Origin of the sequence: Pseudomonas sp. MSSRFD41, assembly GCF_014230245.1 — a bacterium.
GTDB lineage: Bacteria > Pseudomonadota > Gammaproteobacteria > Pseudomonadales > Pseudomonadaceae > Aquipseudomonas > Aquipseudomonas piscis.
The window spans coordinates 1-100,000 of sequence record NZ_JACKZK010000021.1; the positions used below are offsets into that span (position 1 = coordinate 1).

At 65.0% G+C, this 100,000-nt stretch carries 83 protein-coding genes (1 of these 83 cut by a window edge); 28 read left to right on the forward strand and 55 right to left on the reverse strand.

The features are described from left to right. Positions 1-63: 63 nt before the first annotated feature. From H7A76_RS24910 to H7A76_RS24945, 8 genes are all read right to left on the reverse strand, one after another. The gene (locus H7A76_RS24910; protein WP_185700966.1) at positions 64-1,725 is read right to left on the reverse strand and encodes a response regulator; all 1,662 of its coding nucleotides are present in this window, start codon (positions 1,723-1,725) and stop codon (positions 64-66) included. 43 nt (positions 1,726-1,768) lie between these two features. Further along, entirely contained in the window at positions 1,769-2,395 is a 627-nt protein-coding gene (locus H7A76_RS24915) for a response regulator transcription factor (RefSeq protein WP_185700967.1), read from the reverse strand. Positions 2,396-2,598: 203 nt separating this feature from the next. Continuing rightward, positions 2,599-7,548 (reverse strand): hemagglutinin repeat-containing protein, encoded by a 4,950-nt coding sequence (locus H7A76_RS24920; protein ID WP_185700968.1) that lies wholly within the window; start codon positions 7,546-7,548, stop codon positions 2,599-2,601. A 98-nt stretch (positions 7,549-7,646) separates the two neighbouring features. After that, entirely contained in the window at positions 7,647-9,290 is a 1,644-nt protein-coding gene (locus tag H7A76_RS24925; RefSeq protein ID WP_185701041.1) for a ShlB/FhaC/HecB family hemolysin secretion/activation protein, read from the reverse strand. An 820-nt stretch (positions 9,291-10,110) separates the two neighbouring features. Continuing rightward, positions 10,111-11,442, reverse strand: a complete 1,332-nt coding sequence (locus H7A76_RS24930; RefSeq protein ID WP_185700969.1) for a deoxyguanosinetriphosphate triphosphohydrolase — start codon at positions 11,440-11,442, stop codon at positions 10,111-10,113. A gap of 184 nt (positions 11,443-11,626) precedes the next feature. Further along, positions 11,627-11,968, reverse strand: coding sequence for a hypothetical protein (locus tag H7A76_RS24935; protein WP_185700970.1), 342 nt, complete (start codon positions 11,966-11,968; stop codon positions 11,627-11,629). After that, complete coding sequence (locus H7A76_RS24940; protein WP_185700971.1) at positions 11,965-12,354, reverse strand: phage holin family protein; 390 nt, start codon at positions 12,352-12,354, stop codon at positions 11,965-11,967. The genes H7A76_RS24935 and H7A76_RS24940 overlap by 4 nt, the downstream gene beginning before the upstream one ends. Before the next feature lies 1 nt (position 12,355). Beyond that, complete coding sequence (locus tag H7A76_RS24945) at positions 12,356-12,670, reverse strand: YqjD family protein (RefSeq protein WP_085596724.1); 315 nt, start codon at positions 12,668-12,670, stop codon at positions 12,356-12,358. A 332-nt stretch (positions 12,671-13,002) separates the two neighbouring features. On the opposite strand from H7A76_RS24945, the gene H7A76_RS24950 reads away from it, so the two are divergent. Further along, complete coding sequence (locus H7A76_RS24950) at positions 13,003-14,211, forward strand: ammonium transporter (RefSeq protein WP_185700972.1); 1,209 nt, start codon at positions 13,003-13,005, stop codon at positions 14,209-14,211. Between the two features lie 59 nt (positions 14,212-14,270). Here the strand turns inward: H7A76_RS24950 and H7A76_RS24955 are convergent, their stop codons facing one another. Then, the gene (locus tag H7A76_RS24955) at positions 14,271-16,226 is read right to left on the reverse strand and encodes a monovalent cation:proton antiporter family protein (protein ID WP_185700973.1); all 1,956 of its coding nucleotides are present in this window, start codon (positions 16,224-16,226) and stop codon (positions 14,271-14,273) included. 254 nt (positions 16,227-16,480) lie between these two features. On the opposite strand from H7A76_RS24955, the gene H7A76_RS24960 reads away from it, so the two are divergent. From H7A76_RS24960 to H7A76_RS24985, 6 genes are all read left to right on the forward strand, one after another. Beyond that, positions 16,481-17,575 carry an acyltransferase family protein gene (locus H7A76_RS24960; RefSeq protein WP_185700974.1) on the forward strand — a complete coding sequence of 365 codons (1,095 nt, stop codon included), beginning with the start codon at positions 16,481-16,483 and terminating at the stop codon, positions 17,573-17,575. Positions 17,576-17,611: 36 nt separating this feature from the next. Continuing rightward, positions 17,612-18,583 (forward strand): acyltransferase family protein, encoded by a 972-nt coding sequence (locus H7A76_RS24965; protein ID WP_185700975.1) that lies wholly within the window; start codon positions 17,612-17,614, stop codon positions 18,581-18,583. A 73-nt stretch (positions 18,584-18,656) separates the two neighbouring features. Next, entirely contained in the window at positions 18,657-18,893 is a 237-nt protein-coding gene (locus H7A76_RS24970) for a glutaredoxin family protein (protein ID WP_185700976.1), read from the forward strand. Between the two features lie 111 nt (positions 18,894-19,004). After that, a complete protein-coding gene (locus H7A76_RS24975; RefSeq protein ID WP_185700977.1) occupies positions 19,005-19,442 on the forward strand; it encodes a S24 family peptidase in 438 nt (145 codons plus the stop codon). A 40-nt stretch (positions 19,443-19,482) separates the two neighbouring features. Next, complete coding sequence (locus tag H7A76_RS24980; protein ID WP_185700978.1) at positions 19,483-19,803, forward strand: transcriptional regulator; 321 nt, start codon at positions 19,483-19,485, stop codon at positions 19,801-19,803. Positions 19,804-19,881: 78 nt separating this feature from the next. Beyond that, on the forward strand, positions 19,882-20,772 hold the full coding sequence (locus H7A76_RS24985) for a pseudouridine synthase (protein ID WP_185700979.1): 891 nt from the start codon (positions 19,882-19,884) through the stop codon (positions 20,770-20,772). A 72-nt stretch (positions 20,773-20,844) separates the two neighbouring features. On the opposite strand, the gene H7A76_RS24990 is transcribed toward H7A76_RS24985, so the two are convergent. After that, on the reverse strand, positions 20,845-21,066 hold the full coding sequence (locus H7A76_RS24990; RefSeq protein ID WP_022640016.1) for a YgdI/YgdR family lipoprotein: 222 nt from the start codon (positions 21,064-21,066) through the stop codon (positions 20,845-20,847). A 246-nt stretch (positions 21,067-21,312) separates the two neighbouring features. Here H7A76_RS24990 and moaB point away from each other — a divergent pair, with 246 nt between their 5' ends. Next, a complete protein-coding gene (gene moaB, locus H7A76_RS24995; protein WP_053133087.1) occupies positions 21,313-21,852 on the forward strand; it encodes a molybdenum cofactor biosynthesis protein B in 540 nt (179 codons plus the stop codon). A 22-nt stretch (positions 21,853-21,874) separates the two neighbouring features. Further along, the gene (glp, locus tag H7A76_RS25000; RefSeq protein WP_185701042.1) at positions 21,875-23,062 is read left to right on the forward strand and encodes a gephyrin-like molybdotransferase Glp; all 1,188 of its coding nucleotides are present in this window, start codon (positions 21,875-21,877) and stop codon (positions 23,060-23,062) included. Positions 23,063-23,103: 41 nt separating this feature from the next. Here the strand turns inward: glp and H7A76_RS25005 are convergent, their stop codons facing one another. The 13 genes from H7A76_RS25005 to H7A76_RS25065 form a co-directional block, all read right to left on the reverse strand. Beyond that, positions 23,104-23,343 (reverse strand): hypothetical protein, encoded by a 240-nt coding sequence (locus tag H7A76_RS25005; protein ID WP_185700980.1) that lies wholly within the window; start codon positions 23,341-23,343, stop codon positions 23,104-23,106. 103 nt (positions 23,344-23,446) lie between these two features. Then, positions 23,447-24,397 carry a glycosyltransferase family 2 protein gene (locus H7A76_RS25010; protein WP_185700981.1) on the reverse strand — a complete coding sequence of 317 codons (951 nt, stop codon included), beginning with the start codon at positions 24,395-24,397 and terminating at the stop codon, positions 23,447-23,449. 13 nt (positions 24,398-24,410) lie between these two features. Next, on the reverse strand, positions 24,411-25,826 hold the full coding sequence (locus H7A76_RS25015; protein ID WP_185700982.1) for a lipid II flippase MurJ: 1,416 nt from the start codon (positions 25,824-25,826) through the stop codon (positions 24,411-24,413). A 10-nt stretch (positions 25,827-25,836) separates the two neighbouring features. After that, positions 25,837-26,658 (reverse strand): acyltransferase, encoded by an 822-nt coding sequence (locus H7A76_RS25020; RefSeq protein WP_185700983.1) that lies wholly within the window; start codon positions 26,656-26,658, stop codon positions 25,837-25,839. Continuing rightward, positions 26,655-28,073: an O-antigen ligase family protein gene (locus H7A76_RS25025; RefSeq protein ID WP_185700984.1), complete on the reverse strand. Its 1,419-nt coding sequence runs from the start codon at positions 28,071-28,073 to the stop codon at positions 26,655-26,657. Before H7A76_RS25025 ends, H7A76_RS25020 begins: the two co-directional genes overlap by 4 nt. Next, positions 28,073-29,173, reverse strand: a complete 1,101-nt coding sequence (locus H7A76_RS25030) for a glycosyltransferase family 4 protein (RefSeq protein WP_185700985.1) — start codon at positions 29,171-29,173, stop codon at positions 28,073-28,075. The genes H7A76_RS25025 and H7A76_RS25030 overlap by 1 nt, the downstream gene beginning before the upstream one ends. Continuing rightward, on the reverse strand, positions 29,164-30,381 hold the full coding sequence (locus H7A76_RS25035) for a glycosyltransferase family 4 protein (protein ID WP_185700986.1): 1,218 nt from the start codon (positions 30,379-30,381) through the stop codon (positions 29,164-29,166). The genes H7A76_RS25030 and H7A76_RS25035 overlap by 10 nt, the downstream gene beginning before the upstream one ends. Positions 30,382-30,383: 2 nt before the next feature. Then, positions 30,384-31,685, reverse strand: a complete 1,302-nt coding sequence (locus H7A76_RS25040) for a cellulase family glycosylhydrolase (RefSeq protein ID WP_409519207.1) — start codon at positions 31,683-31,685, stop codon at positions 30,384-30,386. Beyond that, positions 31,669-32,865: a glycosyltransferase gene (locus H7A76_RS25045; protein WP_185700988.1), complete on the reverse strand. Its 1,197-nt coding sequence runs from the start codon at positions 32,863-32,865 to the stop codon at positions 31,669-31,671. Before H7A76_RS25045 ends, H7A76_RS25040 begins: the two co-directional genes overlap by 17 nt. Next, positions 32,865-34,859 carry a GumC family protein gene (locus tag H7A76_RS25050; RefSeq protein ID WP_185700989.1) on the reverse strand — a complete coding sequence of 665 codons (1,995 nt, stop codon included), beginning with the start codon at positions 34,857-34,859 and terminating at the stop codon, positions 32,865-32,867. The genes H7A76_RS25045 and H7A76_RS25050 overlap by 1 nt, the downstream gene beginning before the upstream one ends. An 18-nt stretch (positions 34,860-34,877) precedes the next feature. Further along, positions 34,878-35,651 (reverse strand): polysaccharide biosynthesis/export family protein, encoded by a 774-nt coding sequence (locus H7A76_RS25055; protein WP_185700990.1) that lies wholly within the window; start codon positions 35,649-35,651, stop codon positions 34,878-34,880. A gap of 71 nt (positions 35,652-35,722) precedes the next feature. Beyond that, the gene (locus tag H7A76_RS25060) at positions 35,723-37,180 is read right to left on the reverse strand and encodes a mannose-1-phosphate guanylyltransferase/mannose-6-phosphate isomerase (protein WP_185700991.1); all 1,458 of its coding nucleotides are present in this window, start codon (positions 37,178-37,180) and stop codon (positions 35,723-35,725) included. After that, positions 37,181-38,614, reverse strand: coding sequence for an undecaprenyl-phosphate glucose phosphotransferase (locus H7A76_RS25065; RefSeq protein ID WP_185700992.1), 1,434 nt, complete (start codon positions 38,612-38,614; stop codon positions 37,181-37,183). It lies immediately after the preceding gene. A 425-nt stretch (positions 38,615-39,039) separates the two neighbouring features. Between H7A76_RS25065 and yegS the strand changes: the two genes are divergently transcribed. Beyond that, positions 39,040-39,939, forward strand: a complete 900-nt coding sequence (yegS, locus tag H7A76_RS25070) for a lipid kinase YegS (protein ID WP_185700993.1) — start codon at positions 39,040-39,042, stop codon at positions 39,937-39,939. Between the two features lies 1 nt (position 39,940). Here the strand turns inward: yegS and H7A76_RS25075 are convergent, their stop codons facing one another. The 3 genes from H7A76_RS25075 to H7A76_RS25085 all read right to left on the reverse strand — a co-directional run bounded on the left by H7A76_RS25075 (position 39,941) and on the right by H7A76_RS25085 (position 42,462). Next, positions 39,941-40,600, reverse strand: a complete 660-nt coding sequence (locus H7A76_RS25075) for a response regulator transcription factor (RefSeq protein WP_185700994.1) — start codon at positions 40,598-40,600, stop codon at positions 39,941-39,943. Then, complete coding sequence (locus tag H7A76_RS25080) at positions 40,597-41,490, reverse strand: sensor histidine kinase (RefSeq protein WP_185701043.1); 894 nt, start codon at positions 41,488-41,490, stop codon at positions 40,597-40,599. Before H7A76_RS25080 ends, H7A76_RS25075 begins: the two co-directional genes overlap by 4 nt. A gap of 534 nt (positions 41,491-42,024) precedes the next feature. Next, a complete protein-coding gene (locus H7A76_RS25085) occupies positions 42,025-42,462 on the reverse strand; it encodes a hypothetical protein (protein WP_185700995.1) in 438 nt (145 codons plus the stop codon). Positions 42,463-43,024: 562 nt separating this feature from the next. On the opposite strand from H7A76_RS25085, the gene H7A76_RS25090 reads away from it, so the two are divergent. Further along, positions 43,025-43,960, forward strand: a complete 936-nt coding sequence (locus H7A76_RS25090) for a chemotaxis protein CheV (protein WP_185700996.1) — start codon at positions 43,025-43,027, stop codon at positions 43,958-43,960. Between the two features lie 82 nt (positions 43,961-44,042). After that, on the forward strand, positions 44,043-44,846 hold the full coding sequence (locus tag H7A76_RS25095) for an MOSC domain-containing protein (protein ID WP_185700997.1): 804 nt from the start codon (positions 44,043-44,045) through the stop codon (positions 44,844-44,846). Between the two features lie 79 nt (positions 44,847-44,925). Here the strand turns inward: H7A76_RS25095 and H7A76_RS25100 are convergent, their stop codons facing one another. The 8 genes from H7A76_RS25100 to H7A76_RS25135 form a co-directional block, all read right to left on the reverse strand. After that, positions 44,926-45,210: a pyrimidine/purine nucleoside phosphorylase gene (locus tag H7A76_RS25100; RefSeq protein ID WP_185700998.1), complete on the reverse strand. Its 285-nt coding sequence runs from the start codon at positions 45,208-45,210 to the stop codon at positions 44,926-44,928. 74 nt (positions 45,211-45,284) lie between these two features. Then, positions 45,285-45,824: an exonuclease domain-containing protein gene (locus tag H7A76_RS25105; protein WP_185700999.1), complete on the reverse strand. Its 540-nt coding sequence runs from the start codon at positions 45,822-45,824 to the stop codon at positions 45,285-45,287. A 119-nt stretch (positions 45,825-45,943) separates the two neighbouring features. Continuing rightward, a complete protein-coding gene (locus H7A76_RS25110; RefSeq protein WP_185701000.1) occupies positions 45,944-47,899 on the reverse strand; it encodes an acetyl/propionyl/methylcrotonyl-CoA carboxylase subunit alpha in 1,956 nt (651 codons plus the stop codon). Between the two features lie 28 nt (positions 47,900-47,927). Continuing rightward, complete coding sequence (locus H7A76_RS25115) at positions 47,928-48,725, reverse strand: enoyl-CoA hydratase/isomerase family protein (protein WP_185701001.1); 798 nt, start codon at positions 48,723-48,725, stop codon at positions 47,928-47,930. Further along, positions 48,722-49,879 carry a citronellyl-CoA dehydrogenase gene (gene atuD, locus H7A76_RS25120; RefSeq protein WP_185701002.1) on the reverse strand — a complete coding sequence of 386 codons (1,158 nt, stop codon included), beginning with the start codon at positions 49,877-49,879 and terminating at the stop codon, positions 48,722-48,724. Before atuD ends, H7A76_RS25115 begins: the two co-directional genes overlap by 4 nt. 77 nt (positions 49,880-49,956) lie before the next feature. Next, entirely contained in the window at positions 49,957-51,573 is a 1,617-nt protein-coding gene (gene atuC, locus H7A76_RS25125) for a geranyl-CoA carboxylase subunit beta (RefSeq protein ID WP_185701003.1), read from the reverse strand. Positions 51,574-51,576: 3 nt separating this feature from the next. Next, positions 51,577-52,446 carry an SDR family oxidoreductase gene (locus H7A76_RS25130; protein ID WP_185701004.1) on the reverse strand — a complete coding sequence of 290 codons (870 nt, stop codon included), beginning with the start codon at positions 52,444-52,446 and terminating at the stop codon, positions 51,577-51,579. Positions 52,447-52,455: 9 nt separating this feature from the next. Further along, positions 52,456-54,246, reverse strand: coding sequence for an acyclic terpene utilization AtuA family protein (locus tag H7A76_RS25135; protein WP_185701005.1), 1,791 nt, complete (start codon positions 54,244-54,246; stop codon positions 52,456-52,458). A 188-nt stretch (positions 54,247-54,434) separates the two neighbouring features. Between H7A76_RS25135 and H7A76_RS25140 the strand changes: the two genes are divergently transcribed. The 3 genes from H7A76_RS25140 (at position 54,435) to H7A76_RS25150 (ending at position 56,398) form a co-directional block, all read left to right on the forward strand. Further along, positions 54,435-55,058: a TetR family transcriptional regulator gene (locus H7A76_RS25140; protein WP_185701006.1), complete on the forward strand. Its 624-nt coding sequence runs from the start codon at positions 54,435-54,437 to the stop codon at positions 55,056-55,058. Positions 55,059-55,154: 96 nt separating this feature from the next. Then, positions 55,155-55,949, forward strand: a complete 795-nt coding sequence (locus H7A76_RS25145; protein ID WP_185701007.1) for a substrate-binding periplasmic protein — start codon at positions 55,155-55,157, stop codon at positions 55,947-55,949. A gap of 89 nt (positions 55,950-56,038) precedes the next feature. Then, the gene (locus tag H7A76_RS25150; protein ID WP_185701008.1) at positions 56,039-56,398 is read left to right on the forward strand and encodes a hypothetical protein; all 360 of its coding nucleotides are present in this window, start codon (positions 56,039-56,041) and stop codon (positions 56,396-56,398) included. Between the two features lie 49 nt (positions 56,399-56,447). On the opposite strand, the gene H7A76_RS25155 is transcribed toward H7A76_RS25150, so the two are convergent. Next, positions 56,448-56,996: an RNA polymerase factor sigma-70 gene (locus H7A76_RS25155; protein WP_185701009.1), complete on the reverse strand. Its 549-nt coding sequence runs from the start codon at positions 56,994-56,996 to the stop codon at positions 56,448-56,450. Positions 56,997-57,368: 372 nt separating this feature from the next. Here H7A76_RS25155 and H7A76_RS25160 point away from each other — a divergent pair, with 372 nt between their 5' ends. The 3 genes from H7A76_RS25160 to H7A76_RS25170 all read left to right on the forward strand — a co-directional run bounded on the left by H7A76_RS25160 (position 57,369) and on the right by H7A76_RS25170 (position 72,664). Continuing rightward, entirely contained in the window at positions 57,369-70,388 is a 13,020-nt protein-coding gene (locus H7A76_RS25160; protein ID WP_185701010.1) for a non-ribosomal peptide synthetase, read from the forward strand. A 134-nt stretch (positions 70,389-70,522) separates the two neighbouring features. Then, entirely contained in the window at positions 70,523-71,560 is a 1,038-nt protein-coding gene (locus H7A76_RS25165; RefSeq protein ID WP_185701011.1) for a hypothetical protein, read from the forward strand. Between the two features lie 54 nt (positions 71,561-71,614). Continuing rightward, positions 71,615-72,664, forward strand: a complete 1,050-nt coding sequence (locus H7A76_RS25170) for a hypothetical protein (RefSeq protein ID WP_185701012.1) — start codon at positions 71,615-71,617, stop codon at positions 72,662-72,664. Between the two features lie 48 nt (positions 72,665-72,712). Here H7A76_RS25170 and dsbG read toward each other — a convergent pair whose 3' ends face one another. From dsbG to dsbD, 3 genes are read right to left on the reverse strand one after another with little or no spacing between them, the layout of a single operon-like run. Beyond that, positions 72,713-73,480 carry a thiol:disulfide interchange protein DsbG gene (dsbG, locus tag H7A76_RS25175; protein WP_185701013.1) on the reverse strand — a complete coding sequence of 256 codons (768 nt, stop codon included), beginning with the start codon at positions 73,478-73,480 and terminating at the stop codon, positions 72,713-72,715. Further along, entirely contained in the window at positions 73,456-74,319 is an 864-nt protein-coding gene (locus H7A76_RS25180; RefSeq protein ID WP_185701014.1) for a TlpA disulfide reductase family protein, read from the reverse strand. Before H7A76_RS25180 ends, dsbG begins: the two co-directional genes overlap by 25 nt. Further along, positions 74,319-76,070: a protein-disulfide reductase DsbD gene (gene dsbD, locus H7A76_RS25185; protein WP_185701015.1), complete on the reverse strand. Its 1,752-nt coding sequence runs from the start codon at positions 76,068-76,070 to the stop codon at positions 74,319-74,321. The genes H7A76_RS25180 and dsbD overlap by 1 nt, the downstream gene beginning before the upstream one ends. 150 nt (positions 76,071-76,220) lie before the next feature. On the opposite strand from dsbD, the gene H7A76_RS25190 reads away from it, so the two are divergent. The 4 genes from H7A76_RS25190 to H7A76_RS25205 all read left to right on the forward strand — a co-directional run bounded on the left by H7A76_RS25190 (position 76,221) and on the right by H7A76_RS25205 (position 80,114). After that, positions 76,221-76,898, forward strand: a complete 678-nt coding sequence (locus tag H7A76_RS25190; RefSeq protein ID WP_185701016.1) for a response regulator — start codon at positions 76,221-76,223, stop codon at positions 76,896-76,898. Beyond that, positions 76,899-78,224, forward strand: coding sequence for an ATP-binding protein (locus tag H7A76_RS25195; protein WP_185701017.1), 1,326 nt, complete (start codon positions 76,899-76,901; stop codon positions 78,222-78,224). It abuts the gene before it with no gap. A gap of 170 nt (positions 78,225-78,394) precedes the next feature. Continuing rightward, a complete protein-coding gene (locus H7A76_RS25200; protein ID WP_185701018.1) occupies positions 78,395-79,807 on the forward strand; it encodes an aspartate aminotransferase family protein in 1,413 nt (470 codons plus the stop codon). Between the two features lie 82 nt (positions 79,808-79,889). Further along, complete coding sequence (locus H7A76_RS25205; RefSeq protein ID WP_022639965.1) at positions 79,890-80,114, forward strand: MbtH family protein; 225 nt, start codon at positions 79,890-79,892, stop codon at positions 80,112-80,114. A 64-nt stretch (positions 80,115-80,178) separates the two neighbouring features. Here H7A76_RS25205 and H7A76_RS25210 read toward each other — a convergent pair whose 3' ends face one another. From H7A76_RS25210 to soxR, 11 genes are all read right to left on the reverse strand, one after another. Further along, complete coding sequence (locus tag H7A76_RS25210; RefSeq protein ID WP_185701019.1) at positions 80,179-81,003, reverse strand: bifunctional 2-polyprenyl-6-hydroxyphenol methylase/3-demethylubiquinol 3-O-methyltransferase UbiG; 825 nt, start codon at positions 81,001-81,003, stop codon at positions 80,179-80,181. A 243-nt stretch (positions 81,004-81,246) separates the two neighbouring features. Next, entirely contained in the window at positions 81,247-82,203 is a 957-nt protein-coding gene (locus H7A76_RS25215; RefSeq protein ID WP_185701020.1) for a metal ABC transporter solute-binding protein, Zn/Mn family, read from the reverse strand. Then, entirely contained in the window at positions 82,204-83,103 is a 900-nt protein-coding gene (locus tag H7A76_RS25220) for a metal ABC transporter permease (protein ID WP_185701021.1), read from the reverse strand. Then, a complete protein-coding gene (locus H7A76_RS25225) occupies positions 83,103-83,846 on the reverse strand; it encodes a metal ABC transporter ATP-binding protein (protein ID WP_185701022.1) in 744 nt (247 codons plus the stop codon). The genes H7A76_RS25220 and H7A76_RS25225 overlap by 1 nt, the downstream gene beginning before the upstream one ends. Continuing rightward, complete coding sequence (locus H7A76_RS25230; protein WP_185701023.1) at positions 83,843-84,772, reverse strand: metal ABC transporter substrate-binding protein; 930 nt, start codon at positions 84,770-84,772, stop codon at positions 83,843-83,845. Before H7A76_RS25230 ends, H7A76_RS25225 begins: the two co-directional genes overlap by 4 nt. 36 nt (positions 84,773-84,808) lie before the next feature. Then, a complete protein-coding gene (locus H7A76_RS25235; protein WP_185701024.1) occupies positions 84,809-85,381 on the reverse strand; it encodes a DUF6162 family protein in 573 nt (190 codons plus the stop codon). Next, positions 85,378-85,713: a hypothetical protein gene (locus H7A76_RS25240; protein WP_185701025.1), complete on the reverse strand. Its 336-nt coding sequence runs from the start codon at positions 85,711-85,713 to the stop codon at positions 85,378-85,380. Before H7A76_RS25240 ends, H7A76_RS25235 begins: the two co-directional genes overlap by 4 nt. Continuing rightward, a complete protein-coding gene (locus H7A76_RS25245) occupies positions 85,710-86,252 on the reverse strand; it encodes a thiamine pyrophosphate-binding protein (RefSeq protein WP_185701026.1) in 543 nt (180 codons plus the stop codon). The genes H7A76_RS25240 and H7A76_RS25245 overlap by 4 nt, the downstream gene beginning before the upstream one ends. Next, entirely contained in the window at positions 86,249-87,460 is a 1,212-nt protein-coding gene (locus tag H7A76_RS25250; protein WP_185701027.1) for a PepSY-associated TM helix domain-containing protein, read from the reverse strand. Before H7A76_RS25250 ends, H7A76_RS25245 begins: the two co-directional genes overlap by 4 nt. A gap of 300 nt (positions 87,461-87,760) precedes the next feature. After that, positions 87,761-88,228, reverse strand: coding sequence for a VOC family protein (locus H7A76_RS25255; protein WP_185701028.1), 468 nt, complete (start codon positions 88,226-88,228; stop codon positions 87,761-87,763). Positions 88,229-88,426: 198 nt separating this feature from the next. Next, complete coding sequence (gene soxR, locus H7A76_RS25260; RefSeq protein ID WP_185701029.1) at positions 88,427-88,906, reverse strand: redox-sensitive transcriptional activator SoxR; 480 nt, start codon at positions 88,904-88,906, stop codon at positions 88,427-88,429. A gap of 105 nt (positions 88,907-89,011) precedes the next feature. On the opposite strand from soxR, the gene H7A76_RS25265 reads away from it, so the two are divergent. Then, the gene (locus tag H7A76_RS25265; protein WP_185701030.1) at positions 89,012-89,377 is read left to right on the forward strand and encodes an antibiotic biosynthesis monooxygenase; all 366 of its coding nucleotides are present in this window, start codon (positions 89,012-89,014) and stop codon (positions 89,375-89,377) included. On the opposite strand, the gene H7A76_RS25270 is transcribed toward H7A76_RS25265, so the two are convergent. The 4 genes from H7A76_RS25270 to msuE form a co-directional block, all read right to left on the reverse strand. Next, the gene (locus H7A76_RS25270; protein WP_022639952.1) at positions 89,374-90,474 is read right to left on the reverse strand and encodes a sigma-54 interaction domain-containing protein; all 1,101 of its coding nucleotides are present in this window, start codon (positions 90,472-90,474) and stop codon (positions 89,374-89,376) included. The two genes, H7A76_RS25265 and H7A76_RS25270, sit on opposite strands and share 4 nt — an antisense overlap. Positions 90,475-90,497: 23 nt before the next feature. After that, positions 90,498-91,685 carry an acyl-CoA dehydrogenase family protein gene (locus H7A76_RS25275; protein ID WP_185701031.1) on the reverse strand — a complete coding sequence of 396 codons (1,188 nt, stop codon included), beginning with the start codon at positions 91,683-91,685 and terminating at the stop codon, positions 90,498-90,500. Between the two features lie 100 nt (positions 91,686-91,785). Further along, positions 91,786-92,922 (reverse strand): FMNH2-dependent alkanesulfonate monooxygenase, encoded by a 1,137-nt coding sequence (gene ssuD, locus H7A76_RS25280; protein WP_022639950.1) that lies wholly within the window; start codon positions 92,920-92,922, stop codon positions 91,786-91,788. Between the two features lie 9 nt (positions 92,923-92,931). Then, positions 92,932-93,495, reverse strand: coding sequence for an FMN reductase (gene msuE / locus H7A76_RS25285; protein ID WP_085596676.1), 564 nt, complete (start codon positions 93,493-93,495; stop codon positions 92,932-92,934). 401 nt (positions 93,496-93,896) lie between these two features. On the opposite strand from msuE, the gene H7A76_RS25290 reads away from it, so the two are divergent. The 4 genes from H7A76_RS25290 (at position 93,897) to H7A76_RS25305 (ending at position 98,106) form a co-directional block, all read left to right on the forward strand. Continuing rightward, positions 93,897-94,157, forward strand: a complete 261-nt coding sequence (locus H7A76_RS25290) for a hypothetical protein (RefSeq protein ID WP_185701032.1) — start codon at positions 93,897-93,899, stop codon at positions 94,155-94,157. Between the two features lie 104 nt (positions 94,158-94,261). Continuing rightward, positions 94,262-94,876 (forward strand): LysE family translocator, encoded by a 615-nt coding sequence (locus tag H7A76_RS25295; RefSeq protein ID WP_185701033.1) that lies wholly within the window; start codon positions 94,262-94,264, stop codon positions 94,874-94,876. A gap of 209 nt (positions 94,877-95,085) precedes the next feature. Further along, positions 95,086-96,243: an aminotransferase class V-fold PLP-dependent enzyme gene (locus H7A76_RS25300; RefSeq protein WP_185701034.1), complete on the forward strand. Its 1,158-nt coding sequence runs from the start codon at positions 95,086-95,088 to the stop codon at positions 96,241-96,243. 54 nt (positions 96,244-96,297) lie between these two features. Continuing rightward, a complete protein-coding gene (locus H7A76_RS25305) occupies positions 96,298-98,106 on the forward strand; it encodes an aminopeptidase P family protein (RefSeq protein ID WP_185701035.1) in 1,809 nt (602 codons plus the stop codon). Between the two features lie 76 nt (positions 98,107-98,182). Here H7A76_RS25305 and H7A76_RS25310 read toward each other — a convergent pair whose 3' ends face one another. Both H7A76_RS25310 and H7A76_RS25315 read right to left on the reverse strand, forming a co-directional pair. Then, the gene (locus H7A76_RS25310; RefSeq protein ID WP_185701036.1) at positions 98,183-98,779 is read right to left on the reverse strand and encodes a 2-hydroxychromene-2-carboxylate isomerase; all 597 of its coding nucleotides are present in this window, start codon (positions 98,777-98,779) and stop codon (positions 98,183-98,185) included. 35 nt (positions 98,780-98,814) lie between these two features. Further along, positions 98,815-99,549, reverse strand: coding sequence for an SDR family oxidoreductase (locus tag H7A76_RS25315; RefSeq protein ID WP_185701037.1), 735 nt, complete (start codon positions 99,547-99,549; stop codon positions 98,815-98,817). A 93-nt stretch (positions 99,550-99,642) separates the two neighbouring features. Between H7A76_RS25315 and H7A76_RS25320 the strand changes: the two genes are divergently transcribed. Beyond that, positions 99,643-100,000 carry the 5' portion of a TetR/AcrR family transcriptional regulator gene (locus H7A76_RS25320; protein WP_185701038.1) on the forward strand. Its footprint extends 212 nt past the window's final position, so the window shows 358 of its 570 coding nt (coding positions 1-358); its start codon is at positions 99,643-99,645; its stop codon lies beyond the right edge, outside the window.

The window sequence follows — 100,000 nt, forward strand, 5'->3', positions numbered from 1 at the left end:
GTGAAGTGAAGTGAAGTGAAGTGAAGTGAAGTGAAGTGAAGTGAAGTGCAGGGCTGGCGGCTGTCAGGCGGCAGGCTGGCGCAGGGATTCGATGTGCTGGTGCAGCGTCTGGCTGAATCGCACCAGGGCCAAGTCGAGGTCGCGCACCCGGGTGTCGAGCGTGTCGATCCCGCTGTCATCCTGGCAGGCCTGCTCCAGGGCCTCGCAGCAGCGGTACAGGGCATTAGCCCCGGCCATCAACGCCGAGCCCTTGACCTTGTGGGCCAGGGCCCGCAGTTCGTCCTGGTTACCGACGGCGATCTGTCCCAGCATCCGCCGATCGTCGTGGCAGCATTGCAGCAGTTCCCTGAGCATGCGTAAGGCGAACGAGATCTCGCCACGGGTGAGGGCTTGCAGGGCGGTCATATTGAAGCAAGCGGCCCTGGGCAATGGGGCGATCATTGCCAGTTTTCGGCCCAGCAGGTTGATACCCAGGGGTTTGAACAGGCAATCGTCCATGCCGGCTTCCAGGCATTGCCGGACCGTCTCCTGCTCGTGGCTGGCGCTGTAGCCGATCACGTTGATGGCCGGGCGTTGCGTCCGCGCCTCGTCGCGGCGTATGGCGGTGGTCAGCTGGTAGCCGTTCATCCCAGGCATGTTGCAGTCGACGATCAGCAGGTCGAAGTCCCCGGCCTGCCATAGCCTGTAGGCCTGTGCGCCATCCTCGGCGCAGGTGACCCGGTGTCCCAGGTACTCCAGTTGCCCCTGCAGCAGTACCAGGCTGGCCGGATGATCGTCCGCCAGCAGGATATCCAGCGGTGGGCTGGCGGTCTGGCGTGCCGGTTCCTCTATCGTTGGGGCGGGCGTCTCGCGGCCGGCCAGGGTCAAGCCAACCCGCGCCTCGGTGCCGGGGCCACTGCGCCCGTGCAGGGTCAGGCTGCCGCCCATCTGTTGGCACAGGTGGTGGCTGATGGGCAAGCCCAGCCCGGTGCTATCGCGAGCCGACTGGCCGGCCGTGGTGGATTGGGCGAAGGGTTGCAGCAGCACGCGCTGACGTTGTTCCTCGGCGATGCCGAGCCCGGTATCCAGCACTCGCAGGCATAGCCGGAACTGATCCGGCCGGGTGTCGGCTTGCAAGTGCAGCCTGACCCGGACTTCACCCTGGTGGGTAAACTTGATCGCATTGCTCAGCAGGTTGCTCAGCACCTGCCTGAAACGCAGGGCATCGATCAATACCTGGGGTTCGGGTTCCGGGGCGTTGAACTCTAGGTACAGGCCCAGGTGCTTGCGCCGCGCCAGGACCTGGAACATCTCCATCACCGGGTCGACGCAGTCCCGCAGGTGGACCCAGTCCGGGTTGAGTGACATCTGCCCGGATTCGATCCGGGTGGCGTCCAACAGATCTGCCAGCAGCTCCCGTAGATCCCTGGCGGCGCCCAGCGCCAGCTCCAGGGAGGAGCGATTTGGGTCCAGTGGCTGGCTCCGGCGCAGTACCAGTTCCAGAAGGCCGACCAAGGCATTGAGCGGCGTCCGGATCTCATGACCGATATTGCCCAGGAACCGGCTTTTTTCGCGGCTGGCGGTTTCGGCCTGCTGCTTGCCGGCTTCCAGGTCCGCAGCGGCCTGGAGTGCCGCCTGCAGCGAACGTTGGCTGCGGCGCAACTGCCGATATAGCCAGACCAGGCTCAGTCCCGCCACCAGGAGCAGGCCCCAGGGGATGGGTCGTTGCAGCACGAGTTCGATCATCGCCATGTTCTGCGAGGTCGCCAGGGTGGCATGGACAGGCTGTTCATATCAGTGCGTGGCGCTTGGCCAGGTCCACCAGGGTGTTCATGGACGTGGTCGCCAGTTTCTGCATGATGCGCTTCTTGTAGGTGCTGACGGTCTTGTTGCTGAGGAACATGCCCACGGCGATCTGCTGGTTGGTCTGGCCCATGGCGAACAGTTGCATGACCATCAGCTCCCGGTCGTTCAACGAATTGAACTGGGCCAGTTCCAGGGTCTGGCCCAGCGCCACCTGGTTGGCCAATAGCGCCTGGCTGGGGAAGTAGTTGTAGCCGTTGCAGATGGCCCTCATGGCACTGAGCAGTTCGCTCAGATCCTGCTGCTTGCAGACGAAACCACTGGCGCCGGCGCGCATGCAGCGATTGGCGAACAGCGTTGCCGACTGGGCGGTCAGGACCAGGGTCCGGAGGGGCTTGGGCATGCTGCTGAAACGTTCCAGGAGTTCCAGGCCATCGAGCTTGGGAATGCAGATGTCGAGGATGATCAGGTCCGGCTCGGACTCGCGGACCATCTGCAGGGCATCGACGCCATTGTCGGTCTCACCGATGACCACATACCCCTCGTGCTCCAGGAGAAAACGGATAGCCAGGCGTATGACGGGATGATCGTCGATGATGAGTACCGAGCGCATACAGGCCTCCTGTCGATGAATGGAAAACCCGAACAGTAGCCCAGCTGTCTTGGAGGCGGCGTGGTGAAAAAGACCGTGGAGCCAATTCGAGAACGGTCCTACAGTGAATAAGGGGAGGTATTACAGGCAGGTGGTAATCAGAGGAAGAGCTTGTCGGGGAAGGGAGCGGCAAAGGCCGCCCCCCTGAGGGGGCGGCCGATGCTTCAAGGGGCTTTCTGGTCGATGCCGGCCTGCAGCAGTTGGCGGTCACTGTGGCCGCCGACACGCAGTGGGCCCAGGTTGAACACCTGGTCCTTCTGGGTGGCGTCATCCTGCTTGCGGGTCAGTTCGTTGCCACTGCCCAGGGCCAGGTTGACCGGCGACTTGGACAGGTTGACCCCGGCGTCGACCCGGTAGTCCGAGCCGGCCAGGGCGGTGCTGGTGACTCGCGAACCGCCGAGGTCGACACGTCCATCGCTGGCGCCAATGCGGGCCCCGGTCAGCCTGGTTTCACCGCTCACCGACAGATTGACACCCTGCCGGCCACTGATGCTCGAGGCCTGCTGCACGCTGTCCTTGGCCTGGTGACTGAGGTTCAGGTTCAAGGTCGGGGTGTAGGAGGTGTTGCCGCTCTTGTCGCCGAACAGCACGTTTTCCGTGGTGTTGGCCACGCTGGCACCCGTGCTGGTCTTCTCGTTGACCGAGTAGCTGTCGCTGGTCCTGGGCCAGAAGCGCTCCTTCAGGCTGGAGAAGCGATTGCCCAGTGCGTCGGCCTTGTCGGCGAGATAGCCCTTGGCCTTGTCCACGCCGTTGCCGATGGCGCCGCGAGGCTCGGGGTTGACGTCGTAGCTGGCGCTGCGGCTGAGCTTTTCGCCCAGGCGTTCCTTGGCATTGCCGGCCTGGCTGACCAGGCTGTCCTTGGCCGAGCCGAGCTTGTCCACGCCCTTGTCGACGGCGTTCTCGAGTTTTTCCCGGTGCTTGCCGAAGCTCTTCTCGGCCTTGGCTTGCAGGTCGTCCTTGAGCGGACCGGCGGGCTTGGCCAGCTTGCTCACCAGGCCAGGCTGGTTCTTCTCCGCGTCGAGCTTGGCGTCGAGGTTGACCTGGGTGGAGCGCACCTGGTCGTGGCGGCTTTCGATGCTCAGGTCACCACCGATCGCCCCGTCGACCCGCTGGGCGTCGATGTGGGCGCCGGCCAGGTGCACGTTGCCGGCACTGGCGAGCACAACCTGGTCGGCCTTGATCAGGCTGTCATGCTGGGTGCTGTTCTGCCGCCGGTCGACGTCGATCTTGGCCCGGGCGTTGATCCCGTGGGCGTTCTTCGCCGGGCCCTGCTCGGCGTCGGTCGGGGTGGTCTGGCTCAGGTTGGCCCCGGCGCCCAGGGTCAGGCCCCAGTTATTGTGGACCTGGGTGGCTTGTGCCGACTCCTGGTAGATACCGCCCTGGGCGGCATCGAGTACCACCTTGCCGGCGTCGATCCGGGTGCCTTGCAGGTGGATCGCAGAATCGCCGCTAGCACCGCTGGCGAGCGTTACCTGGCCCTGGCTGTAGACCTGGCCGCCACGCTGGTCCTGGTCCTGCTCGGAGACCCGGCCGATGTTGAAGTTGGCGCTCAGGTTGGCGTTCTTGCCGCTGCTCTGTTCGCTGCTGGACTTGCCACCACCGGCGGTGAAGCCACCGCCCAGGTTGCTGCCCTGGCTGGCGTGGGTGTCGGTGGCGGCTTGCAGGTCGAGCTTGCCGCCGGCATTGAGGCTGACATCCCCGGTGGGGCGCGCGGCGTTGCCGATCTTGGTGCCCTGCAGGGTCAGGTTGCCGCCACTTTCCAGCTGCAACTTGCCCTGGCCCTGGATGCTGGCGACTTGTGCCTGGCTGTCCTGTTGGTCCAGGCGCTTGTGGTCCAGCTGGACCCCGGCGCCGACGTTGAGGTTGGTGCCGCTGCTGCCGGGCAGGGTGCCCAGGCTCAGCGAGGCATCGCCACGCAGGCTGGAGTGGCTGCTGTCCTGCTTGTCATTGGCCTGGTTCAACGCCAGCTCGCCGCCGGCCTTGATCTTCACGTCGCCCTGGCCGCCATTGAACTGGCTGCCTTCGAAACGGCCGTCGCCGGCGACTTTGATCTCCACGCCCTGGCTGCCGGCATAGCTGCCCACCTGGGCCTTCTCGGTGCTGCGGGTGACGGTGCTGCTGCCGCCGGCACCACTGCCACGGATGTTCAGGTCTTCACCGGTGTTGGTGTAGACCCGTACGCCGACCTTGGCGTCCACCGCCTGCTCGCTGCTGCTGTGGGTGTCCTTGGCGGCGCTGGCCACCAGGCTGCCGGCATCGATTTTCAGCGCGCCGTCGGTGGCGCGGTACTGGGTGCCCTGGTCCTGCAATTGGCCGTCGGCCTTGACCTGGACCTGGCCACCGCTCAACTGGCTGGCCACCGCAGTGCTGGCGCTGGTGTCGAGTTGGCGGTTCTGGTGGCTGACATCCACGTCCAGCCCGATGTTGGGCTGTTCCAGGGCGTCGAGCACCCCGGGTTGGTGGAACTTGCGCTGGGCCACGCCCTGGACGGCTTTCTCGATGGGCCGGGCCACGCCCTTGTATTCGACGTTGGCGCCGACATCCACCGCCCAGTTGTTTTCCTGGTGATGGCTGCTTTCGCTGTTGCGCGCGGCACGGTTGTCGATCTGCCCGGCACTGACCTGCAGCTTGTCACCGGCCTTGACCTGGGCGCCCTCGGTGCTCAGGCGGTTGCCGGCGCTGATGGTCAGGTTGCCGCTGGCGGCGATGTTGCTGGTTTGCGCGGTGCTCTTGCTGCTGCTGTCCTGGCTGCTGTCATGGGCCACCTCCACGCCGTTGCCGGCCCGGTCCAGGCCGCCGGTGTAGTAGAAGCCGCCGCCGGTGGTGGTGCTGTCGCTGTGCTTGTCTTGCTTGTCGTGCACCGCCAGCAGCTCGACGTTCTTGCCGCTCAGGCTGGCATCGCCGGCGGTGGCCGCCACTTTGCTGCCCTGGATGCTCACGTCCTCGCCCGCGCTGACCGCCAGGCTGGCGCCGCCGAGGCTGGACGCCTGTTGCCGGGTGCTGTCGCTGCTGTCGTTGCGTTGCTGGTCCTGGTAGCGCACGCCGGCCCGGTACTGGCCGCTGCCGGGGGCGGTCTGCTTGGCGTAGGCATCGAAGCCGCGCTGTTGCGAGCTGCTGCTGGTGTGCTGGGTGTCCTCGGCCGCTGTCACCTTGACCGAGCCCTTGGCGCTGGCGTCCAGCTGGCCCTTGGCGCTGACCTGGGAACCACTGACGACCAGGTCCTTGGCGCTTTGCAGCTTGAGGTTGCTGTCCGAGCGCACTTGGCTGCCGACGGTGGTGCTGGCCTTGTCCTGCTGGCGGCTCTCGTCCTTGGCCACGCCGAAGAACTTGCTGTCCTTGCTATGGCTGTTGGCGTGGGAGGTGTCCTGCACGCCGTCGATGGTCAGCGAACCGTTGTCGCTGATGACGCTGGCCTGGGTACCGCCCCGGGCCTGGCTGCCGCTGATGCGCACGTTGTCGGCTTGCACGATCAGCTTGCCGTCGGCATTGACCTTGCTGCCCTGGTTCTGGGTCTTGCCCTGGTCGCCGTCGGCGTTCTTGCCGAAGAAGCCACCGCCCACCAGGTCGCCGGAGTAGCGTTGTTCGCTACTGCTGCTGTGGCGGCTGGCGCTGTTGATATCCACGTCCTTGGCGGCCAGGCGGATGTCACCCTGGCTGTGCAGCTCGGCACCCTCCAGGCGCAGCTTCTGCTTGCTCTGGAGTTGCAGCTGGTTGCCGCTCTTGAGCTGGCTGGTGATGCTGCGTTGCTCGCTGCTGGCGGTATCCCAGGTTTCCTTCCACAGGTGCTTGCGGTGCTGGCCCTGGTCGCGCTGGGTATTGGTCTCGGTGGCAGCCGTGAGCAGCAGGTCGCCATCGCTGTTGGCGGACAGGCGATGGCCGGCCTCGATGCTGCTGGCCTGGATGCGGGTATTGGCGCCGGACTTCAACTCGGCATCCTGTTGCGCCACCACCTTGTTGCCGTGCTGGCGGCTGTCGCTGCCGGTCTCGGTGCGGTCGTAGGTTTCCCAGGTGATGCCGATGGTGCTGTTGTCCCACTGCTGGCGTTTTTCCTGGAGCTTGCGGCTTTCGATGCTGCTCAGGGTCAGGTTGCGCCCGGCGTCGAGCTTGACGTTGCGTCCGCTGACGTCGGTGGCGGCCAGGTCCAGGTCGCGGCCGCCATGCAGGTCGATATCGCCCTGGCTGCGCAGGTCGGCACGGGTGGCGTCCAGGCTGTTGGCCACGGCCTGGCCACGAATGTCCAGGTCGCCGGCGGAGCTCAGCTTGATGCCATCGCGGCCGTCGATCCGTACCGCGCCAACGCGTACCCCGGCGCCTTCGGCGGTGCTGACGATATTGATCCGCCCGGCGCGCATGGCCCCGAACAGGCTGGCGTCGATGCGTTGTTCCTGGGTATGGCCGGCGGGATCGACCCGGGTTACTTGCCCCTTGGCATCGAGCTGGTTGCGGCCCACGGTCAGGTTCAACTGTTTCTGGGCCGCAAGTTCGCCCTGGCTGTCGATGCGTGGAGCGATAAGATCGATCGAGCCGTTTTCATTACGCAGCCCGCCACTGTGGATATCCAGCTGGCCACGGGCGTCCTGGGTAGTGAAGCCTTGCAGCTTGCCGCCCTCGAGTTCCGGGCGCCCCACCACCAGGCTGGCGTTGGGGGTGTTGAGGAAGCTGCCCCCGTTGACCGAGATGCCGTTGGGGTTGGCCAGCACGAAATCGGCGGCGCTGCCGGCGATTTCCTGGATACCGTTGAGTTGCGAGGCATTGCGGCTGACCACTTCGTTGAGGATCACGCTGGCCGCCTGGCCCTGGAACTGCGGGTTGGCCGCCACCTGGCCAACCAACTGCGAGGATGCCTGGGACAAAGCGTTGTTGAGCACGACGCCCTGCTGGCCGACGTTGTAGTCCAGGAACTGGTTATGGGACAGGCCGCCGGAGTTGGGCGCGACGATGTTGACGATGGGCACGCCGCCCTGGTCTTGCAGGATCGGCACGCCCCCCGGGCCCTCGACCACGGTGATGCCGCTGGCCAGGGCCAGGGGCAGGTGGGAGACCAGCAGCAGGCTGGTAATGGTCCAGCGCAAGGTGCCCTGGGGGGAAAGGTGGAACCTAGTGTTGTCAGGCATGAGAACCTCGTTCTAAGTGGTTGAGCCCGGCGCTTTCTTCGGTGCAACGGCGCGTGGTGCCCAGGTTCATCGATTGGTTCAGGCTAATCGGCGGTTGGTCAGATCTGCAGGCTGATGCGGGCCAGCCAGACCTCCGGCTCCGTGCGCAGCCCCTGCGGGGTACTGAGGTTGCGCTGGTAGTCGAGGTCGAGCTGGAGTTTTTTCCAGGCCAGGTTCAGGCCCACGCTGGCACCGGCCAGGTGCCGGCTCTGGGCGCCGTGGTCGGCCTTGATCCAGCCGTTGTCCAGGCCCAGGCGTGGGGTGAGCTTCACCGGCAGATCGTTGTCCAGGGGCAGGCGCAGGGTGTTGCGCCATACCGCGCCGATGGCGCCGGAAACACTGTTGAGGCGATAACCACGCACCGCCGAGTCGTCGGTGCCCAAGAGCTGCTCGATGGCTGGCAGCGGGTCCGGGCTGTACTGCGCCGCCAACTGGCTCTGCCACTGCCAGCGCTGGCCGCCCAGCTGGCCGTTGCGCCACTGGCTGAGGCCGGCGCGGTACTTGCGGAACTGCGCCTTGGGCAGGTTGCGTTGCACTTGCTGTGAGTCATCGTCGGCGCCGAACCAGGTCAGGCCCTGGGCGTAGCTGGCATCCAGGTTCCATACCGCGCTGTTGAGCCAGAACAGGTTGAGGCCGGCCTCGGCTACGGTCAGGGTCGGGCTCTGGATCTTCAGGTGGGCCTTTTGCAGATAGCTGTCCACATCCTTGTAGGCCAGTTGCAGGTTGGCGCTGAGCTGGTGGCTCTGGCCGCGCCACAGCACCCGGTCGGCGCGCGCGCTGAACATGTCGGTACGGCCACTGTTGTACAGGGTGGTGCGGGCCAGCTTGAGCGGCGCACGGTATTCGGCATGGCTGGCGAACAGGCTGTAGGTCCAGTAGCCGTAGGGCACCGAATAGAACAGGCTGGAACTGCGGCTGTAGCGCGGTCCGTGGTTGAGGGTGTCGCTGTAGTTCAGGTTCAGGGCATCGTTGAGCTGCAACGGGCTGTCGAGGTTGAAGTTGATCGACTGCCGGTCGCGACCGGTGCTGGCACTGCCCAGGTTGTCCAGGCCCAGGCCCAGGCCCCAGCGCGCGGCACTGGTGCGCGAACGCAGGATGATCCGCGAGGCGCCGGGCTGGCTGCCGGGGGCGATATCGGCGGTCAGGTCCAGTGACCGCAGGCGGTTGAGCTGGTCCAGGCCCTGTTCCAGGTCGCGCAGGTTCAGGGGCTTGCCGAGCACTCCTGGGAAGGCTCCGCGCAACGACACCGGCAGGCTCTGGTCGGCCAGTTCGATGGCCTCGACGTAGCCTTCCTCCACCAGGATGTCCAGGCTGTGCCCGGCGGCCGGGGCGCTGGTCAGGTACGGGCGGCTGGCGATGTAGCCGGCCTCGACGTACAGGCGGGTGAGGGCGGCCAGCAGCTGGTTGATCTGGTTGACCCCCATGCACGGCGCCACGTACGGCTTGATGGAGTCGTTGAGGCGGGTCTTGCTGAACAGGCTGACGCCGCCGATGCGGGTGCCGCTCAAGGGCCAGCAGCGGCTATCGCTGGCCGGCTGCTGGGGTATTTCCGGTGTCGTCGGGCTGGCGCTGAAGCTGCCGCGCTGCATCTGCCGCTGGCGCTGCTCCAGTTGCAGTTGCTGCAGGTCACGTTGTTGCTGTTGTTGCAGGCGCAGGGCTTCCTGGCCCGGCTCGTCGGCCAGGGCCGGGCCCAGCTGCGCCATGCCGAACAGCAGTCCCAGGCACCACACGCCGGTGCGGGGGAGGAGGGAGCGGACAGTGTGCGATGAATGGGGCACTTGGCATCCTTACTGTAAAAAGACCAAGTGACGAACAACAGAGAAGCCGGTCAGCGGGCTCAACTAGTGACGTCGCTTTTAGTTCTGCCCTATGAACATGTTGCGCCGTCGATCTCTATATCGGGGGCAAATGTCCAAGTGCTCGAGAGTGACAGTTCCTGAGTGAGTACCGGATGAATCAGTGCAGTTTCAGGTATGACAAAAGGGTTGAGTGAGTTGACCTGGAAACGTTACAGCGCAGAGCAGAATTATTTTTATTCGGGGGCGTTCAGCGGGGAAATTTCCTGTTGAAATCGAGACTATCCGAAACCAAAAAAACTATTTGTATCTAAATTGTAAGTGCATAGAAGGCTAACTAAATTTGCGTCATGTCCTTGATAGGCAAGGCTTGTGGCTGAGATGGCAAAATGCCAAAGGTCGGATATTTGGTTGAGTTGGTGAACAAATGTTTAATTCTGTGAGGGTGGCCGGATATCCACTAGCGGACTAATGAGTGCTTCTCGCTAGTTGGGGATTTGACCTGAGTAGTTGCTCTATTTTTTGTCTGGGTTGGTTAAATTAGTTTCACTAAGGGTTTTCCCTAGCTATCTAGTCCTACTGTTCTTGCCCGGTTCATGGGCATGCTTGGCAAGTATCCGGCTGCTGCCGGTGGATAGTGGTCTAGGGGAATCCCCTAGTTGCTGGCGGGGTTGTCGCGAGGCTATCGCGGCCTGTCTTGAAGACCAGGCCGCGGCAGTGCAGGGGGTCATTGCGGGCTGGAGCGTCCGGTCATTTCCCGGGCCATTTCGCTGGCATAGCTGTCGGTCATGCCGGCGATGAAGTCGATGACCCGCAGGAAGGCCTTGTGCAGGGGCCAGCCTGGGTCCGGGGCGTTGTTACCCAGCAGGTCGAGAATGCGCCGGTTCTTGAACGACGGGGTCTTGCCGCCATGTTGTTCCAGCGCGGCGCCGCAGAAGGAATTGAGGAGGATCTCCAGGGTGGTGTAGGCGCCGATCTCGTGCAGGGTCTTGCGCTTGTCCTGGAAGATCTTGCGTCGAGCCACGTCCTTGGCGTTGAGCACGCAGCGCTTGGCGGGGCCGTGCATATGCTCCACCAGGTCGCCGTGCAGGGTGCCGGCCAGCAGGGCGTCCTGCTGCTCGACGAAGGCCCGGGCGGCGGCGTTGGTCAGGTGCTCGATGGCCTTGCCCCGCAGGATCGCCAGGCGCCGTCGGCGCGAGTCTCCCGGGCCCAGCTGGCGGTAGGTTTCCGGCAGGTCGTCGCCCACCAGGCCCAGGAGCAGGGACTCGACCTCGGCGTACTCCAGCAGGTCCATTTCCAGGCCGTCCTCGAGGTCGATCAGCGCGTAGCAGATGTCGTCCGCGGCTTCCATCAGGTATACCAGGGGGTGTCGGGCCCAGCGCTGCTCTTCCAGTTGCGGCAGGCCCAGCTTGTGGGCGATCTGCTCCAGCAATGGCAGCTCGCTCTGGTAGCAGCCGAACTTGTGTTTCTTGTAGCCCAGGGAGTCGGCATGGCGCGCGGTCCAGGGGTACTTCAGGTAAGTGCCGAGGGTGGCATAGGTCAAGCGGGTACCACCGTCGAACTGGTGGTACTCCAACTGCGTCAGGACCCGGAAACCCTGGGCATTGCCCTCGAAATTGAGGAAGTCCTGGCGTTCGGCCTCGCTCATCGCGTCCAGCCAGCCACGTCCGGCCGCCTGCTGGAACCAATGGCGGATGGCGTCCTCGCCGGAGTGGCCGAAGGGCGGGTTGCCGATGTCGTGGGCCAGGCAGGCCGATTGCACCACCATGCCCAGGTCGCTGGGGTCGCACCATTCGGGCAGGGCGCCGCGCAGGATCTCGCCCACCCGCATGCCCAGGGAACGGCCCACGCAGCTGACTTCCAGGGAATGGGTCAGGCGGGTGTGGATATGGTCGTTGCTGGATACCGGGTGGACCTGGGTCTTGCGGCCCAGGCGGCGGAAGGCGCCGGAGAAGATGATGCGGTCGTGGTCTTTGTGGAAAGGGCTACGGCCCAGTTCTTCCGGGCTGTGTACTGGCTTTCCGAGGCGTTCGCGGTTGAGCAGGGTCTGCCAATCCAAGGCGGGGTCTCTCCGAAGAAAACGTGAAGCGCCCAGCTTCCGGGTTCCCGGCCATGGCTGCAAGGGGGCGCGACGGTAAATGTCCTCGGGGCATTCATCGACGATCTGCTGCTGGCCGGGAGCGACCCCCGGAGTCCGGGAGCCGCTTCGATGGCCGGGCGAGGAGGACGCTGGGGCTGGCGCTTCAGGATTTGCGCGAGGAGCCCTGCAGCACCAGCTTGATCAACGGCAGCAGGCTGGAGCCCAGGCGTACCAGGCGGGGCAGGCTGCTGGTCGCGCCATTGCGGACTCCCTTGCCGGTGAGAAAGCCCAGCAGGGTCACCACCGCCACGCCCCACAGTGGCGCGTGCTTGATCCCAAGGCCTTGCTGCCAGTTCTGCCCCATGCTGCGCATGCGTTGCAGGGGTTGCAGCAGTTGCCGGGTTTCCTGGCGGATCTCCTGGCGGTGCATTTCCATGCGCAGGCGGATCAGGGCCTTGCGCATGTCTCGGCGCGAGGCGTTCTGCGGGATGTCAGGCAACTTCATGGCAACAGGCGCTCCCGGTCATTGGCCAGCTCTTCGAGGGTGGCATGGAAGGGCGAGGACTCATCGAACACCGCCGATTTCAGGCGCAGGCCGCAGAACAGCGCGGCCAGGGCGTAGAACACGCACAGGCCGACGATGCCGGCCAGGCGATAGGTGTCCCAGACCAGGATCAGCACCAGTGCCGACAGCCCCACCAGCAACAGCAGGGCGAATACCAGGGCCAGCCCGGCGAACAGCAGCAGGCTCACGGTGCGGGCCTTCTGCTCCTGCAGTTCGATGCCAAATAGCTCTACGTGGCTGTGCAACAAGCCCAGGACTGCCGCCCCCAGGCGCCGTGAGGAAGCGCTCGGGCCGCTGCCCGATGCGCTGGATTCGTCGAGCGCCATATCAGCGCCGCGTCGCCAGGAGGCCAATGAGGAAGCCCACCCCAGCGGCGATTCCCACCGATTGCCAAGGGTTGGCCTGGACGTAGTCTTGCGCGGCGGTGACGGCCGCCTGGCCCCGCTGGCGCAGGGATTCCTCGGTCAGTTGCAGGGTTTCCCGGGCCTTGAGCAGGCTCTCGTGGATCTGCTCGCGCAACTCATCGGCCTGGTCGCCGGCCAGGGTCGCGGTGTGCTCCAGCAGACGCTCGGTGTCGCTGACCAGTGCCTGAAAATCCGCCATCAATACTTCTTGAGCTGTCTTTGCCGTTTTGCTGGCCATGCTGCTGCCTCCTTGGGTGGCTTGTGTGAGCTATGAGTGTGAGCCCCGGATGAAGGTTCACTGAAATTGCCTGGTACAGCTTTTGCTTTGTCCTGGTGCGCAGGCCCCGGGGCCTGCGCCGAAAATGCGCGGGGCTGGCGTGCAAGCCGCGTCAGCCCTGGACGAATCAACCACAACTCCCGGTCATTGTCTTGCCTGCGGTTTCGCGTGCGGCGTGCGGCGCGCCAAAACGGTTCATTGGATGCGCTTGCCGGCGCGCCCGGGAGCCAATTTGGTGCAGGGCGCGTCGACCGCAGGGCAAGCCGACCGCCATTAGCGGATCTGCCCACTCCATGGAAAACCTGCAAAGCGCTGTGGACACCCTGGTCCACGGTTCCAACACGCTGTTCATCCTGATCGGGGCGGTCATGGTCCTGGCCATGCACGCCGGTTTCGCCTTCCTCGAAGTGGGGACGGTCAGGCAGAAGAACCAGGTCAACGCCTTGTCGAAGATCCTCAGCGACTTCGCCGTCTCGACCCTGGCCTATTTCTTTATAGGCTACTGGATCTCCTACGGCGTGAGCTTCCTGCAACCGGCGGCGGTACTCAGTGCCGACCATGGCTATGGCCTGGTGAAGTTCTTCTTCCTCTTGACCTTCGCCGCGGCGATCCCGGCGATTATCTCCGGCGGCATCGCCGAGCGTGCGCGTTTTGTCCCGCAGCTGTGCGCCACGGTGGTGATCGTGGCGTTCGTCTACCCGTTCTTCGAAGGGGTGGTGTGGAACGGCAACCATGGCCTGCAAGCCTGGCTGCAACAACGCTTCGGCGCCGGGTTCCACGATTTTGCCGGTTCGGTGGTGGTGCATGCCATGGGGGGCTGGCTGGCCCTGGCGGCGGTGTTGTTGCTGGGGCCGCGCAATGGGCGCTATCGCGACGGCAAGCTGGTGGCCTTCGCGCCATCGAGCATTCCCTTCCTGGCGCTGGGCTCGTGGATCTTGATCGTCGGCTGGTTCGGCTTCAACGTGATGAGCGCCCAGACCCTGCAGGGCCTGAGCGGGCTGGTGGCGGTGAACTCGCTGATGGCCATGGTCGGCGGCACCGTGGCGGCGCTGATCGTCGGGCGCAACGACCCGGGCTTCCTGCACAACGGGCCGCTGGCGGGGCTGGTGGCGGTCTGTGCCGGTTCTGACCTGATGCATCCGGTGGGGGCGCTGTGCACCGGGGTCATTGCCGGGGCGCTGTTCGTCTGGTGTTTCATCGCCGCCCAGGGCAAATGGAAGATCGACGATGTGCTCGGGGTGTGGCCGCTGCATGGCTTGTGCGGGGTCTGGGGCGCAATTGCCTGCGGGATCTTCGGCCAGGCGGCGCTGGGCGGGTTGGGCGGCGTGAGCCTGGCCAGCCAGTTGCTCGGCACCGGGCTCGGGGTGCTGGTGGCGCTGCTGGGAGGCTTCGCCGTGTATGGCGCGATCAAGGCCACCTGCGGCCTGCGCCTGAGCCAGGAGCAGGAGTACTACGGTGCCGACCTGTCGTTGCACAAGATCGGTGCGGTCAACCAGGAGTGAGCGAGCCGCCATCGCTCCCCGGTTGACCATGGGCCAACCGGGGGCACGGCGCGCCAAGCTCAGCCGCCCAGCAGGCGCGCCTCGCAAGCTTCGATGGCGCTCTGCGGACCGGACAGCAGCACCCGGTCGCCCGCTTGCAGGCGCAGGCCCGGACCCAGCGGCAGGTCGTGGCCCTGGCGTTGCACGGCGCGGATGTCCACTCCCAGGCGATCCAGGGCCAGGGCTTGCAGCGGCTGGTCGCAGGCATGGGCGTCGGCATCCAGGTTCACCGCGTGCATCTGTACGGCAGGTGGTTCGTGGTTGTCCTGGGTATCGCTTTGCCCGCCATGGTAGAAGCCGTGGAGCAGCCGGTAGCGGCTTTGGCGCACTTCATCCACCGTGCGCTGCACCCGCTGCTCGGGCAGGCCCAGCATGATCAGCGCATGGGAGGCGAGCATCAGGCTCGACTCCAGCAGCTCGGGCACCACTTCGTTGGCACCGGCGGCCTTGAGTTCCGCCAGCTGGCTGTCGTCCCGGGTGCGCACCAGGATCGGCACGTTGCCGTCCAGGCGCCGGGCGGCCTTGAGCACGGTCAGGGCGATATCGGTCTTGTCCACGGCGATCACCAGCAGCCGCGCGCGCTCCAGGCCGACCGCCGCCAGCAGGTCGCCGCGCCGACAGTCGCCGTAATGCACGCAGCTTTCCGCCGCCGAAGCCTCCTGGACCCGTACGGGATCGTCGTCCAGGGCGATGTAGCGTAGCTGCTCGTGGCGCAGGAAACGGCCGATGGACTGGCCGACCCGACCGTAGCCGCAGATCAGCACGTGGCCCTGCAACTGCGCGTTCTGGGCGCTGATTTCTTCCAGTTGCGCGGCCTGGTTGGGCTTGCGGTGCAAGCGCGCCGTGAGCACCGGGGCCGCGCGCAGCAGCAACGGCGTCAGCAGCATCGAGCAGAAGGTGGCGGCCAGTAGCAGGCTGCTGATCTCGGGCGGGATCATCTGGCTCAACTGCATCTGGGCCATCAGGGCGAAGCAGAATTCGCCGCCCTGGGCCAGGGCCAGGCCGCTGCGCCAGGCGGTTTCGCCGTCGCTGCCGCGCAGCTTGAGCAGGGCCGCGACCACCGTGCCCTTGATCAGCAGCAGGGCCAGGGTCAGGCCGATGATCAGCAGGCTGTGGTCGATGAACAGCTGCAGGTCGATGAGCATGCCGATGCTGACGAAGAACAACCCCAGCAGGATGTCGCGAAACGGCCGGATATCGGCTTCGATCTGGTGCCGGTAGTGGCTTTCCCCCAGCAGCATGCCGGCCAGGAACGCCCCCAGGGCCGGCGACAGCCCCAAAAGGTGAGTGAGCCAGGCGGTCAGCAGGACGATCACCAGGGCCAGCAGCACGAAAAGTTCGGCGGAGTGGGACGCGGCGACCTCGTGGAACAGGCGTGGCAGCAGCCAGCGACTGGCCAGCAGCAGGCCGACGAACAGCACCACGGTCTTGCCCAGGGTCGTGGGCAGGGCCCAGTACCAGGCCTGGTCGGCGCTGCCGGCGAACACCGGGACCAGGGTCAGCAACAGTACGGCCACCACGTCCTGGAACAGCAGCACACCGATGGCATTCTGGCCGTGGCTGCTGAAGATCTCGCCCAGGCTGGTCAGCTCTTTGCTGACGATGGCGGTGGACGACAGGGCCAGCCCGGTACCGAGCATCAGTGCCGAGCTCAGGGGCATGCCGAACAGGGCCAGGAGCCCGCCCAGCACCAGGCCGGTGCACAGCACTTGCAGGCTACCGAGGCCGAAGACCACGCGGCGCAGGGCGAGCATTTTCGACAGGGAAAACTCCAGCCCCAGGGAGAACAGCAGGAACACCACCCCCAGCTCGGCCAGGTCCGGCAGGTCTTCGCTGTCGTTCACCCAGTCCAGGGCGGTGGGGCCGACCATCAGTCCGACCGACAAGTAACCCAGCACCGGCGGCAGGCTCAGGCGCCGGAACAGCGCAATGACCACCAGCGAGGAGGCGAGAATGATCAGCAGGTTGGCGAACAACGGTTATCTCCGGACAAGGGGGGGCAGGCAAAGCCTAGGGGCAAAAAGATCGGAAGGATCTCCCGACCGGCAGGAAACCGTGCTGACCCAGGTCATTCTTTCGCCAGAGATGTCCCATCTTCACGAGCCTTCGCTATGCTCAGAAACGTTCGCTGCGAGTGGCTCCCGGCGGCAAGTGGCCGGGTGGCGACGCAGGGCGACGTTCAGGCAGCCTGGTCCATAGGGGCCGTACCAGTGAGGAGCCGGAGAGGTTTATGGAGCGTCTGTATTCACTGCAAGGGTTGCGTGGGGCCGCCGTGCTGGGGGTGGTGCTGTTCCACATGATGTCGGTGGAGATCAAGTATTCCGGGGGGGACATCCTGTTGCCGGTGTACGTGGATTTCTTCCAGCTGGGGGTCGACCTGTTTTTTGTCATCAGTGGTTTCGTGATGGTGATCGTCAGCCGCGGGCGCTTCCAGAAAAGCGTCGAGACCCAGCGCTTCCTGTTCAACCGCTTGTCGCGGATCTATCCCACCTACTGGCTGTATTTCTTCATCACCCTGGCGGTGTACTTGTGGCAGCCGGCGCTGGTGAACAGCTCCCACGGCGGCTCGAACCTGTGGATGTCGTTCCTGCTGCTGCCCAACGACCGGGTGCTGCTGGTGATGGTGGCCTGGTCGCTGCTGTTCGAATTGTGGTTCTACCTCATGTTCACCCTGCTCCTGTTCTTCAAGGAGCGTTGGCTGCCATGGATCCTGCTGCTATGGGCGCTGGCGCTGGTGGCCTTCAACCTGTTGCAGGACTGGCAGGACTATTCCCCGGCCCTGAAGATCATGCTGCATCCCTATGCCCTGGAATTCATCGTCGGCAGTGCCCTGGCCCTGTTCTTCTACGGACCGCACAGCGCCAGGGTGCCCAGTTGGCTGGCCTGGGGCGCGCTGGTGGCGGTGCTGCTGGTAGGGTTCCCGTTGATCTACAGCTACCGGCTGTTCACCACCGAAGGCTTGCCGAGGATGCTGGCGGTGGGCCTGGCGTTCGGCGCCCTGGTGCTCTCCCTGGCGCTGTTGGAGCGGCGGCAGTTGATCCGGATGCCGGCCTTTCTTACGGCCACCGGCGATATGTCCTACACCATCTACTTGTCGCACCTGTTGGTGCTGGGGGTGATCGGCAGGGCCTGGCAGGTGATCGGAGCCTGGCCCGACAGCCCTGTGGACAACCTGCTGTTCCTGCTGCTGATGATGACGGCGGTGGTCTGTTATGGCTGGGTGGGCTATCAGTTCTACGAGAAGCCGATCCTCGATCGGGCCACGGCCTACTGCAAGCGTCGCTTCAGTTCGGCCGGCAAGCGCAAACACTACGATCCGGTGTAGACCGGGAATCCTCCTGCCTGTTCGGGTAGCCATTCGATGCCGAAAGTTCTCAACGGAAATCTCGACACCCTCAAGGTCCTGCTCGCGGTGATGGTGGTGATGCTGCACTGCAAGCTGCTGGGGGGCAATTACACCTGGGTCGGCTACCTGTTGTGCAACGGCCTGTTCCGGGTGGCGGTGCCGACCTTTTTCATCATCAATGGCTACTACCTGTACCAGGCCCTGGAAGGGGGACATTCCTTCGCCCAGTGGTTCAAGCGTGGGGTGCTGATCTACCTGTTCTGGATGCTGGTCTACAGCCCGCAGTACGTCGATCCGGCGACCATCGCCAGCCTCGGCGGGGTCCTGGGGGTGGTGAAGAAGCTGCTGATCGGCTACTTCCACCTCTGGTACCTGTTGGGAATGCTGGGCGGCGGGCTGATCCTCTGGGTGTTGCGCCGCTGGCGTTCGCCGGCGCTGATCGGCCTGGCCCTGGCGGCGTTCCTGATTGGCCTGTGCCTGCAATACGCGCGGGTCTATTTCGAGCTGCCCAACGCCTTTCTCCAGCACTTCAACCAGAACGACTACACGGCACGCAATTTCCTGTTCATGGGCTTCCCGTTCATGGCCATCGGTTTGCTCTGTGCCCGCCATGAAGTGGCGCAGCGTATCGGCCGGCCGCTGCTGTGGGGCTGGCTGGGGCTGGGCTTGGTGCTGATCCTGGGCGAGGCCGCGGTGAATTTCGCGCTGCGGGCGGACGTCGAGCAGAACTTCGATTTCCTCGCCTCGCTGCTGGTGATCACCCCGGCGTTGTTCCTGCTGCCCCAGGCCTACTTCCGGGCCGGCCACAGCAATTTCCCGGCCAAGCTGTCCTCGGCGGTGTATTACGTGCACCCGTGGTTCGTCTATGGCGCGCTTGCGGCGGGCATGGCCTATGGCAACCTGATGACGATGCTGGTGTTGGTGCTGGCCTTTGCCGTGGCACCGCTGCTGATCCTGGCCAGCCGCCGGGTGCGCTTCATTCTCTAGAGCGGGCGGGTCGACGCTATTTTCATCCAGGGCCTACAATGAGCGCCCGTTCCTCATTTCAATGGTCGCCCCCATGCCTCCTGAATGCCAATTGTTCGGCACCCTTGGTTGCCATTTGTGCGAGTTGGCCGAGGCCGAGCTGATGCCGCTGGTGGAGCACGGCCTGATGGTCGAGCTGGTGGACATCGCCGACAGCCAGGAGCTGTTCGAGGCCTATGGCCTGCGTATCCCGGTGTTGCGCCGGGTGGACAACGGCGCCGAGCTGGGCTGGCCGTTCGACGCCGAACAGGTGGTAGCGTTCCTGCGCTGAAACCTGCCGGGGCGTCGTGCAGCTTCCGCCTGTCGCCCTTGCCTGGAATTGATTGGCGATATCCATCGATTCGTTTACTGTATGCATATACAGTCAACGAGGAATCTCGCCATGTCGCTCACTTTCCTGACCGGTATCGAACGTTCGCAACCGTTGCCAACCCGTCTGATGGAGTTGGGCGGCAGCGAGCCTGCCCCTGGCCCCATCGGTAGCGGTTTCTCCCTGGACCGGACCCTGGGCCTGGGGGCCCCTCAGATCCACGGCCTGCTGGTGGACGATGACAATCTCCTGGGGTTCGGCATGTACCCCGGGGATCGCCTGATCGTCGATCGTGCCGCCACCCCCGGGGTGGACCAATACCTGGTGGTGCGTCCCCGCGGCTGTAGCGAGTACTCGCTGCGCCTGCTGGCTCCCGATCCCCGTGGCGGCCTGCTGCTCAAGGCAGCGCGTCCGTCGATCCCTTCCATTGCCCTGGACGACCTGGGCTCGATCGAGATCTGGGGCGTGGTGCTTTGGGTCGTCAGCTACGTTGGGCACAAGCAGCCCTGATGGATGTGGCGCAGGCTTCGAACCTTCAAAGGAATAAATGATGGTCAATGTCGAACAACTGAAAAACAGCGTGAACAGCATGTCTCCCGACGTGCTGCGCGAGGCGGTGCATGAGCTGCGCCTGGATGGTCTGGTCACCGAGGGCAAGACCCCCTTCAACAAGCTGCACTTCAATACCTGTTTCGCCGAGATAGAGGCCCTGTTCCAGCGTGCGGGTTATCACCGCCAGTTGGACGTCGTGGGGTACCAGGGGCTGTTGTATGCCCTTTACGATCCGGCTCGCTGGGAAGCGGTGGACGTCCTGCGCTGGCTCAAGGAGTTCACCGAGGTGGCGGCCCAGGCCAGGCAGTCTTGTGCCTGAAGGCGGGCAAACTCTTCCTAGGCTGTAGGGGATCGCTGTTGGATAATGCCGGCTTGGAACGATCCCTCGAGTTTTTGTATGTCTTGCGTGAGTTTTTCTGCGGCACAGCATCAGGCCAGCACTTTGTACCTGCCGCCAGGTCCTTGGGCGACCGTACTGGATTGCCTGTGCGATCACTTCACGGCCATCAGTCGTGAGCAGTGGCTGGACCGGTTTACCCGGGGGCGGGTGCTGGATGGACAAGGCCAGCCCATCGGTGCGGAGGCGGCTTATCGTGAAGGTTTGCTGATTCACTATTTTCGCGAGGTGCCGAACGAAAAGGTGATCCCGGTGCAGGAGACGGTGTTGTATGCCGATGAGCACCTGGTGGTGGCGGACAAACCGCATTTCCTGCCGGTGACCCCGGCGGGCGAATACGTCGAGCAGACCCTGCTGCGGCGGTTGATCCGTCGTTTTGACAACCCGCATCTGGTGCCCCTGCATCGTATCGATCGGCACACCGCTGGGTTGGTGCTGTTTTCCGCCAACCCGGGTAGTCGCTCGGCCTACCAGGCGCTGTTTCCCAGCCGGCAGATCGAGAAGCGTTATGAAGCCATTGCCGGGGCCTTGCCCGATCTGGTCTTTCCGCTTTTGCACAAGAGCCGGCTGGTGGACGGCGAACCCTTCTTCCGCATGCAAGAGGCCCCAGGGGTGAGCAACACCGAGACCCTGGTGGATGTCCGGGAAAAGCATGGCGACCTGTGGCGTTACGGGCTGTATCCGGTGACGGGCAAGAAGCACCAGTTACGAGTGCACATGAGCGCCCTGGGCGCGCCGATCTGCAATGATCCGTTCTATCCCCAGGTGCTCAAGGACGCTGAGGACGACCCGGCCAAGCCATTGAAGCTGCTGGCCCAGGGGCTGCGCTTCGTCGATCCGCTGACGGGCCAGGAGCGCGAGTTCGAGAGTGGTATTCGCCTCGATTGGTGATATTGGGGCCGCAAAAACGCTAAAACCCGCACCAGGCGGGTTTTAGCGTTTTCAGGTCGGCAGTCGCCAGGCTTACAGCTCCTTGACGGTACGTACCTGATCCTTGTTGATGCGAGTCCGCTTGCCGTCCAGTTGTTCGAACTCGTAGAAGCCGGAATCACTGTCGAACTTGGGGGTATCCACGGCCTGGATTTCGCGACCATCATTCAGGGTGATCACTGTCGGCGATGCGCAACCGGCGAGAGTGGCCAGGCCCAATGCGAGCATGAAAGTGGCGAGGGTCCGTTGAGTCATTGTATGTCTCCGAAATGAGTACTTATGAGTGCTGGTCTTCAGACGTATACAACGTCTGCAAGTTCCTTGGCCAGGGACATTCTGCCACGTTGGCGGGACGATCGCAGGCGTTCGCTGATGTGCGCCGCTCATTGTGCCTGATTGTTCCCGAATGAACCGACCCTCGAGGCATTGCCGGATGCACGGCGGCGGAGCGGAGGCCTGTGATATAACACCGGCCTGTTTCCCCATCACTGGATCGAGCCTATGAAAGCCAAGGCTGATGTACCTTTTGCCCCGCTGAATATCGCGGTGTTGACCGTCAGCGATACCCGCACCCTGGACACCGATACCTCCGGCCAGCTCTTCGTCGAGCGCCTGGGTACTGCCGGTCACCACCTGGCGGCGCGGGTCCTGCTCAAGGACGACCTGTACAAGATCCGTGCCCAGGTCGCCACCTGGATCGCCGATGACCAGGTACAGGTAGTGCTGATCACCGGTGGTACCGGTTTCACGGGGCGCGATAGCACTCCAGAAGCGGTGGCGTGCTTGCTGGACAAGCAGGTCGATGGTTTTGGCGAGCTGTTCCGGCAGATCTCCGTGGCGGACATCGGCACCTCCACCGTGCAGTCGCGAGCGCTGGCCGGCCTGGCCAATGGCACATTGGTCTGCTGCCTGCCTGGTTCCACCAACGCCGTGCGCACCGGTTGGGATGGCATCCTTGCCGAACAGCTGGACTCGCGGCACCGTCCCTGCAATTTCGTTCCTCACCTGAAACAGGCGGCACCCTGTGAATCCCGTGGCTAAGCCGGGCAAGCTCGGTGCCCTGATGCCTGTGGAGGAGGCGCTGGAGCGCCTGCTGGCGATGGCCGAGGCGACGCCGATCCGCGAGCGCGAGCGTTTGCCATTGGCGGCGACCCAGGGGCGGGTGCTGGCCGAGCCCCTGGTATCCAGCCTGGACCTGCCGCCCTGGCCCAACAGCGCCATGGATGGTTATGCCCTGCGCCTGGAGGATTGGAAGGGCGAGCCCCTGCCGGTCAGCCAGAAGGTCTTCGCCGGCCAGGCCCCGGAGCCGCTGCAACCGGGCACATGCGCGCGGATCTTCACCGGGGCCCCGGTGCCGGCCGGCGCGGATTGTGTCGAGATGCAGGAAAACACCGAGGTCCAGGACGATCAACGAGTGCGTTTCACCGAGCCGCTGAAAGTCGGGCGGAACATCCGTCCCCAGGGCCAGGAAACCACCATCGGTGAGCAGATCCTCGCCGCGGGCACTCGCCTGGGACCTATCGAGCAGGGGCTGGCCGCTTCCCTGGGATGCGCCGAGCTGGACGTGATTCGCCGTGTGCGCGTGGCGGTGCTATCCACCGGCGACGAACTGCTGGAACCGGGCCAACCCCTGGGACCCGGGCAGATCTACAACAGCAACCGGGTCCTGTTGTGCAGCTGGTTGCAGCGCCTGGGCTGCGAAGTGCTGGACGCCGGGATCCTGCCTGACGACCTGGCCGCGACCCGCGAACGCTTGGCAGGGCTCAAGGACGTCGACCTGATCCTGTCCACCGGCGGTGTCTCGGTAGGGGAGGCGGACTTCCTCGGCCTGGCCCTGCGCGAGGCGGGAGAGCTGGCCTTGTGGAAGCTGGCGATCAAGCCGGGCAAGCCCCTGACCTTCGGGCATTTTCGGGGTGTGCCGGTACTTGGCCTGCCTGGCAACCCGGCATCGACCTTGGTGACCTTCGCCCTGCTGGCTCGTCCCTACCTGTTGCGGCGCCAGGGTGTGCAAAGCGTCCAGCCGCTGCGTTTCCAGGTGGCGGCCGGTTTTGCCTGGCCCCAAGCGGGCAATCGGCGTGAGTACTTGCGGGGGCGGCTCGAGGATGGCCGAGCGATCATCTATCGCAACCAGAGTTCAGGGGTCCTGCGTAGCGCGGCGTGGGCCGAAGGCCTGGTGGAGGTGCTCGAAGGGCGGACCCTGGTCGAAGGTGACCAGGTCGCTTTCATTCCCCTGAGCGAGCTGCTGGATTGATCCTCCGGAGCCGGCCCGGTGTTGGGCCGGCTACGGAACGTTCAACGCAGCAGTAACAGCAGCAACAGGCCGAAACGGCTGTGAAGACCCCAGGTCACCAGACCCGCCAGCAGGGCTGCGGCCAGTGCCAGTCGACCCAGGCGCTTGAGCAATGACGATAGGCGGGACTGAGGCGGGCGCGGTTCGCGGAATTCCTGGCTTGATGGAGTGGCCAGCCAGGCGTTGTCTTCGATGCGGTTGAGCGTCGAATGCGCTCGTGGATACAACCCCTTGTCATTCATGACCTTGTACTTCCCTGTTTGAGGCATCAGCGCCTGGCGACCACAGTCACTGATCGGTGCTGGAGGGTCAATTCGGGGAATTCTCTTTCTAAAGTCAGAAAAGTTACTGCAGCGGCCCTGGCTGTGGGCGAGCGTTGGGGCCGTCCCAGTAACGGCGGTACATGCCCAGGCGCTTCTTCAAGCCCAGGGGCAGGTAGCGTTCCTGCTGGCTGAGCTTATAGGCGAACAGCTTCAGTGCATTGCGCAGCAACGAGCCTGGCCATTGCAGCAGTCGTCCGAAGCCGAGGAATGCCAGTTCGGATTTGACGTAGCGCAATCCCTCGCCGCCGGCGCCGCCGAAGGCCTGGCGGATCCAGGGCTCCCGCGCATGGAACACGCCGATGTCGAAATAGCGGCGGAACTCTTCCTTGAGGCTGTAGTTGTGGGAGTGTCGGCAACAGGCTGTGCCTTCATAGACGACCTTCCAGCCGGCCAGGAGCATCTTGGCGCCGACGTACATGTCCTCGGACAGGATTACGTGGCTGGGAAAACCGCCCACCTGCATCAGCGCCTCGCGACGATAGGCCGAGAACGAGTTGGACATGAAGGCGGTCTTGATGCCCAGCGCCGGCACGTCGGCCAGGCTCTTCACCTGGGACGTGGGTGGGTAGTTGAACAGGCGCGCATGGGTGGCCAGGGGGCTGGCATCCAGGTGCGGCAGCTGGCGCCCGCACACGGCTCCCACTTGCCCATCGGCGAAGGGCGCGACGATGTTGGCGATGCCCTCGGCATCGGCGAGGTAGGCGTCCTGGGTCATGAACACATAGACGTCGTATTCGGCATTGCGCTCCGCCATCAGTTGCCGGGTACCCCCGTGATTGAAGTCGCGGCTGTCGATGCGCAGTACGTTGGGGCAGCGCGACACGGCCATTTCATAAGTGCCGTCGCTGGAGCTGGAGTCGACGATCAGGGTATCGAAGACGGCGCTCTGGATGGCCAGGGAATCCAGCAACCGGGCCAGGTCCCGGCAGCCGTTGTAGGTGGGGATTACACAGGCCACGCGCAGTACCGACATAGATGCCTCCGGTTCAGGTCAGGTTCTGGCGCCAGGGGCGCAACCAGGCGGCGAGCCCCAGCAGCAAAAGCAACCCGCAGGCACTGCTCAGGGCCAGTTGCCAGATGATCGAGGTCAGCGGATGCAGGAACAGCGCCGCCAGCAGCATGCCGCCGATGCCGATCGACCAGTGGCTGCGCCAGGGCAGCAGGCCCAGCAACCGCTGGCGGCGCATCAGCAGCAGGGCGGTGAGCACCACCCCACAGATGGCCGCCAGGGCGATGCCCACCAGCCCCAGGAAGTAGGGAAGCGCGGCCAGCAGCAAGGCATTGAGCAGACTGCCGGCCAGTTCGCAGTTGAGCGGCATGCGGGTATCTCCCGCGGCGTAGGCATAACGCGCCAGCAGGGCGTTCCAGGCACCGAACATCAGTGGCACCGAGAACCAGGCCAGCAGGTTCGGCAAGGGGCTGTCCGCCGCCTGGGAAGGCAACAGCAGATGCACCAGCGCTGCCGCGGCGCCGATCAGCCCCACCACCGCCGGAATGGTCAGCAGGCTGGCGCTGCTCAGGCCCTTGCGCAACAGATCCAGCCGTTGTTCGCCGGAGCTGCCGCTCATCAGGCCCAGCAGCACTTGGTTGAGGCTCATCAGGGCGATCAGCGGCAGGTTGATCAGCTTGCGCGCCAGGTTGATCCAGGTGACCGCACCCTCGCCCAGCAACGAGGCGGCCATGCGTTCCAGCAACGCCAGGCCCTGGCTGGCCAGGTTGCTGCTCAGCAACGGACCGATGCGCTGCAGCAATTCGCGGCCGGCCCCGGGCGCGCCCTGGATGCGCCACGGGCGCCAGCCCTCGCGCAGCAGGCTGGGCAGCAGCACGCTGGGCATCAATACACTGCCCAGGACGCAAGCGGCCGCCAGACCGCTGGGGCTGGCGGCATGTTGCAAGCTGGCCAGGTAGAGCACTGGCGGCAGGTTGAACAGCAGTGAGCCCAGACCGGCCAGGACGAACCGCGAACGAGCCTGCAAGGGTACGCAGAACAGGCTGTGGAGAATGAATCCAGGCGCACACCAGGCCAGCCAGTGCAGGCCGCCGCTGGCCAGGGCGTAGCCGTCAGCGGAAAGGCCTGGGCCCACCAGGCGTACCCACAGGGGCGCGCCGAGGCTCAGCACGCCGCCCAGCAATAGGCCGCAGAGCAACAGGCGCGGGGCCAGGGCGGCGAGCCAGGCCTGTTGCTGCGTGGTCGAGCGTTGTTGGTACAAAGGCAGGGCCGCGGCGCTGAGCAGACCGGCGGCCAGGGCCATGCGCAGGGCCTCGGGCAGGAACATCGCCACCAGGAAACCGTCGCTCCGGCCGCCCGCCCCCCAGGCGGCCACCAGCAACCACTCCCGGGCGAAGCCGGCAGCCAGGCCGGTCAGGGTGGCCAGGGTCAGCCACAGCGTTGCGCCGAACATGTCGGGCGTTTCAGTGGAACAAAGTGAACAGGCCTTTGCCGCCCACTTTGTAGTTGAGGTTGCGGCAGCGTTCGCCCTTGATCGCCGCATCCGGGCCGCTGACGATGGCATAGGGCGGTATCGGCTTGGACACCACCGATTGGCCACCGACTACCGCGCCCTCGCCGATGTCGGCGCCATAGGACAGCAGCGCGCGGCTGGCGATCCAGGCGTAGTCATGGATATAGATCGGCCCGCCCACTGCCCAGAACTCCGGCTCCTTGAGGTCATGGCCGCCGGCGATGATCAATACATGGGAGGCGATGGTCACGTGATCGCCGATGATCAAGCCACCCCGGGCATCGAGCTGGCAGTGCCAGGCCACGGTGCTGTCCTGGCCGATGCGCAGGCTGTCGATACCCAGTACCTCGGTGTTGCGCCAGACCGTGGAGCCCTTGCCGATCTTCGCCCCACCCATGCGCAACCAGAGCAGGCGCAGGGTGTGGCTGGGGATCTTGCAGATCAGGATGTTGTACATCTGTTCCCAGGTGCGCAGCATGCGATCGCGCAGGGTCGGCCAGTTGATGCCGTACATGGGGATCAGCGCGCCTTTGACTTCGCGACCCAGCAGGGCATAGAAGCGCCGGGGCAGGGCCGGTTCGATCTTCGATTCGATGTTCAGGTAGCTGATATAGGTGAGGATGTTGCCCTTGAGGGGCTGCTCGAAAATCACCTCGTTTTCCAGCATCCACTGATAGGCCGCTTCCAGTTCCTCGAGGCTTACGCCCATTTTCTGCGCATATTCGGGCAGTGCCTGTTTCAGGTTCTGCGAGTGAAAGAGGCGATGTTTCATGAATGGTTTCCTGAGCTAGGGGATTCTGGAGCATTGCCTGGCGTAGCAGCCTGGGCCTTGAGCCGCAGGCGCCTGGCTTCATGCAGGTTGAGGCCCAGTAGCAGCCAGAACAGGGCGGCCAAGACCTGGGTGAAGCTGAAATAGTGGTCGAACAGGCCGCTGATCAGCGCCGCGCTCAGGCCCGCGCCGCTGCCCAGCCACAGCGCATTGTCCCGGGTCAGGCGGGTTTGCAGGCCAGGGGCGCGGGTTTCCCGCCACCAGCTCCAGATCACCGCGACGAACAGCAGCATGCCCGGCACGCCGATCTTATAGATGTAGTTCAACCACAGGTTGGAAATCCCCCACAGGCCAGTGCCCGGCACCGGCGGATCGACCTTGAAGCCGATGCCGAAGGGGAACATCGCCATGGCCTCGGGGAAGTGCGTGTACTCGTCGACCCGCACGCTGGTACTGGCGTCGCTGGAAGTGAACAGGGTCAGCAGGCGATCCTGCAGGGGCGGATAGGACATCATCAGCAGGGCGCCCAGGACGAAACCGCCCATGAGCATGCGTCCGGTGTAGGGCACCCGCTGGCGCGCCATCCAGATCAGTACCACCAACAGGCTCAGCAGGGCGCCACGCGAGCCTGAGAGCAACAGGCCGACCGCGCCCAGCAAGGCCACGCCCAGTCCCAGGCGGCGTTCCCAGCCGCTACGGGTCAGGCCGAAGCAGAAGGCCAGCGGCAGGACCAGCGCCATGGCGCCGCCGGTGACGTTGGGGTGCATCCAGGGCGAGCCCATGCGGTTGGCCAGGGCGCTGAGGCTGTCGCCCAGCACGGCGATGCCGCCGTAGCCGAGCCGTTCCAGGATCGGGGTCATGGCGGTGGCGGTGCCGCTCTTGAGGAATACGCTGATCGACAGCAGCAGGAGCATCGATGTCCCCAGCAACAGCCCGCAGACCAGTTGCTCCCGGGCCCGTTGCTCCTGCAAGAGGCGCGGCACCAGGAACAGTGCCGACAGGTTGAGCAGCCAGCGCACCCAGTTCACCGGCCCGTTGCCCACGGCGTCGACCGTCAACTGGCCGATGAGGAAGGGCAGGGCGCTGAAGGCCATCAGCGCCAGCAACAGCTTCTCGGTACGCAGCAGCCGGGGCGGGCGCGGCAGGTTGGAGAACAGGTTCTGGGTCAGGACGCTGACCCAGACCAACAGCAGCAGCGCCTCGGAGACCGTGGTACGCAGGCCGATCTGCACCGTCGAATAGGGCAGGAAGGTGGCCAGCACGGCGAACAGCAGCAGCCCGCGCAAAGGCTGGCGGACCACGGTCACGGCCGCGGCGATGGCGACGATCAGCACCAGCACCTTCAAGGGCGGCAGCAGCCAGATCAGCACGCCGAAAACCAGGCTGAAGATCAGCGCCAGCGGCAGGGCGATGGGCATTACTTGAGCTCCTCGAGCAGTTCATCCAGGCGCTGGCGATAAGCGCCTTCGGCATAGCCGGCGGCCCAGGCCTGGAGCGCCGCTGGATCTTCCTTGGGAGAATCGGCCAACTGCACCATCAACTGGCCCAGCGCGGCGCCGTCGGTTGGCGAGAAGCGCGGGCTGCCGGCCGGGGTGATTTCATCCAGGGCCGAGCCCGAGGCCACTGCCACCGGGGTGCCGACGCTCAGCGCCTCGATCACCGGCAAGCCGAACCCCTCGGCATAGGAGGGCTGCCACAGGCGCAGGGCCTGGCGGTAGACGGCGTGCAGTTGGCTGTCGCTGAGGTCGCTGAGGAAATGCAGGCCGTGCAGGGCCCGCAGTTCGCTGGGCAGATGCTCGGGGGCGCCGATCAGCAGCAGCTCCGGGACGCTGGCCGACTGCTGGCGTGCGGCCTGCCAGGCGGAGACGAACCAGGGGATGTTCTTGCGTGGTTCGCGAGTGCCCACTACCAGCCAGTAGCGCTCGGGCAGTTGCAGGTCGCTGATGTCGGCCGGCTCGCCGCTGAAGCCGGCCACCAGGTTGGGCAGGACCCGGACCTTGTCCCGGGCGGCGGGGAACAGCTTGACCAACTCATCGGCGGTGTACTGCGAGGGCGTCCAGATGCGGTCGGCCTGCTTCACCGAATAGCCGATGGAGAGCTTGTCGCTCTGGCGGTAGAAGCGCTCCTTGAGGCGCGAGCCATGGCTGTTGCTCAGGGTCAGCTGGAACAGGTCGTGCAGTTGCAGCACATAGCGCAATCCCTGGGGTTTCTTGCCCAGCGGCAGGCCCATGTTGAAGTTGCAGATGTAGACCTCGACCCCCGCCTCGCGCAGGGCGCCCGGTAGAAAGCCGCCTTCGAAGCGCAGCCGCCCGGGCAGCCGGTGGATGCCTTGCAGCGCCGCTCCCCAGCGCGGGCAGTGCACCCGGCGACGTAGCGGATGATCTTCCGGGGCCACGCCGAACAACTGCAGGCTGACCTGCGGGTTGGCGCGCAGGGCTTGCTCCAGCGCCAGGTTCTGCCGGCCGATCCCGGTATTGCTGTAACCCGCGGCGGGGCGGTAATCCAGGCCTATGCGCATACGGATACTTGTTCCTTGACAGAGGGGAGTTGGTGATAGACCGCTTCGAGCTGGGCGGCAGCGGCGCTCCAGTCATGCCTGGCCAGGACGTAGGCCCGTCCGGCAGTGCCGATGCGGCGCAAGCGCTCGGGATCGGCCAATGCCTGGGCGAGGATCTGCGCCAGGAACGCGGAATCTTCGCTGCCCAGGTAGTGCTCGCCGTTTTCCACCTGCAGGCCCGAGCAGCCCTGGGCCGTGGTGACCACCGGCAAGCCGGCGGCCATGGCCTCGAGGACCTTGAGCTTGGAGCCGCCACCCTGGCGCAGCGGGGCGAAGAACAGCGCCGAGCGTCGTTGCAGGTCGCGCAGGTCCGGAACGAAGCCCTGCCACTCGATGCGCGGGTCGGTCCAGCGCTGGCGGAAGCTGTCCGGCAGCGCATAACCGCAGATGGCGAAGCGGACGTCCGGGTTGACGGCCCACAGCCGCGGCAGGATATCGTCCAGGGCCCATTGCACGGCATCCAGGTTGGGGCTGTATTCGTAGTTGCCGATGAACAACAGGCGCTGGCTGGAAAAGTCCGGCTGCACCGAGGCGTAGTGTCCGCAGTCCACGCCGTTGACCACCACTGGCGCCGGCTTGCCGCTGAGGCGGGCCAGGGTCAGCGCATCCTGCTCGGTCACGGCGACGACCCTGGCTGCCTGTCGGAACACCCGGGTTTCCCAGCGCCGGTAGCGCCACTGGTCATACAGAGTGAAGGGCTTGGACCAGGCTGGCAGGCGGTCGTAGCTGGCGGCTCCGAGCGCCGACTCGACATTGTGTTCGGTGAGGATGAAAGCTTGTTCGCGCTCGCGCAGTGGCTGCTCGAAGGGTTGGAAACTGTAGCTGTGCTCGATCTGCACCACGTCCCAGGGCTCATCCAGCAATTGCCGGAAACGCTGTTGCAGGGGCTCGGCCAGACCGTTGATCGTGGCCAGCATCGGGTACGGCGCGAACAGCACCGCCAGCAGGGTCTCGAGGCTGCGCAGGGGCCGGCGCGGCAGCACGATCAGGCGATCCAGCCAGGGTTCCAGGGCGGCGCGCGAGGCTTCATCCAAAGGCGTCTTGGATTGCACCAGCAATGTAATGCGGTGCCCACGGGCGGCCAGGGCCCGCAGCAGATGGTATTGCCGGGTCTTGCCGCCGCTGGTGGCGGGCCAGGGCAGGTAGGGCAGGGTCCAGAGAATCTTCATGTTCACCACACCAGGAGTTGCAGGCTGGTTTTCAGCGGTACGTTGATGCCCTGGGCCCCGCTCAAGTCGCTGCGGGTACCGGCCAGAGGATCATGCAACGTGGCGTTGGTCAGCCCAGGAACCTGCAGGCTGGAGCCGCTGGCGCTCCAGAACATCCACACATGGGAGCCATCGGGGCGGGTCCAGGCGATGCTGTAGAGATCGCCCGGGGCATTGGCCAGGGGCGGCGGATCGGCCGGGACCAGGCTGGGCCCGGTGGTCTCGAGGAAATACTTGAGGGCGGTGTAGACCGGCTTGGGGTCGCCGGCCAGGTCCACCAGGCCATAGGCCTGGTCGCGGTTGGTGGCCCGGGAGTCCAGGTCGCTCAGGTTGAACAGGAAGATCCGCTGGTAGTCCATGGCCGCCATCAGGGCCAGGCGCCGCAGGGTGTAGTCGGCCTGGCCGCTGGGGCCGATCATCGCCTGCATCTCGGGGATGCCGGTGGTATAGCTCGACCAGCCCCATTCGGTGGCCCAGACCTGTTGCACGCCCTTGCCGTGCAGGGCGCTGTTGAGGAAGTTGCCCCGGGCCAGGAAATCCTTGGCCGCCGGGTCATCGCCCTCGGGGTATTCGGAGTAGGGATGGTAGGCGGCGATCAGGTTGTCATTGCCCAGGCCCTGGACCAGCAGGTCCTCGAGCATCAGCCCGGGAGTGCTGCGCATCTGGCTGTAGTAGGCCATGCCGGCGGTGGCCACCGGTTTGTCCGGCAGGGCTGTACGGATGGCATTGCTGGTGGTGCCGAGCAACTGGTCGTAGGCGCTGGGATCTTCCTTGGGCAGCCAGACGATGTTCGGCTCGTTCCAGACCTGCCAGGTGTTCACCTGGGGATAGCGCTGGGCGAGCATCTTCATGCGCTGGGCGAAGACGTTGAAATCCTTGGGCGGGTACTGGTCGGAGGGCGGGGCTCCGGCTGGGACGTTGGCGGCGAAGGGCGCCGAACCGACCATGTAGGCGAGGATCTTGTAGTGGCGATCCTTCATGGCGTTCATCGCGCCATCCAGGGTGTCGAGCTGCAGCTGATTTTCCACGGGTTCGATCATCGCCCAGTGGATGGACAGGCGGACCCAGTTCAGGCCCAGGGCGTCGAGCCGGTCCATCTGCTTCTGGTACAGGCTGGGGGCAAAATACTGGAATTGCGCGTTGACCCCGAGGAAGTCCTTCCAGGTCACCGGTCGTGGTCCGCGCAGGGTGTTGTCGGCCAGGGCCGTGCAGGCCAGGGTGGCCAGCAGCACGAGCAGCAGGCCTGATCTACGTGGCATGGACATGGGCAGCTCCTGCGCAGGCATCGGCGAACACTCGGGCGAAGCGTTCGGCAGTTTGGCTCCAGGCCCGGCGCGCGCCGATCATCGCCGCGTGCTCGGCCCAGCGTTCCACCAGCTCCGGGCTGGCGCACAGGTGGCTGATCTCGGCGGCCAGGGCCGCGACATTGCCCTGGGGAAAGATCACGCCATTGCCCTGGGCGACTTCTTCGGCGAACGAACGAGCATCGGAGGTGATGGCCCCGCGACCGCAGGCCACGGCCCAGGACAGCGCTCCGCTGGTGCCGCGCAACTGCCCCAGGACCCTGAGCTTGCTCGATTCGCGGTACGGCAGGACCATCACATGGTGGTCCTGGATGACTCGGGGGATATCACCGGCCGGCAGGTCCAGCTGCCAGTCGATGCTGTCCTGCAGGTTCAGGCGCTGGATATGCTGGCGTAGCTGGTCCAGGTAGCTGCCGGCAGTGCCGAAGGCCATTTCCGGTTCGCTGCCTCCGGCCAGGGTCAAGCGCAGGCGCTGGCGCAGCTCCGGTTGCTGGGCGAAGACCATGGCCAGGGCATCCAGCAGGTCTTCGATGCCCTTGCCGCGATAGATGAAACCGAAGTACAGCAACCTAAGTGGCATCAGCGGCGGCAGCGGCCGGGCGGGGATCGCCAGGTTGCCATGGGGGATCACCACCATCTGCTCGGCCCGCAGGCCCATGCGCTGGCGCAGGCACTCGCCGCCGGCACGGGTCAGGGTGATCAGCCGGTTCAGGCGGCGGGCCAGCTGTTTTTCCTCGTACAGGCAGATCGGGTCGGCCAGCACCGTAGCCAGCTGTGGCAGCGGCGAGGGCAATCGAGCGGCCAGCGACAACGGCCAGGGCAGGGCGGCCCGGCGCCAGACCAGGCGCTCGGGGTCATGCACGGTGGCGCTCAGGGGCAGGCTGGGGAAGCGTTGGCGCAAGGCCCTCAAGGCATGGAACTCGGCCAATCGGCCGCCGCCGAGCTCGGCGTGCACCAGGTCGATATCCTGCCAGTCGGCCTGGGCCACGCGCTCGATGGCACGCTGCGGGTCGTTGCCCAGGCCTTGTAGCGGGGTGCTGATCCGTATCCCTCGCTCGTGCAGGGCCGTGCGCAAATGCGCGGCGTAGTCGGCGATGCCGTTCTGCTCGGGAGGCATGGGGGCCAGCACGGCGATGTGCATCAGTGTGGGCTCCTGATCCGCGCCATGAAACTGAGCACGCTTTCCGGAATACCGAAGCGCCGGCGGTTGAGGATGATGCCATCGACCCGCTTGAAGGCGGTGTTGAGGATCGCCAGGGCGTTTTGCAGGATTGGCACGGTGGTGGTCTCGGCCTCGATGATCAAGGCGATCAGGTCGGCTTCGCGCAGGCTGACGAAGGCCTCCTGGTTGGAGAAGAAGCCCGAGGCCTCCAGCAGTACGATTTCACCGGGTTGCGCAGTGGAGGCGCCATTGACTCGCACGCTATGCCCACGCTCTTGCAACAGGTCGCGCAGGTGGCCGGTCACGAAGCTCACCCCTTCGCCATGGCGGGCCGAAGTCAGGCCGATCACCAGCCCTCGCTCGGCCACCTGTTTCAACGGCAGCACGCCATACAACCGGTACAGGCTGGCGGTGAAGGCGCTGTTGCGCTGCGGCAGGTGGCTATCCAGGTCCTGCAGGCTGCTCCAGACCTTGACGCCGAAACGTTCCTCCAACTGGTCGGCGTCGTGGATGCGCTGGTCCAGCAGGTAGAAGAAGTACAGGGCCAGCAGGCCCACCGCCAGGCTCAGGGGGATGGCGGCCAGCAGCATGGTCAGGCTCTTGGGGAAGATCCGGCTGGGCTGGAAGGTGGCGTCCTCGATGACCGCGATGTTGCTGATCTGGCTCTGGTCCAGCTCGCGGTCGATCCGCGCCTTCTCGGTGCTGTCGCTGTACAGGGCGAAGCTTTTCTCGGCGGCGCTGAGCTCGCGCTGCAAACGGGCCAGCTCAGGTTCCAGGTCCAGGGCATGGCGCCGGTCCTGTTCCAGCTTGAGCAGCTGGCTTTCCTGTTGGGCGGCCTGGGTTTTCAGGCGGCTGAGGCTGGCTTGCTGGTCGGCGAAGCTGTTCTGCAGGCGGGTGTAGACCGGGTTCGGCGCCAGGTTCTCGCTGCGCTGGACCGTGGCGTTTTCCGCCCGTAGCAGGGCCTGCAGGTTGGCGATCGCCGCATCCATGGCCCGGACCGGCGGGGCGCCTTCCTTGAAAGTACGGAGCATCTCCTGGCGCTCGATCTGCTTGGCGTTGATCCGCTGTTGCAGGTCTTGGCGGTCGGGGTTGAGGCTCATCTGGCGCCCGATGCTGATTTCTTTCTTCATGCTGTTGAGCTGCTGCTGGATGGTGTCCAGGCCGCTCTTGGTGGAGGCCACCGCACGGGTGGTATTGAGATGCTCGCCGCGCAAGTTGTTGAGGTTGCGCGAGATGTCGTTCAGGCGCTCTTCGATGCTCACCGCGCCCAGCTGGTTGAGGTAGTCGGCGATCTGTTTCTTGTAGCCGAGGATGCGCTGGTTGGTGCTGGTGCTCTCGGTTTCATAGAAGGCGTACAGGCTCTTGCGCCCCAGGGTCTGCGCGCGTTCCTGCTGGTACTGCTCGATCCAGCTCTTGACCACGGTCTGCGCCACTTGCGGATCGTTCCAGATGAAGCTCACTTCCATCACCGAAGAGCCGGCGGCGTGGGTCACGCTGAAGTTCTTCAGCATGCGCTCGGTCAGGCGTTCGACCGGGGTTTGCTTCTCCACCAGGCCCACCAGTTGCAGCAGCCCGCGAAACAGGTCGGCGATACCTTCGACGGCGCCCTTGAGGGCGTTCTTGATGGTGCCCAGTACGCCGCCGGGCTGGGGCTGGCGCGACAGGTCGTCGAGGTACTGCTGCGCCACCTTGCGGGCGATGGGCGCGCCGGTGAGGATGCGTTCCTCGTCGAGGATCGGATCACGCTGGGCGCTGGGGATCACCACCGCCTGGCGGTCGGAAATCTCGATGGGCAGGGTGCTGGTATCGCGGCCTGGCTTGACCAGCAGCAGGGCGGTGGACTCGAAGCGGTTGGGCAGCAGGAAGGCGCCCAGCACGATGATGATGAACGTCACCAGGACGGTGATCTTGACCTCGCGCTTGAAGATGAAGAACAGCCGCAGCAAATCGCGAAAGGAACGGATATTGATCATGTGTGCAGTCCTTGGCGATCAATTGGATTGGCGGTTGATTTCGTAGCTGGCCGAGACACCGATCGACTTGGTGAACGGGATCAGCTGGTTGAGGTACACATCCACCCATTCGATGCCGTTGCCGACGCTGGACTTGGGCACGAACACCACGTCGCCGCGCTGCAGCAGTACCGGTGCCGCCCCGGCGTTCCCGGCGATCATGAACTTGCGGTAGTCGAAGAAGTAAGTCTTGTAGCGCCCGTCCTCGCCTTCGCGCAGCAGGGCGATGTTGCGGCTGTCGCCCACCGACAGCAGCCCCCCGGCACCGACGATGGCCTGTTCCAGGGTGGTGGTGACGGTCACTGGCAGGGACGCCGGGTTGCGCACCGACCCGCCGACGAACACCGTGTTGCCCGGCGCCTGGTTGATGTTCACGGTCAGCGCCGAGTCCTGGTAGATGTTCTTCAGCTTGCTTTCCAGGACCTGGGTCAACTGCTCGGGGGTCAGCCCCGCCGCCTTGACCTGGCCGGCATAGGGATAGGAGAAGGTGCCGTCGTTGAGCACGGTGAACAACGTCAGCTCGTAGATCGAGTTGGCGGTGAAGGCCGAGATCGACGGCGCCTCGCCGGTATTGCGGACGATGCGCAGGGTATCTCCCGGACGGATGCGCTGCGGCGGCAGCGGCTTGCCAGCCAGGGCCTCGCCGGCCCGGTGGCCTTGCTCGAGGTCCTGTCCGGGAGGCAGTTCAACTTTCGCCGGTATGGAACAGGCGCACAGCATGAGAACACTGGAAATCAGCAGCAGTCTTTTCATCGGGCGGTCTTCCTGGCGTCGTGCATAGTCACAATTCCCTGTCGGGCCAGATTCGGCGGTAGAACGCGGTTTCAGGTCTTGGCAGGCTCGGCGGGAACCCGTCCATAAATATCGTTGAAGCGCACGATGTCGTCTTCGCCGAGGTATTCCCCGCTCTGCACCTCGATCATCACCAGGTCGATCACCCCGGGATTGACCAGACGGTGGGTACGACCGGGCTTGATGAAGGTCGATTCGTTGGTGTTGAGCAGGAATTCGTCCTCGCCATTGGTCACCCGGGCCATGCCGCTGACGACGATCCAGTGCTCGCTGCGATGGTGGTGCATCTGCAGCGACAACGAGGCGTCAGGCTTGACCATGATGCGCTTGATCTTGAAGCGTGGCCCTTCCTCGAGCACGGTATAGGTGCCCCAGGGCCGGGTCACGGTACGGTGCAGCTTGTAGGCGTCGTGGCCCAGGCGCTTGAGTTCCTGGGCGATCAGCTTGACGTCCTGGCTGCGCTTGCCGTCGGCCACCAGCAGGGCGTCGGGCGTGTCGATGATGATCAGGTTGTCCAGGCCGACCCCGCCCACCAGGCGCTTGCGCGAGTCGATGTAGCAGTTGCTCACGTCATGCAGCACGGTCTGGCCGCTGCACTGGTTGCCGTGTTCGTCGGCGGGGGTCAGTTCCCGCACCGCCTGCCACGAGCCGATATCGCTCCAGCCGAGCTGGCAGGGCACCACGGCGACTTTCTTCGAGCGCTCCATGACGGCGTAGTCGATGGAGATATCCGCGGCCTGGGCGAAGCTGTCGCCGTCCAGTTCCACTTGCAGTTCGTGCTTGCCCTCCTTGCGGTGGCTCAGCTCCAGGCAGCGTTCCACGGCGCTGACCACGTCGGGTACGAACTCCCGCAGCTCCTGGAGGATCGCATCGGCGCGCATGCAGAACATGCCGCCGTTCCACAGGTGCAGGCCGCCGTCGACATAACGCTGGGCCGTGGCGGCGTCGGGTTTCTCGATGAAGCGGCTGACCTGGAAGCTGTCATGGTTCAGGCCCTGGCCTTTCTCGATGTAGCCGAAGCCGGTTTCGGCATGGGTCGGCACTATGCCGAAGGTCACCAGCCAGCCTTGTTCGGCCAGTTGCCGGGCCCGGCTCACGGCGGCGGCGAACGCGGACAGGTCCTTGATCAGGTGATCGGCCGGCAGCACCAGCAACTGCGCGTCCTCGCCGTACAGGCGGCTGACGTGCAGGGCCGCGGCGGCGATGGCAGGCGCGGTGTTGCGGCCGAAGGGTTCGAGGATGAAGTCCAGGTCGACCCGCTTCTTGTTCAGCAGGCGGTAGTCATCCAGGGTACGGAAGAACACGTCGCGGTTGGTCACCGTCAGCAGGCGGCCGACGTCGTCCAGGGCCGTCGCGCGCTCGAAGGTCTTCTGCAGCAGGCTTTCGCCATCGGGCAGGCGCATGAAGGGTTTGGGCATTGCCTCGCGGGATACCGGCCACAGACGGGTGCCGGCACCGCCAGCGATGATGCAGGGAATGAGTGTGCTCATTCAGAAGGCCTCGCGGGTCATGATCACGGAGGGAACGGTGCGGAACAGGATGTACAGATCGAACCAGACCGACCAGTTTTCGATGTATTCCAGGTCGAATTCGACACGTTTCTCGATTTTCTCCAGGGTATCGGTTTCGCCCCGGTAGCCATTGATTTGCGCCAGCCCGGTGATTCCCGGCTTGACCCGGTGGCGCGAAGTGTATTCCTTGACCGCCTCTTCGAAGAGGATGCCGGCGGCCTTGGTGGCGGTGGCATGGGGGCGTGGGCCGACCATGGACATGCTGCCGCCGAACACGTTGAACAACTGCGGCAGTTCGTCGAGGCTGGTCTTGCGGATGAAGCGCCCGACCCGAGTGATGCGTGGATCGCCACGGGTGGTCTGCTTTTCGGCATTGGCATCGCTCATGTGCTGGTGCATGGAGCGGAACTTGTAGACCTGGATCAGGCGGTTGTTGTAGCCGTAGCGCTTCTGCTTGAACAGCACCGGGCCCCTGGAGTCGAGCTTGATGGCCAGGGCCACCAGCAGCATCACCGGGGACAGCAGCACCAGGGCGATGCTCGAGAGGACCATGTCCTCCAGGCGCTTGAAGAACGGCGACCACCCCCGCAGCGGTACTTCGGAGGCGTTGAACATCGGCAGGTTGGCGACTTCGGTGATGCGGTTGTGCGCATGCCGGAAGGCCACCATGTCCGGCACCAGCAACACGTTCACCGGTAGCCTGCGCAGTTCGCGGATCACGTAGGCCATGCGGTTCTCCGCCGACCAGGGCAGGGCCACCAGCACCTGGGTGACCTTTTCCTCGCGGATCAGGCGTTCCAGATCGCTGGAGTTGCCCAGCAACGGCAGATTGCACAACACCTTGGGCAGGCGACCGATGCGATCATCGATGAAACCGGTGACCCCGGAGCGGATGTCCTGGTGCTGGGCCAGGTATTCGGCCAGGCGCTGGCCGTTCTCTGTGGCGCCCAGGATCACCGCGTTCTGCAGGAAGACGCCGCGTTGCATCAGTTGCTGGAACAGGGTCAGGAGGATCAGGCGCTCGATGCCGAACAGCACGAAACTGCCAAAGAACCAGGCCAGCAGACCGCGATTGTCGACGGCGTTGAACATCTGCATCGAGTGATGCATGAACAACAGTACGCAAAAGGAGGCCGACCAGGCGAACAGGGTCAGTTGGAAACGCAGCAAGTTGCTGAAGATGGATTCGGCGTAGACCCCCAGGGCCTGGAAGATCAGCACGCTGATGACGCCGAAGAACACCAGGATGGTCAGGTCGCTCTTCAGGATGTTGGGCAGGTCGTTCGCCAGCAGGAGCAGCAAGAGTCCTGGAAGGATCGCGGTCATGCCGTGGACTACGCGGATACCGAACAGGAAGTACTCGACCATGCTGGGGCGAGTCAGTAACAGGCTGTCTACAGGTTGCAACCGCATAAGATCAATTCCCTCGACCCAAGGCACACCGGTTGACTGGAAGAACCGGCCACATCTTCGAGCATTCACTTCGCATCCCAGGAGCCCTGCTCGAGGTGCTCCACGCCACTGCCGGCCTGGTCGCGTTTCACCGGGGGGGCAGGCGCTATCCATGGCGGGGCGGAGCTCCCGATGCCGATCGACCCGTTGTCGAGCCTGCTCATCCAGATGACTTGGCTGAGTAAAGCTCATGAAACAGAAGCTTGCGAATTGAAAACAGCCAAGCGATGAAAGATCTTTTTTTGCGTGCCCTTTATCTCCCTTGCAGCCTGATAAAAGGCGTGCGAAGCCTGTTGCCGGCAAAAAATAATGATGGGCGACAGATCTTTTCCTCGACGGCCAGGGTCCACATTTTCCGCAGCTATTGAACACGGGAGGCATGACCAATGAGTGAACACAAGGCGTTGTTGATCCTGCACGGCAAGCAGGCACTCAACGAAGAGCTGCGGGCTGCGGTCCAGGCCAGGCGTGCGGCGGGCTGGGAGTTGGCGGTGCGCCTGACGTGGGAGGCTGGGGATGCCCAGCGCCTGGTGGGGGAGGCGCTGGACGCCGGTTACCGGCAACTGATCGCCGGTGGTGGCGATGGGACGTTGCGCGATGTCGCCCAGGCCTTGGCCGAAGCCTCGCAGCCGGCCAGCCTGGTGCTGCTGCCTCTGGGAACGGCCAATGATTTCGCGCGGGCGGCCGGCGTGCCACTGGATCCAGCGGCGGCCCTGGACTTGCTGGATGTTCCAGCCCGCCCGGTGGATCTGGGGGTGGTCGGCGGGCAGGTTTTCCTGAACATGGCCACCGGCGGTTTCGGCAGCCAGGTCACGGCCAATACCTCGGAGGACCTGAAGAAGGTCCTGGGCGGCGTCGCCTACCTGTTCACCGGGCTGTCACGGTTTGCCGAGTTGAGCGCCGCCTATGGCGAGTTGCAAGGGCCGGATTTCCATTGGAATGGTGAACTGCTGGCCCTGGGCATCGGCAACGGTCGCCAGGCGGGCGGCGGCCATGAACTCTGTCCCCAGGCGCTGGCCGATGACGGTCTGCTCGACGTCAGTATCCTGCCGGCGCCCCAGGAGCTGGTGGGCACCCTGAAGAACCTGCTGGCCGGGGGGATGGCGATCGACAAGCTGTTCGTTCGCACCCGCCTGCCCTGGGTCGAGATAAAGGCCTCGCGGGGGCTGGATATCAACCTCGACGGCGAGCCCCTGCAAGGCGACCGGCTGCGCTTCGAAGTCTGGCCCGCGGCCTTGCAGGTGCATCTGCCTGCCGATTCACCGCTGTTGGGCGGCGCTGGTTGACTCAGTCGTCGAGGCTGATGATGCGCTCGCGTACGGCGAACAGCACCAGCCCTGCGACGTCGAAGATCTGCAGGCGCTTCATGATCTGGGAGCGATGGGTTTCCACGGTCTTGATGCTCAGGCCTAACCCCTGGGCGATTTCCCGGGTGGACTTGCCGCGCACGATCAGGCGCAGGATCTCCAACTGGCGGGCTGTCAGGTTGTGGTTGTCCCTCGGCGGCGGCTGGGACTTCTGGTTGCGGGTCAAGGCCTGGGTGATGACGGTATGGGCGATAGCCGGGCTCAGGTAGCGCTCGTCGTTGCGCAGCGCTTCGAGGGCGTGTTCCAGTTCAGTGGCGGAGGTGTCCTTGAGCAGGTAGCCGTGGGCTCCGGACTCCAGCGCCTGCATGATCAGCGTCGGGTCGGTGTGCATCGACAAGATCAACACCTTGCTGTGCGGGTGGGTGGCCTTTAGCTGTCGCAGGGCCTCCAGGCCGCCGGTGTGCTTCATCGACAGGTCCAGGAGGACGATGTGCGGTCGCAGTTTCTCGACCATTTCCAACAGGTGTGCACCATCGTCGGCCTCACCGATCACGGCATATCCAGGGATATCCATGACCAGGGCACGCACGCCAGCCCTGATGAGCGAGTGGTCATCCACCAAAAGTAAATTACAGGTCAATGTAGAACCTTATTCGTGCTGGCCCGTTCCAGGGTGCGAGGGGCCCAGGGAAAGAGTGCTTCGATCTGGGTGCCCTGGTCGGTCTCGCTGGTGACCTTGAGGAACCCGCCCAGTTGGTTGATTCGTTCTTGCATCCCGGCCATGCCACGTTGGCCCTGGGCGCCGGGGTTGGCGGCAGGGGAAAACCCCTGGCCGTCATCGCTGATGAACAACGACAGGCCTTCGGGCAGGCGTTGCAGGCGCACCAGCAGGTTGTGCGCCCGGGCATGCCTAAGGGTATTGGTCACCGCTTCCTGGGTGATACGGAATGCCGCGACGGCCATTTCTTCCGGGATACCCGACAAGCGTTGGTGGCATTCCAGGCTCCAGTGCACCGAGGTGTTTTCCAGGGTCTTGAGCAGGTGGGCGCGCAGGCTCGCCTCCAGGCCCAGGCTGGTCAATTGCCGAGGGTTGAGGATGGCGGAAACGTCGCGGACCTTGGTCAGGGTCTCTTCCAGGGTGGTGCCGAGCAGGGCGAAATGCTCCTGCAGGTCTTCCGGTTGGCGACGCTTGAGCCAGTCGGCCTGAAGCTTGGCGGCCGTCAACAACTGGCCGATATCATCGTGCAATTCACGGCTGAGCCGGTGACGTTCGTTTTCCTTGACCTGCAGCAGGCGTTCGGCGAGTTCCTGGGGCTGGAAGCGGATGGACTTGCGCGAGTAGCCGTACTGCCCCCAGACGCAGGCCAGCGCCGCCATGTTGAGGAACACCAGGATCAGCGGCAGGGAATCCCCGAGGCAATAGACCAGTACGGTGCCCGCTGCCGAGCCAGAGCACAGCAACAGGCTGAGCCAGCGCAGGTGATCATGGGAGGGCGGCCAGGAGAAAAGTGACTTGAGACTGGCGTACATGACGGATGGAGCCAATGAATGTTCGCTGCGAAGAGCTTGGTCAGGAATGGATGGCCAGGCTTGTTTGAGAAACGGTGCTATTTGAATATCCGCTTGCAATCAACTCTGCCCGTATCTCTGCTACAGGCTCGATAGTGGTTGTCGACATTGGAGTCAATAGGCCATTAAGTCTGTCCATTAATGCGCCGCATAATACCACCGAAGATACTGCTGGTCGCGCCAAAGTGCCTGGGCATATATGTCCCGAAGGTCAGGAAAGCCATGGCCGATCACTTCTGTCCCGGGTTGCCGGGGGGATATTGCGAGCAATGAATTCGGGATAATCCGCTGCTGCGGGTACACGCAAGTCCCCGGGACAATCAATGCCGGGTTGGACGCAAGTTGAAATTGTTTTAGTAGCTTATGTCGTTCTTGGGTATGTGCTGTTCAATAACGACAGGCAATTGGATAGTTAGCCGCCTACTTATTTATCTTGTGCAGCTTGGCCATCGTCGTTCGATGTTCTCTATCCGGCACCTGGTGGTTAGTGCAACTTCAGTGCCGGCAAGATGGGTGCGAGCAGGTGCAGTTCTGCGATACCTGGTCGGCCAGTTCCTCGATCAGCATCAGTTGTTCGCTGTCATCCATGTTGAGCTGGCCATCGCGCGGGTCGATCAGTTCCAGTTGCCAGGCCATCAGCGTCAGGCAGCTCTTGAGTGCCTCGAGGATCTGGTCGTTGAGGTCCAGCGGATGCTGGGGCCGCTTGAGCAGACCATGGATGTGCTGGGAAAACTCCGAGAGTGGGCTGATGGCATGATGTGCCGCGCACTGTGCCAGGCGTTGCAGGGTCACGAGCAGGCAATTGATGGCTTCTTCATCGTTCCTGATCAAGTGCAGGTGGCTCAGGCAGTCTTCCGATTTGGCCAGCAGGGTCTGGGCTTCAAGCAGGAATTCGGGCAGGGGCGTGGTGCACTCATGGCCGTCCTTTAGCATGCTTATCTCCATGACTTCGTTTCCGATGGCGGGATAGGGCGTAGGCTGAACGGTTTCAATTTGGCAGGCGTTTTGGGAGTTTGAATATTAGTCAAGTCTGGCGTTTTTTCAGCAGTCGCAACCGGGCGCGATGAAGGACTTTCATCGTGTGCCGCTGGCAGCCGGATACCGTTCACAGCAAAGCGGCGCCTGGCCGCTGGGGTTCTGTGAGCAGGGGCATTTCGGCTTGAAAGGGGGCCGGGCCACCCTTTTGCGATCAAAAACAAAAGCCTGACTCCATTCATGCAATGAGAATGGCGTCACATTAATGGCTATTGGATATTGCGAATATCAGGCTGGTCCTGATTGTTGATAGGGGAATCCCTTAGGCAGGGGAACCTTCCGTCGAGATAGAGGTCTCGGCGGCGCAGCAGCAGTGCTGCTGAATTGACCGCCGCAGTAAAGCATGATGTTAATGTGACATCAATGGCTTTGTGTGGCAATTTGCACACGGGTCAAGATACGGCGTACCTGGCCGATATCTGTATTTAGTGAATTCATCAGTACAGCCCAGGAGTCATTAATGGCCGGCATTCTCGACACGGTAGATCAACGCACGCAACTGGTGGGTGAGAATCGACTGGAAATCCTCATGTTCCGCCTGGCCGGTCGACAGCTGTTCGCGATCAACGTCTTCAAGGTCCAGGAAGTCCTGCAACTGCCGAAACTGACCCTGATGCCCCAGCGCCATCCATTCGTCTGCGGCGTGGTCAACCTGCGGGGCCAGACCCTGCCGGTGATCGACCTGTCCCAGGCCATCGGCATGCGTCCGCTGGTACCCGGGCCCAACAGCACCATCATCGTCACCGAGTACAACCGCTCGGTGCAGGCGTTCCTGGTGGGCGGTGTGGACCGCATCGTCAACATGAACTGGGAAGCCATCATGCCGCCGCCCTCCAGCGCCGGCCGCCAGCACTACCTGACCGCCATCAGCAAGGTCGATGACCAGTTGGTGGAAGTCATCGACGTCGAGAAGGTGCTGGCCGAGATCGTGCCGTACAACGCCAAGGTTTCCCGCGACAAGCTCGACGACCCGCTGCTGGCCCGTGCCCGTGGTCGCGAGGTGCTGCTGGTGGACGACTCCAACGTGGCCCTGTCGCAGCTGCGCGATACCCTGGGCCAGCTGGGAGTGAAAATGCACATCGCCAGCGACGGCCTCAAGGCCCTGAAGATGCTCAAGGCCTGGGCCGACACCGGGGCCGACATGACCGAGAAGCTGCTGATGGTGTTCACCGACGCCGAGATGCCGGAGATGGACGGCTATCGCCTGACCACCGAGATCCGCAACGACCCACGCCTGCGCGGGCTCTACGTGGTGCTGCACACCTCGCTGTCGGGCAGCTTCAACGAGTCCATGGTCAAGAAGGTCGGCTGCGACAACTTCCTCTCCAAGTTCCAGCCCGACAAGCTGGTGGATGTAGTGCGCCAGCGCCTGCTGCTGGACGAAGTCGACGCCTGAGCCCGGGTGCCAGCGCCATGGATCTTTGTTTCACCGGGGCGCTGGTATAGGGTGGGCGTTTTTCCCCCGTAGGGAGCAAGACATGCGTCTTAGCGCGCTTTATCGATATCCGTTGAAATCCGCCAGGGGCGAAACCCTGCAACAGATCGGCCTGGACAAGCTCGGCCTCGAGGGGGACCGCCGCTGGATGCTGGTGGATGAGGCCAGCGGGCGTTTCCTGACCCAGCGTGCCGTGGGACGCATGAGCCAGCTCTCGGCGCTGTGCAATGCCCAGGGCGGCCTGACTCTCAGCGCCCCAGGCCTGGCCTCGTTGGAAGTGGCACTACCGGATGAGACGGCGGCCTTGCGTGGCGTGACCATCTGGCAAGACACCTTGCGGGTCCCCGATGCCGGCGACGAGGCCGGAGCCTGGGTCAGCGAGTTCATCGGCAAACCCACGCGCCTGGTGCAGGTCCCGCTGGAGCGGGCGCGGACCACCGCCGCCGGTTATGGCAAGGATGATGACCAGGTGGCCTTCGCCGACGGTTTTCCCCTGCTACTGATCGGCCAGGCGTCCCTGGACGACCTGGCGAGCCGGGTTGGCCGGCCTCTGGAGATGCTGCGGTTCCGGCCCAACCTGGTGGTCGAGGGGGGCGAAGCGTTCGCCGAGGACAGCTGGAAGCGGGTGCGTATCGGCGATATAGAGTTCCGCGTGGTCAAGCCCTGCTCGCGCTGCATCCTCACCACCATCGATCCGCAGACGGGCGAGCGCAGTCCTGATCGTGAGCCCCTGGCGACCTTGCAAAAGTACCGGGCCCGGGAGGATGGGGCGATGTTCGGCCAGAACCTGGTCAACGATGGGATTGGTCAGTTGCAGGTGGGCATGCCGGTGACCGTCCTCGAATAGCCTTCGTGGCGAAAAAAATGCCCGTCCCCTGGTGGGGGGACGGGCATTTTTCATGCGTTGGTGAAAGCCGGGCGAGGGATCAGCCGCGGTATTCGCACAGGTAGGCAGTGTCTACTGCGACCTTGAGCTGGAACTTGCTGTTGGCCGGTACGTTGAAGTGGCTGCCGGCAGAGAAGGTCTGCCACTCGTCGCTGCCTGGCAGCTTGACGGTCAGGGCGCCGGAAACCACATGCATGATTTCCCGTTGCGCAGTGCCGAATTCGTATTCGCCCGGGGCCATGACGCCAATGGTGGCAGGACCTTCGGCCGTGCCGAAGGCAATCGACTTGACGGTGCCGTCGAAGTACTCGTTGACTTTAAACATGGGCGATTCCTCAAGAATGGGTCAAAAAGGCCGGCCAGTATGCACAAGCCCCGAAGGGCCGTCACCTGTCGCCATCAAGCAAGCACCAGCGGCAGCAGGCGCGCGGTATTGCGGGCATCTTCCAGGGCTCGATGCTGCTGGCCATTGAACTGCATCCCGGCCAGTTGCAAGGCGGTATTCAGCCCCGGGGGGCGTTCCAGGCGCCGGGCCTTGGCGAAGCGTTGCTTGAGATTCATGTGCGGTACGTCGACGAGCAAGCTGCGCAGCTGCTGGTTGTGCCATTCCTGCTGCAATTGCTTGCGATCGTAGTCGCCCCAGCTGGCCCAGCCTTCCAGGCGCGGTCGATGCTGGGCCAACCAGCGCTCGAACAGGGGCCAGACCTCGCTCAAGGGCGCGGCGCCGTCGATATTGGCCTGGGTGATATGGGTCAGCTCGCGGCAGAACGGCGTCAGCATCGGGCGCCTCACGGGCCGGACGAAACGCTGGAAGTGGTCCTGTTCCCGACCCTCTCGGTTGACCAGGGTAGCGCCGATCTCGATGATTTCCATCTCGCTCACCGGCCAGCCCCCTTCATCGGTCGTGGCTTCCAGATCTATTACCAGCCAGTGGGGCATCACGAATTCCAGCCTTCAACCATCTCGATGACGCTTGAGCGTAGCCAAAGCCTGGGATTCCGCCTAGGGGGAGCGCCGGGCGGAGCCCGATCCGCCCTGACGCCGATGGGCCTGCCGGGTTATTCCACCTCCAGCAGCACCTGGCGGTTCTTCACCTGGTCGCCGAGGCCGACCTGGACCCGGGTGATCGTCCCGTCGATCCCGGCCTTGAGCGGATGCTCCATCTTCATCGCTTCCAGCACCAACAACAGCTGGCCCTTGCTGACGCGCATGCCCTCGCTTACCAGCACGTCGACGATAGCGCCATCCATCGGCGCCTTGAGCGTCCCCGAATGGGCGCCCGATGGGCTCTGGACCGGGGCATGGGTCCGGTCCTGCAGGTGCAGGCTGCCTTGTTGGCTGTGCAGCCAGAGTTCCTGGTTTTCCAGGTGATAGGCGTAGTGCCGGCGGATGCCGCCAACCTCCAGGATGGCCCGGCGTCCGTCGGCGCTGCAGACCTTCAGCTCCACTAACTGCCCTGCCTGCCGGACCTGCACCTGGCCTGCGGTCCCCGGGCTCAGTTGCAAGGACCACTGCCGTTGCTCCTGCCCCAGGCAATAGTGCAGCGCTACACCGGCGTTGTTGCGCCAGGCGGCGAGCGGCCCGGCATGGGCCTTGGCGCCGTGGTGATGAAACAGCGCGGCGGCGATGGCCAGTTCCTCGTGGCCGGGAAGCTGCGGTTGCAGGCTCGGATCCTCGGCAAAGTGTTCGGCGATGAATGCCGTGCTGAACCGGCCGCTGGCGAACACCGGGTGCCCGAGCAGGTTGGCCAGCAGGCGCCGGTTGCTTTCCAGGCCCAGCAACACGCAATCCTCGACGCCGCGCAGCAGCTTGCGCCGGGCTTCCTCGCGGGTGGCACCGTGGGCGATCAGCTTGCCCAGCATCGGGTCATAGAAGGGGCTGATCCACTGGCCTTCCTGTACGCCATGATCGGTGCGGATGCCCGGCGCCGGCTCCCAGCGCAGCACCTGGCCGGTCTGGGGCAGAAAACCCTGGGCCGGGTCCTCGGCATACAGGCGCACTTCGATGGCGTGGCCGGACAAGCGCACCTGTTCCTGCTTCAGCGGTAGTGGCTCGCCGGCAGCCACTTGCAGTTGCAGGGCCACCAGGTCCAGGCCGGTGACCAGTTCGGTGACCGGGTGCTCCACCTGCAGGCGGGTGTTCATTTCCAGGAAGTAGAAGTGCCCCCGGGCATCGAGCAGGAACTCCACGGTGCCGGCGCCAACATAGTCCACGGCCCGTCCGGCCTTGAGCGCCGCTTCGCCCATGGCCTGGCGTAGTTCTTGGGTCATGACCGGGCAGGGCGCCTCCTCGACGACCTTCTGGTGGCGGCGCTGGATCGAACAGTCGCGCTCGCCGAGGTAGATCAACTGTCCGTGATGGTCGCCGAAGACCTGGATCTCCACGTGGCGCGGCTCGACCAGCGCTTGTTCCAGGATCAGCTCGTCGCTGCCGAAGGCGTGCAGCGCCTCGGAGCGCGCGGTCCTGATCTGCTCCAGCAGTTGCCCGGGTTCCTGCACCAGGCGCATGCCGCGCCCACCGCCACCGGCACTGGCCTTGATCATCAACGGATAACCGATGCGCTGGGCTTCGCGCTGCAAGGTGGCATCGTCTTGCTCTTCGCCCTGGTAGCCCTGGATGCAGGGCACGCCGGCCTCGAGCATGGCGATCTTCGAGCGGCGCTTGCTGCCCATCAGCTCGATGGCCGCGGGGCTGGGGCCGATGAAGGTGATGCCGGCGGTCTCGCAAGCCGCGGCGAACTCGGCGTTCTCCGAAAGAAAGCCGTAGCCGGGATGGATGGCATCGGCACCGCTGCGCCGGGCCGCATCGAGGATTGCGGCACTGTCCAGGTAGGACTGCCGGACCGGCGCGGGGCCTATGCGCACGGCTTCGTCCGCCATGCGCACATGGGGCGCCTCGGCGTCGGCGTCGCTGAATACGGCGACGGTGCGATAGCCCAGCTGCTGGGCGGTGCGCTGGATCCGGCAGGCGATTTCGCCACGGTTGGCGATCAGGATCTTGGTGAACGCGGGCATCGTAGGCTTCCTGTGTCTGTGTGGGGCGTCAGCCGGCCCAGGACGGTTGGCGTTTCTGCACGAAGGCCAGGGTGCCCTCGGTGCCTTCCTCGCCGCTGACGGCCTGGGCGAAGTCGTCGGCGGCCTGGTCCAGCAGCGACCCCAGGGGCTGGTCGACGCTGGCCAGCAGCAGGGCCTTGGTCCGTGCATTGGCCCCGGGGGCGCAGCGCAGGACCTGCGCCAGTTGCTGCTCCAGGCGCTCCTGCCGCGCCGTGGCATCGTTCTCGACGAAGTGCACCAGGCCCAGTTGCCGGGCCTGTTCGCCATCGAAGCGGGCGGCGGTCAGCGCCAGGCGCCGGGCCTGGGTCAGGCCGATGCGCCGGACCACGAACGGGGCGATCTGCGCCGGCAGCAGGCCGAGGCTGGTTTCCGGCATGCCGAACTGCGCCGAGTGCTCGGCGATGGCGATATCGCTGACGCAGGCCAGGCCAAAGCCGCCGCCGAGCACCGCGCCCTGCAGTACGCAGACCAGCACCTGGGGGATGTTCTGCGCTTCTTCGAGCAACGCCCCGAAGGCCCGGTTCAATTCACGGTAGGCCGCATTGCCCCGGGCCCGGGCGCCGGCCATGTCCTTGAGGTCGCCACCGGCGCAAAAGTGTCCGCCGGCGCCTTGCAGCACCAGGGCCCGGATGCTGCGGCGCTCGCTCACGGCGGCCAGCACCGCGCGCAATTCCGCCACCATCTCGAGGCTCATGGCGTTGCGATTCTCGGGGCGGTTGAAGGTGATGAACAGCACGCCGTCGCGTGATTCCAGCAACAGGGTCTGGCAACTCGGCAACAGGCTCATTTTTTCTTCCCGGGCAGGATGCCCATGAGTTTGCAGATGATCCCCAGCATGATTTCGTCGGCACCGCCGCCGATGGACACCAGGCGCACATCGCGATAGGCCCGGGCCACCGGGTTGTCCCACATGAAGCCCATCCCGCCCCAGTATTGCAGGCAGCTGTCGCTGACCTCGCGACCCAGGCGCCCGGCCTTGAGCTTGGCCATGGAGGCCAGGCGGGTCACGTCCTGGCCGCGCACGTATTGTTCGGTGGCCTGGTACACCAGGGCCCGCAGGCACTCGATTTCGCTGGACAGTTCGGCCAGGCGGAAATGAATCACCTGGTTGTCGATCAGCGGGTTGCCGAAGGTCTTGCGCTCCTTGCAGTACTCGATGGTGCTGTCGATGCAGTACTCCAGGCCCTTGATCATGTTCGCCGCGCCGAACAGCCGCTCTTCCTGGAATTGCAGCATCTGCATCATGAACCCGGCGCCTTCGTGGCCGATGCGGTTGCGCTGGGGCACCCGCACGTTGTCGAAGAACACCTGGGCGGTTTCCGAGCTGCGCATGCCGAGCTTGTCCAGAGGCGGACTGAGGCTGATGCCGGGGGTGTTCATCGGCACCATGATCAGCGACTTGTTGACGTGGGGCTTGTCGTCCGAGGTATTGGCCAGCAGGCAGATGAAATCGGCGCTGGGGGAGTTGGTGATCCACATCTTGCTGCCATTGATCACGTAGTCATCGCCGTCCTTGCGGGCGTGGGTCTTGAGCCCGGCCACATCGGAGCCGGCCCCGACCTCGGAAACGCCGATGCAGCCCACCTGCTCGCCGCTGATGGCCGGGCGCAGGAATTCCTCGCGCAGCTCGTCGGAGCCGAAGCGCGCCAGGGCCGGGGTGCACATATCGGTCTGCACGCCGATGGACATGGGAATCCCGCCGCAGCGGATGGTGCCGAACTCCTCGGCGGCAACGATCGAGTAGCTGTAGTCCAGGCCCATGCCGCCGAACTTCTCTGGCTTGGAGATGCCCAGCAGGCCCAGCTCGCCGGCCTTGCGGAAAATCTCGTGGATGGGGAAGCGTCCGGCTTCTTCCCATTCATCGACATGGGGGTTGATCTCGCGCTCGACAAAATGGCGCACCGTGCGCCGCAGTTCTTCGTGTTCCTGGGTGAAGATCATTGTTGTTGTCCTTCTCAAGTTGAGTGACGTCACCAGCGGATCTTTTTGTCCCGCTACCTGCGGGCCGTTCTGCGCGATCAGAACCGCGCCACGCCAAAGCTGTTGGGTTGCAGCGGGCGCACCTGGGCCTCATGGCAGATGTCCAGCAGCAGACCCAGCAAGGTGCGCGTGTCACGCGGGTCGATCAGGCCGTCGTCCCACAGGTTGGCGCTGCCGTACAGTGCGGTGGACTGGCTGTCGAGCTTCTGCGCGGTGGCCTGCTCCAGCATGTCGAGCATCTTCGGGTCGGCCTCCTGGCCGTTCTTGGCGTGCTTGGCCTCGGTGACGATGCGCAGCACCTTGCCGGCCTGGGCACCGCCCATCACCGCGGTGCGGCTGTTGGGCCAGGCAAAGATGAAGCGCGGGTCCAGGCCGCGGCCGCACATCGCATAGTTGCCGGCGCCGTAGGAACCGCCGACCACGATGGTCAGTTTCGGCACCCGGGCGTTGGCCACCGCCTGGATCAGCTTCGAGCCGTGCTTGATCACCCCTTGCTGCTCGGATTCGGTGCCGACCATGAAACCGGTGGTGTTGTGGAAGAACAGCAGCGGTGTCTGGCTCTGGTCGCAAAGCTGGATGAACTGCGCGGCCTTGCTCGCGCCCTGGGGTGTGATCGGGCCGTTGTTGCCGATGAAACCGCAGGCCCGGCCCTGGATCTGCAGGTGACCGCAGAGGGTCTGGGCATCGAACTCGCCCTTGAACTCCAGGAACTGCGAGCCGTCCGCCAGGCGCGCGACGATTTCCCGGGCGTCGTAGGGTTTCTTCGGGTCGTCGGGAACCAGCCCCAGCAGTTCCTCTATCGGGTACAGCGGTTCGCTCCAGGTCCTGGGCGGCTGTGCCGGCAGTTGGGCATTCCAGGGCAACAGGCTGACGATCTCGCGGACGATGCGGATGCCGTCGGCATCGTTTTCCGCCAGGTATTCGGCGGTACCGGCAACCTGGGCATGCATTTCGGCGCCGCCGAGCTGTTCGTCGGTGGCCACTTCGCCAGTGGCGGCCTTGAGCAAGGGCGGCCCGGCGAGAAACAGCTTGGCCTTGCCGCGCACCACTACCACGTAGTCCGACAGCCCGGGCTGGTAGGCGCCGCCGGCGGTGGCCGAGCCATGCACCACGGTGATCTGCGGCAGGCCCATGGCCGACATCCGCGCCTGGTTGGCGAAGCTGCGTGCGCCCTCGACGAAGATCTGCGCCGCGTAGTTGAGGTTGGCGCCGCCGCTTTCGGCCAGGGTCACCACCGGCAGCTTGTTCTCCATGGCGATCTGTTGCAGGCGCAGGGATTTGTACAGGCCGCTGGGGGAAATGGTGCCGCCCTTGATCGCGCTGTTGTTGGCCGCCACCAGCACGCGCACCCCGCAGACGTAGCCGATACCGGCGATCAGGCCGCCGCCGGCCTGGCTACCGTCCTTGTCGTCGTGCAGCTTGTAGCCGGCCAGGCCGGCTAGTTCGAGGAACGGTGCGCCCGGGTCCAGCAGTAGGTTGAGGCGTTCCCGGGGTAGCAACTGCCCGCGCTGTTCAAACTTGGCCTTGGCCTCGGCGGCCTTGTCCAACTGGTGTTGCTGGATATCGCGCAGTTGTTGCAGGCCGGCCAGCATGGCCGCTTGGTTCTGGGCGAACTGCGGGCTGTGAGGATCGAGCTGGGAGTGGATCACCGGCATGGCTTATTCCTCGCCCTTGAGCACATCGGGCAGGTAGGCCCGATGAAAACCGTTGTACGAGTGGCTGTTGCGCGCCTTGCCCAGGGGCCAGGCGCGGCTGCCGAGGCTGGCGGCGCCGTCGATGCGCAAGGTGCTGCCGCTGATGAAGGCCGCGCCGGGGCTGAGCAGGAACACGATGGCCGCGCTGACTTCCGATTCGCTGCCGATGCGCTTGAGCGGCACATGCTCGCGCAGGGTGGGAATCACCGCCTTGAAGGCGCCTTCATAGGTGTCCATGCCGCTGGAAGCGATCCAGCCCGGGGCCACGGCGTTGACCCGTACCCCGGCATGCCCCCATTCGTAGGCGGCGGTCTTGGTGAAGTTGTCCATCCCCGAGCGCGCAGCGCCGGAATGGCCCATGCCGGGCATGCCGCCCCACATGTCGGCGAGCATGTTGACGATGCTGCCGCCGTGCTTGCTCATGGACTGGTTGAACACTTCCCGGGCCATGAGGAAACCGCCCACCAGGTTGGTGCGCAGCACGGTCTCGAAGCCCTTCTGGTTGATCGAGGCCAGGGGCGCCGGGTACTGGCCGCCGGCGTTGTTCACCAGGCCGTGGATCGGACCAAAGCGCTCGATCAGCTCACCGACCAGGGCCTTGACCGCCTCCTCGTCGCGAATGTCGCAAGCCCGCCAATCCACCAACCCACCGTCCTCGGCGATCTCGCCGGCGACCTGCTGGAGTTTTTCCGCCTTGCGCCCCACCAGCAGCACCCGGGCGCCCAGGGCCGCCAGCTCATGGGCGGTGCAACGGCCGATGCCACTGCCGCCGCCGGTGACGAGGATGGTCTGGCCGGCAAACAATTGCGCTTTGAAGATCGAGTCGTACACCACGGCAGCTCCTTAATTGACGGCGTCGGCGATGCGCTGGGGCACCGGGATCTGGATTTCCAGCAGTTGCTGGGCGAAGGCCTTGCCCTGGGGGTCGATGCGCAGGCTGGCGACGCCACCGCCGCCCAGGGCGTTTTCCAGGAGGAAGTTGAGGCTATGGGTGCCCGGCAGGTACCAGCGCTGGACCCGGCCATGGACCGGGTCCAGCACATGGCTCATCCAGTCCACCAGGACTTCCGGGGCCAGGGCCTCGGCGATCCACGGCAGGTAGTCCGGGTGGCGGGCCATGACCCCGATGTTGCTGTGGTTGCCCTTGTCGCCGGAGCGGGCCACGGCCAGCTTGACCAGGGGCACGCTGGCATCGGCCTGGCCCCGGGGCCTGGGCAATGGGTGGGGAACGGGCAGGGCGCCTGGGTCCAGCGGCTCGGGCCCCGGCAGGGCGCAGGCATGGCGCTGGCCGGCGAAGTCGATTTCCAGGTGGCAGCGGTCCTTGTCCAGCAGGAAGGAGAACAGGCGGATCACCGGGTACACCGTCGGTCGTCCGCCGACGATGCCGGTCAGTCCCGGGGCCATGCCGGTGGCGGCCTGGGCGATTTCCCGGGAGAACAGCACCAGGGCCGCCTTGTGCGGATGGCGCACGGCCAGCTTGATCACCACTTCGCGGCTGTCCTGGCGCTGGCCGTGGGGGCCATAGGTGGCCTCGCTGCCCAGTAGTTCGATGTTCACTTCGCTGTAGGGGCCCCAGCCGCGCTGGCTGAACATCTCGCTGGTCTTGTCGATGATCGCCTGGCTCACCCGACGCGCCTTGGCCACCGCGTCGATGCCGGCCAGCAGGCAACTGGCGGTGCAGCGGAAACCGTCCGGATAGGTGGCACTGACCTTGTATTGATGGCTGGGGGGCATGCCCCGGGCGCCCTGGACGCTGACTCGGTCGGCCGCTTCCTGACGCAATTGCACCTGGGAAAAATCGCAGGTCACGTCCGGCAGCAGGTAGGCCTGGGGGTTGCCGATCTCATACAGCAGTTGCTCGCCCACCGTCAGCGGGCTGACCAGGCCGCCCGTGCCCGGTGCCTTGCTCACCACGAAACGGCCGTCGGCCTGGACTTCCACCACGGGGAAACCGATGTGCTCGTAGTCCGGCACGTCGCGCCAGTCGGTGAAGTTGCCGCCGGTGCACTGCGCGCCGCACTCGATGATGTGCCCGGCCAGGGCGGCCTGGGCCAGGCGGTCGTAGTCCTGCCAGGACCAGGCGAACTCGTGCACCAGGGCGGCGCTGACCACGGCGCTGTCGACCCCGCGCCCGGTGATGACGATGTCGGCCCCCAGTTCCAGGGCGGCGACTATTCCCGGGGCGCCGAGATAGGCGTTGGTGGAGACGCACAGGGGCGGTAGTGGGGCGCCGGTGAACATTTCCACGATACCGGCGCCGGCCAGCTCCTTGAGCTGTGGTTGCAGGTCGTCGCCCAGCAGCACGGCGACCTTCAGCGGCACCCCGGCCTTGGCGCAGGCGGCGCGCAGGGCGTCGGCGCAGGCTTGGGGATTGACCCCGCCGGCATTGCTGATGACGCGGATGTTCTGGGCGTGGATCGAGTCCAGCAGCGGCGTGAGTACTTCGACGAAGTCCGTGGCGTAGCCCGCCGCCGGATCCTTCATACGGGCCCCGGCCATGATCGACAGGGTGATCTCGGCCAAATAGTCGAACACCAGGTAGTCCAGGCGGGCGCCTTGCACCAGTTGCGCGGCGGCGCTGCTGGTGTCGCCCCAGAAGGCGCTGGCACAGCCGATTCGTATGGTCTTGGTCATGGCGGGGCTCTCGAGAAAAGAACTGCACGGAGGCTACCAAGCAAGCGCTTGGTTTGTAAATGCCCTGGTCTATTCTTCTACCCAAGCGCTTGCTTGGGGGCGGTGGGGAGCTTAAATTGCGCGCGCCATGCCCGGTTTTACCGGGGCCGGCGCCAGAGCTATCGATGAAATGAAGTAGGAGAACACCGGTGGACGAGCAAAAAGCCTTGCAGGTGGTGCGCGAGCTGATCGCCAGCGGGCAGGTGACCGACCCCGAGAGCGCCCGGGGCAAGCTGTTGCGCACGGCTGCGCATCTGTTTCGCAACAAGGGCTACGAACGCACCACCGTGCGCGACCTGGCTGGTGCGGTGGGGATCCAGTCCGGCAGCATCTTCCACCACTTCAAGAGCAAGGACGACATCCTGCGGGCGGTGATGCAGGAGACCATCCACTACAACACCGCGTTGATGCGCGCCGAGCTGGCCGAAGCCGGCAGCGTGCGTGAGCGGGTGCTGGCGCTGATCCGCTGCGAGCTGCAGTCGATCATGGGCGGCAGTGGCGAGGCCATGGCGGTGCTGGTCTACGAATGGCGCTCGCTATCGGCCGAGGGCCAGGCGGCGGTCCTGGCCCTGCGCGATATCTACGAGCAGATCTGGCTGCAAGTGCTGGGCGAGGCCAAGGAAGCCGGTTTCATCAGGGGCGATGTGTTCATCACCCGGCGTTTTCTCACCGGCGCCTTGTCCTGGACCACCACCTGGTTTCGCGCCGAGGGCAGCATGACCCTGGAGCAACTGGCGCAAGAGGCTTTGCTGCTGGTGCTCAAGGATCGCTGATACGTCGATTAATTATCGCTTGCCAGATTGTCGAAGCGTCCGAAAACGCCTAGCTTTACGGCATTCCCATTCTCTTGCCCGAGGGGTGTTGCCTTGATGTCCCTGCCTCTGCGGCCAGCCTTGCGCATGCTTTTGCTGGCTCTGGCAACACTTTGGGTCGCTCCGGCCTCCTCGGCGCAACTGGTGCGGGTCGCGGCGGCCCATTTTCCTCCTTACACCGTGCGCCCTGAAACCGGGGCCGACACTGGCCTGCTGCCGCAACTGGTGGAGGCGCTGAACCAGTCCCAGAGCGATTACCAGTTCGTCCTGGTGCCCACTTCGATTCCCCGGCGCTTTCGCGATTTCGAGCAGGGGCGGGTGGACATGGCGATCTTCGAGAACCCGGCCTGGGGCTGGCAGGACATCGAGCACACCAGTGTCGACATGGGGCTCGAGGATGCGGAGATCTTCGTCGCCCAACGCCAGCCCGGGCGCGGCCAGGCGTACTTCGCCGACCTTACGGGCAAGCGCCTGGCGCTGTTCAGCGGTTATCACTACGCCTTCGCCCAGTTCAATGCCGATACCCGTTACCTGGCCGACGCTTTCAACGCCACGCTGACCTATTCCCATGACAGCAACTTGCTGATGGTCTTGCGCGGCAGGGCGGATATCGCCCTGGTGACGCGTTCCTACCTCAGCGACTTCCTGGCCCGCAACGTCGACAGCACCGAACGCTTGCTGGTCTCCGAGCGCATCGACCAGATCTACCACCACTACAGCCTCATCCGACCCAAGGCGCCCATCAGCGCCGAGGATTTCGCCGGGTTGTTGCAAAGGCTGCGGGACAACGGCCAGATGCTGAAGATCTTCGAGCCTTATCGCATTGCGGTGAAGCCCGTTCCCCACGCTTGAGTCCGTTTCCGGCCCGGTTCACGCCGGGCTAAATTTTTCCTGGCGGCCCACGTCACTTGGTTGAATGCCCATTCGACGGTGACCTTGCCATGGCCCTTGTGAATCAGCTGAACGTTGACCCCCTAGGCACTGGCGCCATGCTGGGCATCGACGAGATTGCCGCACGGCGGATGCTGTTCCAGGCAATGCCTGTGCAAGGGCAGGAGTCCGGGCCCCTGGGTGCACAGGCCATCGAGGCGGCCCGCCAGGACCGCCTGGCGTTCTGGCTGTCGGTCCAGGTGCATGCCTTGTACCTGGACCCACCGGGTTGCGAGCGCCCCCCGGTTCCCAGCCATGAGCCTGCTTGTGCCGGGCATGACCGTTGTCGGTATTGCCAACAGGCATTCGATCTATTGCACAAACGTGCGGCGTTGCTGGTCCTGGGCCGGAGTGGCCTGCTCGAGGGCTGAACTCGAGCGCCTCTGGTGCTGGGCATCATGGCCCGGCACCGGTCGCGGGTCAGCGACGGGCGAAGGTGTCGGGGCGGCTACCCGAGACTTTGCGGCAATGCACCAGGGCATCGCGAATCATGAAGTTCACCAGCGTCGGCGAAACGCCCAGCTCCTTGGCGATGTCTTTCTGTGGGACACCATGCAAGCGATACATCTCGAAGGCATAGCGAGTGCGCGAGGGCAGCTCGGTCAGTGCTTCGGCAATGTTTTCCAGAGTGGAGAAGTTCATGTGGGAAGTTTCAGGTGAGGCGCCATGGACGACGACGTTCAAGCCTTCTTCTTCGGTACCCGAGTACTTCTGCTCCAGCGCCTGCTTGCGATAGTGATCGATGGCCAGGTTGCGCACGATCTGGAACAGATAGCTGAGCTGGGCCTTGAACGAGGAGGTGATTTGCGGTGCCGATTGCAAGCGGAAAAACGCGTCTTGAACCACATCTTCAGCTCGTGACCGGCAGCCGGTGATACGCGCTGCAATCTTGACCAGGATCAGTCTGTTGTCGACAAATGCCTGGAGTAACGGTGAATCGCACCTGCTTGTGGATACTTGTTCCGTCATGGAAATCACCTTGTTGCAAAGAGGGTAGTGGGACTACTGAAACGTCAGACGCGTCCTACACATCGAGCGACAAATTAGGCTGAATGATAATGATTGTCAATTGAGAAAAAGAACTAATGCTCTCCTGATTTACAAATTGCGAACGGGTACTCGCCGACGTTCCCAAGCAGGGTTTGCAGAGCAGGATGCGGACTAATTATTTCAAGACGTCATCCGTTCCCATTGGAGAATGATTCCGGGTAACAGACCCGGCCACGGCGCCTTCCTGCGATCCATGGCCCACTTGTAACTGTCTGATTCATCGATAGTTATCAGGGCATGCCAGGACAGGGGCCGCTCTCCATTGCAAGCACAATCCTGGCAGGAAAACCCATGACGGACGCGTTCGAACTCCCCAGCACCCTGGCCCAAGCCCTTCAACGCCGGGCAGTCCTGGCACCTGACCAAATGGCGTTGCGTTTCCTCGCCGAAGACCAGGAGCAGAACGTGGTCCTCAGTTACCGGGACCTGGACCGGCGGGCGCGCACCATCGCCGCGGCCTTGCAAGCCAATGCCGAGTTCGGCGACCGGGCGGTGCTGCTGTTCCCCAGTGGCCCGGACTACGTCGCGGCGTTCTTCGGCTGTCTGTACGCCGGGGTGATCGCGGTACCGGCCTATCCGCCAGAGTCGGCCCGGCGCCATCACCAGGAACGGTTGATCTCGATCATGGCCGACGCCGAGCCACGGCTGCTGCTGACCAGCGCCGGACTGCGTGAGGCCCTGTTGCAGATGGACGAGCTCAAGGCCGAGGGGGCGCCGCAACTGTTGTGCGTCGATACCCTGGACAGCGCCCTGGCCGAGGGCTGGCAGAGCGTCGAGTTGGCGGACGATGACATCGCCTTCTTGCAATACACCTCCGGTTCCACGGCCTTGCCCAAGGGCGTGCAAGTCAGCCATGGCAACCTGGTGGCCAACGAGATGCTGATCCGCCGCGGCTTCGGCATCGACCTCAATCCGGACGACGTGATCGTCAGCTGGTTGCCGCTGTATCACGACATGGGCCTGATCGGCGGCCTGCTGCAACCGATCTTCAGTGGCGTACCCTGCGTGCTCATGTCACCGGCCTACTTCCTGGCCCGGCCCCTGCGTTGGCTGGAAGCCATCAGCGAATACGGCGGCACCATCAGTGGCGGCCCGGACTTTGCCTACCGCCTGTGCAGCGAGAGGGTCAGTGAGTCGGCCCTGCAGCGCCTCGACCTGAGCGGCTGGCGCGTGGCCTATTCCGGCTCGGAGCCGATCCGCCTGGACACCCTGGAGCGCTTTGCCGAGAAGTTCGGCGCTTGCGGTTTCAGTGCCGATAACTTCCTGGCGTCCTATGGCCTGGCCGAAGCCACTCTGTTCGTCGCCGGTGGCGTGCGTGGCCAGGGCATCCCGGCCTTGCACCTGGATGAGCAGGCCCTGGCGCAGAACCGTGCCGAACCGGGGCAGGGCAGCGCGATGATGAGCTGCGGCTTCAGCCAGCCGGGGCACGCGGTGCTGTTGATGGACCCGCAGCAGCTTCGCGAGCTGCCCGATAACCGCATCGGTGAAGTCTGGGCCGCCGGGCCGAGCATCGCCCATGGTTACTGGCGCAACCCCGAAGCGAGCGCCAAGGCGTTCGTCCAGCACGCCGGCCGCACCTGGTTGCGCACTGGCGACCTGGGCTTCATGCGCGAGGGCCAGCTGTACATCACCGGGCGCCTGAAGGACCTGCTGATCGTGCGCGGGCACAATCTATATCCCCAGGACATCGAGAAGACCATCGAGCGCGAAGTAGAAGTGGTGCGCAAGGGGCGGGTGGCGGCGTTCGCGGTCACCGACCAGGGCCAGGAAGGCATTGGCATCGCCGCGGAAATCAGCCGCAGCGTGCAGAAGATCCTGCCGCCCGAGGCGCTGATCAAGACCATTCGCCAGGCAGTCGCCGAAGCCTGCCAGGAAGCGCCCAGCATGGTGGTGCTGCTCAATCCCGGAGCCTTGCCCAAGACCTCCAGCGGCAAGCTGCAACGCTCGGCCTGCCGTACTCGCCTGGCCGATGGCAGCCTGGACTACTACGCGCTGTTCCCGGATGCCTCGACTCCGAGCCAGGACGCAACCGGCGAAGTGCCGGGCAATGAGTTACAGGCCCTGATCGGGCGCATCTGGCAGGAGCAGTTGCAATGCGCAGCGGTGGCCGCCGACGATCACTTCTTCCTGCTGGGTGGCAACTCCATCGCCGCCACCCAGGTCATGGCCCGCCTGAGCCAGGAGCTGGGCCTGGAACTGGGGCTGCGCCTGTTGTTCGAGGCCCCGACCCTGGCGGCGTTCAGCGCCGAGGTCGCGCGCTTGCAGCAGGACGGTGGCAGGGCCCGGGGTGCGATCAGCGCCCTGTCGCGCCAGCAGCCGTTGCCGCAATCCCTGGCCCAGAACCGCCTGTGGATCACCTGGCAGCTGGACCCCTGCAGCAGCGCCTACAACATTCCCGGTGGCCTGCGCTTGCGTGGCGAACTGGACGAAGACGCCCTGCGTGCCAGCTTCCAGCAACTGCTGCAGCGTCACGAAGCCCTGCGCACGCGTTTCTTCGAGCGAGATGGCCAAGCCCTGCAACAGGTGGATGAGCCCTGCGAGTTCAACCTGCAACTGATCGACATCAGCGACCTGCCGCCGGCCGAACGCGAAGCCCGGGCCCGGCAGATCCGCGAGGATGAGGCCCACACCCAGTTCGACCTGGAGAAGGGGCCCCTGTACTGGGCGACCCTGGTGCGCCTGGATGATGAAGAACATCAACTGTTGCTGACCTTGCACCACATCATTGCCGACGGCTGGTCGCTGAACCTGCTGATCGACGAGTTCTCGCGCCTGTATGCGGCCTTCGCCCAGGGCCAGGCCCTGGAGCTGGCGCCGCTGGCCCTGCAGTACGCCGACTACGGCAGTTGGCAGCGCCACTGGCTGGCCCAGGGCGAAGGCCAGCGCCAGCTGGATTACTGGAAGCAGCAGCTGGCCGATGAAGCCCCTGCCCTGGGCCTGGCCACCGATCATCCGCGCTCGGCCCAGGTCCGACACAGCGCCGCGCGCCACGGCCAGCGCTTGAGCGCGAGCCTCAGCGAGGCCGTGCGCCAGGCGGCCCAGGCCCAGCAGGTGACGCCATTCATGTTACTGCTGGCAGCCTTCCAGACCCTGCTGTACCGCTACACCGGCCAGGGCGATATCCGCGTCGGGGTGCCCAATGCCAACCGCCCGCGCCTGGAAACCCAGGGCCTGCTGGGCTTCTTCATCAACACCCAGGTGTTGCGCGGCCAGTTGCATGGGCGCCAGTCCTTCGCCGAGCTGCTGCAACAGGTTCGCCAGGCAACCCTGGGGGCCCAGGCCAATCAGGACCTGCCGTTCGAACAGCTGCTGGAAGCCTTCCCCGAGGCCCGCGAGCAAGGCCTGTTCCAGGTCATGTTCAACCACCAGCAACGCGACCTCAGTGCCCTGCGGCGCCTGCCCGGGTTGCTGGCCGAAGAGCTGCCGTGGCACAGCCGCGAAGCCAAGTTCGACCTGCAACTGCACACCGAGGAAGATCGCAACGGACGCCTGAGCCTGGCCTTCGACTATGCCGACGAGCTGTTCGAGGCGGCCACCATCGAGCGCCTGGCCGGACACTTCATCAGCCTGCTGGAATATGCCTGCCAGCAACCTGACGCGGCCCTGGGCGACCTGCCGCTCTTGAGCCAGGCAGAGGCCGAGCAGCTGCAACAGTGGAGCGTGGCCCCCTGTAAGCCGGCCGAGTGCTGGCTGCCGGAACGCCTGCATGAACAATGGCAGTTGACCCCGGAACGCACCGCGCTGGTGTGGGAGGGTGGCCAGTTGAGTTTTGCCGAGCTGCACACCCAGGCCAACCGCCTGGCCCACTACCTGCGGGACAAGGGGGTCGGCCCCGACGTGTGCGTGGCCATCGCCGCCGAGCGTTCGCCGCAACTGCTGATTGGCCTGCTGGCCATCGTCAAGGCCGGCGGTGCCTATGTACCCCTGGACCCGGACTACCCGGCCGAGCGCCTGGCCTACATGCTCGGTGACAGCGGCGTCGAGCTGCTGCTGACCCAGACCCACCTGCTCGAGCGCATGCCAACCACCACGGGCGTCAGCGCCATCGCCATGGACAGCCTCAAGCTCGACAACTGGCCGAGCCAGGCCCCGGGCCTGCACCTGCATGGCGACAACCTGGCCTATGTGATCTACACCTCCGGTTCCACCGGCCAACCCAAGGGCGTCGGCAATACCCACGCCGCGCTGATGGAGCGCCTGCAATGGATGCAGGACCGCTACCAGTTGCAGGCTGACGATGTGCTGATGCAAAAAGCCCCGATCAGCTTCGACGTATCGGTATGGGAATGCTTCTGGCCGCTGATCACCGGCTGCCGCTTGTTCATTGCCGCTCCCGGCGAGCATCGCGACCCGCACCGTATCGCTCAGTTGGTGCAGGAGCACGGCGTGACCACGCTGCACTTTGTCCCGCCGCTGTTGCAGCTGTTCGTCGACGAGCCGCTCAGCGCCGGCTGCCATAGCCTGCGTCGGGTGTTCTCCGGTGGCGAAGCCTTGCCCGCCGAGTTGCGCAACCGCTTGCTGGAACAACTGCCGGGCGTGCAACTGCACAACCGCTATGGCCCGACCGAAACCGCGATCAACGTCACCCACTGGCACTGCGCGGTGGCTGATGGCGAGCGTTCGCCCATCGGTCGTCCCTTGGGGAATGTGATCTGCCGTGTGCTGGACGCCGAACTCAACGTGCTGCCGGCTGGAGTGCCCGGTGAGCTGTGCATCAGCGGCCAGGGCCTGGCCCGGGGTTACCTGGGGCGTGCGGCGCTGACTGCCGAACGCTTTGTGGTGGACCCGTTGAGCGAGGAGGGCGCGCGCCTGTACCGCACCGGTGACCGGGTGCGCTGGTGCGCCGATGGCGTACTGGAATACCTCGGTCGCCTCGACCAGCAGGTCAAGCTGCGGGGCTTCCGGGTCGAACCCCAGGAGATCGAAGCGCGCCTGCTCGCCCAGGACGGCGTGGCCCAGGCCGCGGTGCTGGTGCGTAAGACCCAGGCCGGAGCGCAGTTGATCGGCTACTACACGGCCCATGCCGACGATGAAGATGAACAACAGCAGAGCGCGCGCCTGAAAACCGCCCTGGCCGCCGAGCTGCCCGAATACATGGTGCCGGCGCAACTGGTGCGCCTTAAGTCCATGCCCCTGAGCCCCAGTGGCAAGCTGGATCGCCGGGCACTGCCCGAGCCGCAATGGCAGGTGCGCGAGCATGTCGAGCCCGGCACCGAGCTGGAGCAGCAGATCGCGGCGATCTGGCGCGAGGTGCTGGGCCAGCCACGCATCGGCCTGACGGACGATTTCTTCGCCCTGGGCGGCCATTCCTTGCTGGCCACCCAGATCATTTCCCGCACTCGCCAGGCCTGTGATGTGGAGCTGCCCCTGCGCGTGCTGTTCGAAGCCAGCGAGCTGGGGGCCTTTGCCGAACAAGTGCGACTGATCCAGGAGAGCGGGGCGCACAATCAGCAGCCGCCGATCGCCCAGGTCGATCGCAGCCAACCGGTGCCGCTGTCCTATTCCCAGCAGCGCATGTGGTTCCTCTGGCAGATGGAGCCGGACAGCCCGGCCTATAACGTCGGCGGCATGGCACGGCTGAGCGGTGTGCTGGATGTCGGGCGTTTCGAGGCGGCCTTGCAAGCGCTGATCCTGCGCCACGAAACCCTGCGCACCACCTTCCCCAGCGTCGACGGCGTGGCCCGCCAGCAGGTGCATGCCGATACCGGCCTGCGCATGGCCTGGAAGGACTTCTCGGCCCTGGCCCCCGAGGCGCGGCAACAGCGCCTGCAGCAACTGGCGGACAGCGAGGCGCACCAGCCCTTCGACCTGGAAACCGGCCCTTTGCTGCGGGCTTGCCTGGTCAAGGCCGGCGATCAGGAACACTACTTCGTCCTGACCCTGCACCACATCGTGACCGAAGGCTGGGCCATGGACATCTTCGCCCGTGAGCTGGGGGCGCTGTACGAAGCCTTCCTCGACGACCGCGATTCGCCCCTGGAACCGCTGCCGGTGCAGTACCTGGACTACAGCGTGTGGCAACGGCAGTGGCTGGAGTCTGGCGAGCGCCAGCGCCAGCTGGACTACTGGACAAAGCAACTGGGCAGCGAGCATCCATTGCTGGAGCTGCCCAGCGACCGGCCACGGCCGGCGGTGCAGAGCCACCAGGGCGAGCTCTATCGCTTCGATCTTGACGACGCACTGGCGGCCCGGGTCCGGGCCTTCAATGCGGAGCACGGCCTGACCCTGTTCATGACCATGACCGCCGCCCTGTCGGTGCTGCTGTATCGCTACAGCGGCCAGACCGACCTGCGCATCGGCGCGCCAGTGGCCAACCGCATCCGCCCGGAAAGCGAAGGCCTGATCGGGGCCTTCCTCAATACCCAGGTGCTGCGCTGCCAGCTGGATGGACAGATGAGCGTCGGCCAGTTGCTGGAGCAGGTACGCCAGACGGTGATCGATGGCCAGTCCCACCAGGACCTGCCGTTCGACCATCTGGTGGAAGCCCTGCAACCACCGCGCAGCGCCGCCTACAACCCGCTGTTCCAGGTGATGTGCAACGTCCAGCGCTGGGAGTTCCAGCAGAGCCGGCAACTGGCGGGCATGACCGTGGAGTACCTGGTCAACGATGCCCGGGCCACCAAGTTCGACCTCAACCTGGAAGTCACCGACCTGGATCAGCGCCTGGGCTGCTGCCTGACCTACAGCACCGACCTGTTCGACGAGCCGCGCATCGCGCGCATGGCTGCCCACTGGTGCAACCTGCTGGAGGCGTTGCTGGGCGACCCGACGCAGCGTCTGTGCGAACTGCCATTGCTGCAGTCGGACGAGCAGCGCCAACTGCTCGATAGCCTGGGTAGCGAAGCCGGCGAGCAGCGCCTGGACCTATGCATCCAGCAGTTGTTCAGCCAGCAGGTCCGGGCTCGCCAGGAGGCCCCGGCGCTGACCTTCGCCGGCCAGACCCTGAGCTACAGCGAGCTGGACAGCCGCGCCAATCGCCTGGCCTGGATGCTCCGCGAGCGCGGAGTGGGCCCGCAGGTGCGGGTCGGCCTGGCGCTGGAGCGCTCGCTGGAAATGGTGATCGGCCTGCTGGCGATCCTCAAGGCCGGCGGCGCCTATGTGCCGCTGGACCCGGAATACCCCCTGGATCGCCTGCACTACATGATCGAGGACAGCGGCATCGGCCTGCTGCTCAGCGATGCGCGGATGTTCCAGGCCCTCGGCGAACTGCCGGCAGGCGTGGCGTGCTGGTGCCTGGAGGAGGACGGCGCGCTGCTGGCCGACTACCCGGCCAGCGAGCCGCCGTTGGTCAGCCTGCCGCAGCACCAGGCCTACCTGATCTACACCTCCGGTTCCACCGGCCTGCCCAAGGGCGTGGTGGTGTCCCATGGGGAAATCGCCATGCACTGCCAGGCGGTGATCCGTCGATTCGGCATGCGTGCCGACGATTGCGAACTGCACTTCTATTCCATCAACTTCGACGCCGCTACCGAGCGCTTGCTGGTGCCGCTGCTCAGCGGTGCCCAGGTGGTGCTGCGGGCCCAGGGCCAGTGGGACGCCGAGGAAATCTGCCAGCTGATCCGCCAGCATCGGGTCAGCATCCTGGGCTTCACCCCCAGCTATGGCAGCCAGTTGGCCCAGCACCTGGCGACCCAGCAGCAAACCCTGGCGGTACGCATGTGCATCACCGGTGGCGAAGCCCTGACCGGCGAGCACCTGCAACGCATTCGCGCGGCCTTCCAGCCGAGCCTGTTCTTCAACGCCTACGGCCCGACCGAAACCGTGGTCATGCCCCTGGCCAGCCTGGCGCCGGAACAATTGGCCGAAGGCGTGGCCAGCGTGCCCATCGGCCGCATCGTCGGCGCGCGGGTGGCCTATATCCTCGATGCCGACCTGGCTCTGGTGCCCCAAGGCGCGACCGGTGAGTTGTATGTCGGCGGCGCGGGCCTGGCCCAGGGCTACCATCGTCGCCCTGGCCTCAGCGCCGAACGTTTCGTCGCCGACCCGTTCAGCGGCGCCGGCGGCCGCTTGTATCGCACCGGCGACCTGGTGCGCCAGTGCGCCGACGGCCAGGTGGAATACATCGGCCGGGTCGACCATCAGGTGAAGATCCGCGGCTTCCGTATCGAGCTGGGGGAAATCGAATCCCGCTTGCTGGATCATCCTGCAGTCCGCGAAGCGGTGGTGCTGGCGCTGGATGCGCCATCGGGCAAGCAACTGGCGGGTTACCTGGTGACCGAGGTCGCCGGACAGGACGAGGCGGCGCAAGCCGAGTTGCGCGAAGCCCTCAAGCAGCAGTTGAAGACCCAGTTGCCGGACTACATGGTGCCGACTCACCTGATCCTGCTGTCCAGCCTGCCGCTGACCGCCAACGGCAAGCTCGATCGCCGGGCCTTGCCGGTGCCGGACCCGGAGCTCAATCGCCAGCAGTACGTGGCTCCGAGCAACGAGTTGGAGCAGAGCCTGGCGCGGATCTGGTGCGATGTACTGAACGTGCAGCAGGTGGGCCTCAACGACAACTTCTTCGAACTGGGCGGCGATTCGATCCTGTCGATCCAGGTGGTCAGCCGCGCGCGCCAGCTGGGCATCCATTTCACCCCGCGTGACCTGTTCCAGCACCAGACCGTGCAGACCCTGGCGCGGGTGGCCAGCCGCCGCCAGCGCATCAGCGCCGAGCAAGGACTGCTCAGCGGCGAGACGCCGCTGACCCCGATCCAGCATTGGTTCTTCGATAGCCGCATCCCGCAGCCGCAGCACTGGAACCAGGCGCTGCTGCTGGAGCCGGTGGCGCCCCTGGATGCCCAGCGCCTGGAGCAGGCGCTGCTGGCGGTGGTGGAACAACACGACGCCTTGCGCCTGCGCTTCAACCAGAGCAACGAACAATGGCGCGCCGAGTACTTGCCGCTGTCCGATGCGCCGTTGCTGTGGCAGGTACGGGTGCCGTCCATGGCCACTTGCGAAACCTTGTTCGCCGATGCCCAGCGCAGCCTCGACCTGGAGCATGGGCCGCTGCTGCGCGCGGTGCTGGTGGACGGTCCGGAGGGTGAGCAGCGGCTGCTGCTGGCCATCCACCACCTGGTGGTGGACGGCGTGTCCTGGCGGGTACTGCTGGAGGATCTGCAGAACGTCTATCGCCAGCTGGAGGCGGGCCAGGCCGTGCAGTTGCCGGCCAAGACCAGCGCCCTGCGCGACTGGTCGAGCCGCTTGCAGGCCTACGCCGGCAGTGAGTCGCTGCGCGAGGAACTGGCCTGGTGGCAACAGCAATTGGCCGGCCCGGCGGCGCAATTGCCAGGGTTGCAGCCGGACGGTGGCCAGCAACACCAGCATGCCCGCAGCCACAGCGTGACCCTGGATGCCGAGAGCACCCGTCAACTGCTGCAACAGGCCCCGGCGGCCTATCGCACCCAGGTCAACGACCTGCTGCTCACCGCCCTGGCCCGGGTGCTGTGCCGCTGGAGCGGGCAGCCTTCGGCACTGGTGCAACTGGAAGGGCACGGTCGCGAGGCGTTGTTCGACGAGATCGACCTGACCCGCACCGTGGGCTGGTTCACCAGCGCCTATCCGCTGCGCCTGACGCCGTTGCAGGTGGAAGAAGCCGCCGGGCAGGGCGCCTCGATCAAGGCGATCAAGGAGCAATTGCGCGGCGTGCCGCACAAGGGCCTGGGCTATGGCGTGCTGCGCTACCTGGCCGATGACGCTTGCCGTAGTGCCCTGGCGGCGCTGCCGCTGGCGCCGGTGACCTTCAACTACCTGGGGCAGTTCGACCAGAGCTTCGGTCGCGATGCGCTGCTGCGGCCGCTGGACGAGTCAGTCGGCCCGGCCCATGCCCTGGAGGCACCGCTGCCCAACGAGCTGAGCATCGACAGCCAGGTCTACGGCGGTGAACTGGTGCTGCGCTGGACCTACAGCGTCGAGCGCTTCGAGCCCGAGCTGATCGCCGAGCTGGCGGCGGCCTACCTGGGTGAGCTGCAAAGCCTGATCGCCCATTGCCTGAAGGACGATGCCGGTGGCTTGACGCCGTCGGACTTCCCCCTGGCGCGCCTGACCCAGGCCCAGCTCGATGCCCTGCCAGTACCGGCGGCGCAGATCGAGGATGTCTATCCGCTGACGCCGATGCAGGAAGGCATGTTGCTGCACACCCTGCTGGAACCGGGTACCGGCCTCTACTACATGCAGGACCGCTACCGCATCAACAGCGAACTGGACCCCGAGCGCTTTGCCCAGGCCTGGCAGGCCGTGGTGGCCCGGCATGAAGCCCTGCGCGCCTCGTTCTGCTGGAACGTGGGCGAGGACATGCTGCAGGTTATCCACAAGCCGGGCAGCACGCCCATCGAGTACCTGGACTGGAGCGATGTGCCGGAGGCCGAGCAGGAAGCCAGGCTGCAAGCCCTGCACAAGGCCGAGCGCGAGGCCGGTTTCGATCTGCTCAACCAGGCGCCGTTCCACCTGCGGCTGATCCGTGTCGGCGCCGCGCGCTACTGGTTCATGATGAGCAACCACCACATCCTCATCGATGCCTGGTGCCGTTCGTTGCTGATGAACGACTTCTTCGAGATCTACACCGCCCTGGGCGAAGGCCGCGAGGCGCAGTTGGCAGTACCGCCGCGCTACCGCGACTACATCGGCTGGCTGCAACACCAGAGCCTGGCCGAGGCGCGCCAGTGGTGGCGGCAGAATCTCGCGGGCTTCGAACGCACCACGCCGATCCCCAGCGACCGGCCGTTCCTGCGCGAGCATGCCGGCGACAGCGGCGGCATGATCGTCGGCGACTGCTACACCCGGCTCGATCCACGGGACGGTGCGCAATTGCGCGAGCTGGCGCAGCAGCACCAGTTGACCGTCAACACCTTCGCCCAGGCGGCCTGGGCCCTGGTGCTGCGGCGCATGAGCGGCGACCGCGACGTGCTGTTCGGGGTCACCGTGGCCGGGCGGCCGGTGGACATGCCGCAGATGCAGCGCACCGTCGGCCTGTTCATCAACAGCATCGCCCTGCGGGTCAAGTTGCCCGAGGATGGCCAGCGCTGCAGCGTGCGCCAATGGCTGGGCCAGTTGCTGGACAGCAACATGCAGCTGCGCGAGTACGAGTACCTGCCGCTGGTGGCGATCCAGGAAACCAGCGAGCTGCCCAAGGGCCAGCCGCTGTTCGACAGCCTGTTCGTGTTCGAGAACGCCCCGGTGGAGGTCTCGGTACTGGACCGGGCCCAGAGCCTGAACGCCAGTTCGGACTCCGGCCGCACCCACACCAACTTCCCGATCACGGCCGTCTGCTACCCGGGGGACGACCTGGGGCTGCACCTGTCCTATGACCAGCGCTACTTCGAGCAGGCGACCATCGAGCGCATGCTGGGCGAGTTCAAGCGCCTGCTGCTGGCGCTGATGCAGGGCTTTAATGGCGACATGGCCGAGCTGCCGTTGCTGGGCGAGGAGGAGCGTGATTTCCTGCTGGACGGTTGCAACCAGAGCCAGCACCAGTACCCGCTGGAGCGCAGCTACGTGGAGTTGTTCGAGGCCCAGGTGGCGGCGCATCCGCAGCGTATCGCCGCCAGTTGCCTGGAGCAGAGCCATAGCTACGCCGAATTGAACCTGCGCAGCAACCGCCTGGGCCATGCCCTGGTGACCCAGGGCGTGGGCTTCGACCAGCCGGTGGCCCTGCTGGCCGAGCGTGGCCTGGAGCTGTTGGGCATGATCATCGGCAGCTTCAAGGCCGGGGCCGGCTACCTGCCCCTGGACCCGGGCCTGCCGGGCCAGCGCCTGGGCCGCATCATCGAACTCAGTCGTACGCCGATCCTGGTCTGTACCCGGGCTTGCCGTGAACAGGCCCAGGCCCTGCTGGACGAGTTCGGCTGCGCCGCTCGTCCGCGCTTGCTGGTCTGGGAAGACGTCCAGGCCGGGGCTGGGCGCGAGGACAATCCCGGACGCTACAGCCGTGCGGACAACCTCGCCTACGTGATCTACACCTCCGGTTCCACCGGCCTGCCCAAGGGCGTGATGGTGGAGCAACGCGGCATGCTCAACAACCAGTTGAGCAAGGTGCCGTACCTGCAACTGAGCGAGGCCGATGTGATCGCCCAGACCGCCTCCCAGAGCTTCGATATCTCGGTCTGGCAGTTCCTGGCCGCGCCGCTGTTCGGCGCTCGGGTCGACATCGTGCCCAATACCATCGCCCATGATCCCCAGGGGCTCCTGGCCCACGTCCAGGAGCAGGGCATCACCGTGCTGGAGAGTGTGCCGTCGCTGATCCAGGGCATGCTGGCCCAGGACGCCATCGCCCTGGACGGCCTGCGCTGGATGCTGCCCACCGGCGAGGCCATGCCACCGGAGCTGGCGCACCAGTGGCTGCTGCGTTATCCACGGATCGGCCTGGTCAACGCCTACGGTCCGGCGGAGTGCTCCGATGACGTGGCCTTCTTCCGCGTGGACCTGGCCTCGACCCGGGGCAGCTACCTGCCCATCGGCACGCCCACTGACAACAACCTGTTGTACCTGATGGACGAAGCCTTGGAGCTGGTGCCCCTGGGCGCGGTGGGCGAGCTGTGCGTGGCCGGTACCGGTGTCGGCCGTGGCTACGTCAGCGACCCGTTGCGTACCGCGCTTGCCTTCGTGCCCCATCCGTTCGGTGCGGCGGGCGAACGCCTGTACCGCACCGGCGACCTGGCACGCCGGCGCAGCGACGGCGTGCTGGAATACGTCGGCCGCATCGACCATCAGGTGAAGATCCGTGGCTACCGCATCGAACTGGGCGAGATCGAAGCGCGCCTGCACGAACAGCCGGAGCTGCGCGATGCCGCGGTCGGGGTGCAGGAGGGCGTCAATGGCAAGCATCTGGTGGGCTACCTGGTGGCCAGTGACTCAAGCCTGAGCCCGAGCGAATGCCTGGAGCGGATCAAGCCGCGCCTGCGCGCCGAACTGCCGGAGTACATGGTGCCGCTGCACTGGCTGTGGTTGGAGCGCTTGCCGCTCAACGCCAACGGCAAGCTCGATCGCAAGGCCTTGCCGGCCCTGGAAATCGGCCAGTTGCAGAGCCAGGACTATCAAGCCCCGGGCAGCGAACTGGAACAGACCCTGGCCGATATCTGGGCCGAGGTGCTCAAGGTCGAACGGGTGGGCGTGCGCGACAACTTCTTCGAGTTGGGCGGGCATTCCCTGCTGGCCACGCAGATCGCCTCGCGGGTGCAGAAAACCCTGCAACGCAACGTGCCGCTGCGGGCGATGTTCGAATGCAGCACGGTGCAGGAGCTGGCCGCGTACATCGACGGACTGGGGGCCAATGAAATCAGCGAGGAGAAGGTCGATCGCCTGAGCGACCTGATGGCTGAGCTGGAGGGCTTGTGACCCAAGGGTGACGGGGCCTTGTTCGCTGGCCAATCAGGTTCTGTTGGTCTATAGCCCCTCAAGCCCTCTGTTATGATCGCGCCCGGCCCAGGTCCCGCACCTGTGCCGGGCGTTTTCATTCAAGGACCGGAACCATGGCAGAGCAGCTTTACTGGCACGATATCGAAGACACCCTGGGCCACTGGAGCGGCCTGGGCGTCGAGATCGAACCCGGCGCCACGGACAAGCCGCCGCTGTACCTGCGCACCGGCGAGAATGCCCGCTTCAAGCTGATGCACCACGACACACCGTTGTTCTGGGCCACCATTGCCTGGGACCATGGCGGTGTCTGGCTGGTGCGCAAGCCGCTGGCCGAGGGCGCTGAATGCCGGTTGCTCGCCCCCATCGACTCACCCACCGTCGAACAGCACGCAGCGTTGGCGCCCGAGCGGCGGATCAAGGCCTGGAGCCGCTATTTCGTCAGCCGTCTGGGCGCCAGTGCCCGGCACTTCCTCACCCCCGGCTACTGGCTGGCCCAGGGCCTGGTAGCGGAACCGTCCAGTACCGGCAACGGCCTGGACAAATGGCGCTTCACCTCGAGGGTCGACCCGTTGACCCACGTGCCCAGCTGGTTCCTGTATGGCGAGGACTTTCTCGACAACCTGCAACCCCAGACCCTGGAGTGGATCGACTGGTGGCACGGCGGCGGCAAGCTCATCGGCCTGCATCGCGTCGATCCACAGGCGGGGCGGCTCAAGTGGTGGCGCAAGAAGGCCCGGGAGGGCAGCCTGCCGCCGGTGCTGCTGTGGTACGTCGGCGGACTGGCGTCCTACCTGGTGATCGATGGGCACTACCGTTTGCAGGCCGCCATCGCGGAAAATCTCGCGCCGTCCTTCATCGTCCTCAGCGCTACCCGCACGCGCGATTTCACGCCGAGCCTCGAGCATCGGCAACGGGTCATGGATTCGTTGCGCAAGCGTGGCGACGCGGTGCCGCGCAACCAGGCATTGAGTACCGAGCACCTCAACCGGGTGCTGATCCAGGCTTTCGACGATCGGCCGCACTACGTCAGCGCGACCCAAGCCTGGACCGGCAATGAACCCCAGGAACAGTGGTGCGATGAGGTGCGCCAGTGCCTGATCGAGCAGGGGCTTGAAAGCGAGGTGGACGCAGTGATTGCCCGGCGTGGCTGACGGGGCCTCTGTTATAGTCGCGCCCGCGCGCCACAGGGCAGGGGATTAGGGACGATGGTGGAACAGGCTTTCTGGCGGGATATCGAGGATCTGGCTGGCAACTGGAGCGGCCTCGGGCTGGATGTCAGGCATCCGGCCAACGGCAAGCCAAACCTGTGCCTGCTCAGTGGCGATAACCGGCGCATGCAGTTGGTCGTCGGAGACCAGACGCTACTCTGGGCCACCATGTCGCGCTGTCTCTACGGGGTGTGGCTGGTACGCAACCAGTTGCTTGGGCAACTGCCGCAAGCACTGGTCGAGCCCATCGATTCGCTCCAGGTGGAACAACACTCGCGTCTCGCCCCGTCCCTGCAGCTCAAGGCCTGGAGTCGGTTTTTCGTCCAGCAGTTGCTGCGACATCAAGCGGATTTTCTCTACCCCGGCTATTGGTTGGTGCGGGCCCTGCAGCCTGCTGCCCACCCCTGTGGGCGATCACTGCCCAGCGGTATCGACCAGTGGTACTTCAAAGGCGGCGAAGATGCCCTGAGCCATATGCCGCAGTGGACCATCGACGGCCGCAACATTCTCGACAACCAACGGCCTGGCCCGGCGCGTTGGGTCGATCTTTGGGAAGGGGGTGGCGCGGTGGTTGGCCTGCATGGCGTCGATCCGCTGGCCGGGCGCCTGAAGTGGTGGCGCAAGAAAGCCCGTGAAGGCAGCTTGCCGCCGATCCTGTTGTGGTATGTCAGCGGGCTGAACAGCTACCTGGTTCTTGACGGGCATGACCGTTTGCAGGCCGCCATCGATGAGAACCTGCCGCCGCGGTTCCTGGTGCTCAGCTCGCCACGGGTGACGGCCTACGCGCCGAACCCGCAGGAGCAGCAGAAGGTACTGGGGGCGCTGCAGGTGCAGATCCAGCGCAAGAACCTGGAGGCCGAGCGCTTGAACCAGCTGCTGATCAGCACCTTCGACGACCGGCCGTATCATGGCTTCGGCAGTCAGTCGTGGGTGGGGATCGCTTCGGAGCAAGTGTGGATCGATCAGGTGAGCGGTGTTCTTGAGGAAGGTGGGGAGGCTGGCGAGCTGGACGCTATCCTGGCTCGCGAAGCCCCCGAGCATGATTGATCCCTCTCGCCGTTGCCGAGGCCCGCAGGTGCTGGGTGTTCTGGCTGATTACTTGGGGCCGAGGATCTGCGGCAGCTTGCCCGGGGCCGGGGCGCCTTGCTGTTGTTGCAGCTCGCCCTTGTCATCGAGGTAGAAGATCGCCGGGGTAGCCGACAGTTCCAGTTCCTCCATGAGCTTCATGTTGGCGTCGAGCTTGGCCTGGATCGCTTTGGGGATGCTTTGCAGGGGTTTCAGGTTGCTGCCCTTGCCGGCCTTCTCGTGATCCTGCAGGGCCTGGCTCGGATCCTTGGCGGCCAGCAGGGCGGCGGATTTGCCCGGGCTGTCCTCGCGGATGATGCCGACCATGATGTGCCGCAGTTGCACCTTGCCGGCCTTGACCCAGGGCCGGGCTTGTTCCCAGAACATGTTGCAGTAGGGGCAGTTGGGGTCGCTGAACAGGTAGACGATACGTGGCGCATCGGCCTTGCCGTCGGCGATCCAGTCGCTTTTCTCCAGGTTGCCCCAGACTTCCTTGGCCATCGGTGCATAGACCAGTTTCTGCAGCGGTTCGGCGCTGAGGTCCTTGCCGTCGGCGTCGTACAGGTTGCCCAGCAGCACGTGCTGGCCATCGGCGGTCAGGTACAGGGTCATGCCGCGGTTCTGGTACTGCGCGGCATAACCCTTGAGGCCAGCCGGAGCGTCGAAGCTGCCGATGATCTTGGCGCCCTTGGCTTCGATCTTGCGGATCGGCGCGGGCAGTTCCTCGGCCTGCAGCAGCGGGACATTGAGCAGTGCCGCGCCCAGGGACAGGCTCAGCAGGTGGCGGATGAAGGGCATGGGGGTTTCCTTGAGGGGGCGACCGGAGTCGGATGGATGCCGTCGAAGTTCTCCAGGGCGCGGGCCAGGCTGGCTTCCGAGAGTTCCCCGAGGTGGCTGCCCAGCAGGCGGCCGTCGGCGCTGTAGAACAGGGTGGTGGGCAGGGCCATGGAACCCACGGCCTTGCCCAGGCGGCCACTGCCGTCGAACAGTACGTTATCCAGGTTCAGCTCCTGGGTAGCCAGGAAGGTCGCGACGCTCTGCATGCTCTCGGCCTGGTTGACGAACAGGAAGGTCAGGTCCGGGCGCTGTTGCTGGGCTTTTTCCAGCACCGGCATTTCCCGCCGACAGGGTGGGCACCAGGTGGCCCAGAGGTTGATCACCAGCGGCCCGCCCTGGTAGTCGGTGAGCTGCACGGTGTCGCCGTTGGCGTTGCGCAGGGCCACTTCCGGCAGGCGCGTACCCTGGTCGTAGAGGCTCAGGGACAGGGTCGCCAGCAGCCAGAACGCCAGGCCGGTAGCGATCCCGGCACCCAGCGGGCGGCGCAGGGCCGGGCGTTTCCAGCCCCAGGCCAGGGCTGCCAGGAGCATGACCAGCACCCCGGGCCAGGCGAGGAAGCCGCCGTCGCGCAGGTCGATGACCATCCACAAGTCGTGCCGGTAGTGCCTCCAGTAAGCGATGACGAAACTGACCCGGGCGGCGAGCATGCCGATCAGGAACAGCGAGAACAGCACCGACTCCGGGTTGTCGCCGCCGCGCTTGGCCACGCGCCAGCCCACCAGCGTGGCCAGGGCCAGGGCACTGATCAGCAGCAGGTGGTTGAGGGCGATGGCGAAGGTGCCGATGGTAAAGGTCAGCATCAGCGGGCTTCCAGGGTCTGGGTCCAGCGTTGCAGGAAGGTCGCGGCATCCACTTCGCCGGTGATGCGCTGGCTGCGGCGTTCGCTGCCATCCGGGCCGATCCACAGCATGCTGGGCGGTCCCGGTACCTTGTAGCGGCCGAGCAGTTCGCGGCCGTCGGCATTATCCAGGGTCACGTCCAGGCGCAGCAGGCGCACGTCCTTCAGGGCCTCGAGGACCTGGGGCTGGCCGAATACGGTCTTCTCCATGATCTTGCACGACACGCACCAGTCGGCGTAGTAGTCCAGCAGCACCCACTGGCCCCGGGCCTGGGCGCTGTCCAGGGCGCCTTGCAGCTCGGCGGGAGTCTTGACCGTGGTGAAGGCGTCGTGGGCACTGGCGTTGCTGGCGGGGGCGCCGCCGCTATAGACCTTCAGCGGGTGCAGCAGGTCGTCGCTGCCGCCAGCGGCGCCCACCAGCAGCACGCTGCCCCAGATGCCGAACAGCAACGCACCGGCACCGAACAGGTGCAGCAGGCGCCCGGCGATCGCCCGTTGCTGCCAGGCGCAGTAGGCCAGGACCAGGGCCAGGGCACCCCACAGGCCGATCCACAGGCTGGCGCTCAGTACCGGACGCAGCATGTAGATGGCGGTGCCGAGGAAAAGGATGCCGAACACGCCCTTGAGCAGGTTCATCCAAGGGCCGGGTTTGGGCAGGAAGCGGTTGCCCAGGGTCACCAGCAGCAACAACGGCAGGCCGATGCCCAGGCCCAGGGCGAACAGCGCCAGGCCGCCAAACAGGGCATTGCCGGTCTGGGCGATATACAGCAGGCCGCCGGCCAGGGGCGCGGTCATGCACGGGCCGACCAGTAGCGCGGACAGGGCGCCGAGGACCCCGCAGCCGATCAGGCTGCCGCCCTGGCGCTGGCGGCTGGCACCCTCCAGGCGATCACGCAGGAACGCCGGCATCTGCAACTCGAAGAAGCCGAACATCGGCAAGGCCAGCAGCACGAACAAAGCGGCGAAGCTGCCCAGGACCCAGGGTTGCTGCAGCCAGGCTTGCAGGTTGCTGCCCAGCAGGGCGGCGATCACGCCCATGCCGGCGTAAACCAGGGCCATGCACAGCACATAGCTGGAAGCCAGGGCCAGGCCCCGGCGCGGGCTGGCGCCGCTGCCCACCACCATGCCGGCGAGGATCGGCAGCATCGGCAGCGAGCAGGGCGCGAAGGCCAGCAGCAGGCCGAAGCCGAAGAACGCCAGCAGGCCCAGGCCCCAGGATTTCTGTTGCAAGTCGTTGGCCAGCAACTGGTCCTGGGCCGCCGCGGTGCCGCTCTGGGCGCTAGCGTTGGCCACCACGACCGGGGCTGCGCCCAGGTCCACTTCCAGGGTTTGCGGTGGGTAGCACAGGCCGGCGTCGGCGCAGCCTTGCCAGCCCAGCTTGACCTTGCCCGTGGCGGTGGCCGGGAGCTTCACCTCCAGGCCCTGGCGGTACACGGTCTGGTCGCCGAAGAATTCGTCGCTATGGGCTTCGCCCGCCGGCAGGCTCGGCTGCTGCTCGGGCGGCAGGCCGTCGAACTTCAGGCGTTTCTGGTACAGGTAGTAGCCGTCGGCGATCTGCCAGAACAGCTGGGTCTCGCCCGAGGGCAGGCGCTCGGAGCTGAATACGAACGCCTGGCCCACCGGCAGGAAGTCGGGCTTGACCTCGAACGGATTGTTGCCGGCTTGCGCCAGGGTGGTGAACAGCATGAACAACAGGATGAACAATCGACGCATGGTCAAGCCTTAAACCGGTGCAAGTTGCGAGCACAATGGCCGGCCCTGATTAACCGATGATTAAACCGCGCCTTGTGGCCCGGAGCGGGCGGGCATAATGTCCGCTTAATCCGCTGCTTGCTTAATCAACGCCTTTGTACAGGACCGACCATGCACGTACTTGTCTGTGAAGATGATGAGCTGATCGCCAGCGGGATCGTCGCCGGCCTCTCGGCCCAGGGCCTGACGGTCGAGCATGTGGCCACCGCTTCGGCGGCGCGGGCCATGCTCGGCGTGGCCGATTTCGACGTGATAGTACTGGATCTTGGCTTGCCGGATGAAGATGGCCTGAAACTGCTCAAGCAACAGCGCCAACAGGGCCTGGAGATCCCGGTGCTGATCCTCACCGCCCGGGACGCGGTGACCGACCGGGTCGACGGCCTGCAGGCCGGGGCCGACGACTACCTGCTCAAGCCTTTCGACCTGCGCGAACTGGCGGCGCGCCTGCACACTCTGTTGCGCCGGGCGGCGGGACGCAGCGTCAACCTGATCGAGCACGGACGCCTGACCTACGACCCCAGCACCCGCGAAACCCTGCTCGGCGGGCAGCCGGTGGACCTGTCCCGGCGCGAGCAATCGCTACTCCAGGCCCTGCTGCACAACCGCGGCCGGGTGCTGTCCAGCGAGCAGCTCAAGGACAGTGTCTATGGCTTCAACGATGAGCTGGAGAGCAACGCTCTGAACGTGCACATCCATCACCTGCGGCGCAAGCTCGGCAATGGCATCGTCGAGACCGTGCGGGGCCTGGGCTATCGCCTGGGGCCGGCGGATGGCGAGGAGAGTCGCTAAGTGAGGAGCCTGCGCCTGCGCCTGAGCATCACCCTGGGCGCTGCCTTCATCCTGATCTGGACCCTGGCCGCGGCCTGGATGCTCAGCGATTTGCGCAACCAGATGATGTTCTCCCTGGACCAGCGCCTAGTGGCTTCGGCACGGATGGTCGCGGGCCTCTTGGAGCAGATGCCGGCATTGCCGTCCCATGGCCCGCACGATCACATCGACAGTGCCGCCCTGAGCATCCCCGGCGGCATGGCGTGCCAGGTCAGCTCCTTGCGCGGACAGATCCTGGCCCGCAGCCACAGCACCCCCGATCACACGCTGGAAGCCGAGAAGCTGGGGTTCCACGACCAGATGATCGACGACGCGCCCTGGCGCACCTTCACCCTGGTGCGTGGCGACCTGCGCATCACCACCGCCGACCGCCAGGTGGAGCGCGAGGCCCTGAACTTGTCGATCCTGTTGGCGGCTTCGGTGCCGGTGGGGGTGGCCCTGCTGGGGTGCCTGTGGCTGTTGTGGCTGGGCATCGGCCAGAGCCTGGCGCCGCTGAACCGCATCCGTGATGCTCTGATGCGGCGTAGCGCCGACTCCCTGGAGCCGCTGCAGATCCAGCCCATGCCCAGCGAGTTGCGCCCGCTGCTGGAAACCCAGAACCAGCTGTTCCAGCGCATTGCCCGGACCATCGAGCGCGAGCGGCGGCTGACCGGCGATGCCGCCCATGAACTGCGCAGCCCGCTGACGGCGATCAAGACCCACCTGCAAGTGGCGCGAATGACCGAGGGCGCGGCCCACGACCAGGCTCTGGCCCGGGCCGAGGAGGGCGCCGATCGCCTGCATCGGACCCTGGAGCAGCTGTTGTTGCTGGCTCGCGTGGAGGGCAGCCTGTCGTTCGATGACGGTGTGCAGTGCACGGCGGAGCAGGTGGCGCGCCTGGCGATCCAGGACGCGGTCGTCGGCGCTCGCCAGCGGGTCCAGTTGAATCTGGAGCCGACCGCGGCTGGCGCTGCGGTGGATATGCCCTCGACCCTGGCCATCGCCGCCTTGCGCAACCTGCTGGACAATGCCCTGCGCCATACGCCCGAAGCATGTCCGGTGGAGCTGAACCTGGAGCTGGTCGCTGGCCGTGTGCGTTTCCAGGTGCGGGACCACGGCCCGGGGATTCCCGAGGCAGACCTGCAACACCTGACCCAACGCTTCTGGCGTGATAGCCAAAGCAGTGGTTGCGGCCTGGGGCTGGCGATCGTCCAGGCCATCGTCCAGCGCTGTGGCTGCGAGCTGCATTTCGACAGCCGGCCCGATGGCCTGCGGGTGGAACTGACCCTGCCTGCCCGGCGCGCTTGAGCCTTCCTGGCCCAGGACGGGCCTTTGGGCAATTTCCCCGATCCAAGGTGTAAATCCCGACGCTGCTGGTGCGTTTTCAGAACAGGAAAACCTGTCAATGCGCACCCCTTCTCGGCTGCGCATCCGGCCGGTGGCCGTTTTGCTCAAATTGCAGCGTGAGGGGTCCACAGATGTCAGCCGTTACCAGCCTTATGGAAGATCAGCCGGTGGGGCTTGCCGCCCCGGTGGCCGAGACGCTCTACCAGTTCGACGAGTCGCCCCTGCTGGCTCGCCAGAATCGCCAGGAGTCCAATGCCCGCAGCTATCCGCGACGCATCCCCCTGGCCCTCAAGCGCGCCAGCGGTATCCACGTCGAGGATGTCGAGGGGCGGCGCTTCATCGATTGTCTGGCCGGTGCCGGGACTTTGGCCCTGGGCCACAACCATCCGGTGGTGATCGCGGCGATCCAGCAGGTACTGGCCGATGAACTGCCGCTGCTGACCCTGGACCTGACCACGCCGGTCAAGGACCAGTTTGTCCAGGACCTGTTCGGCCTGCTGCCCGAGGCCCTGGCCGCCGAGGCCAAGATCCAGTTCTGTGGGCCCACTGGCACCGATGCGGTGGAAGCAGCGCTGAAGCTGACCCGGACCGCCACCGGGCGCAGCACCGTGCTGTCGTTCCAGGGTGCCTACCATGGTATGAGCCAAGGCTCGCTGAGCCTGATGGGCAGCCTGGGACCCAAGCGGGCGTTGGCCGGGCTGTTGAACAACGGCGTGCAGTTCCTGCCGTTCCCCTATGACTATCGTTGCCCGTTCGGGCTCGGTGGCGCCGCCGGGGTCAAGGCCAACCTGAACTACCTGGAGAACCTGCTCTGCGATCCGGAAGCCGGCGTGGCGTTGCCGGCAGCGGTGATCGTCGAGACGGTACAGGGCGAGGGGGGCGTGATCCCGGCCGACCTGGAATGGCTGCGCGGCCTGCGTCGTATCACCGAGAAAGCCGGGGTGGCGCTGATCGTCGACGAGATCCAGAGCGGTTTCGGACGCACCGGCAAGATGTTCGCCTTCGAGCATGCCGGGATCATCCCGGACGTGGTGGTGCTGTCCAAGGCCATCGGTGGCAGCTTGCCGCTGGCGGTGATGGTCTATCGCGACTGGCTCGATACCTGGCAGCCCGGCGCCCATGCCGGCACCTTCCGTGGCAACCAGATGGCCATGGCCGCAGGTTCCGCGGTGATGCGCTATCTCAAGGAACACCGGGTGACCGAACACGCGGCGGCCATGGGCGAGCGCCTGCGCGAGCACCTGCTGATCCTGCAGCGCGACTACCCGCAACTGGGCGATGTACGTGGCCGGGGCTTGATGCTGGGGGTGGAACTGGTGGACCCGCAAGGTACGCCGGACGCCCTGGGGCATCCGCCGCAACATCGACGCCTGGCGCCGCTGGTGCAGCGCGAATGCCTCAAGCGCGGGCTGATCCTGGAGCTGGGCGGGCGCCATGGCAGCGTGGTGCGCTTCCTGCCGCCGCTGGTGATCAGCGCGGCGCAGATCGACCAGGTGGCGGAGATCTTCAGCAAGGCGGTGGCCGCCGCCGTGGCTGGCCTCTAATTTTTCGCGGCCCTGGTTCGTTACTTCTACACCATCGCCGCGCCTGGGCGCGGCGACACTCATTCAGTGATGGAGACAAGCAATGACTTCCGTATTCGACCGCGACGACATCCTGTTCCAGGTAGTGGTCAACCATGAAGAGCAATATTCGATCTGGCCTGACTACAAGGCCGTGCCACAAGGCTGGCGCACCGTGGGCAAGAGCGGCTTCAAGAAAGACTGCCTGGCCTACATCGAGGAAGTCTGGACCGACATGCGTCCCTTGAGCCTGCGCCAGAAGATGGATCAGCAAGCGGTTGCCGGCTAAGCCATCGCAGCCATGAAAAAGCCCGCTGGACGTTCGGTCCAGCGGGCTTTTTCGTGCCTGGGGCTCAAGCGCGCTTGACGGCTTGCAGGGTGTAGCTCAGCGGCAGGCGCCAGGGCGCATGCTTGAGTCGATATTCGCCGTGTTCGTCGGCGTCCATCTGCCCGGGCAAGGCTTCCCATGGAATGCTCTGGTGCTCCACCAAACCGGTGATTTCCAGGCCCTGGCCCAGCAGTGCGCTGATGATTTCGCCCAGGCCATGGTTCCATTCGTGGGTGACCGTGGCCTCCAGCTTCTTGTCGGTCTCCACGTAAGTGCTGCTGTCGTCCCAGACCAAGGGTTCGCTGCGTTCGAAGTAGGGCAGTTCCACCCGTAGTGAATCGCTGTGACCCTCGTTGATCGCCCAGAGCATCGGGTGCCCTTCGCGGATGAACAGGCGGCCACCGGGCTTGAGCAGGGCGCCCACGGTACGGGCCCATTGCTCGATACTCGGCAACCAGCACAGGGCGCCGATGCCGGTGTAGACCAGGTCGAAGCTGGCCGCCGGCAACACTTCGGCTGCCTTGTAGACATCCGACTCGTGGTAGTCGATGGCGGCGTCGCAGCGCTGGGCCAGGGTGCGGGCCTCGGCGAGAGACGCGGGGGAGAAGTCCAGGCCGCTCATCTGTGCCCCCAGGCGAGCCAGGGACAGGGTGTCGGTGCCGATATGGCATTGCAGGTGCACGCCGCGCAGGCCACGGATATCCCCCAGCAGCGGCAGGTCGAAACGCACCACGTCGGAGAGGTATTGCGGGTCTTCGACGAAGCGCTGCACGCCATAGTCCGGCGAAGCGGCATGCAGGGGCGCGCGTTCGTCCCAGTTGGTCTTGTTGAGGCTGACGTAATCGCTCATGGCGCTCTTCCTAGGGTCTATTTAGGCGAGGCGCAGACTAGCACCGGGAAATGAGCGCGATCTTGAGGAAATATGTAAGCGCCGCCGCGCCACTTGTAGCCGTTGCCGAGCTTGCGAGGCTGCGCAAAGGTCCGCAGGACTTGCCTGGCGATTGCCTGCCGAGCCTCCTGCGCCTTGAGAATGCGGCCTCCCTTCGACGGGGTGCCGCCCAGACCGTTTGCGGCTTCGGCAACGGTTACAGGCTCAGCTTTGCGGGGCCAGGGCCTGGGTGATCTTCTGCAGGTTGCCCTCCAGCTCGCTGGCCGGATCGGCGCCATCGGTTTCCAGCACCAGCAACTGGCTGCCGCCGGCGTCGATGGCGGCCTTCAGCGCTTGCGACGGTTGCCGGTGGTGCAGGACCAGCGCCACGTCGTGCTCCTTGAGCTGGGTTTGCAGCGCCTTGAGGGCCTCTGGCGTCCATTGATCGTCGGCCCGGGCATCCACGGCCACCAGTTCCAGGTTCAAGCCGCTGACCAGGTAGCCGAAATGCTCGGACAGGCTCAGCACGCTGAGGTTGTCGGCTTCGGCCAGGCGCGCCTCGCTGTCGGCGCTGAGCTTGAGCAGGCGCTGTTTCAAGTTGGCCAGGTTGCTCTCGATTCGAGGTTTGGCCATGGGGGCCAGGCGCACCAGGTCGGCTGCCAGCACGTCGGCCATGCGCCCCAGGTTATTGCTCGACAACCATGGCTGGGCGTTCAGGCCGTCGCTCTTGCCCGGCTGCAGGGCGACGCCGGGCAGGGCGCCATCCACGGGGCGTGCGGCATCGATTTCGACGATGCGGATATTGCTGCGCCGGGCATTGGGATACAGCGGGTCGTCCGGCCAGATCGAACGCAGGCCGATCACTGCGTCGGCACCCTGGGCCAGCTTGCCCAGGGCCGGGGCACCGCGCCCGGTGAAGTAGGCGGTCTGCCGCGAGCCCGGCAGGTTGGCCGGGGCGGCCCGCTCGAGCTTGACGTCGGTGCCTTGCAGCAGGATTTGCCCCAGGCCGAAGGTCACCGGCAGCGAGGCCAGCACCGTCAATGGCTGTTGGGTGGCGGCGGGGGCCGGTTGGCCCTGGCGGACATTGTCCGCTGCCGACAGAGCCGGGGCATGGAGCAGGCCGAAGAGGGCCAGGATCAGGGTCAGGCGAGGCAGTGACAGATGAGGTGATGAATTGTGCATTTATCCGATATTCCCTTTCAGGCTGGGGACGGTCCCGCGGGCGATGGCGGCCAGGGCGAAGCAGATGCCGGCCACCAGGATGATCGCGGCGCCGGAGGGGACCGGCAGGTCGAAGACGATCGGCAGCAGGATGCCGCACAAGGTGCAGAGGGTGGCGATGCTCACCGAGATCCAGAAGAACCCCTTGAGCGACTGGCTGAGCAGGCGCGCCGCGGCGGCCGGGATCACCAGCAGGGCGCCGACCAGGATCGCGCCGATGACTTTCACCGCGGCCACGGTGATCAGCGTCACCAGGATCACGAACAGGTAGTCCAGGGCCTTCACCGCTACGCCACGCACCGCCGCCAGCTGTGGGTTGAAGCTGGCCAGCATGATGCGGTTGTACAGCGGCAGGCTCAGGCCCAGGACCATGGCGCCGACGACCAGCAGCACCAGCAGGTCGTCGCCATTGACCGTGAGCACCGAGCCGAACAGCACGTTTTCCAGGATATGCACGTTGATCTTGCCGGCCAGGACCAGCAGCAGGCTGGCGCCCAGCGCCAGGGACACCGAGAGGAAGACCCCGATCAGCGTGTCCGGGGCCAGGCCGGTGCGATTGCGCAGGTAGTTGAGCAGGATGCCGAACAACAGGCAGTAGCCGAACAAGCTGCCGTAGGGGCCCGTATAGGGTTCGCCCAAGAGGATGCCGATGGCCACTCCGGTCAGGGCGGCGTGGCCCACGGCTTCGGAGAAGAAGGCGAAGCGCTTGACCACGACCAGGGTGCCCAGGCCTCCGAGCACCGGGCCGATCAGCAGGCCGGCGAGCAGGGCGTTGACCACGAAACCGTAGGCCAGGGCCTCCGGCAAGTAGCCTGAAGAGGCCCAGCCCTGGACCATCAGGCGGAAAGCTTCATAACTCATCAGGCAACGCTCCCGGCGGCTCGTGGATGGGTGGAAAACAGGCTGAGCAGGCGCTCCGGCGTCAGGGTCTGCTGCGCCGGGCCGTCGAACAGCACCCGGCGATTGAGACCGGTGACCCGGTCCGCCAGGCGTCCCACGGCTTCCAGGTCGTGCTCGATCCATAACAGGGTGATGCCGCGCTGGCGCCAGTCCTGGAGCAAGCGCTCGAAGACCTGGATCCCGGCTTCGTCCAGGGCCGACATGGGCTCGTCCAGCACCACCAGTTGCGGTGCCGGGATCAGGCCCTGGGCCAGCAGCACCCGTTGGCGCTCGCCGCCGGACAGGGCGCCCATGCGCCGCTTGCGCTTGTCCTGCATGCCGACTTGCTCCAGGGCTTCGCCGATGGCCTTGGCGTAGTGCCGGCTCAGGCCGAGAAACGCCGGCCGGCGCTGGCACATGGCGGCCATGAAATCGTCCACGGTCATCGGCAGGCCACGATCGAACTCCAGGGCCTGGGGTACATAGCCGATGGTGCCCGGGGCGTCCGGCCACTGCAGGCGCAACTGGCCCTGGTGGGGCATCTGTCCCAGCAGGGTCTTGATCAGTGAACTCTTGCCGCCACCGTTGGGGCCGACCAGGGCGTGCAGGCTGCCGGGCTGCACCTGGAACGTCACCTGGTCGAGGATGGTGGTGCGGCCCAGGACCAGGCTGACCTGGTCGAACTCGATGGCCGGGCCCCGCAGCAGGGTCTCGATGGCGGTCATGCTCCGGCCTCCTGGATGGCGCGGACCACGGTATCGAGGTTGCCCTTCATTTCCTTCTCGTACTTGTCGGCGCTGTAGTCACCGTAGGAAATGTGCGAGAGCGGGTAGAGCTTGACCCCGGATTCGCGCTGGATGGTATCGACGTAGGTGGAGGGGAAGTCCATCTCCGAGAAGATCACCTTGACGTCCAGTTCGCGCAGTTGATCGATGGTCTTCTTCAACTGGCTGGGGCTGGGCTCGATGCCGTGGGCCGGCTCGACCACGGCGGTGACTTCCAGGCCGAATTCGCGCAGCAGGTAGTCGTAGGCGGCATGCACCGTGGCCACCCGCAGGTCGGCGTTGGGTGCCTGGGTCAGCTTGGCCAGGGCATCGGCGCGCATCTGCCGCAGGTGCTTGCCGTAGGCGCGGGCGTTCTGGGTATAGATCTTGGCGTTGGCCGGGTCCATCTTGCCCAGCTCCCGAGCGATGTTGTTGACCTGGGCGATGGATGCGCTGATGGACAGGAAGGTGTGCGGGTTGACCACCTTGCCGGCGCCGCGGGCGGCGATGCCGGTGGCGGCCAGCAGCGGTACGTTCTCGTTGGCCTCGATCACCGGGATGTCCGGGCGCTCGCTGGTGGCGATCATGCGGTCGGCGAAGTCGTCGTGGCCCACGCCGTTGAGCACGATCACGTCCAGGGTGCCGATGCGCTTGATGTCCTCGGCGCGGGGTTCGTAGGCGTGGGGGTTGAAGCCGGCCGGGATCAGCGGCACCACGTCGGCCTTGTCACCGACGATGTTGGCCACATAGCTGTAGTAGGGGTGCAGGGTGATGCCGATGCGCAGGCGCTTGGCGCCATCGGCGCTGGCCAGGGGGCTGAGGAGGAGGGCCAGCAGGCTGACCAGCAGCACCTGCAAGAATGGACGACGTGGAGATGAAATGGGCATGGGCTAGGGGTCTTCTCTCGGGGGGAATGCGTGGGCTCAGTGGCGGTGCTGGCGGGTCACTCCGGCATCGAATTGCGCCACCACCTGCTGCCAGCCGGCGGCGATCAGCTGTTGCTGGCCAAGGTCATGGGGAACGCTGGCCGAGGGGCTGCGGTTGAGCCAGATATCCACCTGGGTGTCATCCTCTGGGGCGATACGCATGAGGAAGGAGCCGGCCACCTGTGGGTTCTGGCTCAGCCCCAGGTAGGCCTGGTCCAGCACCTGCCAGGCATGTCCGCCACGGCTGACCGAGCTGGCGTCCTGGGCGAAGGGGGCGAAACCTTCCTCGGCCAGTTGCGCGGGACTGGGCAGGGCCTGGCCTTCGGTTTGCAGCAGGCGGATCTCGTCGAGGGTCACCCGCAAGTCGGCATAGATCCCTTGCTCGCCGGCGCTCAGGTCGCGGCGGGCATCCAGTTGATGGGCGGCGATGGTGTTGCGGGTATCCGCCTCGCTGTGCCACAGCACCACGCTGGCGGCTGCGCAAAGGATCAGCAGGCACAGCAGCAGGACATACAGGGTTTCATGGCCGGCGCCGGCGGGGCGCACGACCTGGGTGGTGGCAGGGGTCATGGGGCCTCGATATCCGCTTGGTCGATCTCGACGACGTGGCCGGGGCCGGCATCGAACAGGACGTAGAACTCGCTGGAGGGCTTCTTGAAGGTCAGGGTCGAGTCGTTGCCCAGCTTGCCGGGCACCAGGATGGTCTCGTCGTAGCCGATCACGTCCAGGGTCACGCCCGGGGCACCGCTACCGTCGGAAAAGCCGCCAGTGCAGCGGATCTGCTCGGCATCGATGGCCTTGCACTCGCACATCGGATTGTGGGCCAGGGCGCTGTGGCTGAATGTCGTGCCCGCGAGCAGCAGGGCTGCGGCGCCTAGGCGCCGGGTGAATGCGCGAGTCATGGTTTGCCTCCTTGTTTTTCGAGCCAGGCCACGGTGGCCGGCGAGGCCTGGCTCAGGGGAATGGCCGCCTGGTGCATGCTGCCGTCCCAGCCTTCCATGGTGATCCACAGTTCGGCGTCGGCCTTGGTCTTTTCCGGAATTGGCAGGCTGGCGCCCATGCGGTACGGGCTGCCGAAGAAGATCACTCCGGCGGCCCGCAGGCTGCGAGGCTTGCCGATGCGCAGGTAGGTGGCCTTGACCGGCTCGATGCAGGCCTGACACAGCGCGGCGTTGAAGCTTTTCAAGTAACCGGCGGGACCATCGCTGCGCGGTGGTTCGATGCGCAACTCGGCCAGGCGCAGGCTCCAGGGACCGACCTGGACTTCGCCGATCTCGCGTTCGCCCAGGCCGCTATCACCGCGAAACAGCGCGGCATCGGCGAAGTACTTGGGCATGAAGCCCAGGGGAATGAGCACCAGCAGGATATTCAGGTGAAAGCGCCACTTGTGCCAGAACCGGACGAGGGGCGAATCAGGGGCGGCGGTGTGGGTCCGGCTCACAGTGGGCTCTCCGAGGTTTCCCTGCTCAATGCCGGGGTGGGGGGACGTACGGGGCGCGCACGGGTGGCCTTTTCCTCGCGCTTGAGGGCGTTGGCGGTGGCCAGGGCGGTGCGCTTGGTCCAGATCAGCAGGCCGCTGAGCACCATCATGCTCAGCACCAGGCCGAAGAAGAACCAGATCAGCTTGACCCAGATCCCGCCGAAGTCACCGGTGTGCAGCGGGCGCATGGACTCGGTGACGAACTCCAGTGTGGAGCGGTCGCCCAGCAGGTACGAGGAGTCCAGGGAGCCGGTGTAGGGATTGATGTTGGCGGTCTGGAACATCAGTGGATACCAGCCGCGCCCGCCCACGTACAGGTGGCTATAGGCATTGCTCGGCAAGCTGACGAAGCTGATGTCGAACCCGGGAATCTTCTGGGTGGCGGTGCCGATGGCCTGTTCCAGGCTGATCATCGGCGCGGGGCTGCCGTCGGTGCTGACCGGCACCTGCTCCCGGGCGATCACCGGGACGATGGGTTCGCTGGAGATGCTGATGTGGTTGTCGCCCAGGATCGCGCGAATGAGAAACCAGATACCGGTGATGGAAATCACCGCGATGAACCAGATCGACCAGATGCCGCTCAGGCGATGGAAGTCGCCCCAGAAGATCCGTGCGCCATGGCGCAGGCGCAGGGTCGGCTTGAGAAAACCCTTCCAGAACTTCTTGTAGACCACCAGGCCGGTGATCAGCGAGATCAGCATCGGTACGCCGAGGAACGACACCAGGTACCAGCCCCAGCTGTAGCCGTTGGTGAAGGGCACCAGCCACCAGCCATGCAGGGCGCGGGTGAAGGCCTGGAAGTCGAAGTCCGGGCTCGCGCCCTGGATCGCTCCGGTATAGGGGTTGACGTACAGCGTGGGTGAGCGGCCGTCCGGATAAGTGACGTTGACGCTCAAGGCAAAATGGCTTTCATCCGGGGTGCTGATGGTGTCCACCCGGGTCTGGGGCTCGGCCCGCTGGATGGCCTGGACGATCTGATCGTAGTTCAGCGGTTGGGCATCATCGGTGGGCTTGCTGGCACGGACATCGGGGTTGGCCAGCCAGACGATTTCCTGGCTGACCACTGCCAGGGTGCCAGTGACACAGACGATCAGCACGAAGAACCAGATGGGCAGTGCCAGCCAGCTGTGCACTAGAAACCAGATTTTTGAGCGGGATTTCTTCGACATTGAATGGACGTCTTGATTCGAGGAGTGGAGCGGCACTGGAACCCTGGTCCGGGCCTGGCGTGGTTCACGCTGGGCAAGGCCATGGCCAACGCGGCCTGCTTCATCTTGTTAAGACGAATGAGAATCGTAAATCCCGAAGATGGATATGAAAGTAAATGTTACAGAGCCTTCCTGGGCCCAGAAATCAGCGTGATTTGTGAATCGGCTGATGCCGGCCCGCTGGCGTTGAGGAGGGGTTGCCGGCCACGGGGGCCGGCAATTCTCTGGCGCCAGCCGCGAAAGGCGCAGGCGCTGGAGGGATCACTGCGACTGTTGCTGGAACAGCGCTACGGCGCGCCGGTTGATCTCCTCGACCGTCAGGTTTTCCTTGCGGGTGGCGATGAACCAGACATGTCCGAAAGGATCGCGCAGGGCACCACTGCGGTCGCCATAGAACTGGTCCTTGATCGGTTCCGCTTCGCTGGCCCCGGCGGCAATCGCCCTGGCGAAGTAGCTGTCGACATCTTCGACGTACAGATGCAGGCCCACCGAGGTCTTGTGGGCTTCGGGACTGCCCATCGGCGTCTCCTCGCAAGGGCTGCCGAGCATGATGGGCGCGCCGCCGATAAGCAGCTCGGCATGGCCGACACTGCCATCGGGCATGTCCAGGCGCAGGGTTTGTACGGCGCCGAAGGCCTTCTGGTAGAACTCGATGGCTTCGGCGGCCTGGCGGATACCCAGGTAGGGAGTGACGCCAATGAAACCTTCGGGAATGGGTTTGACGCTCATGATGGGGCTCCTTGCTCTTGTTATGGGCGGTGGATCGAGCACTTTCACTCTATACCCGCAATGTTGCAGGACCGGGATGGGCCGACGAGGTGCAGTTCGGGCAGTAGCCTTCGGCAATTTGCCCAGGGATCTGGCCCAGCAATCCCCGTGAGCCTTGAGGGCGGATCTTTCGGTCCGACGGTTGCCGTCTCGACGTGCCTAGGGCGCCAGGTCATCGTTGGGTGCATCGGGCTCCAGCAGGCGGGCGCCCTGGCCGGTTTCCCCGAGATAGTCGCCCTGGTTGCGCAGCGGACAGCCTTGCATCGACAGGCAGCCGCAGCCGATGCACAGGTTCAGGCGTTCGCGCAGCAGGGTGAGTTGCTGGATGCGGGCGTCCAGCTCGCGGCTCCATTGCTCCGACAAGCGCTGCCAATCCGCGGCGCTGGGCGCACGGTCATCGGGCAGGGTGGCCAGGGCCCGGCCAATCTCCGCCAGGGGAATGCCCAGGCGCTGGGCCACTTTGATCAGCGCTACCCGGCGCAATACCGAGCGCGGATAGCGGCGTTGATTGCCCTGGTTGCGCTGGCTCTTGATCAGCCCCTTGGTTTCGTAGAAATGCAGCGCGGTGACCGCTACTCCGCTGCGGGCGGCCAGTTGGCCGACGGTGAGTTCCTTGTGGATGGTGTCGTGATCGATCATCGAGGGCGCCAAAAGTGAAAAACGGGCTTGACCTTTACTTAACTAGAGGTTTTACCCTGCCGCATATCCAACCGCAAGATCCTCTTCCGCAGTAGGGAATGACCCATGAGCGCCTTTGAAAGACATCGCAGCTTCACCCAATTGATCGAGTTCGAGATCGAGCCTCATCAACAAGAGGCGCTGGTATCGGCCCTGGCAGCGCAGAGCGAACGGCTGGCCCAGGGCTACGGCGGTTTCCTCAGTGCCAGCGTGCAGGCCAGCGACGATGGGCGGCGGGTGCTCAACTACCTGCAGTGGCAAACCCGCGAAGCCGGCGAGGCGGCGTTCCAGCGTTTCGAGAGTGGCGAGCAGGACTTCTGGCAGTTGATCCTGGCGCACCAGGCCAAGACCGTGACCTTCGGCTCCTTCCAGGTGCGCGCCAGCATCGCCCGCAGCCATGACGATGCCCTGCATTGCCATATGCTGGGCTAGATCGACAACTGCAGGGTGCGCTCGTTGAGGTTGTCCGCAGGCCGGCGCTTGTTCACCGCCAGCTCGCCGATCTTGATCAGCCGGGTCCGGGTGACGTTGCGGCTCAGCCCCAGGAGGTTGGCGGTATGCACCTGGTTGTAGTGGCTGAAGCGGTAGGCCGCGCGCAAGAGGGCATCCTCGACCTTTTCATGGAGCGCGCCGGCCTGCTCCGCGAAGAGTTTCTGGAAGGCCCGCTCCAACAGGCCCTCGGCTGAATCGTCGGGGCCGCAGTGGCCGTCGTCGGCGCGCTCGATGCGCATGTTCGACAAGCGCAGGTCGCCCTCGGCGATGACCCCGTCGCGGCAGATCAGCAGGGTGTGGTGGATGACGTTTTCCAGCTCGCGGATATTGCCCGGCCAGCTGTAGCTCTTGAGCTTGTGCTCGGCCTGCGGGCTGATGCTGATGTTGCCGTAGCCCAGGCGCTGGCTGTAGGCCTCGATGAAATGCCGGGTCAGCGGCAGGATGTCACCGGGGCGCTCGCGCAGCGGGCTCAGCTCCAGGCCGACCACATCCAGGCGGTAGTACAGGTCTTCGCGGAAATTCCCGGCGTTGATGGCCTTTTCCAGCTGCACGTTGGTGGCTGCCAGCACCCGTACATCGATGGGGATGCTCTTGCGTGATCCCAGGCGCACGACCTCGCGCTCCTGCAGCACCCGCAACAGCTTGACCTGGATGGCCATGGGCAGGTCGCCGATCTCGTCCAGGAACAAGGTGCCGCCATCGGCTTCCTCGAACCAGCCGGCCTTGGCGCTGAGGGCGCCGGTGAAGGCGCCTTTTTCATGGCCGAACAGTTCGGCTTCCACTAGGGACTCCGAAAAGGCCCCGCAGTTGACCGCCACGAAAGGGCGGTTGCGTCGTGCGCTGAGGTTGTGGATATGCCGTGCCACCAATTCCTTGCCGGTCCCGGTTTCGCCAATGATCAGCACGCTGGCCTCGCTGGGCGCCACCTGCTGCAGGTGGGCCAGCAAGGCCTGGGATTTCGGGTCCTCGAACACCTGGGCAGTGGCGCGGATCGAGGTCGCCAGGGCGGGCGAGGGGGGCAGGGTCAGAAGCTGCATGGGCATTCTCCGCAGGCAGAAGGCTAGGAATAGAAAGTCGGGGTCGGCAGGGCCTGGTTCAGCGCCCAGTCCCCCAGCTCATGGAGCTTGTAGTCCAATGGGTCGTGCAGGGTCTGGGTGCGCAGGTTGCGCCAATGCCGGTCCAGGCCCAGGGAAGCGTGGGTCGAGCGAGCCCCGGTGACCTCGAACAACCGGCTGCACAGCTCCAGGCCCTGGCGGCTGGCGGCGACCTTGGCGGTGGCGATGGCGGTGGCCAGGTGTCCCCGCTCTTCGGCGCCCAGGGCGGGGCCCTTGGCCCAGGCCTGGTCCAGCAGGACGCCAGCGCGTTCCACCAATAGGCGGATACCTTCCAGGGCCACCCAGAACTCGCCGTAGTGGCTGAGGATGTAGGGGTCTTGGCTGATGTCGCGGGCACTGGAGCGATGCCACACCCGGGTTTCGCCGAGGGTGTATTGCCGGGCCTCGGCGAAGGCGCCTTCGGCGATTCCGAGGAACATGTGGCTGAAGGTCAATTGGGCGATCAATGGGCGCAGGCAGGCGAACGGAGTGCTGAGCGGGCCCGGGTCCAGCAGCAGTTCGGATTCCTCGACCCTGACCCGCTCGAAGGTGGCGCTGCCACTGTCGGTCTGGCGCTGGCCGATATTGTTCCAGTCGTCGTGCAGGGTGATGCCGCTGCGGCCGCTGGGAATCGCCGCGATCAGCAATTTGCCGCCGTTGCTCTCGTCCACCGCCGAGGCGATGAGCATTTCCGAATCGCTGGCCCCGGAACAGAAGCTTTTCTTGCCGGAGAATTCGCGCCAGCCCCCCAGGTTCTTGACCACCGTGCGGGTGTCCAGGGGGTTGAGGGCATTGCCCCAGAACCAGTTCTTGCGTGCCGTCTGCTCGAACCAGGGTTGCCACTGTTCGGGGCGGGCGAACAGGCGCACGGTGGCCAGCATCAGGTGATGGAAGCCGAAGACATGGGCGATGGAGCTGTCGACCCTGGCGAATTCGCGAACGATCTGCAGGGTTTCGCTCCAGGAGGCGCCGAGACCGCCGAACTGGCGGGGAATGCTCAGGGCCAGCAGGCCGCTGTGGCGCAGGGCGTCGCGCTCGGCCTTGGGAGTGCCGCCGCGCTCATCGCGCTCGACGGCGCTCAGGGCGAACTCGGCGGCCAGCTGGCGGGCGGTCTGCAGGGGGGATAACAGGGCGCTTTGCGGTGTGGCAGTCACGCGGTGTTCCTCATTCTTGGCCGTCGCTGCGGCCGGGGAAGGTCGGTGCAGGAGCCGTCGCCTGGCGCCAGGGGCACCTGGCCACGGCCGACTGCGAAGCTCAGCGGTTGGGCAGCACGTCGTTGGCGATCATTTCGCCGAACGGCCCGGTCAGGTTGGTCAGGCCACGGCCGGCCAGGCTGGCGTAGGGCTCCGGTAGCAGCGGGAACACCAGTTCGGCGAAGCGGTAGGCCTCCTCCAGGTGCGGATAGCCGGAGAAGATGAAGCTGTCGATGCCCAGGTCCGCATATTCCTTGATCCGTTCGGCCACTTGCCGTGGATCGCCCACCAGCGCGGTGCCGGCGCCACCGCGTACCAGGCCGACCCCGGCCCAGAGGTTGGGCGCGATTTGCAGCTGGTCGCGGCGCCCGCCATGCAGGGCGGCCATGCGTCGCTGGCCTTCGGAGTCGAACCGCGCGAACGACTGCTGGGCGGCAGCGATGGTTTCGTCGCTGATGTGCTCGATCAGCCGGTCGGCGGCCTTCCAGGCTTGCTCTTCGGTTTCGCGCACTATGACGTGCAGGCGGATCCCGAACTTCACCTGGCGGCCCTTGCGGGCAGCGCGCTCGCGTACGTCGGCGAGCTTCTGCGCCACTGCCGCTGGCGGTTCGCCCCAGGTCAGGTAGACGTCCACCTGGTCGGCGGCCAGTTCATGGGCGGCCTCGGAGGAACCGCCGAAGTACAACGGTGGATAGGGCTTCTGCACCGGCGGGTAGAGGGCCTTGGCGTTTTGCACATGCAGGTGCTTGCCCTGGAAGTCCACGGCCTCGCCTTGCAGGACCCGACGCCAGATCCGCAGGAATTCGTCGGTAACCTCGTAGCGCTCGCCATGGCTGAGGAAGCTGCCATCGCCACGATTTTCGTCCGGGTCGCCGCCCGTCACCACGTTGATCAGCAAACGGCCGTTGGACAGGCGATCAAGGGTCGCGGCCATGCGTGCCGAGACCGTGGGCGAGATGATCCCGGGGCGGATCGCCACCAGATAGCGCAAGCGCTCGGTCAGGGGCACCAGGGCCGAGGCGATGACCCAGGAATCCTCGCAGGAGCGGCCGGTGGGAATCAGCACGCCGTGGTAGCCGAGGCTGTCCGCAGCCTGGGCCACTTGCTTGAGGTAGTTGAGAGTGACCGGGCGCGCGCCCTGGGTGGTGCCCAGGAAATGGCCGTCGCCGTGGGTCGGGAGAAACCAGAACACATCCATGTTTGCTCCTCAGGCGATTTTCAGCAGTTTGTCCGGGTGCGCGGCGAACAGCGGCGCGGCTCGTTCGGCGGCCAGGCGGATGCGTGCCTGCAGCAGTTCGCTGGTGATCCGGTAGTCGCTGAAGTCGGCCTCGGTGGCATACACGCCGATCGGCAGGGTCAGGGCCTGGAAGAAGCTGAACAGTGGGCGCAACTGGTGGTCCAGGACCAGGGCATGCCGCTCGCTGCCGCCGGTGGCGGCCAACAGGACCGGGGTGTCCACCAGGGCGTTGAGGTCGATCAGGTCGAACAGGTGCTTGAGCAGGCCCGGATAGGAGCCGCGATATACCGGGGCGGCGACGATCAGCAGGTCGGCGTTCTCGATGGCTTGCAACTCGGCCTCCACTTCAGGCGGCAGTTCCTGGCGCGACAGGGCCGCACCTACGGGCCGGGCAATGTCGCCCAGCTCGATCAGGTGGCTGGCGATCGGCAGTTGGCTCGACAGTTCGGCCAGCAGGGCCTGGGTCAGGACCAGGGTCCGGGATGGACGCCAGGTACCACCGGAGAGAGCAACGACATTCAAGGGACGGGACATGGACAACTCCTTGGCAAAGACAGTGGCTCGACGAGCCATGGCAGGTGCCAGGCCCTGGAGCAAGAGCTGTACCAACCCCTTGTTAGCCTTGTGCCACGTGGCTTGCGCCTTGTGACCAAGGTGTGGCTGTTGTTGGACCAGCACTGTTTTGTTGATCGACTGTTGCCAGCGCAACAGTTGCCCTGGCAACAGTTGGATGACGGGATGCGGTTGTTATAAAGGCTGTTTTTTATTCCGTAAAAGAGCGTATTTCTCTATTTATAGAATTATTGTGAATATTGCTGTTGGTGGGTGTCGATTCATGAACAGTCGATAGCGACTATCGAGCGGGATGATTTTTGCCCCGCTCGGCCCGCGAGTAGCCTGGCTCCATCGTTCGCAATCTGCTCCAGGTGCCCGCCATGAAGGCTTTACCCGTGGTCTTGCTGTTGTTGCTTTCCTGTGTCCTGGCCGGTTGCGCCAGCCCTGGTGCTCCGGAACTGCGTCCCTATACCGCCCAGGAAACCCGCGAGCTGGCCCTGGAGGCCCTGAGCCGGCGCGGCTTGTCGTTCGAGGAATACCAGCAGAAGAAGGCCGAATTGCAGGAGCATTCGGCGACCTTCGACAACAGCGGTGAAATGAGCGCCCAACGTAGTATCAGTCGTATCCAGCCGGCCAGTTGAAGAAGACTGTACCGGTCGAAGTTTCCGTCAACTGTCCGTGGGTTTCGCTGTGGGCGTGGAGTAGGGTCGAAGCCTGACCAACCTGCTCCCGGATTCTTCAAACCATGCCGCTTGCCCCCGACCTGCTGTTGGCGTTCTCACTGTTTGCCCTGGTCACTTCGATTACCCCCGGCCCTAACAACACCATGTTGCTGGCCTCGGGCGTGAACTTCGGTTTCAGTCGCTCGATCCCGCATATCCTCGGCATCAGCTGCGGTTTCTTCGTGCTGGTGCTGGCGGTCGGCCTGGGCCTGGGGGCGGTGTTCGAGGCTTATCCACTGCTGTACGGCGTGCTGCGTTATGTCGGGGCGGCCTACCTGCTGTACCTGGCGTGGAAGATCGCCCGTTCCGGCCCTCTGTCCGACGAGCCACAAGGCCAGGGGCGGCCCCTGGGGTATTGGGGCGCCGCGGCGTTCCAGTGGGTCAACCCCAAGGCCTGGGTCATGGCTGTGGGTGCCATCAGCACCTATACGCCGCTGCAAGGCTATTTCACCAATGTGCTGGTAATCGCCGCGGTATTCGCCCTGATCAATGCCCCGACCGTCAGTCTCTGGGCGGCCTGCGGCAGCCTGCTGCGCAATGTGTTGCGCAATCCACGCTGGTTGCGCCTGTTCAACCTGGGGATGGCGGTGCTGCTGGTGCTGTCTTTGGTACCACTGTTGGTGGAAAGCCTTTGTTAAGTCCCACTTCAATTTTGCGGTCCTGGCCTGTTAAGCTGGCTGCCAGGAGCGTTCCTACGCACTTACAAGTGAAGTCCTCTTCCTTTAAGCATCTGATCGGGTATCGCTTCGCTGACTACCGTTGATGCGCCTGCTGCGAATGACGCGTCGATGGCTCTTCTTTTTCGAGCCGACCCCGGTCCTGGAACAAGCTCTGCAGGTTTTCAGCCATGAACACACGTCCTCTTTATCTTGATTACGCCGCCACTACACCGGTGGATGAGCGGGTCATCCAGGTGATGCTCGAGTGCCTGGGCTTCGATGGCAATTTCGGCAATCCGGCGTCCAGTTCCCATGCCTTCGGCCAACAGGCGCGCCGTAGCGTCGAGCACGCGCGGCAGCAGGTGGCGCAATTGGTCGGCGCGCAGCCGGAGCAGATCGTCTGGACGTCGGGGGCCACCGAGTCCAACAACCTGGCGCTCAAGGGCGTGATGCAGGCCCGCGGCCATGTCATCACCAGCCAGATCGAACACAAGGCGGTTCTGGATACTGCCCGGCAGTTGCAGGATGCCGGCGTGGCGGTGACCTACCTGGCCCCCGATGCCGATGGACTGATCAGCCCCGAGGCAGTGAGCCGGGCCATGCGGGATGACACCGTGCTGGTGTCGTTGATGCTGGTGAACAATGAACTCGGTACTCTCAACGACATCCCGGCCATCGGCCAGGTGGTCCGTGAGCACGGGGCCTTGTTGCATGTGGACGCCGCCCAGGGCGCAGGCAAGGTCGCCATCGATCTCGCCCGCTGGCCGGTGGACCTGATGTCGTTTTCCGCCCACAAGCTCTATGGCCCCAAGGGCATTGGCGCCTTGTATGTCGGGCCCCGGGCTCGCCAGCAATTGCAGGCACAGATCCATGGCGGCGGGCATGAAGGGGGGCTGCGTTCCGGGACGTTGGCCACCCACCAGATTGCCGCCATGGGTGCGGCCTTTGCTTTGGCGGGGGAGTCGTGGCAGGAGGAGACTGCAAAGATCGCCCGCCTGCGCCAGCGGCTGCTCGGGCAATTGGCCGATGTCGCCGGCCTGCGCCTCAATGGCAGTGAGACCCAGCGCATACCCCATACCTTGAGCCTGACCTTCGCCGAAGGTGGGTTCGATGCGACCGCATTGAGTGCATCCATGGCGTTTTCAGCCACGTCGGCCTGCAATTCGGCAAGCAATGCCCCGTCCCATGTGCTGTTGGCGCTGGGGCTCGATGCCCGGCAGGCCGGCAGGACCATTCGCCTGAGTCTCGGGCGTTTCACCACCGAGCAGGATGTGGACCGTGCAGCACAACTGATCAAGGCGTCACTCGCCACTGCTCCGGCATTCTGGGCCGGAGCCAAGACCTGAGGATCGGGCGGCCCCGATCTTCCATAACAATGATTAGCCGGTTAAGGAGACACAATGAGTACGCAGCCTTCGACCAACGCAGGGGTCCCCCAGCGTCTGGCGCATGTCCGCCAGTTGATGAACCGCGAGGGTATCCATGCCCTGCTGGTACCTTCGGCCGACCCGCATCTGTCGGAGTACCTGCCGGGATACTGGCAGGGGCGTCAATGGTTGTCGGGTTTCCACGGTTCGGTCGGCACTCTGGTCGTGACCGCGGACTTTGCCGGTGTTTGGGTCGATAGTCGTTACTGGGAGCAGGCCGCCAAGGAACTCAAGGGCAGCGGCATCGAGCTGATGAAGCTCTTGCCTGGCCAGCCCGGTCCCCTGGACTGGCTGGCGCAGCAGACGCCTGCCGGCGCTGTGGTTGCAGTGGATGGTGCGGTCATGGCGCTGGCGTCGGCCCGTACCCTGGGCGACAAGCTGGCCGAGCGTGGAGCCAGCCTGCGTACCGATATCGATCTGCTCCAGGAGGCCTGGAGTGATCGCCCGGCCTTGCCCGACCAACCGGTGTACCAGCACCTGCCACCCCAGGCCACGCAAAGCCGGGTGGAGAAGCTCGCGGCGCTGCGTGAGGGGCTGAAAGAGCGTGGTGCGGACTGGCATTTCATCGCCACCCTGGATGACATCGCCTGGCTGTTCAACCTGCGTGGCGCGGATGTGTCCTTCAACCCGGTATTCGTTTCCTTCGCCCTGGTCAGCCAGCAACAGGCCACCCTGTTCGTGGCCCTGGACAAGGTCGATGCGCAGCTGCGCGCGGTATTAGAGGCCGATGGCGTCAGCCTGCGTGATTATTCCCAGGTGGCGGCGGCGCTGGGTACGGTACCTGGCACCGCGAGCCTGCTGATCGATCCGGCACGGGTCACGGTGGGGCTGCTCGAGCACCTCGATCCACAGGTAAGGCTGGTCGAAGGGCTCAACCCCACGACCCTGGCCAAGTCGCGCAAGAGCCTGGCCGATGCCGAACACATTCGCCAGGCCATGGAGCAGGACGGTGCGGCGTTGTGCGAATTCTTCGCCTGGCTGGACGGTGCGTTGGGCCGTGAGCGCATCACCGAACTGACCATCGATGAGCGCCTGACCGCGGCCCGTGAGCGGCGTCCGGGGTATGTGTCGCTGAGCTTCAATACCATCGCGGCGTTCAACGCCAATGGCGCGATGCCCCATTACCACGCCACTGCCCAGGAGCATGCGGTGATCGAGGGTGACGGCCTGTTGCTGATCGACTCCGGCGGCCAGTACCTGGGGGGCACCACCGACATCACGCGCATGGTGCCGATCGGCACGCCCAGCGCCGAGCAGAAGCGTGACTGCACCCGGGTGCTCAAGGGGGTCATCGCGCTGTCCCGTGCGCAGTTCCCACGGGGCATTCTCTCGCCCTTGCTGGACGCCATCGCCCGTGCGCCGATCTGGGCCGACGGCGTGGACTATGGGCACGGTACCGGGCACGGCGTCGGGTATTTCCTCAATGTCCATGAAGGTCCGCAGGTGATCGCCTATCAGGCGGCGCCGACACCGCAGACGGCGATGCAGCCGGGAATGATCACCTCCATCGAGCCCGGGACCTATCGCCCTGGACGTTGGGGGGTGCGTATCGAGAACCTGGTGTTGAACCGCGAGGCGGGTCGCACCGAGTTCGGCGAGTTCCTGCGTTTCGAAACCCTGACCCTGTGCCCCATCGATACCCGTTGCCTGGAGCCTTCGTTGCTCACTGAGGAAGAGCGTGAGTGGTTCAATGCCTACCACGAAGAAGTACGGCAGCGCCTGAGCCCCCTGTTGCAAGGGGCAGCGCTGGAGTGGCTGCAGGTGCGTACCGCGGCAATCTGAAAACCAGCATCTCCCGTGCAAGGCGGGTGATGCCAAGGGGCGTGTTCCCGGTGGAGGTCACCGGGAACACTCGGCCTTAGTGTGCGTCCAGTGCTTCGCGCACGAAGTCCAGGCGGTCCTGGCCAAAGAACAGCTCGTCTCCCACGAACAGGCTGGGGGCGCCGAACACTCCTCGCTGCAGTGCCTGCTCGGTCTTGTCCTTGAGCCTGGCCTTGACCTCTTCATCATTGCTCAGGTCGAAGATCTGCTGTGGATCGAAACCGCTTCGTTCCAGGACCTGGGTCACGGTGGTGGGGTCGTTGAGGTTTTGTTTGTCGACCCAGAGGGCGCGGAACAGGCAGTCGATGAAATCGACGAAACGTTCCGGCAGGCGCATCTGCACACCGGTGGTTGCGCGCATCAGCAACAGGGTGTTGATGGGGAAGTGCGGGTTGAAGTTGAGCTGCACCTGGTAGCGCCGGGCGAAACGTGCCAGGTCGTGCAGCATGTAGCGCCCCTTGGCGGGGATGCTGATGGGCGAAGCATTGCCGGTGGTCTTGAAGACGCCACCCAGGAGCATGGGTTGGTAGATCAACTGGCTGCCGGTCTGGGCACAGATTTGCGGCAGTTGGGTGTAGGCCAGGTAGGCGGTCGGGCTGCCCAGGTCGAAGAAGAACTCCACGCTTTTGCTCATGATCGGGTCTCGATGATTATTCTTGTAGAGGGTGCTTACCAGCGCTCGCTCCAGGGGCGCAGGTCCATTTCGAAGGTCCAGGCATCCCGAGGTTGGCTGTGCAGGTACCAGTAGTTCTCGGCGATATGCTCGGGATCGAGAATGCCGTCCTGGTCCTTGAGGGCGTATTTCTCGGGGAATGTGCTGCGGATGAAGTCGGTATCGATGGCGCCGTCGACTATGACGTGGGCCACGTGGATATTCATTGGCCCCAGCTCGCGGGCCATGCTCTGGGCCAGGGCGCGAATGCCATGCTTGGCTCCGGCGAAGGCGGCAAACCCCGCGGCTCCCCGCATCCCGGCGGTCGCGCCAGTGAACAGGATGGTGCCGCGCTGGCGGGTAGCCATGCGCTTGGCCACTTCGCGGGCATTGAGGAACCCGGAAAAACAGGCCATTTCCCAGATCTTGAAATACTTGCGTGCCGTTTCCTCGAGGATGCTGCACGGCACGTTGGCGCCTATGTTGAATACGAAGGCTTCGATCGGTCCGAGTTGCGTCTCGATCCGCTCGATCAGGGCGATCACTTCCTCTTCCTTGCGGGCATCACAAGCGAAGCCATGGGCTTCGCCGCCCGCCTGCTGGATGCTCTGCACCAGAGGTTGCAGTTTGTCCGCGCTGCGCCGGGTTACGCAGGCGATGAAACCTTCAGCAGCGAAACGTTTGGCAATGGCACCACCCGTGGCATCGCCGGCACCAACCACCAGTACGACTTTCTTCTTGTTCAAGGTCATGAGGGGCTCGCTCTTTGGTAAACGATCGTTAGGTAAACGAACGTTATGCTATGATTTTTCAGTCGTCAAGAATGCCTAGGGGAGCTTTCAGGGATGCGTTATTCCGCCGGTCACAAGCAGCAAACCCGTGAACGCCTGTTGCAGAGCAGTGCGGTCCAGGCCAAGGACGAAGGTTTTTCCACCGTTGGGGTCGATGCCTTGATGAAGGCCATCGGCCTGAGCGGAGGGGCTTTCTACAGCCATTTCGCTTCCAAGGACGAGCTGTTCGGTTCGATTGTCGAGCGCGAACTGCGCCAGAGCCTGGAGCGCCTGGGAGGCAACGGTCAGCATGATCGAGAGAAGTTGCGACGCTGCCTGAAGCAGTACTTGAGCATGGCCCATGTGCAGCAGCCGGGAGCGGGGTGCGCGTTGCCCGCATTGGGGGCGGAAGTTTCCCGAGGAGCCGTCGAGG

Coding starts and splice junctions, on each gene's coding strand:
- H7A76_RS24910 (WP_185700966.1), bottom strand. CDS start 1,725: ATGATCGAACTCGTGCTGCAACGACCCATCCCCTGGGGCCTGCTCCTG.
- H7A76_RS24915 (WP_185700967.1), bottom strand. CDS start 2,395: ATGCGCTCGGTACTCATCATCGACGATCATCCCGTCATACGCCTGGCT.
- H7A76_RS24920 (WP_185700968.1), bottom strand. CDS start 7,548: ATGCCTGACAACACTAGGTTCCACCTTTCCCCCCAGGGCACCTTGCGC.
- H7A76_RS24925 (WP_185701041.1), bottom strand. CDS start 9,290: ATGGCGCAGCTGGGCCCGGCCCTGGCCGACGAGCCGGGCCAGGAAGCC.
- H7A76_RS24935 (WP_185700970.1), bottom strand. CDS start 11,968: ATGAAGTTGCCTGACATCCCGCAGAACGCCTCGCGCCGAGACATGCGC.
- H7A76_RS24940 (WP_185700971.1), bottom strand. CDS start 12,354: ATGGCGCTCGACGAATCCAGCGCATCGGGCAGCGGCCCGAGCGCTTCC.
- H7A76_RS24945 (WP_085596724.1), bottom strand. CDS start 12,670: ATGGCCAGCAAAACGGCAAAGACAGCTCAAGAAGTATTGATGGCGGAT.
- H7A76_RS24950 (WP_185700972.1), top strand. CDS start 13,003: ATGGAAAACCTGCAAAGCGCTGTGGACACCCTGGTCCACGGTTCCAAC.
- H7A76_RS24960 (WP_185700974.1), top strand. CDS start 16,481: ATGGAGCGTCTGTATTCACTGCAAGGGTTGCGTGGGGCCGCCGTGCTG.
- H7A76_RS24965 (WP_185700975.1), top strand. CDS start 17,612: ATGCCGAAAGTTCTCAACGGAAATCTCGACACCCTCAAGGTCCTGCTC.
- H7A76_RS24970 (WP_185700976.1), top strand. CDS start 18,657: ATGCCTCCTGAATGCCAATTGTTCGGCACCCTTGGTTGCCATTTGTGC.
- H7A76_RS24975 (WP_185700977.1), top strand. CDS start 19,005: ATGTCGCTCACTTTCCTGACCGGTATCGAACGTTCGCAACCGTTGCCA.
- H7A76_RS24980 (WP_185700978.1), top strand. CDS start 19,483: ATGGTCAATGTCGAACAACTGAAAAACAGCGTGAACAGCATGTCTCCC.
- H7A76_RS24985 (WP_185700979.1), top strand. CDS start 19,882: ATGTCTTGCGTGAGTTTTTCTGCGGCACAGCATCAGGCCAGCACTTTG.
- H7A76_RS24990 (WP_022640016.1), bottom strand. CDS start 21,066: ATGACTCAACGGACCCTCGCCACTTTCATGCTCGCATTGGGCCTGGCC.
- moaB (WP_053133087.1), top strand. CDS start 21,313: ATGAAAGCCAAGGCTGATGTACCTTTTGCCCCGCTGAATATCGCGGTG.
- glp (WP_185701042.1), top strand. CDS start 21,875: ATGCCTGTGGAGGAGGCGCTGGAGCGCCTGCTGGCGATGGCCGAGGCG.
- H7A76_RS25005 (WP_185700980.1), bottom strand. CDS start 23,343: ATGAATGACAAGGGGTTGTATCCACGAGCGCATTCGACGCTCAACCGC.
- H7A76_RS25010 (WP_185700981.1), bottom strand. CDS start 24,397: ATGTCGGTACTGCGCGTGGCCTGTGTAATCCCCACCTACAACGGCTGC.
- H7A76_RS25015 (WP_185700982.1), bottom strand. CDS start 25,826: ATGTTCGGCGCAACGCTGTGGCTGACCCTGGCCACCCTGACCGGCCTG.
- H7A76_RS25020 (WP_185700983.1), bottom strand. CDS start 26,658: ATGAAACATCGCCTCTTTCACTCGCAGAACCTGAAACAGGCACTGCCC.
- H7A76_RS25025 (WP_185700984.1), bottom strand. CDS start 28,073: ATGCCCATCGCCCTGCCGCTGGCGCTGATCTTCAGCCTGGTTTTCGGC.
- H7A76_RS25030 (WP_185700985.1), bottom strand. CDS start 29,173: ATGCGCATAGGCCTGGATTACCGCCCCGCCGCGGGTTACAGCAATACC.
- H7A76_RS25035 (WP_185700986.1), bottom strand. CDS start 30,381: ATGAAGATTCTCTGGACCCTGCCCTACCTGCCCTGGCCCGCCACCAGC.
- H7A76_RS25040 (WP_409519207.1), bottom strand. CDS start 31,685: ATGTCCATGCCACGTAGATCAGGCCTGCTGCTCGTGCTGCTGGCCACC.
- H7A76_RS25045 (WP_185700988.1), bottom strand. CDS start 32,865: ATGCACATCGCCGTGCTGGCCCCCATGCCTCCCGAGCAGAACGGCATC.
- H7A76_RS25050 (WP_185700989.1), bottom strand. CDS start 34,859: ATGATCAATATCCGTTCCTTTCGCGATTTGCTGCGGCTGTTCTTCATC.
- H7A76_RS25055 (WP_185700990.1), bottom strand. CDS start 35,651: ATGAAAAGACTGCTGCTGATTTCCAGTGTTCTCATGCTGTGCGCCTGT.
- H7A76_RS25060 (WP_185700991.1), bottom strand. CDS start 37,180: ATGAGCACACTCATTCCCTGCATCATCGCTGGCGGTGCCGGCACCCGT.
- H7A76_RS25065 (WP_185700992.1), bottom strand. CDS start 38,614: ATGCGGTTGCAACCTGTAGACAGCCTGTTACTGACTCGCCCCAGCATG.
- yegS (WP_185700993.1), top strand. CDS start 39,040: ATGAGTGAACACAAGGCGTTGTTGATCCTGCACGGCAAGCAGGCACTC.
- H7A76_RS25080 (WP_185701043.1), bottom strand. CDS start 41,490: ATGTACGCCAGTCTCAAGTCACTTTTCTCCTGGCCGCCCTCCCATGAT.
- H7A76_RS25085 (WP_185700995.1), bottom strand. CDS start 42,462: ATGCTAAAGGACGGCCATGAGTGCACCACGCCCCTGCCCGAATTCCTG.
- H7A76_RS25090 (WP_185700996.1), top strand. CDS start 43,025: ATGGCCGGCATTCTCGACACGGTAGATCAACGCACGCAACTGGTGGGT.
- H7A76_RS25095 (WP_185700997.1), top strand. CDS start 44,043: ATGCGTCTTAGCGCGCTTTATCGATATCCGTTGAAATCCGCCAGGGGC.
- H7A76_RS25100 (WP_185700998.1), bottom strand. CDS start 45,210: ATGTTTAAAGTCAACGAGTACTTCGACGGCACCGTCAAGTCGATTGCC.
- H7A76_RS25105 (WP_185700999.1), bottom strand. CDS start 45,824: ATGCCCCACTGGCTGGTAATAGATCTGGAAGCCACGACCGATGAAGGG.
- H7A76_RS25110 (WP_185701000.1), bottom strand. CDS start 47,899: ATGCCCGCGTTCACCAAGATCCTGATCGCCAACCGTGGCGAAATCGCC.
- H7A76_RS25115 (WP_185701001.1), bottom strand. CDS start 48,725: ATGAGCCTGTTGCCGAGTTGCCAGACCCTGTTGCTGGAATCACGCGAC.
- atuD (WP_185701002.1), bottom strand. CDS start 49,879: ATGATCTTCACCCAGGAACACGAAGAACTGCGGCGCACGGTGCGCCAT.
- atuC (WP_185701003.1), bottom strand. CDS start 51,573: ATGCCGGTGATCCACTCCCAGCTCGATCCTCACAGCCCGCAGTTCGCC.
- H7A76_RS25135 (WP_185701005.1), bottom strand. CDS start 54,246: ATGACCAAGACCATACGAATCGGCTGTGCCAGCGCCTTCTGGGGCGAC.
- H7A76_RS25145 (WP_185701007.1), top strand. CDS start 55,155: ATGTCCCTGCCTCTGCGGCCAGCCTTGCGCATGCTTTTGCTGGCTCTG.
- H7A76_RS25150 (WP_185701008.1), top strand. CDS start 56,039: ATGGCCCTTGTGAATCAGCTGAACGTTGACCCCCTAGGCACTGGCGCC.
- H7A76_RS25155 (WP_185701009.1), bottom strand. CDS start 56,996: ATGACGGAACAAGTATCCACAAGCAGGTGCGATTCACCGTTACTCCAG.
- H7A76_RS25160 (WP_185701010.1), top strand. CDS start 57,369: ATGACGGACGCGTTCGAACTCCCCAGCACCCTGGCCCAAGCCCTTCAA.
- H7A76_RS25165 (WP_185701011.1), top strand. CDS start 70,523: ATGGCAGAGCAGCTTTACTGGCACGATATCGAAGACACCCTGGGCCAC.
- H7A76_RS25170 (WP_185701012.1), top strand. CDS start 71,615: ATGGTGGAACAGGCTTTCTGGCGGGATATCGAGGATCTGGCTGGCAAC.
- dsbG (WP_185701013.1), bottom strand. CDS start 73,480: ATGCCCTTCATCCGCCACCTGCTGAGCCTGTCCCTGGGCGCGGCACTG.
- H7A76_RS25180 (WP_185701014.1), bottom strand. CDS start 74,319: ATGCTGACCTTTACCATCGGCACCTTCGCCATCGCCCTCAACCACCTG.
- dsbD (WP_185701015.1), bottom strand. CDS start 76,070: ATGCGTCGATTGTTCATCCTGTTGTTCATGCTGTTCACCACCCTGGCG.
- H7A76_RS25190 (WP_185701016.1), top strand. CDS start 76,221: ATGCACGTACTTGTCTGTGAAGATGATGAGCTGATCGCCAGCGGGATC.
- H7A76_RS25200 (WP_185701018.1), top strand. CDS start 78,395: ATGTCAGCCGTTACCAGCCTTATGGAAGATCAGCCGGTGGGGCTTGCC.
- H7A76_RS25205 (WP_022639965.1), top strand. CDS start 79,890: ATGACTTCCGTATTCGACCGCGACGACATCCTGTTCCAGGTAGTGGTC.
- H7A76_RS25210 (WP_185701019.1), bottom strand. CDS start 81,003: ATGAGCGATTACGTCAGCCTCAACAAGACCAACTGGGACGAACGCGCG.
- H7A76_RS25215 (WP_185701020.1), bottom strand. CDS start 82,203: ATGCACAATTCATCACCTCATCTGTCACTGCCTCGCCTGACCCTGATC.
- H7A76_RS25220 (WP_185701021.1), bottom strand. CDS start 83,103: ATGAGTTATGAAGCTTTCCGCCTGATGGTCCAGGGCTGGGCCTCTTCA.
- H7A76_RS25225 (WP_185701022.1), bottom strand. CDS start 83,846: ATGACCGCCATCGAGACCCTGCTGCGGGGCCCGGCCATCGAGTTCGAC.
- H7A76_RS25230 (WP_185701023.1), bottom strand. CDS start 84,772: ATGCCCATTTCATCTCCACGTCGTCCATTCTTGCAGGTGCTGCTGGTC.
- H7A76_RS25235 (WP_185701024.1), bottom strand. CDS start 85,381: ATGACCCCTGCCACCACCCAGGTCGTGCGCCCCGCCGGCGCCGGCCAT.
- H7A76_RS25240 (WP_185701025.1), bottom strand. CDS start 85,713: ATGACTCGCGCATTCACCCGGCGCCTAGGCGCCGCAGCCCTGCTGCTC.
- H7A76_RS25250 (WP_185701027.1), bottom strand. CDS start 87,460: ATGTCGAAGAAATCCCGCTCAAAAATCTGGTTTCTAGTGCACAGCTGG.
- H7A76_RS25255 (WP_185701028.1), bottom strand. CDS start 88,228: ATGAGCGTCAAACCCATTCCCGAAGGTTTCATTGGCGTCACTCCCTAC.
- soxR (WP_185701029.1), bottom strand. CDS start 88,906: ATGATCGATCACGACACCATCCACAAGGAACTCACCGTCGGCCAACTG.
- H7A76_RS25265 (WP_185701030.1), top strand. CDS start 89,012: ATGAGCGCCTTTGAAAGACATCGCAGCTTCACCCAATTGATCGAGTTC.
- H7A76_RS25270 (WP_022639952.1), bottom strand. CDS start 90,474: ATGCAGCTTCTGACCCTGCCCCCCTCGCCCGCCCTGGCGACCTCGATC.
- ssuD (WP_022639950.1), bottom strand. CDS start 92,922: ATGGATGTGTTCTGGTTTCTCCCGACCCACGGCGACGGCCATTTCCTG.
- msuE (WP_085596676.1), bottom strand. CDS start 93,495: ATGTCCCGTCCCTTGAATGTCGTTGCTCTCTCCGGTGGTACCTGGCGT.
- H7A76_RS25290 (WP_185701032.1), top strand. CDS start 93,897: ATGAAGGCTTTACCCGTGGTCTTGCTGTTGTTGCTTTCCTGTGTCCTG.
- H7A76_RS25295 (WP_185701033.1), top strand. CDS start 94,262: ATGCCGCTTGCCCCCGACCTGCTGTTGGCGTTCTCACTGTTTGCCCTG.
- H7A76_RS25300 (WP_185701034.1), top strand. CDS start 95,086: ATGAACACACGTCCTCTTTATCTTGATTACGCCGCCACTACACCGGTG.
- H7A76_RS25305 (WP_185701035.1), top strand. CDS start 96,298: ATGAGTACGCAGCCTTCGACCAACGCAGGGGTCCCCCAGCGTCTGGCG.
- H7A76_RS25310 (WP_185701036.1), bottom strand. CDS start 98,779: ATGAGCAAAAGCGTGGAGTTCTTCTTCGACCTGGGCAGCCCGACCGCC.
- H7A76_RS25315 (WP_185701037.1), bottom strand. CDS start 99,549: ATGACCTTGAACAAGAAGAAAGTCGTACTGGTGGTTGGTGCCGGCGAT.